At 71.8% G+C, this 113237-nt stretch carries 108 protein-coding genes, 1 pseudogene and 1 riboswitch (1 of these 110 running past the window's edge); of the genes and pseudogenes, 60 read left to right on the top strand and 49 right to left on the bottom strand.

Annotation, left to right across the window (positions count from 1 at the left end; genetic code table 11):
- Nucleotides 1–133: 133 nt before the first annotated feature.
- On the bottom strand, nt 134–328 hold the full coding sequence (locus ABZ794_RS06115) for a hypothetical protein (RefSeq protein WP_091395197.1): 195 nt from the start codon (nt 326–328) through the stop codon (nt 134–136).
- A 191-nt stretch (nt 329–519) separates the two neighbouring features.
- Here ABZ794_RS06115 and ABZ794_RS06120 point away from each other — a divergent pair, with 191 nt between their 5' ends.
- A complete protein-coding gene (locus ABZ794_RS06120; RefSeq protein ID WP_210782842.1) occupies nt 520–1170 on the top strand; it encodes a dienelactone hydrolase family protein in 651 nt (216 codons plus the stop codon).
- Here ABZ794_RS06120 and ABZ794_RS06125 read toward each other — a convergent pair whose 3' ends face one another.
- Entirely contained in the window at nt 1171–2271 is a 1101-nt protein-coding gene (locus ABZ794_RS06125) for an AI-2E family transporter (RefSeq protein ID WP_357514483.1), read from the bottom strand.
- Between the two features lie 201 nt (nt 2272–2472).
- Between ABZ794_RS06125 and ABZ794_RS06130 the strand changes: the two genes are divergently transcribed.
- The gene (locus tag ABZ794_RS06130; RefSeq protein WP_210782845.1) at nt 2473–2655 is read left to right on the top strand and encodes an antitoxin; all 183 of its coding nucleotides are present in this window, start codon (nt 2473–2475) and stop codon (nt 2653–2655) included.
- Between the two features lie 70 nt (nt 2656–2725).
- Here the strand turns inward: ABZ794_RS06130 and ABZ794_RS06135 are convergent, their stop codons facing one another.
- On the bottom strand, nt 2726–3331 hold the full coding sequence (locus ABZ794_RS06135) for a hemerythrin domain-containing protein (protein WP_210782846.1): 606 nt from the start codon (nt 3329–3331) through the stop codon (nt 2726–2728).
- A gap of 84 nt (nt 3332–3415) precedes the next feature.
- Between ABZ794_RS06135 and ABZ794_RS06140 the strand changes: the two genes are divergently transcribed.
- Nucleotides 3416–4825: an FUSC family protein gene (locus tag ABZ794_RS06140; RefSeq protein ID WP_357514486.1), complete on the top strand. Its 1410-nt coding sequence runs from the start codon at nt 3416–3418 to the stop codon at nt 4823–4825.
- A 10-nt stretch (nt 4826–4835) separates the two neighbouring features.
- Here ABZ794_RS06140 and ABZ794_RS06145 read toward each other — a convergent pair whose 3' ends face one another.
- The 8 genes from ABZ794_RS06145 to eccB all read right to left on the bottom strand — a co-directional run bounded on the left by ABZ794_RS06145 (nt 4836) and on the right by eccB (nt 11393).
- The gene (locus ABZ794_RS06145) at nt 4836–5480 is read right to left on the bottom strand and encodes a C39 family peptidase (RefSeq protein WP_210782848.1); all 645 of its coding nucleotides are present in this window, start codon (nt 5478–5480) and stop codon (nt 4836–4838) included.
- Nucleotides 5481–5704: 224 nt separating this feature from the next.
- The gene (locus ABZ794_RS06150; protein WP_210782850.1) at nt 5705–6112 is read right to left on the bottom strand and encodes a TIGR03618 family F420-dependent PPOX class oxidoreductase; all 408 of its coding nucleotides are present in this window, start codon (nt 6110–6112) and stop codon (nt 5705–5707) included.
- 31 nt (nt 6113–6143) lie between these two features.
- Nucleotides 6144–6485, bottom strand: a complete 342-nt coding sequence (locus ABZ794_RS06155) for a YkvA family protein (RefSeq protein WP_124859157.1) — start codon at nt 6483–6485, stop codon at nt 6144–6146.
- A 33-nt stretch (nt 6486–6518) separates the two neighbouring features.
- Complete coding sequence (locus tag ABZ794_RS06160) at nt 6519–7337, bottom strand: hypothetical protein (RefSeq protein WP_210782851.1); 819 nt, start codon at nt 7335–7337, stop codon at nt 6519–6521.
- A 157-nt stretch (nt 7338–7494) separates the two neighbouring features.
- The gene (locus tag ABZ794_RS06165; RefSeq protein WP_210782853.1) at nt 7495–7869 is read right to left on the bottom strand and encodes a hypothetical protein; all 375 of its coding nucleotides are present in this window, start codon (nt 7867–7869) and stop codon (nt 7495–7497) included.
- Between the two features lie 207 nt (nt 7870–8076).
- Nucleotides 8077–9348 (bottom strand): WXG100 family type VII secretion target, encoded by a 1272-nt coding sequence (locus ABZ794_RS06170; RefSeq protein WP_210782855.1) that lies wholly within the window; start codon nt 9346–9348, stop codon nt 8077–8079.
- Entirely contained in the window at nt 9341–9751 is a 411-nt protein-coding gene (locus tag ABZ794_RS06175) for a hypothetical protein (RefSeq protein ID WP_238690716.1), read from the bottom strand. The genes ABZ794_RS06170 and ABZ794_RS06175 overlap by 8 nt, the downstream gene beginning before the upstream one ends.
- Nucleotides 9752–9797: 46 nt before the next feature.
- Entirely contained in the window at nt 9798–11393 is a 1596-nt protein-coding gene (gene eccB / locus ABZ794_RS06180) for a type VII secretion protein EccB (RefSeq protein ID WP_210782857.1), read from the bottom strand.
- Between the two features lie 163 nt (nt 11394–11556).
- Here eccB and ABZ794_RS06185 point away from each other — a divergent pair, with 163 nt between their 5' ends.
- On the top strand, nt 11557–12744 hold the full coding sequence (locus ABZ794_RS06185; RefSeq protein WP_357514489.1) for a type VII secretion protein EccE: 1188 nt from the start codon (nt 11557–11559) through the stop codon (nt 12742–12744).
- 22 nt (nt 12745–12766) lie between these two features.
- On the opposite strand, the gene eccD is transcribed toward ABZ794_RS06185, so the two are convergent.
- The gene (gene eccD, locus ABZ794_RS06190; RefSeq protein WP_266303815.1) at nt 12767–14164 is read right to left on the bottom strand and encodes a type VII secretion integral membrane protein EccD; all 1398 of its coding nucleotides are present in this window, start codon (nt 14162–14164) and stop codon (nt 12767–12769) included.
- A 166-nt stretch (nt 14165–14330) separates the two neighbouring features.
- On the opposite strand from eccD, the gene eccCa reads away from it, so the two are divergent.
- The 3 genes from eccCa (at nt 14331) to ABZ794_RS06205 (ending at nt 19115) form a co-directional block, all read left to right on the top strand.
- Complete coding sequence (gene eccCa / locus ABZ794_RS06195; RefSeq protein ID WP_266303814.1) at nt 14331–18296, top strand: type VII secretion protein EccCa; 3966 nt, start codon at nt 14331–14333, stop codon at nt 18294–18296.
- Between the two features lie 206 nt (nt 18297–18502).
- The gene (locus tag ABZ794_RS06200) at nt 18503–18811 is read left to right on the top strand and encodes a WXG100 family type VII secretion target (protein ID WP_030329557.1); all 309 of its coding nucleotides are present in this window, start codon (nt 18503–18505) and stop codon (nt 18809–18811) included.
- 25 nt (nt 18812–18836) lie between these two features.
- Nucleotides 18837–19115: a WXG100 family type VII secretion target gene (locus ABZ794_RS06205; protein ID WP_030329555.1), complete on the top strand. Its 279-nt coding sequence runs from the start codon at nt 18837–18839 to the stop codon at nt 19113–19115.
- A 102-nt stretch (nt 19116–19217) separates the two neighbouring features.
- Here the strand turns inward: ABZ794_RS06205 and mycP are convergent, their stop codons facing one another.
- Together mycP and ABZ794_RS06215 are read right to left on the bottom strand one after the other, a co-directional pair.
- The gene (gene mycP, locus ABZ794_RS06210) at nt 19218–20447 is read right to left on the bottom strand and encodes a type VII secretion-associated serine protease mycosin (protein WP_307850505.1); all 1230 of its coding nucleotides are present in this window, start codon (nt 20445–20447) and stop codon (nt 19218–19220) included.
- Nucleotides 20448–20498: 51 nt separating this feature from the next.
- On the bottom strand, nt 20499–20834 hold the full coding sequence (locus tag ABZ794_RS06215; RefSeq protein WP_210782867.1) for a MarR family winged helix-turn-helix transcriptional regulator: 336 nt from the start codon (nt 20832–20834) through the stop codon (nt 20499–20501).
- A gap of 226 nt (nt 20835–21060) precedes the next feature.
- Here ABZ794_RS06215 and ABZ794_RS06220 point away from each other — a divergent pair, with 226 nt between their 5' ends.
- Nucleotides 21061–21795, top strand: a complete 735-nt coding sequence (locus ABZ794_RS06220; protein WP_210782869.1) for a carbonic anhydrase — start codon at nt 21061–21063, stop codon at nt 21793–21795.
- Nucleotides 21796–21851: 56 nt separating this feature from the next.
- Here the strand turns inward: ABZ794_RS06220 and ABZ794_RS06225 are convergent, their stop codons facing one another.
- Together ABZ794_RS06225 and ABZ794_RS06230 are read right to left on the bottom strand one after the other, a co-directional pair.
- A complete protein-coding gene (locus ABZ794_RS06225) occupies nt 21852–22871 on the bottom strand; it encodes a hypothetical protein (protein WP_210782871.1) in 1020 nt (339 codons plus the stop codon).
- Nucleotides 22872–22875: 4 nt separating this feature from the next.
- A riboswitch (cyclic di-AMP (ydaO/yuaA leader) is annotated at nt 22876–23006 on the bottom strand.
- A gap of 166 nt (nt 23007–23172) precedes the next feature.
- Complete coding sequence (locus ABZ794_RS06230; RefSeq protein ID WP_210782873.1) at nt 23173–24543, bottom strand: YibE/F family protein; 1371 nt, start codon at nt 24541–24543, stop codon at nt 23173–23175.
- Nucleotides 24544–24854: 311 nt separating this feature from the next.
- Here ABZ794_RS06230 and ABZ794_RS06235 point away from each other — a divergent pair.
- A pseudogene (locus ABZ794_RS06235) lies at nt 24855–25352 on the top strand (HAD-IC family P-type ATPase); the annotation flags it as partial.
- Between the two features lie 6 nt (nt 25353–25358).
- Here the strand turns inward: ABZ794_RS06235 and ABZ794_RS06240 are convergent.
- Nucleotides 25359–25655 carry a metal-sensitive transcriptional regulator gene (locus ABZ794_RS06240; RefSeq protein ID WP_030329541.1) on the bottom strand — a complete coding sequence of 99 codons (297 nt, stop codon included), beginning with the start codon at nt 25653–25655 and terminating at the stop codon, nt 25359–25361.
- 94 nt (nt 25656–25749) lie between these two features.
- Between ABZ794_RS06240 and ABZ794_RS06245 the strand changes: the two genes are divergently transcribed.
- From ABZ794_RS06245 to ABZ794_RS06275, 7 genes are all read left to right on the top strand, one after another.
- Nucleotides 25750–25959 carry a copper ion binding protein gene (locus tag ABZ794_RS06245; RefSeq protein ID WP_210782875.1) on the top strand — a complete coding sequence of 70 codons (210 nt, stop codon included), beginning with the start codon at nt 25750–25752 and terminating at the stop codon, nt 25957–25959.
- A gap of 13 nt (nt 25960–25972) precedes the next feature.
- The gene (locus ABZ794_RS06250) at nt 25973–26923 is read left to right on the top strand and encodes a hypothetical protein (RefSeq protein WP_210782877.1); all 951 of its coding nucleotides are present in this window, start codon (nt 25973–25975) and stop codon (nt 26921–26923) included.
- Between the two features lie 12 nt (nt 26924–26935).
- A complete protein-coding gene (locus ABZ794_RS06255) occupies nt 26936–29182 on the top strand; it encodes a heavy metal translocating P-type ATPase (RefSeq protein ID WP_210782879.1) in 2247 nt (748 codons plus the stop codon).
- Nucleotides 29183–29255: 73 nt separating this feature from the next.
- Nucleotides 29256–29429, top strand: a complete 174-nt coding sequence (locus tag ABZ794_RS06260; protein WP_210782881.1) for a CsbD family protein — start codon at nt 29256–29258, stop codon at nt 29427–29429.
- Between the two features lie 163 nt (nt 29430–29592).
- Complete coding sequence (locus tag ABZ794_RS06265) at nt 29593–29940, top strand: helix-turn-helix domain-containing protein (protein ID WP_210782883.1); 348 nt, start codon at nt 29593–29595, stop codon at nt 29938–29940.
- Nucleotides 29937–30206, top strand: a complete 270-nt coding sequence (locus tag ABZ794_RS06270; protein ID WP_091395128.1) for a hypothetical protein — start codon at nt 29937–29939, stop codon at nt 30204–30206. The genes ABZ794_RS06265 and ABZ794_RS06270 overlap by 4 nt, the downstream gene beginning before the upstream one ends.
- 125 nt (nt 30207–30331) lie before the next feature.
- Nucleotides 30332–31792 (top strand): alpha/beta hydrolase, encoded by a 1461-nt coding sequence (locus tag ABZ794_RS06275; RefSeq protein ID WP_210782884.1) that lies wholly within the window; start codon nt 30332–30334, stop codon nt 31790–31792.
- Between the two features lie 47 nt (nt 31793–31839).
- On the opposite strand, the gene ABZ794_RS06280 is transcribed toward ABZ794_RS06275, so the two are convergent.
- The 4 genes from ABZ794_RS06280 to ABZ794_RS06295 form a co-directional block, all read right to left on the bottom strand.
- Nucleotides 31840–32496, bottom strand: a complete 657-nt coding sequence (locus ABZ794_RS06280) for a class I SAM-dependent methyltransferase (protein WP_210782885.1) — start codon at nt 32494–32496, stop codon at nt 31840–31842.
- 91 nt (nt 32497–32587) lie between these two features.
- Complete coding sequence (locus tag ABZ794_RS06285; protein WP_210782887.1) at nt 32588–33841, bottom strand: DUF6596 domain-containing protein; 1254 nt, start codon at nt 33839–33841, stop codon at nt 32588–32590.
- A complete protein-coding gene (locus tag ABZ794_RS06290; RefSeq protein WP_238690835.1) occupies nt 33838–34194 on the bottom strand; it encodes a YciI family protein in 357 nt (118 codons plus the stop codon). The genes ABZ794_RS06285 and ABZ794_RS06290 overlap by 4 nt, the downstream gene beginning before the upstream one ends.
- Nucleotides 34195–34340: 146 nt before the next feature.
- The gene (locus ABZ794_RS06295; protein WP_210782891.1) at nt 34341–35603 is read right to left on the bottom strand and encodes a DUF2786 domain-containing protein; all 1263 of its coding nucleotides are present in this window, start codon (nt 35601–35603) and stop codon (nt 34341–34343) included.
- 188 nt (nt 35604–35791) lie between these two features.
- Here ABZ794_RS06295 and ABZ794_RS06300 point away from each other — a divergent pair, with 188 nt between their 5' ends.
- Entirely contained in the window at nt 35792–36274 is a 483-nt protein-coding gene (locus ABZ794_RS06300) for a DUF2243 domain-containing protein (protein ID WP_210782893.1), read from the top strand.
- Nucleotides 36271–37134: a cytochrome c oxidase assembly protein gene (locus ABZ794_RS06305; protein ID WP_357514498.1), complete on the top strand. Its 864-nt coding sequence runs from the start codon at nt 36271–36273 to the stop codon at nt 37132–37134. The genes ABZ794_RS06300 and ABZ794_RS06305 overlap by 4 nt, the downstream gene beginning before the upstream one ends.
- On the opposite strand, the gene ABZ794_RS06310 is transcribed toward ABZ794_RS06305, so the two are convergent.
- The 8 genes from ABZ794_RS06310 to ABZ794_RS06345 form a co-directional block, all read right to left on the bottom strand.
- Nucleotides 37135–37410: a hypothetical protein gene (locus tag ABZ794_RS06310; RefSeq protein WP_238690727.1), complete on the bottom strand. Its 276-nt coding sequence runs from the start codon at nt 37408–37410 to the stop codon at nt 37135–37137. It abuts the gene before it with no gap.
- Between the two features lie 14 nt (nt 37411–37424).
- Nucleotides 37425–38510, bottom strand: coding sequence for a hypothetical protein (locus ABZ794_RS06315; RefSeq protein ID WP_357514500.1), 1086 nt, complete (start codon nt 38508–38510; stop codon nt 37425–37427).
- Nucleotides 38488–38829 carry a hypothetical protein gene (locus ABZ794_RS06320; RefSeq protein WP_357514502.1) on the bottom strand — a complete coding sequence of 114 codons (342 nt, stop codon included), beginning with the start codon at nt 38827–38829 and terminating at the stop codon, nt 38488–38490. Before ABZ794_RS06320 ends, ABZ794_RS06315 begins: the two co-directional genes overlap by 23 nt.
- Nucleotides 38830–38832: 3 nt before the next feature.
- Nucleotides 38833–39291 carry a YbaB/EbfC family nucleoid-associated protein gene (locus tag ABZ794_RS06325; RefSeq protein WP_357514503.1) on the bottom strand — a complete coding sequence of 153 codons (459 nt, stop codon included), beginning with the start codon at nt 39289–39291 and terminating at the stop codon, nt 38833–38835.
- A gap of 114 nt (nt 39292–39405) precedes the next feature.
- Nucleotides 39406–40527, bottom strand: a complete 1122-nt coding sequence (locus ABZ794_RS06330; protein WP_210782905.1) for a CaiB/BaiF CoA-transferase family protein — start codon at nt 40525–40527, stop codon at nt 39406–39408.
- A complete protein-coding gene (locus tag ABZ794_RS06335) occupies nt 40524–42680 on the bottom strand; it encodes a 3-hydroxyacyl-CoA dehydrogenase NAD-binding domain-containing protein (RefSeq protein ID WP_357514506.1) in 2157 nt (718 codons plus the stop codon). The genes ABZ794_RS06330 and ABZ794_RS06335 overlap by 4 nt, the downstream gene beginning before the upstream one ends.
- Nucleotides 42681–42695: 15 nt before the next feature.
- Complete coding sequence (locus ABZ794_RS06340; protein WP_357514508.1) at nt 42696–43910, bottom strand: acetyl-CoA C-acetyltransferase; 1215 nt, start codon at nt 43908–43910, stop codon at nt 42696–42698.
- A complete protein-coding gene (locus ABZ794_RS06345) occupies nt 43900–45066 on the bottom strand; it encodes an acyl-CoA dehydrogenase family protein (protein WP_210782911.1) in 1167 nt (388 codons plus the stop codon). Before ABZ794_RS06345 ends, ABZ794_RS06340 begins: the two co-directional genes overlap by 11 nt.
- 140 nt (nt 45067–45206) lie before the next feature.
- On the opposite strand from ABZ794_RS06345, the gene ABZ794_RS06350 reads away from it, so the two are divergent.
- Nucleotides 45207–45851, top strand: coding sequence for a TetR/AcrR family transcriptional regulator (locus ABZ794_RS06350; RefSeq protein WP_210782912.1), 645 nt, complete (start codon nt 45207–45209; stop codon nt 45849–45851).
- Between the two features lie 98 nt (nt 45852–45949).
- Here the strand turns inward: ABZ794_RS06350 and ABZ794_RS06355 are convergent, their stop codons facing one another.
- Nucleotides 45950–46837: a zf-HC2 domain-containing protein gene (locus ABZ794_RS06355; RefSeq protein ID WP_238690732.1), complete on the bottom strand. Its 888-nt coding sequence runs from the start codon at nt 46835–46837 to the stop codon at nt 45950–45952.
- A gap of 72 nt (nt 46838–46909) precedes the next feature.
- On the opposite strand from ABZ794_RS06355, the gene ABZ794_RS06360 reads away from it, so the two are divergent.
- The 8 genes from ABZ794_RS06360 (at nt 46910) to ABZ794_RS06395 (ending at nt 58647) form a co-directional block, all read left to right on the top strand.
- Complete coding sequence (locus tag ABZ794_RS06360) at nt 46910–47950, top strand: SAM-dependent methyltransferase (RefSeq protein ID WP_238690733.1); 1041 nt, start codon at nt 46910–46912, stop codon at nt 47948–47950.
- 436 nt (nt 47951–48386) lie between these two features.
- Nucleotides 48387–48476, top strand: a complete 90-nt coding sequence (kdpF, locus tag ABZ794_RS06365; protein WP_036410889.1) for a K(+)-transporting ATPase subunit F — start codon at nt 48387–48389, stop codon at nt 48474–48476.
- On the top strand, nt 48476–50131 hold the full coding sequence (kdpA, locus tag ABZ794_RS06370; protein WP_238690734.1) for a potassium-transporting ATPase subunit KdpA: 1656 nt from the start codon (nt 48476–48478) through the stop codon (nt 50129–50131). Before kdpF ends, kdpA begins: the two co-directional genes overlap by 1 nt.
- Before the next feature lie 20 nt (nt 50132–50151).
- Nucleotides 50152–52347: a potassium-transporting ATPase subunit KdpB gene (kdpB, locus tag ABZ794_RS06375; protein ID WP_238690735.1), complete on the top strand. Its 2196-nt coding sequence runs from the start codon at nt 50152–50154 to the stop codon at nt 52345–52347.
- Nucleotides 52347–53228: a potassium-transporting ATPase subunit C gene (locus ABZ794_RS06380; RefSeq protein ID WP_357514511.1), complete on the top strand. Its 882-nt coding sequence runs from the start codon at nt 52347–52349 to the stop codon at nt 53226–53228. The genes kdpB and ABZ794_RS06380 overlap by 1 nt, the downstream gene beginning before the upstream one ends.
- Before the next feature lie 73 nt (nt 53229–53301).
- The gene (locus ABZ794_RS06385; protein ID WP_357514513.1) at nt 53302–55851 is read left to right on the top strand and encodes a DUF4118 domain-containing protein; all 2550 of its coding nucleotides are present in this window, start codon (nt 53302–53304) and stop codon (nt 55849–55851) included.
- The gene (locus tag ABZ794_RS06390; protein ID WP_238683747.1) at nt 55848–56528 is read left to right on the top strand and encodes a response regulator; all 681 of its coding nucleotides are present in this window, start codon (nt 55848–55850) and stop codon (nt 56526–56528) included. Before ABZ794_RS06385 ends, ABZ794_RS06390 begins: the two co-directional genes overlap by 4 nt.
- A 103-nt stretch (nt 56529–56631) precedes the next feature.
- A complete protein-coding gene (locus ABZ794_RS06395) occupies nt 56632–58647 on the top strand; it encodes an FAD-dependent oxidoreductase (RefSeq protein ID WP_357514515.1) in 2016 nt (671 codons plus the stop codon).
- A 134-nt stretch (nt 58648–58781) separates the two neighbouring features.
- Here ABZ794_RS06395 and ABZ794_RS06400 read toward each other — a convergent pair whose 3' ends face one another.
- Nucleotides 58782–59714 carry an SDR family oxidoreductase gene (locus ABZ794_RS06400; RefSeq protein ID WP_210782926.1) on the bottom strand — a complete coding sequence of 311 codons (933 nt, stop codon included), beginning with the start codon at nt 59712–59714 and terminating at the stop codon, nt 58782–58784.
- Nucleotides 59715–59896: 182 nt separating this feature from the next.
- Here ABZ794_RS06400 and ABZ794_RS06405 point away from each other — a divergent pair, with 182 nt between their 5' ends.
- Entirely contained in the window at nt 59897–60652 is a 756-nt protein-coding gene (locus ABZ794_RS06405) for a dienelactone hydrolase family protein (protein ID WP_357514517.1), read from the top strand.
- A 17-nt stretch (nt 60653–60669) separates the two neighbouring features.
- Here ABZ794_RS06405 and ABZ794_RS06410 read toward each other — a convergent pair whose 3' ends face one another.
- The 8 genes from ABZ794_RS06410 to ABZ794_RS06445 form a co-directional block, all read right to left on the bottom strand.
- The gene (locus ABZ794_RS06410) at nt 60670–61773 is read right to left on the bottom strand and encodes an L-dopachrome tautomerase-related protein (RefSeq protein ID WP_357514519.1); all 1104 of its coding nucleotides are present in this window, start codon (nt 61771–61773) and stop codon (nt 60670–60672) included.
- A 100-nt stretch (nt 61774–61873) separates the two neighbouring features.
- A complete protein-coding gene (locus tag ABZ794_RS06415) occupies nt 61874–62755 on the bottom strand; it encodes an SMP-30/gluconolactonase/LRE family protein (RefSeq protein ID WP_357514521.1) in 882 nt (293 codons plus the stop codon).
- Nucleotides 62756–62775: 20 nt separating this feature from the next.
- Nucleotides 62776–63717 carry a sugar kinase gene (locus tag ABZ794_RS06420; RefSeq protein WP_357514523.1) on the bottom strand — a complete coding sequence of 314 codons (942 nt, stop codon included), beginning with the start codon at nt 63715–63717 and terminating at the stop codon, nt 62776–62778.
- Nucleotides 63714–64334, bottom strand: coding sequence for a bifunctional 4-hydroxy-2-oxoglutarate aldolase/2-dehydro-3-deoxy-phosphogluconate aldolase (locus ABZ794_RS06425; protein WP_210785672.1), 621 nt, complete (start codon nt 64332–64334; stop codon nt 63714–63716). The genes ABZ794_RS06420 and ABZ794_RS06425 overlap by 4 nt, the downstream gene beginning before the upstream one ends.
- 11 nt (nt 64335–64345) lie before the next feature.
- On the bottom strand, nt 64346–65173 hold the full coding sequence (locus tag ABZ794_RS06430) for a hypothetical protein (RefSeq protein ID WP_357514526.1): 828 nt from the start codon (nt 65171–65173) through the stop codon (nt 64346–64348).
- 5 nt (nt 65174–65178) lie between these two features.
- Complete coding sequence (dgoD, locus tag ABZ794_RS06435) at nt 65179–66324, bottom strand: galactonate dehydratase (RefSeq protein WP_210785674.1); 1146 nt, start codon at nt 66322–66324, stop codon at nt 65179–65181.
- Nucleotides 66321–67031 carry a FadR/GntR family transcriptional regulator gene (locus ABZ794_RS06440; RefSeq protein ID WP_112620721.1) on the bottom strand — a complete coding sequence of 237 codons (711 nt, stop codon included), beginning with the start codon at nt 67029–67031 and terminating at the stop codon, nt 66321–66323. The genes dgoD and ABZ794_RS06440 overlap by 4 nt, the downstream gene beginning before the upstream one ends.
- Before the next feature lie 35 nt (nt 67032–67066).
- Nucleotides 67067–67813, bottom strand: coding sequence for an SDR family oxidoreductase (locus ABZ794_RS06445; RefSeq protein ID WP_357514528.1), 747 nt, complete (start codon nt 67811–67813; stop codon nt 67067–67069).
- A 159-nt stretch (nt 67814–67972) separates the two neighbouring features.
- Between ABZ794_RS06445 and ABZ794_RS06450 the strand changes: the two genes are divergently transcribed.
- Genes ABZ794_RS06450 through ABZ794_RS06470 form a run of 5 tightly spaced genes read left to right on the top strand, consistent with a single transcriptional unit; the run spans nt 67973 to nt 75352 of the window.
- The gene (locus tag ABZ794_RS06450; RefSeq protein ID WP_357514530.1) at nt 67973–69268 is read left to right on the top strand and encodes an extracellular solute-binding protein; all 1296 of its coding nucleotides are present in this window, start codon (nt 67973–67975) and stop codon (nt 69266–69268) included.
- Nucleotide 69269: 1 nt separating this feature from the next.
- The gene (locus ABZ794_RS06455; protein ID WP_210785678.1) at nt 69270–70190 is read left to right on the top strand and encodes a sugar ABC transporter permease; all 921 of its coding nucleotides are present in this window, start codon (nt 69270–69272) and stop codon (nt 70188–70190) included.
- Nucleotides 70187–71008: a carbohydrate ABC transporter permease gene (locus tag ABZ794_RS06460; RefSeq protein WP_196920834.1), complete on the top strand. Its 822-nt coding sequence runs from the start codon at nt 70187–70189 to the stop codon at nt 71006–71008. The genes ABZ794_RS06455 and ABZ794_RS06460 overlap by 4 nt, the downstream gene beginning before the upstream one ends.
- Nucleotides 71005–73092: an alpha-galactosidase gene (locus tag ABZ794_RS06465; protein WP_238690746.1), complete on the top strand. Its 2088-nt coding sequence runs from the start codon at nt 71005–71007 to the stop codon at nt 73090–73092. Before ABZ794_RS06460 ends, ABZ794_RS06465 begins: the two co-directional genes overlap by 4 nt.
- Nucleotides 73093–73138: 46 nt before the next feature.
- A complete protein-coding gene (locus ABZ794_RS06470) occupies nt 73139–75352 on the top strand; it encodes a glycoside hydrolase family 27 protein (RefSeq protein WP_357514532.1) in 2214 nt (737 codons plus the stop codon).
- 17 nt (nt 75353–75369) lie between these two features.
- Here ABZ794_RS06470 and ABZ794_RS06475 read toward each other — a convergent pair whose 3' ends face one another.
- The 3 genes from ABZ794_RS06475 to ABZ794_RS06485 form a co-directional block, all read right to left on the bottom strand.
- Complete coding sequence (locus ABZ794_RS06475; RefSeq protein WP_357514534.1) at nt 75370–75675, bottom strand: hypothetical protein; 306 nt, start codon at nt 75673–75675, stop codon at nt 75370–75372.
- A gap of 322 nt (nt 75676–75997) precedes the next feature.
- Entirely contained in the window at nt 75998–77248 is a 1251-nt protein-coding gene (locus ABZ794_RS06480; RefSeq protein WP_238690749.1) for an HNH endonuclease signature motif containing protein, read from the bottom strand.
- A gap of 139 nt (nt 77249–77387) precedes the next feature.
- Nucleotides 77388–77867 (bottom strand): helix-turn-helix domain-containing protein, encoded by a 480-nt coding sequence (locus ABZ794_RS06485; protein WP_357514536.1) that lies wholly within the window; start codon nt 77865–77867, stop codon nt 77388–77390.
- A 210-nt stretch (nt 77868–78077) separates the two neighbouring features.
- Between ABZ794_RS06485 and ABZ794_RS06490 the strand changes: the two genes are divergently transcribed.
- Nucleotides 78078–79547 (top strand): MFS transporter, encoded by a 1470-nt coding sequence (locus tag ABZ794_RS06490; protein ID WP_357514538.1) that lies wholly within the window; start codon nt 78078–78080, stop codon nt 79545–79547.
- Here ABZ794_RS06490 and ABZ794_RS06495 read toward each other — a convergent pair whose 3' ends face one another.
- Nucleotides 79548–80414: an oxidoreductase gene (locus ABZ794_RS06495; RefSeq protein WP_357514540.1), complete on the bottom strand. Its 867-nt coding sequence runs from the start codon at nt 80412–80414 to the stop codon at nt 79548–79550.
- Between the two features lie 155 nt (nt 80415–80569).
- Here ABZ794_RS06495 and ABZ794_RS06500 point away from each other — a divergent pair, with 155 nt between their 5' ends.
- Nucleotides 80570–81451 carry a helix-turn-helix transcriptional regulator gene (locus ABZ794_RS06500; protein WP_210785685.1) on the top strand — a complete coding sequence of 294 codons (882 nt, stop codon included), beginning with the start codon at nt 80570–80572 and terminating at the stop codon, nt 81449–81451.
- A 5-nt stretch (nt 81452–81456) separates the two neighbouring features.
- On the opposite strand, the gene ABZ794_RS06505 is transcribed toward ABZ794_RS06500, so the two are convergent.
- Nucleotides 81457–81948, bottom strand: coding sequence for a helix-turn-helix domain-containing protein (locus ABZ794_RS06505; RefSeq protein ID WP_210785686.1), 492 nt, complete (start codon nt 81946–81948; stop codon nt 81457–81459).
- A gap of 122 nt (nt 81949–82070) precedes the next feature.
- Between ABZ794_RS06505 and ABZ794_RS06510 the strand changes: the two genes are divergently transcribed.
- The 11 genes from ABZ794_RS06510 (at nt 82071) to ABZ794_RS06560 (ending at nt 92564) form a co-directional block, all read left to right on the top strand.
- The gene (locus ABZ794_RS06510; RefSeq protein WP_210785687.1) at nt 82071–82850 is read left to right on the top strand and encodes an SDR family oxidoreductase; all 780 of its coding nucleotides are present in this window, start codon (nt 82071–82073) and stop codon (nt 82848–82850) included.
- Between the two features lie 35 nt (nt 82851–82885).
- A complete protein-coding gene (locus tag ABZ794_RS06515) occupies nt 82886–83218 on the top strand; it encodes a nuclear transport factor 2 family protein (RefSeq protein ID WP_357514543.1) in 333 nt (110 codons plus the stop codon).
- Between the two features lie 49 nt (nt 83219–83267).
- On the top strand, nt 83268–83810 hold the full coding sequence (locus ABZ794_RS06520; RefSeq protein WP_357514545.1) for a TetR family transcriptional regulator: 543 nt from the start codon (nt 83268–83270) through the stop codon (nt 83808–83810).
- Between the two features lie 88 nt (nt 83811–83898).
- Nucleotides 83899–84930, top strand: coding sequence for a medium chain dehydrogenase/reductase family protein (locus ABZ794_RS06525; protein ID WP_357514546.1), 1032 nt, complete (start codon nt 83899–83901; stop codon nt 84928–84930).
- 287 nt (nt 84931–85217) lie between these two features.
- Complete coding sequence (locus tag ABZ794_RS06530; RefSeq protein ID WP_357514548.1) at nt 85218–85394, top strand: hypothetical protein; 177 nt, start codon at nt 85218–85220, stop codon at nt 85392–85394.
- On the top strand, nt 85391–86395 hold the full coding sequence (locus ABZ794_RS06535; protein ID WP_210785692.1) for a glycosyltransferase family 4 protein: 1005 nt from the start codon (nt 85391–85393) through the stop codon (nt 86393–86395). Before ABZ794_RS06530 ends, ABZ794_RS06535 begins: the two co-directional genes overlap by 4 nt.
- A 115-nt stretch (nt 86396–86510) precedes the next feature.
- Entirely contained in the window at nt 86511–87647 is a 1137-nt protein-coding gene (locus ABZ794_RS06540) for a glycosyltransferase (RefSeq protein ID WP_238690756.1), read from the top strand.
- Nucleotides 87644–88696, top strand: a complete 1053-nt coding sequence (locus tag ABZ794_RS06545) for a glycosyltransferase (RefSeq protein ID WP_210785693.1) — start codon at nt 87644–87646, stop codon at nt 88694–88696. The genes ABZ794_RS06540 and ABZ794_RS06545 overlap by 4 nt, the downstream gene beginning before the upstream one ends.
- Nucleotides 88693–90183 carry a glycoside hydrolase family 130 protein gene (locus ABZ794_RS06550; protein ID WP_357514550.1) on the top strand — a complete coding sequence of 497 codons (1491 nt, stop codon included), beginning with the start codon at nt 88693–88695 and terminating at the stop codon, nt 90181–90183. The genes ABZ794_RS06545 and ABZ794_RS06550 overlap by 4 nt, the downstream gene beginning before the upstream one ends.
- A 29-nt stretch (nt 90184–90212) precedes the next feature.
- A complete protein-coding gene (locus ABZ794_RS06555; RefSeq protein WP_210785695.1) occupies nt 90213–91427 on the top strand; it encodes a PP2C family protein-serine/threonine phosphatase in 1215 nt (404 codons plus the stop codon).
- A gap of 69 nt (nt 91428–91496) precedes the next feature.
- Complete coding sequence (locus ABZ794_RS06560; RefSeq protein ID WP_357514551.1) at nt 91497–92564, top strand: DUF2855 family protein; 1068 nt, start codon at nt 91497–91499, stop codon at nt 92562–92564.
- 6 nt (nt 92565–92570) lie between these two features.
- Here the strand turns inward: ABZ794_RS06560 and ABZ794_RS06565 are convergent, their stop codons facing one another.
- Both ABZ794_RS06565 and ABZ794_RS06570 read right to left on the bottom strand, forming a co-directional pair.
- The gene (locus ABZ794_RS06565; protein ID WP_238690759.1) at nt 92571–93380 is read right to left on the bottom strand and encodes a SigB/SigF/SigG family RNA polymerase sigma factor; all 810 of its coding nucleotides are present in this window, start codon (nt 93378–93380) and stop codon (nt 92571–92573) included.
- A 229-nt stretch (nt 93381–93609) separates the two neighbouring features.
- On the bottom strand, nt 93610–93795 hold the full coding sequence (locus ABZ794_RS06570; protein ID WP_210785698.1) for a hypothetical protein: 186 nt from the start codon (nt 93793–93795) through the stop codon (nt 93610–93612).
- A 321-nt stretch (nt 93796–94116) separates the two neighbouring features.
- Between ABZ794_RS06570 and ABZ794_RS06575 the strand changes: the two genes are divergently transcribed.
- From ABZ794_RS06575 to ABZ794_RS06585, 3 genes are read left to right on the top strand one after another with little or no spacing between them, the layout of a single operon-like run.
- Complete coding sequence (locus ABZ794_RS06575) at nt 94117–96000, top strand: sigma-70 family RNA polymerase sigma factor (RefSeq protein WP_357514554.1); 1884 nt, start codon at nt 94117–94119, stop codon at nt 95998–96000.
- A gap of 14 nt (nt 96001–96014) precedes the next feature.
- Complete coding sequence (locus ABZ794_RS06580; RefSeq protein ID WP_357514556.1) at nt 96015–96677, top strand: DUF305 domain-containing protein; 663 nt, start codon at nt 96015–96017, stop codon at nt 96675–96677.
- 24 nt (nt 96678–96701) lie between these two features.
- Entirely contained in the window at nt 96702–97400 is a 699-nt protein-coding gene (locus ABZ794_RS06585) for a hypothetical protein (RefSeq protein WP_210785700.1), read from the top strand.
- A gap of 22 nt (nt 97401–97422) precedes the next feature.
- On the opposite strand, the gene ABZ794_RS06590 is transcribed toward ABZ794_RS06585, so the two are convergent.
- Nucleotides 97423–97983 carry a GNAT family N-acetyltransferase gene (locus ABZ794_RS06590; protein WP_210785701.1) on the bottom strand — a complete coding sequence of 187 codons (561 nt, stop codon included), beginning with the start codon at nt 97981–97983 and terminating at the stop codon, nt 97423–97425.
- Between the two features lie 81 nt (nt 97984–98064).
- On the opposite strand from ABZ794_RS06590, the gene ABZ794_RS06595 reads away from it, so the two are divergent.
- The 8 genes from ABZ794_RS06595 to ABZ794_RS06630 all read left to right on the top strand — a co-directional run bounded on the left by ABZ794_RS06595 (nt 98065) and on the right by ABZ794_RS06630 (nt 108619).
- Nucleotides 98065–98775, top strand: a complete 711-nt coding sequence (locus ABZ794_RS06595) for a siderophore-interacting protein (RefSeq protein WP_210785702.1) — start codon at nt 98065–98067, stop codon at nt 98773–98775.
- Complete coding sequence (locus ABZ794_RS06600) at nt 98772–100043, top strand: MFS transporter (RefSeq protein WP_210785703.1); 1272 nt, start codon at nt 98772–98774, stop codon at nt 100041–100043. The genes ABZ794_RS06595 and ABZ794_RS06600 overlap by 4 nt, the downstream gene beginning before the upstream one ends.
- Nucleotides 100040–101539 (top strand): MFS transporter, encoded by a 1500-nt coding sequence (locus ABZ794_RS06605; protein WP_210785704.1) that lies wholly within the window; start codon nt 100040–100042, stop codon nt 101537–101539. The genes ABZ794_RS06600 and ABZ794_RS06605 overlap by 4 nt, the downstream gene beginning before the upstream one ends.
- A 50-nt stretch (nt 101540–101589) precedes the next feature.
- A complete protein-coding gene (locus ABZ794_RS06610) occupies nt 101590–102759 on the top strand; it encodes a siderophore biosynthesis protein (RefSeq protein WP_357514655.1) in 1170 nt (389 codons plus the stop codon).
- Nucleotides 102756–104384, top strand: a complete 1629-nt coding sequence (locus ABZ794_RS06615; protein WP_357514560.1) for an IucA/IucC family protein — start codon at nt 102756–102758, stop codon at nt 104382–104384. The genes ABZ794_RS06610 and ABZ794_RS06615 overlap by 4 nt, the downstream gene beginning before the upstream one ends.
- Nucleotides 104381–105979, top strand: coding sequence for an IucA/IucC family protein (locus tag ABZ794_RS06620; RefSeq protein ID WP_357514562.1), 1599 nt, complete (start codon nt 104381–104383; stop codon nt 105977–105979). Before ABZ794_RS06615 ends, ABZ794_RS06620 begins: the two co-directional genes overlap by 4 nt.
- The gene (locus ABZ794_RS06625) at nt 105976–107121 is read left to right on the top strand and encodes an alanine racemase (RefSeq protein WP_357514564.1); all 1146 of its coding nucleotides are present in this window, start codon (nt 105976–105978) and stop codon (nt 107119–107121) included. The genes ABZ794_RS06620 and ABZ794_RS06625 overlap by 4 nt, the downstream gene beginning before the upstream one ends.
- A gap of 211 nt (nt 107122–107332) precedes the next feature.
- Nucleotides 107333–108619, top strand: a complete 1287-nt coding sequence (locus tag ABZ794_RS06630; protein ID WP_238690769.1) for a cellulose binding domain-containing protein — start codon at nt 107333–107335, stop codon at nt 108617–108619.
- A 96-nt stretch (nt 108620–108715) separates the two neighbouring features.
- On the opposite strand, the gene ABZ794_RS06635 is transcribed toward ABZ794_RS06630, so the two are convergent.
- Both ABZ794_RS06635 and ABZ794_RS06640 read right to left on the bottom strand, forming a co-directional pair.
- Entirely contained in the window at nt 108716–109150 is a 435-nt protein-coding gene (locus tag ABZ794_RS06635) for an SRPBCC family protein (protein WP_307850464.1), read from the bottom strand.
- A gap of 19 nt (nt 109151–109169) precedes the next feature.
- Nucleotides 109170–110633, bottom strand: coding sequence for a multicopper oxidase domain-containing protein (locus ABZ794_RS06640; protein WP_357514568.1), 1464 nt, complete (start codon nt 110631–110633; stop codon nt 109170–109172).
- A gap of 432 nt (nt 110634–111065) precedes the next feature.
- On the opposite strand from ABZ794_RS06640, the gene ABZ794_RS06645 reads away from it, so the two are divergent.
- The 3 genes from ABZ794_RS06645 to ABZ794_RS06655 form a co-directional block, all read left to right on the top strand.
- On the top strand, nt 111066–112043 hold the full coding sequence (locus tag ABZ794_RS06645; RefSeq protein ID WP_210781772.1) for a histidine kinase: 978 nt from the start codon (nt 111066–111068) through the stop codon (nt 112041–112043).
- Nucleotides 112040–112714, top strand: coding sequence for a response regulator transcription factor (locus ABZ794_RS06650; RefSeq protein ID WP_238690772.1), 675 nt, complete (start codon nt 112040–112042; stop codon nt 112712–112714). Before ABZ794_RS06645 ends, ABZ794_RS06650 begins: the two co-directional genes overlap by 4 nt.
- A 65-nt stretch (nt 112715–112779) precedes the next feature.
- Nucleotides 112780–113237, top strand: the 5' portion of a protein-coding gene (locus tag ABZ794_RS06655; protein WP_307850466.1) for a PadR family transcriptional regulator. It continues 109 nt past the right edge of the window; 458 of the gene's 567 nt are visible here — the first part of the coding sequence; it begins with the start codon at nt 112780–112782; the stop codon falls past the right edge of the window.

Raw genomic sequence — 113237 nt, forward strand, 5'->3', positions numbered from 1 at the left:
GGGTCGACCACCCACCCCGGTCTCCCTTTGGAGCTGATGTCGTAAACGAATCGCCCGGAGTCGGTGACCGTGGTTTGGCTCCCGCCCCGCCCGCCCGCGCTGTTGCTCAGACCGGCTCGCCGGTCAAGGTTGTTCAGACCGGCTCGCCGGTCGACGGACGCCCGATGGCGTCCCGGGGCGCCGCCGCCTTCGGGTCGTCGGGCAGCCGGGCCGAAGCGGCCTGGTCTCCGAAATCCTGGTCCCCGACGTCCTGGTTGCGCTCGGCGTCCTGTTCACGCTGGGTTCGCTCGGTCAGCTGCTGCTGCCGGGAAATCTGCTGCTTGGCCATGGCGATCCTCGCGATCCGTCGGGGCGCGGCTGCGCCGACACGGTCTGCGGTCGCTCGTCGCGTACCCGACGCCCCAGCGGGCAAACGCGGCCCGGCGGCGGGCCCACGGCCCGGGGTAACGTCGTCGCGGCGGGCGTGCCCGGCGGCGGGCGGGGTACCCGGACCACCGGCGAGTACGCGGAGGTGGGGGCATGGACGAGCAGCGCAGCGTGACCATTCCGATCGGGGACGCTCAACTCTCCGCCGACCTGACGCTGCCCGCCCAGCCGGTCGGCGTGGTGCTGTTCGCGCACGGCAGCGGCAGTTCCCGGCACAGCCCGCGCAACGTGGCGGTGGCCCGGACGCTGAACGGCCGTGGGCTCGGCACGGTCCTGGCGGACCTGCTCACCCCGGCCGAGGACGAGGTGGACGCGCGAACAGCCGAACTGCGCTTCGACATCGGGCTGCTGGCCAGCCGACTGGCCGGGATCGTCGACTGGCTGGCCGTCGAGCGTCCCGCCGGCGATGTGCCGATCGGTCTTTTCGGGGCCAGCACGGGTGCTGCCGCTGCTCTGGTCGCGGCGTCGTCCCGCGCCGATCGGGTGGCCGCCGTGGTCAGCCGGGGTGGTCGGCCGGACCTGGCCGGGAACGCGCTGGCCCAGGTGCGTACCCCGACGTTGCTCCTGGTCGGCGGGCTCGACGAAGAGGTGATCACGCTCAACGAGCGGGCGCTGGCCGAGTTGGGGGAGGTCGGCGAGCTGCGGGTGATCCCCGGCGCCACCCATCTCTTCGAGGAGCCCGGCACCCTTGAGCAGGTCGCCGATCAGGCTGGCACCTGGTTCACCACGCACCTCGGTCGGTGATCAGTCCGAGGGCAGGAGAGCCGAGGTCGAGCGGCGTTGTTGGACGGTGTCGATGACGCGCCAGAGGACCGCGGTGATCGGGACGCTGACGAAGGCGCCAGCGATGCCCGCGATCAACGTGCCCGCGGTGACCGCCACCAGGATCACCGCCGGATGCAGTCGGACCTGCCGCTTCATGACCAGCGGCTCCAACAGGTTGCCCTCGATCTGCTGCACGGCGATCACCGCCGCGAGGGTGAGCAGCGCGGTGGTGGGACCGTTCGCGGCCAGCGCCACCAGCACCGCCACCGCACCGGCCACCGTCGCCCCGATGATCGGCACGAACCCGCCGAGGAACGTGATCAACGCCAGCGGCAGGGCGAGTGGCACCCGCAGCACCACGAGAGCAAGCCCGATGCCCAGCGCGTCGATCGCGGCGATGAGCATGGTGCCCCGGCTGTACGCACCCAACGTCTGCCAACCGGCCCGGCCGGCCTCGGCCAGCACGGGTTGGTTCGGGCCGGACACCCGGGACAGCACCCAGTGCCACATGGACCGGCCGTCCTTGAGCAGGAAGAAGAGCAGCACCAGAGCCAGCAGCGCGGAGCCGAAGACCTCGGTGGCGGTCCGGGCGCCGGCCACCGGGTCCGGTGAGGTGCCACTGAGCCCCTCCCGGGCCTGGTCGACCAGCCGGTCCAGCTGTGCCTCGCTGACCGGCAGGGTGGACGTCACGAAGTCCCGGCTGCGTTCGACCCCCTGCGTCAACTCCTGGCTGAGCTGATCGAACTGGCTGGCGGTCAGGTTCCACACCAGGGCGCCGACGCCGACCAGGATGCCGAGCAGCAGCAGTACCGTGCAGAGCGCGGCCAGCGCCGCCGGCAGGCGCAACCGGCGCAGCAGCAGCAGGACCGGATCGAGCAGCGCGGTGAGGAAGATGGTGGCGGCCAGCGCGATGGCCAGCGGCGCCAACAGCACGGCGATCCGGCCGAGCAGGTAGAGCCCCGCGGCGATCACCACCAGGCAGGCGCTCCACAACACAGCGGTCCGGACCAGCCACGGCAGCGCCGCCCAGGTCTGGCGCGGCCCGAGGCCGCCTGTCGGTCCGGGTTCCTCTGCGGGCATGTCGGTCCTCCTCGATGTCGACGAGGTCGGTACCCGGTCAGTCATGCCCCGACACCCGAATCGCTGGCCGTCGCCCGCGCGGATCGTACGTCGGCCGGAGTGACGTGGGTGGGTGTTCGCGAATCACGTCCGGAGCGGCGGCGTTTGCGTGGTCCGGCCGAGGGAACGCGAAGGGGACGGACCGGACTGAGGAGGAACGCCGTGGGTGACTTCATGGACAAGGCCAAGGACTTCACGGACAAGCATGACAAGCAGGTCGACCAGGGTGCGGAGAAGGCCGGCGACATGGCCGACAAGCGCACCGGCGGCAAGTACGGCGATCAGATCGACAAGGGCGTGGACCAGGCCCAGGCGCGCACCGGTGAGGGCGACCAGGTCCGCTGACCCGCCGCGCTCCTCCCGGGCCGCCGAGCCGTCGGCGACCCGGGAGTGCCGGGTCCGGGTGACGCGCGGGTCAGCGCTGTTGCTTGTCGCGTAGCTCGTCCATCGACGTGAGCCGGCCGCTCAACGCGTCGCGCAACCGGTCGACCAGACCGAGGCCGGGGGCGAGCAGCTTGTTCGCCGGCGGGCGCTCCGGGCTCCCGGGATGTGGCCGGGTCGGCCCGATCTCCTTGATCGCCGTCACCCGGGCAGCGATCTCGACCAGCTCCTCGCGGGCCGTCGCGGCGCGCAGCCGGGGAAAGAGCTCCTTCTCCTCGTCCGCCACGTGGAGTCGGACGGTGCTGGTCAGTTGGGCGAGCAGCTCGTCGAAGCGGGGGTCGGACGGGTCGACGGACTCCAACTCCTTCATGGTCCGCTCGGCGTCAGCGTGCTCCGCGATCTCCCGGTCGGCGATCTCGTTGCCGTCGGGCAGCACCTTCCGGGCGACCGGATACACGTACGCCTCCTCGGCCGCCGAGTGGCGGACGAGTTCGGCGATCACCACGTCGGCGAGGCGCCGGCGGTGCTCGGGGGTGCCCTGTCGGGTCCCCAACTCGACGAGCACCGCCTCGATCTCACGATGATCGGAGACCAGGACGTCGACGGCATCGTGGTCGTCCGTGGTCGATGGATTGGTCATGTCACGGCCCCTTACCGGTTGCGGATCGGTGGGAGGTGTGTGGCTCTGGTACCCCCACGGGGCTGCGCCAACCTACGGTTGACGATGCGTCCGACGGTGTCGATGGTGCTCCCGATGGCGGTGGCGGTGGTGCCCGGCCGCCGCGATTGCCCTGCCGCCGCCGGGGTAACCGCCTCCATGGCCGACGACCGCCCAACCGCCGACCGCGATCAGTCGCGGTTCGACGAGACCGCCGAGCGGACGGTCCGGCGGGTGCGGCACCGTGGTGGGCAGGCCGGCCGGGTCCGGGCCCGGCAGTGGGAGGTCACCCTGGTGATCTCCATCCAGGCCGGGCTGGCCGCGGCCATCGCCGCCCTGCTCGCCAAGAACCTGCTCGGCCCCGGATCGCACGTCTTCGCTCCCGCCGCCGCCGTCGGTACGATCGCCACCGCCATCGGGCAGCGGGCCCGCCGGACCTTCGAGCTGTTGGGCGGCGTGGCCCTGGGCATCGTCATCGGGGACACGCTGCGATTCCTGCTCGGCTCGGGCCCGTGGCAGACGGGCGTGGTGGTCGCGCTGGCCATCGCCGCCGCGTTGCTGGTGGCGGGGAAGGGCGGTCCGCTTGTCGGTCAGGCCGGCGGTACCGCCGTGCTGATCGCCACGCTGGCCCCAATGGAGCATGGCCTGGAGGTGCCCCGGATCTTCGACGCGCTCGTCGGTGGGGCGGTCGGCCTGGTGGTGGTCGCGCTCCTGTTGCCGATCAACCCGATGCGGGTGCTGGACCGCGCCGCGGCACCGATCTTCACGATCCTCTGTGAGCAGCTCGCCGAGCTGGCGCGGGCGCTGCGCGAGCGTGACGGCGCCGGGACCATGGGCGTCCTGGAGCGGCTCCGCGGCACCGACGACGACCTGGGCCGGTTGCACGATGCGCTCAGCGGCGCCGAGGAGGTGGTGACGATCGCCCCGGTGCGCTGGCACCGTCGGCAGCAGTACCACCGTTACGCCCGCAGCGCGGGTCACCTGGAGCGGCTGCTGCTGGACACCCGCGCCATGGCCCGCTGGTCGACCACCGCGTTGCAGTACGACGAGCCGATTCCGCCGGAGCTGCCGGATGCGATGGCCCGGTTGGGTCAGGCGGTGGCGGAGATGCGGGTGGAGTGCAGGGTCGGTGACGACCCCCGACGCACCCGCCAGTTGATCGAGGAGTGCGCAGAGTTGGCCGGGCGGGCCTCCGCGACCGGCGTCAAGCCGTTCGGCGAATCCCTCGTCACCGGACTGCGTACCGCGGCCAGCGACCTGCTCCGGGCCGCCGGTTCCGAACCCGAGGACGCCAACCGCATCGTGCGCCGGGCGGCCGGAGCCGGCGAGGCGGAGATCCACCCGCCGCTCCGCCGACAACTGCACCGGGCCCGACCGACGCGGGCCGCCCGAGCCCGTCGACGCGCGCACCTCGCCGCCCGGGCCCGTGACGACGGACGGGCCGGCCTCCCCGCACGGGAGAGGCCGGCCCGGTGAACCGTCATGCTCAGGAGGAGTAGCCGCGCTCGGCGATCCAGTTGGCGACCTTCGGCAGGCTCATCCAGTACTCACCCAACGCCGGGTCGGCCGGGTCGGCGACCCGGATCATGTCACCACCGTCGCGGTAGCCGACGAGGGTCAGGTAGTGGCCACCCTCGTACGAGTGCGGGTTGCCGTCGGTGTCCACTGTCGTGCCCTTGATGTTGGCCACCACCGGGCGACCGGCGTCCACAGCGGCCAGCACGTCACGGCGCAGCTGCTCGACCTGGTCGGGACGGGCCACCGAATCACGGATCTCGGTGGTCCGGTACTTGCCACCGGTCAACTCGTTCAGCACCCGGGTGGTGTCCAGTGCCGAGGGGGTACCCGCCTCGGTGGTGCCGAGCAGCCGGGCCACCTCGTCCTGGGAGAGTGCCTTGCCCTGGGCGGACAACGCGATCCGGGTCGCCGCCGGGCCGCAGTAGTAGAAGTTCGGCTGGGCCTGGTAGTCGACGCCGAGGATCCGCTCGGCGTGCCGGTCGGTCTGGCTCGACGAGGCCGGGGCGGCCTGAGCCGGGGCGGCCTGCGCGGCCACCGCCGGGCCGAGGGCGCAACCGCCGGCGACCAGCAGGCCGACGACGGACAGACCGCTCTTCTGGACGATCGGGTTCATGGTCGAGTCTCCGTTCGGGGGGTTGGCGCCTCCGGCCAGCGGAGGGCGGCAGCACCGGGAATGGCGCTCGGCGCAACACGGGGGCCGACCATCGGTGGTCTCGGCCCTGGGCGTACCGAGGGCGTAACCGCTCTGCTCCACGGAGAATTCCGCCGGCTGCGCGCACCGGCGTCGCGCGGCATCCCTGCCCGACCCGAACCGGTCATCGGGGACACACTGTCAGCTCAGAGGCTGCCCAACAGCCTGGTCACGGTGATCTCGATGACCACCCGCTCCGGATTCGGGCGGGGTGTCCGATACCGCTCGGCGTACCGCCGCTCCGCCTCCGCCACGGCGGCCGGATCTGACCGCAGCACCGCGCGACCCTCGATGGTCAACCAGCGGCGGCCATCCACGTGGCAGACGGCCACCGCCGCGCCCGCCGCGCCGGCCGCCGCCACCTGACGGGCCTTTCGGGAGGCGCCGGAGGTGATGACGCGGGCCAGGCCGGCCGCCGGGTCCAGAGTCACCCCGACCGGTACGACGTGCGGGGTGCCGTCCGCCCGAAGGGTGGTCAGCGTCGCCAGGTGCCGTTCGGCGCAGAAGGCGACAACCCGCTCATCGTGCAGGTCAAACCGATGATCGCCCGTCATGCCCGTCCCCTGTCCGCCGAACCGACCCCGATCATGGCACGCGGCGGCGCACCTGGCCCCGATCCGGCGGGGCGTCCGGCTGACCGGGCAGCTGGCGACCCGCCGCCCGACGTTGGTGCACCAGCCGGGTCAGGTAGAGCAGCGCGGCGGCCAGGACCCCCATGTCATCCAGGTAGATCGGGTCCGGCAGCACGTCGACCGGGAAGATCGTGTAGATCAGCGCCCCGTAGAAGGCGACCTTGCCGCCCGCGCCCAGCCCGGTCAGCAGCCGCCGGGTACGCACCACCCGCACCGCCAGCACCACGGCACCGACCAGTGTGGCGAGCGCCAGGATGCTGGCGATCACCACGAGGACCCACGCCTGTCGGGACATGCCGTCACGCTAACCCACCCGGGCCCGCGCGGCTCAGAACGCGGGCACCGTCGCCCGCCCGCGCGCGGTCACCTTGTTCTCCCGGGTCTGCTCGACGTTCTCCCGGGGCTGCGCGCCCACCGGTCGGGCAACCTCGCTCAGCGGCAGCACCGACGCGGACTCGGCGACCCGTCTTCCGGTCGCGGCGTGCGCCTCCTCGCGCAGACTGCGAGCCGCGGCCACCGCCAACTCCGCCGCCCGCCACGCGGTCTGCTCCCGCTCGCGGGCTGCGGCGTGCCGGGCCGCCAGGTTGTCCCGGATCGCCCGCTGGAGCACCAGCTCCTGCTCGACCGGGTGCAGTCGCGGGTCCCAGCCGTCGCGGTGCGCGAAGACGTCGCTGAGCTGCTCCACCGACAGCTCCCGACGCCAGTACGCATCCAGCGCCGCCCGGTGCAGGTAGCGCTCGCGGTCCGCGTACTCGGCGGGGGTGCGTGCGGTGTGCGGCAGCGGCATCGCGGCTGCCGCGTCGAGCCGCCGTACGCCAGCCTCGGCCGCCTCGTACGCCAGCCAGGCCGCCTCGACCGCCTCCTGCGCGGCCACCCACTCCGCCCGGCGGCGCCGCACTGTGGTGGTCGCCCGCTCCGCGGCCACCGCTACCTCCTGCGCGTAGCGGCTCTGCTCCCGCTCCTCCTGCGCCTGCTCAAGTTGGCTCGGCATGGCGGCGCGGCGGATCCGGGAGCCCGGGTCGAAGCGGAGCCGGCCGGGCCGCAGCAGGAGAGCGGAGACAGCGACGGCTACCACCCCGAGCAGGCTCAGCCAGATGACGGCGGCCCGGGAAAGGTCTGGCAGGACGGCGGAGAGGATGGTTTGCATGATCAGCACCTCGCGGTCGAAGGCGGGTATCGACGGGCGGCAGGAAGGCGCGGCAGCACCGGTCGGCCCGGTGGCCGGATGATCCCGTCGACGGCAAACTCAGGTGCCGTGCGGGAGGATCAGCCGGGATCGGGCCCCGGGGATCGCCGGGCCGGGCTCAGCGGGCGGGTGGGCCGCGTCGTGCAGGAGAGCCACGGCCGGGATCGATGGCCGGGACGTGCACCGGGCCCGCCGCGACCGGACTGTTCGCCGTGGCGGTATCAGCCGTGGCGGTTTCGCGCGTGCCAGCCGGCGGGGCGACAGCGGGCTTTCCGGCCCACTCGATGGCCGGGCCGGCGTCGGGGCGGACACTTGCCACCCGGCTGCTCACGGCACTGGGCCGCAGTTGCGTGGGGACGGGCGGTGGGGTCGCGGCGAGAGCGGCACCGAGGCCGACCGCGAGCACCAGCGCGGTGACCGCCAGACGGGTCAGTTCCCGCAGTGACCGCAGCACAGCCCACCTGGCTGGGCGGACGAACGCTGCGGATGACACCCGACCAACCTATCGCCCGTTCCTGCCCACCGCAGCACGGCGACGTCCGGCGCGGGCGTGACCGCCACCACCATGTGCACTGTGGACGCCGCCGACCAGGGCCTGGAACGGCGGTGCCCCCGATCGGATCGGGTCCGATCGGGGGCACCGCACATCGTCCTGGTGGCTCCGCCGGTGGTGGTGCGTGCGTGCCGGCGGTAGCCGTGATCAGTCGCCGGTGCCGAGCACCGGAGGTGCGGCCTTGTCGTCGCCCTGCCACACCATCTCGTCCTCGGTCAACCAGGTCAGCCGCTCGTCGGAGTCGTCGTCCTGCGCTCGACCCTGCCCGCCGAGCACGCCGGGCCGGCCGCCGCCGGTCATGGCCGGGCGTCCGCCGCTTCCACCGCGCTGGCCGTCGATGCTGCGCCCGACCCCGTTGGCGGCGCGGGTCTCCGCCGGGGCCGCACCACCGCCGGTCGGTCGAGCCGAGGCGGGGGGCGCGTTGCCCGAGCCCGCGAGCGCGCCGCTGCGCAACACCCCGCCGGCCGGTGACCCGCCCTGTGCTCCGTAGAGCAGGCCGGGACCGGTGCTCGCCGCAGCGGGTGCGCCGGCCGGCCCGGACAGCCCGACCAGCCCGGCGGCACCACCGCCGAGCAGCGCGCCGCCGACCATTGGGTCGGCTCCGGCGAGGGAGGTGCCGCGGTCACCGAGGTCGCTGCCAGCGCCGATCGGCGCGGCGCCGACAGCCGGGCTGCCACCGCTGCCCGAGCCGACCTCACCCGGAGTCGAACCGTCGCCCGGCAGTTGGGCAACGCGGTCGGGCGACGAGATGGTCGCGTCGCCGGTGCGCGCGGTGTCAGCGCCGGTGGTGGGGCCGCCGGACACCCTGGCGATGGCCGAGACACTCTGTGGCGTCGTCGGATCCTTGCGGGCGGTGGTCGGAGTATCCGGGTCGGGCGGGGGCGGTTCGACCACCCGGTCGTAGGCCGAGATCTCGTAACTGTTGGCCAGGCCGGCCACCAGGTTCACCATCCGCTGGTGGGCCTTCTCCTGCTCTGCCTTGTCCTGCTGGTGACCCGCGATGCCCCCGACGATCAGACCGGTCAGACCGAAGACCGCGCCACCCTTGATCGCACCGCCGATCGCCTTGTCGTTGTCGTCGGTCTCCTCCGGGCTCTCGGCCTGCTTGTGGGCGGCGCGCAGATGGTCGGCCATCATGGTCAACCCCTGCTTGATGCCGGCCATCCCTTCGCCCAACGCGTCGGTGTGGGCGACGATCAGGCTGAGTCGCCGATGGAACTCCCGACCGGCCGAACCCGTCCACGTGTTGCTCAGCTTGTCGAGGTCGCCGCTCAGATCCCGGCCGAGGCCGTCGAGGATGCCCTTGAGCTCGGCCCACTGGGTGGCCACGCCCTCGATCTGCTCCGGCTTGCCCGCCATCAGGCCGTCGTACAGCTGCTGGTGGCTGTTGCCCTGGTAGCGCTGGGTGTATTCAGACACGCCCGTCCTCCTTCGGCTGAAACGCCCGGTCGACCGGGGTCAGCGCGGCGGTGACATCGTCGGCGTTGGCCGCGTTACGCGCCTCGGCGGTGCGGTAGTTGCTCAGGATCGTGCTGGTTGCCTGCTGCGCCGCCAGCACCGCCTGCCGGATCCGTTCGGCCTGGTCGACATAGGACTGGTGCACCTCGCTGTAGCGACGCGCCTTGTCGGTGGCGTCGAAGAACGAGCCCAGCGCCGGAGGACTGCACTGCATCTCGGTGTTGAGCTTGCGCAGCACCGACTCGGCCTGGCTCAACCGCGACGCCAGGTGCTCGTGGAAGTCCTCAAGGGACAACAGATCGACTTCCGTACGCCCGGCCATGGCAACATCCCCGTCGTTCTGGTTGACAACCGTCAGCGGCATCCAGGTTAGTCCACCGGTGCGACTCCGGGCGACCCGTCGAAGCTGCTCAGCCGTCGGCGCCGGTCGATTCCGTGGACCCCCCGCCGGTCCCGCCGCTCGACGGTGTCGACCCCGACGGTGGCGCCGCGGACGACGATCCCGACGGTGGCGTTGCGGACGGCGCGCCCGAGGGCGGCGCCGCGGATGGTGAGCCCGACCTCGGCGCGGCCGACGGTGGTGCGGACGGCGCCGGACCGTCGGCAGTGAAGACGGCGAACGCGTCCTCGCGGTCCAGCGTCGGCCCGGTCGGGATCAGCGCGAGCAGGGAGCCGGGCACCGCCAGCGGGGTGATCCCGCCGTAGCCGAGCACGTCCAGTGTCTCCGCCGAGCCGAGCGGATACCGGATGCCCTGCGGGCTGATCAGGTAGATCGTCGACCCGGCGGCCCCGGACCCGCTGGTCCCGGCACCGGGTGACGCCTGCGCGATGACACCCTTGCCGCCGGGCAGCAGCACCGCCTCGGCGGTGCGTACGGCGTCGCGCCTGGTCTGGCGCACCGGCACCAGGCCCGGATCACTGTCGGTCAACTCGCTCGGCACCCGGTCGAAGACCTCCAGGGTGGTGGTCGGCGGGCCGCCAGCGCTGCCCTTGCGGTACGTCGCGCACAGCGTGGTCTGACCGGGCTGGGCCGGGTAGAGGGCGGGCATCGTCGGGGGCACCCCCTCCTCCTCGATCCGCCGCTCCTCGAACGCCTCGCTTGCCTGGTTCGGGGTGATGTCGGTGATCCGACCGCCGCTGCTGACGAGCAGCAGAGCGGTGATCTCACTGATCGAGACGAGAGCGTCCCGGGTCAGCACGTAGTGCCGCCCGGCGGCCTTGAACACCGAACCGACGTCGTGCCTCTGCCCGGCCACCGTGCGACTGCTGGGCTCGCCCTCACCGGGCAGCGACGGCCGGCGCAGCGGTGGCCCGGCCGGCACGGCGTTGAGCAGTTGCTGCCCGACCTGAAGTCGCTCGGTGCCGGCCATCCGCAGCGCCGTGATCGTGCGGGACGGGTCGAGCAGTTGGAGTCGGGTGTTGTTGGTGACCAGGTACCGCTGGTCGTTCACCGAGACCAGCACCGCCCGGTCACCCAACGGCGTGCCGCCGGGCAGCGCCCGGTCGATCACCAGCCGGGTGCTGGACCGCTGCCGGTCGACCGGGTCGGGCACGTCGCAGACCGACCAGGGCAGGCCGGTCAGCGACTTGCGGTCCGGCAGGGCGTCCGGTGCCCCGACGATGCCGACGGTGACGCCACGGGGCCGGTCCCGCAGCGACGCCTGAGACATCGTCCGCACCTGGGCACTCGCGTCGTTCACGATGAGGCGCGCCGAGGTGTAGTTGAGCGTCGGGTGCAGTTTGCCCTCGATGAACACGTACGTGGCGCCGGTCTCCCGTTCGATGACCAGGGTCTGGTCGTCCAGCGGCGCCGCGCCACCGGTCAACTGGCCGTAGGCGCCCACCCCGCCGAGCACGATGGCCGCGGTGAGGACACTGCCGAAAACAGCCATGCCGAGCCGTCGCATCGGCAGGTTGGTGGTCTCCGGGTCGCCCGACAGCAAGGCGGAGACGATGCGGCGGGTGACGAAGCGGTACGCCTGCACCTGATCGCGGCGGGTCCGCATGACTTACCTCCGGCGGGGTGGATCCGCGACGATCAGGGTCGGGGTGCCGTCGCGGGCTTCCCTACGATAAGGGGCCGACGGTGGTTCCTTGGGACCACCGCTCGTGGCCGGCACCGGAGGAGACCCGGCGCAGAGTCGTACCGTGCAGGAGGGACAGTCAGCGATGACGCAGGTTCAGGCGCCACCCGCCCGAGCGGTCACGGACCCTGTCGACGTTCCGACCCGGCCGGTGCCCCCGGCCGAGCGGCCCGGCCGTGGGCGGGTCGGCCCCGTGCTGGTCGGGCAGCTCGTCGTACTCGAGTTGTGCGTGGTCGGCGTCTGGGCCGCCACCGCCGGACCCAGCTGGGTGCTCGCCGCGGCGGCTGCCGCGGCGCTGCTGGTGGTCCTGGCCGCCTTCGCCCGTCGGGGTGGCCGCTGGTGGTTCGAGGACCTGCTGCTGCGCCAGCGGTTGCGGCGACGCGGCGAACGGGCGTCGGCCGCGCTGGCCAGCGGTACGGCGACCGACCCGAGGTTGGCTGCGCTCGCTCCCGAGCTGAGCGTCATCGAGCTGACCGACCGAGGCACCCGGCTCGGCATCGGGCGTGACGACCAGGGCTGGTTCGCCGCCGTCGCCCTGCAGTCCGCGACCGGTGCGGCGGTCGGCTCCGTCGACGCCGCCGCTGTGGACCACGCGCTGCGGGTGCTCGCGGACTTCAGCGCCCCGGTCTCCCGGGCTCAGGTCGTCGCGCACACGTTGGTCTGGTACCCGGCGCCCGGTGCGCCGCCGGCGGCCCACCGGACCGTGTGGGTGGCGGTGCGGCTCACCGTCCGGGACGCCCGGGTCGAGGCGGTGAGCCGGGGCGGCGGGTTGACCGGCGTACACCGGACGGTGGCGGCCGGGATCGGCCGGCTCGGCAAGGCGCTGACCTCGGCGGGGCTGGCCCATCGCCCGCTGGGCCGGGAGGAGCTACGGGCCGCCATCGTCTCGGCCGCCGGTCTGGACCTGGTGCCCGAGGCGCCGGCGGAGAGTTGGCGTGGGTTGCGGGGCGGCGGCTGGACGCACCGCTGCATGGCGCTGCGGGGCCGCTTCGACGCGCAGCTCGGTCCGCTGGTCGACGCGATCACCGCGACCTCGGCGCCGTCGCACACGGTGGCCGTGACCGTCTCGTCGGACGGTCGGGTGGCGGCACCGCTGCTGCGGGTCGCCGCGATGGACAACCACGTCGAGGCCCTGGTCAAGGTGGTTCGTGAGGTCGCCGGCCGGGTCGGCGCGTCCACCCGGCCGATGGACGGCCAGCATGCTCCGGGCGTCTACGCGACCGCTCCGGTCGCGTCGGCGCTGGGCGTCTCCGCCGGTCCGCGGTCGCGCTGACCGGTGCGGCGGCGGCGCGCGGTCAGGGTCGGAGGTTGACGATCCAGCCGTAGAGGCCGCAGACCCAGAAGGCGAGCGGCACCAGCGAGATGATGAGCAGGATCTCGGCGATGTCGAGCAGGCGACCCCAGACCGGCGAGATGCGCTTGCCGGCGACGGTCAGACCGTAGATCAGGCTGATCACCGCGGCGAGCACCAGACCGCCCAGGATCAGGCCGAGCCGGACCGGCAGCGACCCACCGGCGAACGTGGTCGCGGCGGCCAGGCCCAGACCCACGGTGCCTGCCAGCAGCACCGGGGTGCGCTGGGCCCGGCCCAGGAGGGGGCGGGCCCGCAGCAGCGCCAGCAGGGCCAGCACCAGGCACAGCAGCACCGCGGGCAGGCGCCCGTCCAGGGCCAGCACGAGTTGCGCGCCCAGCACCAGCAGCGACACCGTCCACAGCAGACCGGTGAGGAACTGGTCGGCGCGCTCACTCTGCTGGAGCACCTGCCTGCCGTCCACCGACTCGCTGTCGGTCTTCAGGTCCTCCGGGCCGGTCGGAATCGACGGCACCGGCAGCCGGGCCAGCCGGTAGGCCATCATCGGCAGCGCCGGCACCACGCCGAACGCGACAGCCGCCACCACCGCGGCGGAGGCCGCCGCGTCGAGGCCGAGGGCCAGGCAGAGCACCGCGCCCAGGCCGGTCGCGGCCGCGACACCGATCGCCGCGAAGAAGAGGGGGTACCGGTCGCCGACCGCCAGCACGGCCACCGCGCCGGCCACCACCGCAGCGGTCGCCGCGACAAGGACATGCGGACTGGCCAGGTCGGTCAGCGCTCGATCACCGGCGAGCAGCAGCAGGCCACCGGTGGCCGCGTGCACCAGGGCGACCAGGGCCAGCACCGAGCCGATGCCGCTGTCACCGGCGGCCCTGGACAGCACCGCCGAGCCCACCAGCAGCGCCACCGCTACCAGCAGCGCGGCCAACGCGCCGGGCAGGTGGGGCGGACCAGCGAAGAGGGCAGCCAGCGCGCCGGCGCCGAACGCCGCCGCCGCGAAGACCACAGCGAAGGAGCGGGTCGCGCCGACCTGCCAGGCGCCGGGGCGCTGGTTGGTAGCGGTGGCGACCGCGTCCACCACGTCGTCGAAGACGATCTCCGGTGCGGCGTCGGAGCGGGGGTTGAAGTAGAGCACCTCACCGTCGCGGACACTGAGCTGCGCCGCGGTACGACCACCGTCGAGGGGCGCACCGCCCAATCGGGACAGTGCCCATCCGCCGTGCCGCGCGCCCTCGTCGGCCATGTCCTCACCGGCGTAGCGCAGCAGGGTGGGGAGCAAGTCGGCCAACGGCACGTCCGACGGCAGCGCCAGATCCATCCGGGTACGCGGAGCCACGATGGTGATTCGGCTGAGACCACCGGTCGCCGTCTTCGTCGCCACAGTGGCCTCCAGGTGTGCGTCTGTGATCGGCTGGCTGGAATGCTGCGGTCCGGGTCCACCGCGCACACGGCAGATTACCTACGATGACGGCACGTACGATGCCCACCCGCGGGCGGTGTTCCGCGGGCCGCACGTCATCAGGGCCGCTTCTGGGGAGGAGACAGCCGTGAGCACTGTGGTGTTCCGCCGGCTCCCGCGTCAGCCGGGGCCGGCCCTACCGCGCGGCGAGGTGCTGCTGGAGTCGCCTCCCGAGCTGCCCGAGCCGACGCCCCGCGGGATGGGGCAGCTACTCATGATCCTGCCGATGTTCTGCGGGGTCGGTGCCATGGCGTTCCTCTACGCCGGCAAGGGCGGCGGCATGATGACCTACGTCGCCGGTGGTCTGTTCGGTGTCTCGATGCTCGGCATGGCGATCGGCTCGCTGGCCAACAGCGGTGGCAAGGACAAGGCGGAGCTGAACGCTGATCGCCGCGACTACATGCGCTACCTGGCGCAGATGCGCAAGCGCACCCGCCGTGCCGCCGAGCAGCAGCGGGCCGCGATGGCCTGGCGGCACCCGGAGCCCGACGCGCTCTGGTCGATCGCCGCGTCCCGGCGACTCTGGGAGCGGCGGATCACCGAGGACGATTTCGGCGAGACCCGGATCGCCCTCGGCCCGCAGCGGCTCGCCGTGGAGATCGTTCCACCGGAGACGAAGCCGGTGGAGGACCTGGAGCCGATGAGCGCCATCGCGCTTCGTCGGTTCGTCCGGGCACACTCCACTGTGCCCGAACTGCCGACGGCGCTGTCGGTTCGCGCGTTCAGTCGGGTGGTGCTGCGCGGCGACCGCGAGCCGGTGCTCGACCTGACCCGGGCGGCGCTGGGGCAGCTGGCCACCTTCCACGCACCGGACGACCTGGTGATCGCGGTGGTCGCCGCACCCGACCGGCAGTCTTCCTGGGGCTGGGTGAAGTGGCTGCCACACGCCCACCACAGCGGTCGTACGGACGCGGCCGGCGCGCGCCGCCTGGTCTTCGCCAGCCTGGCCGAGGCCGAGGCCTCGCTCGCCGCCGAGCTGGCCGGGCGGCCCCGGTTCGCGCCGGAGGCCAAGCCGCTCACCACCGCCCCGCACCTGGTCGTGGTGATCGACGGCGGGGAGATCTCACCGACCTGTCAGCTGGTTGGTCCAGGGCTGCTCGGCGCCACAGTGATCGACCTCTCCGGGACGGTGCCACGCGACGCCGGCCGCTGGCTGCTCTGCCTCGATGTCAATGACGGAGGTTCACTCGACCTGGTCCGGGGCAGCTCGTCGTCGACGCTGGGTCGGCCCGACCGGCTCAGCGCCGAGGCCGCGGAGGGGCTGGCCCGACAGATCGCCCCCTTCCGGCTCTCCCAGCAGCAGACCGGCGGCGACGAGCCGCTGGCCCGCAGCACGGAGCTGCCGGATCTGCTCGGCGTCGGTGACGCCGCGGCGGTGGACGTGCAGAACACCTGGCGCCCGCGTGGGCACCGCGACCGGCTGCGCATCCCGCTCGGCGTCGGCCCGGACGGCAACGTGGTCGAACTCGACTTCAAGGAGTCGGCGCACGAGGGCATGGGCCCGCACGGTCTGGTGATCGGTGCGACCGGCTCCGGCAAGAGCGAGCTGCTGCGTACGGTGGTGGCCGCGTTGGCGGTGACCCACTCGTCGGAGGAACTGAACTTCGTCCTGGTCGACTTCAAGGGCGGCGCGACCTTCGCCTCGCTGGAGGCCCTGCCGCACACCAGCGCGGTGATCACCAACCTGGCCGACGAGTTGCCGCTCGTCGACCGGATGCGCGACGCGCTCGCCGGCGAGATGGTGCGCCGGCAGGAACTGCTGCGGGCGGCCGGCAACTACGTCTCCCGCTTCGAGTACGAGAAGGCGCGCTCGGCCGGTGAGCCGCTGGCGCCGATGCCTAGCCTGCTGATCATCTGTGACGAGTTCAGCGAGCTGCTCGCCGCCAAACCGGACTTCATCGACCTGTTCGTGATGATCGGCCGGTTGGGTCGGTCCCTCGGCGTGCACCTGCTGCTGGCAAGCCAGCGCCTCGAAGAGGGCAAGCTGCGGGGCCTCGACACGCACCTGTCGTACCGGATCGGTCTGCGGACGTTCTCCGCTGTGGAGAGCCGGATCGTGCTCGGCGTACCGGACGCGTACGAGCTGCCGAACGCGCCGGGCCACGGCTACCTGAAGACGGACACCAGCACCATGCTGCGGTTCCGGGCCGCGTACGTGTCGGGGGCGTACCGGGCGCCGGGGCAGCAGGCGTCCGCCTCGCAGGCGTTGGTGCAGCGGCGGATCGTGCCGTACGGTCTCGACTTCGTTCCGGTGCAGGTCCCGCAGGTGCCGGTGGCCACCGCTCCGGAGCCGGAGCAGCCGGCCGACGGCAAGGCCGTCGCGATGCTCGACGTGCTGATCGACCAGCTCAAGGGCCGGGGCCGCCCGGCGCACCAGGTGTGGTTGCCGCCGCTTGCCGACCCGCCGGGCCTGGGTGAGCTGCTCGGTCCGCTGGCGGTGGACCCGACCTATGGGTTGTGCACCGCCTCCTGGCCCGGGCGCGGGCGACTGACGGTGCCGGTCGGTGTGGTGGACCGTCCCTACGAGCAGCGCCGGGACCCCATGATGGTCGAGCTGGCCGGGGCTGGCGGCAACGTGGTCATCGTCGGTCGGTCGATGAGTGGCAAGAGCACGATGCTGCGTACGCTGCTGGCCTCGCTGGCGCTCACGCACACTCCGCGGGAGGTGCAGTTCTTCTGCCTGGACTTCGGCGGGGGCGCGCTGCGCAGCATGGAGCGGTTGCCGCACCTGGCCGGGGTGGCCGGTCGACGCGACGTCGAGGCGGTCCGCCGGACGGTGGCCGAGGTGGTCGCCGTCCTGGACGAGCGGGAGGCTCGTTTCGCCCAGCACGGCATCGACTCGGTGGCGAGTTACCGCCGTCGCCGTGCCGCCGGCGAGTTCGCCGACGACCCGTTCGGCGACGTGTTCCTGGTGGTGGACGGGTGGAACACCCTGCGCCAGGAGTACGAGGAGCTGGAGCAGACCATCACCACGTTGGCCAACCGGGGCCTCGGCTTCGGTGTGCACGTGGTGCTCACCGCCGTACGGTGGGCGGAGATCCGGATCAACATGCGGGATCTGCTCGGCACCAAGTTGGAGCTGCGCCTCGGCGACGCGTCGGAGTCCGAGATCGACCGTCGGGCGGCGAACAACGTACCGGAGAAGTCGCCCGGTCGTGGCCTGACCCGCGACAAGCTGCACTTCCTCACCGCCATCTCGCGGATCGACGGCCGTCGCGACATCGACGATCTGAGCGAGGCGTCGCTGTCCCTGGCCGGGCACGTGGCGGCGAACTGGCCGGGGCGCCCGGCGCCGAAGGTACGGTTGCTTCCGCGCCGGCTGCCGGTGGCGGAGCTGGCCCGGATCATCGACCGGTCGGCACCCGGTCTCCCGATCGGTGTCAACGAGTCGGCACTCGCGCCGGTCTACCTGGATCTGGCCAACGAGCCGCACCTGACGGTCTTCGGCGACGCGGAGTGCGGCAAGACCAACCTGCTGCGCCTGATCGCCCGGGGGATCACCGAGCGGTACACGCCTGCGCAGGCCCGGCTGGTGATCGCCGACTACCGGCGTGGCCTGCTGGGGGCGGTGGAGGGTGACCACCTGCTCGACTACGCCCCGTCGAACCAGGCGTTCGCCCAGGGGCTCGGGTCGATCCGCAGCGCCCTCTCCAACCGACTGCCCGGCCCGGACGTGACAACCGCCCAGCTGCGTGATCGGAGCTGGTGGAAGGGTCCGGACCTGTACATCCTGGTGGACGACTACGACCTGGTGGCCTCGGGCGGCAGCAACCCGCTGAGCGCCCTGCACGAGCTGTTGCCGCAGGCCCGCGACATCGGTCTGCACCTGATCGTCACGCGCCGGGTCGGTGGTGTGTCCAGGGCGCTGTACGAGCCGGTGCTGCAACGACTGCGGGAGTTGGACTCGCCGGGCCTGCTGATGTCCGGAAACCGGGAGGAGGGCGCGGTCTTCGGCACGTTGCGGCCGAGCCCGCAACCGCCCGGCCGTGGCACCCTGGTCCGCCGTCGTGACGGCCAGCAGCTGATTCAGACCGCCTGGTCCGAACCAACCTGAGCGCTGTCGGTCGTTCGGCAGGGGGGTGGTGGGCCGTTCCGGCCCGATTCACCATCATCCATCGAACGTCGCCGGTCAGGGCTGCGAGGGCTGGACACGTTCCGCTACGGTCTTCACAGGAGTGTCCGTCGGTGGGGTGTTGCTGCCTTGCCGCGGGGGAGGGGTGCGGCGAAGCCGCCACCACAACAGACGGAAGGGTGTGAAGCATGGCGTTCGAGGTCGAAGCTGCGACTCTGCATACCGCCGCGAGTGACGTGCGGTCCACGCGCAGCGAGGTCGACGGCGAGCTGAAGAAGCTGTGGAACGTCGTCGATGACCTGGCCATCGCGTGGAAGGGTCAGGCGTCCACGGGCTTCCAGTCGCTGATGACGCGCTGGAACGAGGACACCGTCAAACTGCTGACGGCGATGGACAGCATCGCTGACCTGCTCGACAAGTCGGGTACGACGCACCAGGTCAACGACGAAGAGCAGCAGCAGATGCTGGACAAGTTCCACTCTGCTCTCAACCCGTGATCCGTAGCCGGCAGAGGAGGAAATCGTGACGATCAAAGTTGACTATGCGGTCCTCGAGAGCAGCAACCAGCAGATGCAGGCCATCTCGAAGACCCTCGAGGAAAAGCTTGACACGCTGCGCTCGATGCTGACCAAGCTGCACTGGGACGGCGAGGACCGGGTTGCCTACGAGCAGCACCAGGCGAAGTGGGACGCGGCGGTCCGGGACATCAACCGGATCCTGAACGAGATCGGCGGTGCCGTGGGCATCGCCCGCGAAAACTACCTCACCACGGAGATGAGCAACTCCAAGGTGTGGAGCTGAGGCATTCGCACGAGCGGCTCCGGTCCGGTTCGTCCGGCCCGGAGCCGCACTGTGTCTGGCGTTGGCTGCCGTAGGCGCCGGGACCGGGCTGCGGTGCGCCGCTCAGCCGGCAGTTGGCGCGTCGGTGCGTCGGCCGGGGCGCCAGTCGCGTCGGCGGCCGAGGGCCGTGATCGGTCGCGCGACCAGCAGCAACCCGGCGAGTAGCCCGCCGATGACCGCCGCCCAGATCGCGATGGGGCGCTGCCAGCTCAGCGGGTCGTCCCGTACGGCGGGTGCCGGGAGCGCGCCGGCCGGCGGGTTCGACCGGGTGCCGAGCAGGCTCGACACCGCCCGGTACGGGTTGACCATCCCGTGCCCGATGTCGGCGTTCTGACCCTCGGGTGGGTTGTCCGCGGTGCGTTTCAGCCGATCCGCGACCTGCTGCGGGTCGAGACTGGGGTAGGCGGCCCGGACCAGCGCGGCCACTCCCGACACGTACGCGGCGGCGTAGCTGGTGCCGCCCTCCGGCACGGTGCGGTAGCCGCTGTTTCCGGGTGCCGGCCCGACGATGTTCATCCCGGGTGCGGCGATGTCGACGTAGTCGCCGCTGATCGAGGTGCCGACGTGGCCGCCCTGCTCGTCCACCCCGCCGACCGCGATCACCCCGGGGTACGCGGCCGGGTAACCCGGCAGGTTCTGCGAGTCTTCCGACCGGTTGCCCGCGGCGGCGACCAGCACCACCCCTTTGGCCAGCGCGCGCTCGACGGCCGCCGTCAGTTCGGGGCGGGGAATTGTGGTCAGGGACAGGTTGATCACGTCGGCGCCCTGCTCGACCGCCCAGTCGATGGCGGCGGCGATCTGCGCGGGGAGTTGCGGGTTGTTGACCGCGCCGAGCTGCGGCAGAACCCGGATCGGCAGGATGCGGGCGGCCGGGGCGATGCCACTGAAGGGGACGACGGTGCCCTCCCGGCCCGCGATGATGCCGGCGATCAGCGTGCCGTGCCCGGCCTCGTCGCACTGGCCCTGGCGGGCCGGCAGACCGTTGAAGTCGCGACCCTCGAGCACCTGCCCCTTGAGGAGCGGGTGGGCGGCGGAGACTCCGGAGTCGATCACGGCCACCGTGATCCCGGCGCCCCGGGACAGCGGCCACGCCGAGGACGGCTCCAGCCGGCGGAGCGCCCACGGCACCTGGGTCAGGCTGTCGGTGCCGGTGGGACCGCAGAGGGGCGGCGCGGCGGTCGCGGGGGCGGGTGCCACCAGGCCGGCGCCGAGCAGGACCGCCAGCGTTCCACTGAGGACGCCGCGAAGGGCACGGCGGGACGGGGTCGCGCTCAACGGCGGGCATTCGCGCACCCGCAAAGGTTACCGCCGTGGCCGTCGGTCAGCGGCCCCCGGTGAGCAGGGTCAGGCCCCGGGCTCCGCCTTCGCGGTGGAAGCGTCGGCGAACAGCGCGAGCAGGTCGCCGACCTGCCGGTCGGCCTCGGCGGGGTGCCGGAACCGGCCGGCCGGGTTGAGGGTGTATTCGTTACGTCGCCCGACCCGGGTGCGGTGCAGGTAACCGCCCGCCTCCAGGTCGGCGACGATCGCCTGCGCGGCCCGTTCGGTCACTCCGACCTCGGCCGCGACGTCGCGCAGCCGGGCCGTCGGATCGCGGGCGATGGCCAGCAGGACGTGTCCGTGATTGGTGAGGAACGTCCAGTTCCGCCCGCCGCCGGTGTCGTCCGTCACCGTGCTCGCCATCGTGTTACCGCCTTTCCGGATGTCCGTCTGCCCTCGCGAGAGTCTGGTCCGCCGTGCCCCGGGACGGTTGCCCAGGGGGTGGTCGGAGTCAACGTATGAAATCTAAATCACGCATACCTTGACGCATCTTACGGTGCGTGTGACGGTGGAGCGCGAGCCAGCGCCCGCCGCCCGGCCGGCGGAGAGCCGGTTTGACCAGGTCAGATGCGTCGAGACGAGGTGCGGGATGAGTCATACCGGGAGCTCCGGCGGTCAGCCGGGTCCGCAGCGGACCACCGACCGGGCCACCGCGCTCAGCGAGCCGACCCGGGCGTACGCCGAGCTGGTCGCCGGCAACCGGCGCTTCGTCGATGGCGCCCCACGCCACCCCAACCAGGATGCCGGGCACCGGGCCGCAGTGGCCGACGGGCAACACCCGTTCGCGGTGATCGTCGGCTGCTCCGACTCGCGGCTGGCCGCCGAGATCATCTTCGACCGGGGCCTGGGCGACCTGTTCGTGGTTCGCACCGCCGGGCACACCGCCGGCCCCGAGGTGCTCGGCAGCGTCGAGTACGCGGTGACAGTGCTCGGCACCCCGCTGGTGGTGGTGCTCGGCCACGACTCCTGCGGTGCGGTGCAGGCCGCCCGGGAGTCCGCCGCGACCGGTACCGCGTCGAGCGGCCATCTGCGCGCGGTGGTCGACGCCGTGCTGCCCAGCCTGCGCCGCGCCACGTCCGAGGGCGTGGACGACATCGACGGCATCGTCGACATCCACATCGCCCAGACCGTCGAGACGTTGCTCGGGCAGTCGCCCGTGCTGGCCGACGAGGTGGCGCGGGGGCGGTGCGCGGTGGTGGGGGTGTCCTACCGGCTGGCCGCCGGAGCGGTGCGCACGGTGGCCGCCGTACCGGCCGGCTTCGCGACATTGGAGCCCCCGGCCTCGACCGAGTCGACCGAACCGGCCGCGCCTGCCACCGTCTGACGCGACGAGGGCCGCTCCGCGTCACGCGGAACGGCCCTCGTCGGGGATCGTGCGGGTCAGAGCAGCGACATGTGGACGTGGTCGGTGTGGTTCGACGGCCCGCTGTACGAGCTCCAGCCGGTGGCCGGGAACCAGATCTGCCGGTTCCAGATCACGTAGTAGATGCCGAGCCGGTCGGCGTTACGGATGAGGAACGCGGCGACGTTGTTGCCGTACGTCCGGGTGTCGTTGTTGTGCCACGGGGAGAACCCGCTCTTCTGTAGCGACCAGTCGCAGGCGCGGCCCTTCGGGTGCTCCCACGGCCCGCCGGGGCGGTAGCAGCCGACGAACCGGTTGAAGCCGGCCGCCTTGACCTCCTTGTACGCGTGCAGGGTGCGCGGCGTGACGCAGCCGGACGTGGTGGGGTCGTTCTCGCTGCACGACTGGGGCTTCCAGTCACCGTCGGCCGTGCGACCCGGGCCGATCTTCGCGACCTTGGAGGTGGCATCCACCAGGCCGCCGGTGAAACCCTTGCCGCCGACGAGGGAGAGCGCCTTGTCGGCCTCGCTCTTGCGCTTCGCCATCAGGGCGGTCTGCTTCTGCTGCTCCCGGACCTCGGTGTCGAGGGCGAGCTTGGCCTGCTCGGCGCGGGCCTTCACCTCGTTGACCTCGGAGAGCTTCTTCTCGTTGACCATGTTCATCTCGTCGAGCATCCCGGCGCGCTGGACGAACGAGTCGGGAGCGTCGCTCTCCAGCAGCATCGCGACAGCGCCGATCCGGCCGGTCCGGTACGCCTGGGCGGCGATCCGCCCGACCTGCGGGGCCAACGCGTCCAGGTCAGCCTTGGCCCGGTTGACCTCCGCCGCCAACTCGCTCTGCCGCTTCTTGGATTTGTCCAGCTTGGACTTTGCGGCGGAGTAGTCGCGGTTGGCCTGCTCGATGACGTCGTTGAGCAGCTTGGGCTCGCCGTCCTCCTCGTGCCCGGACGGTGTGGGGTTCGTCGGGGCGGCGTGCGCCGGGAGCGGCCCGGCGAGCACGGTAAGTGCGGCGATCACGGCCACCACGGGAGTCAACCAGCGGCGTAGGGGTGCCGTCACAATGTTCCCTTCCGTCGACCGCCGACCGGGTTAGCTGACGGGTTCGGGGCGGAAGTGGCCCCTACCGCTGACGCGGATTCACCCCAGGCACCTGGGTCCCCGGCTCGCCGGTTGGCGATTGGGCGGTGGCACCGCAGGCGCCGCTTCGCGCCTTCATCGGTAACCGGCAGCGAGGTTACCCGAGAGTCGACCGGCTGAGCTATGCCTGGATGCCGACCAAAAGCGTCATTTCGCCATAGCGTTGAGTGACCAGTGACGCGGTTCTCAGGGTGGATGCCCGATCTGGTCACGCTGAGGAGTGTCACCATGCCGTATCCGTGCTCCTGTTCGACTCCGGCCACCGGTCGGTGGCCTCTGATGGGGGTGCGGTCCGCGTCCGGTCCGGCTCGTCGGAGCCGGCCGTACGCGGTGAGCTGAGTGCGGCCAGTGCCTCGCTGCGGTCCGGCTGGGGCCGGGGCGCGGGAGCGTCGGTGGACGCCGTGGCATCGGTACGCCCGGCGGCGGTCACCACCGCGGCCAGCCCGGTGGTCAGCGGCACGGCGGCGATCAGGCCGAGGGTGGCGACCGCGCTGCGGACGATCTCCTGCGCGAGGAACTCGCTGGTGAGGATCTGCCCGATCGGCCGCGAGTCGGCGGTGAGCAGGAGCAGCAGGGGCAGTGACGCGCCCGCGTACGCCAGCACGATGGTGTTGACGGTGGAGGCGATGTGCGCGCGGCCGACCCGGGTGGCGGCACGGTACAGCTGCAACCGGGTCAGCCCGGGGTTGGCGTTCGCCAGTTCGGTGACGGTGGCCGCCTGGGTGACCGTCACGTCGTCGAGCACCCCGAGCGATCCGATGATGATGCCGGCGAGCAGCAGACCGTGCAGGTCCACGTCGCCCTGGAACATCGACAGGGTGGTGGCGTCCTCGCTGCCGAAGCCGGTGAGGTGGGTCGCGGCCGTGGCGATGGTGGCGAGCACGCCGGTCAGCACCAGGCTGCCCAAGGTGCCGAGCACTGCGACCGAGGTCTGTGCGGTGACCCCGTGGGTCAGATAGAGCACCACGAACATGATCAGGGCCGCGCCGACCACCGCCACCAGCAGCGGTGACCTGCCCGCGCTGATGCCCGGCAGCACGAAGGTGAGCAGGATGGCGAAGCTGGCGGCCAGCCCGGCGAGCGCTGCCAGGCCCCGCCACCGACCGAACGCGACGATCGCGGCCGCGAAGACCACCGCCAGCCACACCATCGGGGTGCCGCGTTGGTGCTCGGCGATGTTCCAGTTGCTGACGGTGGGATCGATCGGATCGGCCAGTTCGACCAGGACGACCTCGTCGCCGACCTCGACCCGGGGTGCGCCGGGCCCGTCGGGCACCGGTGTGCGCACCTGCTGGCCGGCGGTCGGCCCGTCGTCCACCCGGACGTCGACAGTGCCGCACCGCCCGTCGCCGACCCTCGGTGTGCCCTCCGGAACCGACGGCACCGGCGGGCACGGCTCGCTCACCACCCGGGTGACAGTGCCGGGGTAGCGCGGCACGTCCGCACCACCGTCGGTCTGCGGTGACCCGCCGCGCGGCCAGAGCAGCACTGCGGCCAGCACGGTGGCGACGAAGAGGGGTACCACCGTCACGACGAGGATCCGTCGCACCCGTGGTGGGGCGGACGGAGCGGGGTGAGTGTGGTCGGCGGCCAAGGTGAGACTCCCAACGATCCGGTGCGGGATACGGGTCAGCGGGCCGGGCGGTTCACCGTTGCGGTGGAAACGCGGCGGACGGCGGGGCGGATCGCTGCCTGACGACCGCTTGATCACGGACGGTCAGTGCTCGGCCCGGTCGGCCGGGGGCGCCGCCACGACGTGGCGGCGCCGGTGCCCGACTGTGCAGCGGCATTCGGAGGGCCATCGTGGGAGATGCTAGCCAGCCCTCCCGGGGGTTGCAGGTCGTGGCGGAGTGTCGGGCGGCCGAACCGCTCGCGCGGCGGTCTCCGAGGCGGCATGTTGGAGCCGCCCGGCCGGTGGCCGAGGCGGTCGCCGCCGACCTCGGCTTCCGACCTGGGGTCGACGAGGTCTTCGCCGAGGTGCTGCCGGCGGCGAAGGACGATCGGGTGGCCGAGCTCCAGCGGCGGGGGTTGGTCGTGGCGATGGTCGGTGACGGGGTGAACGACGCGCCGGCGCTGGCCCGGGCGGACGTGGGTATCGCGATCGGCGCGGGCACCGATGTGGCCATCGAGTCCGCCGGGGTGGTGCTGGCGTCCTCGGACCCGCGCGGGGTGGGTGCCGTGGTCCGGCTGTCCCGGGCGTCGTACCGGAAGATGCGACAGAACCTGGCCTGGGCGGCCGGCTACAACGTGGTGGCGCTGCCGCTGGCCGCCGGGGTGCTGGCCTGGGCCGGCGTGGCGTTGAGCCCGGCGCTGGCCGCGGTGCTGATGTCGGCGTCCACCATCGTGGTGGCGCTCAACGCGCAGTTGCTGCGCAGGGTCCGTCTCGACCCCGCGCCGGACTGAGCCCGGTCAGCCGCGCTTCATGAGCCGGCCGACCGCCGCCATCATCTCGGTGGCCATCTCGTCGGCCCGACCCTCGGCGGCGCCCTCGTGCATGCAGTGCCGGGCGTGCCCGTCGAGCAGCCCGAGGGCCACCTTGTCGAGGGCGGCCTGGATGGCGGAGATCTGGGTGAGCACGTCGATGCAGTAGCGGTCGTCGTCGACCATCTTCTCGATGCCCCGGACCTGCCCCTCGACGCGGCGGAGCCGCGCGAGCAGCTGGTCCTTGCTGGCGGTGTATCCGCGGATCGGGGTGGGTGCGGTCATGTCGACAAGGATAGCGTACCCCCAGGGGGTATGGTACGGTCGGTTCTGTTGAGATACCCCCACGGGGTACCGGTACCGCGAAGGAGACGATCCAATGGTCAACACGACGTACCAGGTGCAGGGCATGACCTGCGGGCACTGCGTCAGCGCGGTGAGCGCCGAGGTCGGCGCCATCGCCGGCGTGCGTGACGTCCAGGTCGACCTCGCGGCCGGCCGGGTCACCGTCAGCAGCGATCAGCCACTGGACACCGCTGTCATCCGAGCCGCAGTCGACGAGGCCGGCTACGACCTCGTCGACGCGTGATCGGCGGGCCGACGTGCGCACCGTGACGAGACTGGCCGGGTTCGCCGTCGGCCTGGCGGCGATCTTCGGCGCCACCTACGGGATCGGCCGGGTCGTCGACACCGCCCCGGTCGCCGAGAGCCGGCACGACGATGCCGCCACCACCCCGACGGCGGACGAACGGGGCGGGACGGCCGACCGGCTCCCCGGCGGGCTGCTCGTCTCCGACCGGGGCTACACCCTCGAACCGGTCGACGCCCCGGCCGACGAGTTCGCCTTCCGGATCGCCGGCCCGGACGGCCGCCCGGTCACCCGGTACGACGTGGCGCACGACAAGCAGATGCATCTGATCGTCGCCCGTCGGGACCTCTCCGGCTTCCGTCACGTCCACCCCGAGCTGGCCCCGGACGGCACCTGGCGGGTCGACACCCCGCTGGCCGGCCCCGGGCAGTGGCGGGCGTTCGCCGACTTCACCCCGACCGGGGGCGAACCGCTGACCCTCGGCGTGGACGTGACAGTCCCCGGCGAGTTGACCGAACGGCCGTTGCCCGCTCCGGCGACCAGCACCACCGTCGACGGCTACACGGTCACCCTGACCGGAGCGCCGCAGCCCGGCCGCACGTCGTCGCTGACAGTGACCGTCAGCCGGGACGGTCAGCCGGTCACCGACCTGGAGCCCTACCTGGGCGCGTACGGGCACCTGGTGGCTCTACGTCGGGGTGATCTGGCGTACCTGCACGTGCACCCGGACGGAAAGCCCGGCGATGGGCGCACCCGGCCCGGTCCTGCCGTCACCTTCCTCGCCGAGGTGCCCTCGGCCGGCAGTTACCGGCTCTACCTCGACTTCCAACACGGCGGGCGGGTGCACACCGCCGAGTTCACGGTGGTCGCCGGCGCTGCCCCGACCAAAGGGGCCCCCACCCCGAGCGGGCCCGCACCGACCGGCGGGGCCGACCACGGCACCCCCGGGCACGGACACAACTGACGGGACCAGAAGATGACCACCACCAGCAGACCGCTGCCCGAGGCGCCGAACCGGATCGAACTGGCGATCGGCGGGATGACCTGCGCCGCGTGCGCCGCCCGGATCGAGAAGAAACTCAACCGGATGGACGGGGTGACCGCCACTGTCAACTACGCCACCGAGAAGGCGACCGTCCGGTACGCCGACGGCGTCACGCCGGACGACCTGATCGGGACCGTGCAGAAGACCGGTTACACGGCGGCGCTGCCGGCCCCGCCCAGCGCCGAACCCCCGGTGGACCCGTTGCGGGGGCCGCGTACCCGGCTCTGGGTGTCGGTGGCCCTGAGCGTGCCGGTGGTCCTGCTGGCCATGGTCCCGGCCTGGCAGTTCGACTACTGGCAGTGGTTGTCGCTGACCCTGGCCGCCCCGGTGGTGGTCTGGGGTGGGCTGCCGTTCCACCGGGCCGCCTGGACCAACCTGCGGCACGGCGCGGCCACCATGGACACGCTGGTGTCGCTCGGCACCCTGGCCGCGTTCGGCTGGTCGCTCTGGGCGCTCTTCCTCGGTGACGCGGGGATGCCCGGCATGACGCACCCGTTCAGCTTCGACATCACCCGGACCGACGGCGCAGGCAACATCTACCTGGAGGCGGCCGCCGGGGTCACCGTGTTCATCCTGGCCGGTCGCTTCTTCGAGGCCCGTTCCAAGCGGACTGCCGGCGCCGCACTGCGCGCTCTGCTCGACCTCGGGGCCAAGGAGGTGACGGTGCTGCGTGACGGCGTGGAGACCCTGATCCCCGTGGACCGGCTCGCCGTCGGTGACCGGTTCGTGGTCCGCCCCGGGGAGAAGATCGCCACCGACGGGGTGGTCGACGAGGGCACCTCCGCTGTCGACGCCAGCATGCTCACCGGTGAGTCGGTGCCGGTCGAGGTCGGCCCGGGTGACGGCGTGGTCGGCGCCACGATCAACGCGGGTGGGCGGCTCATCGTCACCGCCACCCGGGTCGGCGCGGACACCCAGCTCGCCCGGATGGCCGACCTGGTGGAGCAGGCGCAGAGCGGCAAGGCGGCCGTGCAGCGGTTGGCGGACCGGATCTCCGGGGTCTTCGTGCCGATAGTCATCACCCTCGCCGTCGGCACTCTCGGTTGGTGGCTCGGCACCGGGGCCGGTCCGACCGCCGCGTTCACCGCCGCCGTGGCCGTGCTGATCATCGCCTGTCCGTGCGCGCTCGGCCTGGCCACCCCGACGGCGCTGCTGGTCGGCACCGGTCGGGGCGCTCAGCTCGGCGTACTGATCAAGGGCCCGGAGGTGCTGGAGTCGACCCGCCGGGTGGACACCGTGGTGCTCGACAAGACCGGCACCGTGACGACCGGCCGGATGACACTGGTGGACGTGGTGCCGGCGAGCGGCGTGGACCGGGCCGAGCTGCTCCGGCTCGCCGGGGCGGTGGAGGCCGCCTCCGAACACCCGATCGCCCGTGCGGTCGCGGCCGCTGCCACGGACGCGGGCGCGCTGCCCCCGGTGACCGCCTTCGGCAACCTCGAAGGGCTGGGGGTGACCGGCACTGTCGACGGGTTGGCAGTGCTGGTCGGCCGGGTCCGGCTGCTGCGCGAGCGTGAGATCGACGTACCGCCGGAGGTCGAGTGGGCCGTGCGTGACGCGGAGGCCGCGGGCCGTACGGCGATCGTCGCCGGCTGGGACGGACAGGCCCGCGGCGTGCTCACCGTCGCCGACGTGGTCCGGCCGACCAGCCGGGCGGCGGTGGCCCGGCTGCGCGGGCTGGGGCTGACCCCGGTCCTGCTGACCGGGGACAACACCACTGTGGCTCGTGCGGTCGCCGCCGAGGTGGGCGTCGACGAGGTGATCGCCGAGGTGCTGCCGGCCGGCAAGGTCGACGTGATCAAGCGGCTTCAGGCCGAGGGGCGGTCGGTGGCGATGGTCGGTGACGGGGTCAACGACGCCCCGGCGCTGGCCCAGGCCGACCTGGGGCTGGCCATGGGCACCGGCGCTGACGTGGCGATCGAGGCAGCCGACCTCACCCTCGTCCGGGGCGACCTGGACGCGGCGGTGGACGCCATCCGGTTGTCCCGGCGCACGCTCGGCATCATCCGGGGCAATTTGTTCTGGGCGTTCGGATACAACGTGGCGGCCCTGCCGTTGGCCGCCGCCGGGCTGCTCAACCCGATGATCGCCGGCGCCACGATGGCGCTGTCCTCGGTCTTCGTGGTGGCCAACAGCCTGCGCCTGCGTCGCTTTCGTCCGGCCGCTGCCGATCTGTGACGACGGTAATGGTTGGGCCGGTGACGGCGGGGGTACCTCTGTGGTTGTAGCGACGCTCGCAATGGAGGTTGGCATGGCTTTCGACGACAAGATCAACAACGCCACCGAGGACGCGACCGGCAAGCTGAAGGAAGGCGCCGGTCGGGCCACCGACAACGAGCAGCTGGAGGCGGAGGGTCGCGCTGACCAGTCCACCGCCAAGCTCAAGCAGGCGGGCGAAAAGATCAAGGACGCCTTCAAGAGCTGACGTACGACGTACCCCGCACGCCGGGCCGGTGATCATCACCGGCCCGGCGTGCTGTGTGTCCGGCCTCTCTCGCCGACCCTGAGATCCCCCTGATTCTGTTTTCCGTCCGCACCGCAGCTCGCCGGCACCTGCTAACTTTCCTTGGCATGTGCAAGGGCTGGTTATGAGCACCGCCTCACCGCCGACCGGCGACGACCTGGTCCGGGTGCTGGCCACCCTGGCCAACCCGCACCGGCTGCGGGTCGTCGCCGCGCTGGCCCGCGAGCGTGCGTACGTCAGCGGGCTGGCCCGGCAACTGGGCATCAGCCGGGCGCTGTTGCAGGTCCACCTACGGAAGCTGGCGGCGGCCGGGCTGGTCACCGCCCGCCTGGAGTTGTCGGAGGACGGGAAGGCCATGAACTACTACGAGGTGGAGCCGTTCGTGCTCACACTCACCCCCGCTGTCATCGCGGCGGCGGTCGAGACGCTGACAGTGCCCGAGTCGGGCGAGCAGCCGGGAGCACAGCGATGAGCGAGCACGACTGGACCGAGGTGGTCGGCGCGATCGGCATCTTCGCCTTCCTGATCAGCGTGGTCACTGTGACCGTCGTGCAGCTCGCCAAGACCCGGCGGGCCCGGTACGAGGCGGACCGGGCGGACGACTACCGCCGGCTCGCCGAGACGGCCGCTCAGGCCCAGGCGGAGAACGCCCGACTGCTCGCCGCGATGGACGGCCGGCTGGGCGGGATGGAGACCCGGATGACCACGCTCGAACGCGTCCTGCGCGAGGTCGACTGACCCGGCGGGCGAGAGCGGCCCCGGGCCGTCGAGCGGCTACTCGACGGCCCGGGTGGAAGCAGCATCACCTCGCCCAGTGGGCGAGTTTCACCGGCAACGCTCCTTCGAGGAGAGGACAGCACCTCATGCTGCGCGTACGCAAATCCGCAGTCGGCTGGGCGGTCGCCCTGGCCCTCACAGCAGCCGGCCTGACCCCGGCGAGCCCGGCCGCCGCCCGAGCACAGCCCGCCCCGACGATCGACTGGCGGCCCTGCGCCGAGGACAGCAGCGCCGAGTGCGGCACCCTGTCGCTGCCGGTGGACTGGGACCGACCCCGAGGTGAGCGCTTCGACCTGTCGCTGGCCCGCCGGGTCGCCAAGCCGGCCACCCGGGAAGGCGCGCTGATCTTCGGCCCCGGCGGGCCGGGCGACAGCGGTGTCGACCGGGTGGTGGACGGCAGCTCCCGGTTCAGCACCGACCTGCGTGCCCGGTTCGACATCGTCAGCTTCGACCCGCGCGGCACCGGCGACAGCCACCCCGTGGTCTGTGCCCGGGACCTGCTCGCCCGGCAACCACAGCTGATCGCCGACCAGGCCCAGTTCGACGCCGTCCTGGCCAACAACGCCCTGCTGCGCGCCGACTGCCGGGCCCGCACCGGGGCGCTCTACGACCACGTCGACACCACAAGCGCCGCCCGCGACCTGGACGCGGTCCGCGCCGCGCTCGGAGAGCGGCAGTTGACCTTCCACGGCAGCTCGTACGGCACGTTGCTCGGGCAGCGGTACGCCGAGCTGTACCCCGACCGGGTCCGGGCCATGGTGCTCGAGGCCACGATGGACCACAGCGTCGGCACCCGGGCCTTCCTCGACAGCCAGGCCGTCACCGCGGAGGGCGCGTTCGACGAGTTCGTTGCCTGGTGTGACCGGTCCACGGCCTGTGCCCTGCACGGTCGGGACCTCCGGGCGATCTGGGCCGGGCTGCACGTGCGGGCCGAGCGCGGCCTGCTGACCGACCCGAAACGGCCCGGGGTGGTGCTGACCCCGTTCGATTTGAGCCGGCTCACCCACAAGGAGTTCTACGACACCTGGCGGTGGCCGGGGCTGGCCGAGTGGATCGTCCGACTGGAGGGCGCCGCCATCACGCCGAGCGTCCGTCCGTTGGCGGACGAGGCCGTGGCTCCGTACCCTTTCGCGGTTTTCTGCCAGGACTGGAGCCTGCCGGTCCGCGACTACCGCGAGTACGTCGGACATCTGCGCCGGACGGCCCGGCTCGCGCCGGACCTGCGCTACCCGCCGGCGCTGTTCGCGCTGGTCACCTGTCTGGGCACCCCGACGCCGGTCGCCAACCCGCAGCATCGGCTACGGGTCCATACCGACGTGCCGCTGCTGCTCGCCGCCACAGTGCACGACCCGGCCAGCGGCTACGGCTGGGCGCGCAACGTGGCGCGGCAGTTGGGTCGGCACGGCGCGCTGCTCAGCTACCAGGGGTGGGGCCACGGCAGCTACAGCAGCAGCCCGTGCGTGCAACGAGCCGTCGACTCCTACCTGATCGATCAGGTGGTGCCCGCCGGGGGTGCCAGCTGCCCGGCCGTCGAACCCGAGGTGTGACGGCCGCTGCCGGCCGCCGGGTCGCCCGGCGGTCGGCAGCGGTGTGCTCAGCGTCGTCGGGTGGCGCGTACGACCACGTCGTGCAGCGGGACCTCCCGGCCCGGCATCGTGCGGCGTTGCTCCTCGGCAGTGATGATCTCCCAGGTGCTGCTGTCCAGGCCAGCGGTGATGTCCGCGAGGGTGACCGATGCCTCTTCCGGCGGGTGGTGTCCGTGCCCATGCCCGTGCCCGTGCCCCGCCGCGGTGGCTTCCGCGGTGTGCAGATGCCCGACGATGAGGAGGGTGCCGCCGGGGGCCACCCACCCAGCGACGCGGTCGTAGAAGGCCAGCTGCGGCATCGCGGGGTGCGCGTAGTGCGTCGTTACCAGGTCGAACCTCGTCTCCGGGGCCCAGGTCGTCAGGTCCGCCTCCACCCATCGCACTCGCTCGGACACCCCGCTCTCCGCTGCGCGTTCGGCGGCTCGGGCGAGCGCGACGGGTGCGATGTCGACAGCGGTGACCTGCCAGCCGTGGGCGGCGAGCGAGATTGCCTCGGCGCCCGCGCCGCACCCGGCGTCCAGCGCCGAGCCCGGTGCCAGAGCGCCGATCTCCCGGGCCAGGTACGGGTGCGCGGGACTCGTGCTCATCGCGCCGGGACGGTCGTGGTGTGCCTGGTGCCAGTGCCGCTCCCAGTAGTCCTTGTCGAACTCGTGCTGCTCGGTCATCGGTGCCTGCTCCTTCGCGCGTCGGCAACGACTGTGACCGGCGACCGGACGATGCGCAAAGATTATTGCCAAAACGGCAAGACGATGTCGCTCACCCCTGCCCGGTCAGCCGGGCCGCCCGTACCTCCAGGTAGCGCTGCTCGGGCCGGCTCGTCGTGCCCCGCGCCGCCACCAGGTACGCCTCCCGCGCCGCACCGACCTCCCCGGCCAGCTCCAACAGGTGAGCCCGGACGGCGGCCAGCCGGTGGTGCCCGGCCGTGCGTTCGTCGGCGTCCAACGGCGTGAGCAGGGCGAGCCCGGCCCGGGGCCCGTCGACCATGGCCACCGCCACCGCCTGGTTGAGGGTGACCATCGGGTTCGGCGCGATCCGGGCCAGCAGTCGGTAGAGCGCGACGATCTGCCGCCAGTCCGTCTCCGCCGCCGTCGACGCCTCGGCGTGCACCGCGGCGATCGCCGCCTGGAGCTGGTACGGGCCGGGCGGCGACCAGGTCAGCGCCTCGGTGATCAGGGCGACCCCCTCCGCGATGGCGGCGGAGTCCCACCGGGAACGGTCCTGCTCGGCCAGCGGCACCAACTCCCCGTCCGGCCCCACCCGGGCCGCCCGGTGCGCGTCGGTCAGCAGCATCAGCGCCAGCAGCCCGGTCACCTCGCCGTCGTCGGGCAGCAGCCCGCGCAGGATGCGAGCCAGCCGGATCGCCTCGCCGGTCAGCTCGGCCCTGCGCAGATCCGGGCCGCTGGACGCGGTGTAGCCCTCGTTGAAGATCAGGTAGAGCGCCCGCAGCACCGTTCCCAGCCGCTCGCCCCGCTCGGCCGGCCCGGGCATGGTGAACCTCGCCCCGGCGGCCTCGATCCGCTGCTTGGCCCGCCGGATCCGTTGACTCATCGTCGCCTCGGGCACCAGGTGCGCCCGGGCGATCTGGGCGGTGCTGAGACCGCCGACCGCCCGCAGGGTGAGCGCCACCTGCGCCGATCCGGGCAGCGCCGGGTGGCAGCAGAGGAACAGCAGTGTGAGGGTGTCGTCGTCGGCCGGAACGGCGGGCTCCGCGTCCGCCGAGGGCGCCACCGCGGCGTACGCCGGCTCGCGCCGCGCCACCACCACCTCGCGGTCCCGGCGCGCGCTCTCGCTGCGCCACTCGTCGGTGAGCCGTCGGGTGGCCACTGTGAGCAACCAGGCGCGCGGACTGTCCGGTACGCCCTGCCCGGGCCACTGCGTCGCGGCGGCGAGCAGCGCCTCCTGGACCGCGTCCTCGCATCTGTCGAACTGTCCGTGCCGACGGACCAGCAGGCCGAGGACCTGCGGCGCGAACGTGCGCAGCAGATCCTCGACCGTCCGGTCCTCGGTCACATCTCCGTCCCGGCCTCGTCCATGATCGGGCGGACCTCCATCGCGCCGCCGTACCTGACGTCCGGCCAGCGGGCGGCGATCTCGGCAGCGCGCTGCGGGCTGTCGCAGTCGACGGCCAGGTAACCGGCGAACTGCTCCTTGCTCTCCATGAACGGGCCGTCGAGGACCTCGGGGCTGCCGTTTACGAGCCGGACCGTCGACGTCTGCGACGGACTGGCCAACGCCTGGCCGCCGATCAGCTCGCCGGTCTCGGTCAGCTCCTTCATGATCTCGTCGACCTCACCGAAGAGCGTGGTGCGCTCCTGCTCGCTCAGCTCCTCGGTGAAGCCGGGCCGGTTCCAGATCAGCAGCATGTACTTCACGGCGATGCTCCTCAGGCTCCGGTCGCACCCAACCGGGGCGCGACTCACCGGAGGGTCGGAGCCGTTCCCCCGATCCCTACCGCGTACCGAAGAAAATCGCAGAAACATCCGCTGGGTGCGTTCCCACGCCGGATGGTTCAGCGCGGATCGGGTCGGCCGGGCACCTGTCGGGGCTTCCGGGCACCGCCGACGTCCAGCGAAGCCCGGTCGGCGGCCGAGGTGCCGGACGACCAGCCCTCGGCGTCGCGCACGCTGAGCCGGTGCCGGGTGACGCCGGGAAAGAGCGTGTCCAACCGCTCCCGGACCGCCTCGCCCCGCGCCGCGAGCACCGGCAACAGCCGTTCCGCCCCGGCCGTCTCGGCCGCCGCCTGGTCCGCCGCGTTTGTCGCCGCCTCGGTGGCCGTGCGCAGCCGCTCGCCGATCCGCAGCGCGAACGCGTTGAGGAAGGACTCGTCCCAGACCTTCGTCCGTCGCCCCGACCCCGGCCGGCGCTCGGCACGCCCCCGCAGCATCGCCGCAGTGGCCTGGACCAGCAGCGACGTGTAGAGCAACTCCACCGCCACCAGATCGGCCGGCCAGCCCAGCACTGTGGCGAAGCCGAGATCGTCGGACCAGACCGCCTCGCACCGGTTCGCCGCCGCCACCTCCTGCACCAGCAGCGCCTTCGCGCCCGCGTACGGGGCGTCGGTGCTCAGGCGTACCCCGCCGGGCAGGTCTCCGCGCTCCGACCCGGCTGCCAGCAGCGCCTCGTCGATGCTGTGCCGGGCGATCAGCTCCTGGGCCTTCCCGGTCAGCGCCTCCGCCTCCGCCGGGAAGGTGGTCGACTCGGCCTTCGCCAGCAGCGCCCGCACCCGATCCAGCATCGGCGACCCGCTGCGAGCCGTGCCCGCAGTGCGGGGCAGTGCCGCGCCGCTCGTGCCCGGCGGTGGGCGCAGCACCGCGATCGGCGGCAGGCTCTCCACCAGCGCGAGGGTGTCCACGGCCGCGCGGAGCGCGTCGGCCCGGTCTAGACCCTCCCGGATTGCCCAACCCGCCAACACGCCGCCGTCAGCACCGCCCTCGGTGGCCACCAGCTCGCGTAGCTGGTCGTCCCACCAGGCCGGGATCGGCTCGGCCTGGACGCGTCGCTGGACGGCCATCGCGGCACGGACCAGCCGGGCCGCGCGGGCGTCGAGCCGTCGACCGGTGATCCGGTCCACGTCGACCGGCTGCCAACCGCGCGGCCAGAGCCGGCCCAGGCCGCGGACCAGGCGACGCAGCAGAGCGGCGTCCACCGCCGTGGTGCCGTCCGCGGCGCCGGTGCCGACCATCAGTTGGTCCAGCTGCCGTTCGGCCTGCCGTACGTCAGTGCCGCGCACCGCCGCGAGCGCGTTGGCGACGAGTTCGTCCGCGTCCGGCACGGGCACCTCCTTCTCGGTATCTGGCTGTCGCTGCCCCTCCAGGCTCCATGATCATGCCGTCAGTGGCCCGGAAGTCACGAAACGGGGATGTGCCACCGAGCCAATGGGCCTTCCCGCCGCGTCGGCCCGGCATGTTTCGTGCGGTTCGGGGTATTTGCAACCTGATCCAGCTGACTGCGAGGTGTGTGGTGGTCGATTCGAGCCTGTCGAGGCCCCGTTCCGCCGACGTTCGTTCCTCCACCCTCGTCGGCGTCCTGATCGGCATCGCGATCATGGCCGCGGTGGACGAGATCGTCTTTCACCAACTCCTCGCCTGGCACCACTTCTACGACCGCTCCACCCCCTCGGTGGCGCTGCTCTCGGACGGGCTGCTGCACGCCGCCGAGGTGATCGCCCTGGTCGGTGGGTTCTTCTGGTTCGCCGACCTGCGTCGACGGCATGCCCTGGCGAGCCGGCTGGCCTGGGGTGGCTTCCTGCTCGGCGCCGGAGGATTCCAGCTCTTCGACGGGCTCGTCGACCACAAGGTGCTCCGACTGCACCAGATCCGCTACGGCGTACACCTGGTGCCGTACGACGTGGTCTGGAACGTGGCCGGCGCTGTGCTGCTGCTGGCCGGCGTCGCCGTCCTGTGGCGGGCCCGCTCCCGCCGGCCCGGCGCCGGCCCCCGATGACGGTGGCCGGGCCGCTGGCGCACGCCGGACACGATGCGGCCGGGCCGAACTGGTTCCCGCTGTTCCCGGTCGCGTTGTTGGCGGTCGCCTACGTGCTGGCCGCCGTTCGGGACCCGCGGGGTTGGGACCACCGACGCACCGCCTCCTGGCTGGTCGGCTGCGCCCTGCTGGCGGTCGCCGTCGGACCGCTGGCCCAACTCCCCGACAACCCGAGCGGGCACATGACGCAGCACCTGCTGCTGGGCATGCTGGCCCCGCTGGGGCTGGTGCTCGCCGCCCCGGTGACGCTGCTGCTGCGGGTAGCGCCGCCGCCGGTACGCCGAGCGGTCGGCCTCCTGCTGCGCGCCCGTCCGCTGCACCTGCTCGCCCACCCGGTCACCGCCGCGCTGCTGACCACCGGCGGGTTGGCGTTGGTGCTGCTCACCCCGCTGTACGCGGCGGCCGAACGGCAACCCGTCCTGCACCACGCCGTGCACCTGCACTACCTGGCCGCCGGGTACCTCTTCGCCTGGTCGTTGGCCGGGCCGGACCCGGCGCCGCGTCGCCCCGGACTGGCGGTACGGGTCGGCGCATTACTGGCCGCGTCGGCTGGCCACGCCGTGCTGGCCAAGTACCTGTACGCCCAGGCCGAAACCCTCCCGCCCGGCCTCAGCGACCGGGACCCGGAAGCGTTTCGCTCGGCCGCCCTACTCATGTACTACGGCGGCGACCTGGCCGAGCTGCTCCTGGCGGCAGCCCTCTTCGCCACCTGGTACCACTCCCGCCGCCCTCGCCCTCGCCCTCGCCCTCGCCCGTCCCCACTCCCGTTGATCAAGAAGTTTGCGTCACCGGAAGGCAGTTCCTTGACGCAAACCTCTTGATCAGCTCGAAGGCGGAGTGGCCAGTGCGGCGGAGAGTCGGCGGAAGAACGAGCGGATCTCGTCCTCACCGTGGTGCGTCTCAGCCTGGTCGTTCAGCGGGCCCGAATAGCGCAGCGCCTGGTCCAGTGCGTCCCGCGTCTCAGCCCGGTCTCCCGGGTAGAGCCCGGCGGTCACCCCGTCGACGACCCGGGTCACTACCGAGTCGTCGAGCACCCGGTCGAACTGGATCCCGTAGAGGATTCCGTTGACGTGGCCCTTCCAGCTGTCCGTACCCATGCTCGTCGACTCCCCTAGAAGATCTGGCTGCCGTCCCAGGCAAGGATCGGAACCCCGCCCACGCCGTTGCGCTTGAACTCGGCGTCGAGATTGGCCATGTGGCTCACATCGGGCTGGTAATGACCGCTGCGTGCCGTCGCGTACTGGACCCTACCGTCCTTGACGACCAACTCGCCCGCCGCGGCGACCGGCTGCCCGTTGCCCAGTGTGGAGTGATGGAAGTCGCCGACCTTCTGGTAGTTGGACGCATAGAGGTTGCCGTTCCGGTCCATCACGAAAATCGCCTGACCGTTTCCGCTGAAAACGGTCTGAGCGCTCGACGTGTCGAACGGCTCGCCGCTTCTGGCGCTGCGCAACATGCCGTTGCTGTCGAAGAAGACCCGGTGTTGTTCGAGTTCCTCTGGACTGAGCCGGCGCACCGCCGTCGGGAAGTGCCCTCCGGGCAGGTGCTCGTTGCGGTACTTGTCGAGCATCGGCTTCGTGTTGTGGTAGCGCGGGGAGGTGTGCGGACCGGGCACACCGGGTCGTCCGGGGCCACCCGGCTTCGCGCCCTTGCGGTTGAAACGGCGCAGCAGCGTCTTCGCACGCTTCAACAACCGCGGAATGATCTCCTTGACGACCCGCTCGATGATCTCCTTGATGATCCGCTGGATGGCCATCCGGGCCAGGCCGATCGAGACGGGGATCGAGGCCAACGAGGAGCCGAGGCTGGGTGCCGCTGCCGCCAACGCCATCGCTACCTGAATCACCAGAATCGTCAGCTGGACGATGACGAGGATCTTCTGGGTCAGGGTGATGATGGCCATCACCAGCAACGCCGTACCGATAAGTTCAGCCGCCTGCGCGCCGTCCTCCATCCGGCGCGGTGCACCCTCCTCGCCCTGCCACGCCTGCTCGAACGCGCGGACGTCGTCTCCGCTGTTCGTCATCCCGACCTTCGCAGCGCCCGCCTCCGCCTCCCCGACCGCTGTGCGGAGCCGGCCGGCGAACGCGAACCACAGCTGGGACGCCTGGAAGAGCAACTCCTCGTCGGCGGCCGGCCAGGTAAACCCGACCCATCCCAGGGCCTCGGCGAGTTCAGGAGGGAGCTGCATACCCACTGGGCAGCTCCATCCTCGTGAAGAGTTCGGCATTTGCGATGTCGGTCGCCTCGTGGGCGTCGGCACTGGCGTCGAGGTTCCCGGCGGCCTCCGACAACTGGTCGGCCATCGACCGGTAGACGTCGAGCGCGTGCGTCAGAACTTCCACGTACGCGGCACCGAACAGCGAGCCGGCCTCGTCGTCACCCCACGGGTTACCCGCCCCGTTGACAGTCGACTCAAGACTGGCGATCTCCGCGCCGAGCTGCTGGCCGGTTGTCGCGAGCGACGCCGCCGCGCCGTGGAGAGCGTCGAGGTCGACCTGGATCCCGTCGGACATGACTCAGCGCTGGCCTGTCCGGCGGGTGACGACGTCCAGGTCGCCGATCATCTGCTGGAAACCCCGGAACGCGTCTTCCGAGACACGTTCGAGCTGCTTGCCGAGGGCCACGGTGTCGACGTGAGCGGCCGCCGTCAGCTCAGCTCTGCGGGCCCGCTCGTCGGCCTGCGCTGCCTGGACCGCCTCCAGGACGTACTCGGCGATGGCCCCGGTGCCGGCCCGGGACAGGCTCGGATCGATCACCAGGGTCTGCAGGGCGCCGAAGGCGGAGACTTCCGCCTCGACGAGACCGTTCCCGCCGGTGCCCCGCCCCGTCAGCTGATCGACGGCGGGTGCGGCACTGTCGTCCTGCTCATCGACGTCGTCCGGCTGCGCCGAGGCTGAACCCGGAACCTGGCTCAGCAGGCGCATGGCCTCCTCGAGTGAGCGGCTGAGGCCGGCCGGGTCGATTCCGCTCGCCATGCTCGTCCCCTTCGGGTCTGCAGTCCACGATCAAGAGCGACGGTATCAACGCGGCGCCTGCGTGGCTGCCCCACCACGTCCCCTGTGGAGCGGCGCGACCCCTGATCGCCGAGTTCACTTCCAGCCGGTGAGGATCTCCTGGACGGGCAGGACGTCCTGCTCCGGATCTGGCGCCGGGGTTGGCCGTGCGGTCGGCGTGCGGTCGAAGCGGGGCGCGGGGGCCGGTTGGATCTCGCCGCCCACCTCGACGAACGTGCCCCGGGCCGCGTTGTGCGGGTGCGCGTGCGCCTCGCCGGGGGCGAGCACCGGCGCGACGCAGGCGTCCAGGTCGGCGAAGACCGCCGTCCACTCGTCCCGGGTGCGCTCGGCGAACCGATCAGTGAACCGGCGGCGCAGTTCGTCCCAGCCGCTCGGGTCGTACTGGGCGGGCAGGTTCGGGTCGTCGGCGAGGCCGAGGCCGCTGAGCAGTACGGCGTAGAAGGCCGGTTCCATCGCGCCGACCGCCATGAATCCACCGTCGGCGGTGGCGTACGTGTCGTAGAACGGCGCCCCGCCGTCGAACATGTTGCGCCCGCGCGGGGCGGCCCACAGGCCGGTGCCGAGCAGCCCGTGCAGGAACGAGGTGAGCAGCGCAGAGCCGTCCACCATCGCCGCGTCGACAACCTGGCCGAAGCCGGAGCGCTCCCGCTCCAGCAGCGCTGCCAGCACCCCGACGGCGAGTAGCATCCCGCCGCCGCCGAAGTCGCCGAGCAGGTTCATCGGCGCGTACGGGCGTTCGCCGGCCCGCCCCAGCGGCTCCAACGCCCCGGCCACCGCGATGTAGTCGATGTCGTGCCCGGCTCGGGCTGCCAGCGGGCCGTCCTGACCCCAGCCGGTCATCCGCGCGTACACCAGTCGGGGGTTGCGGGCCTGGCACACCTCCGGCCCGATGCCGAGCCGCTCGGCCACCCCCGGCCGGTACGCCTCGACCAGCACGTCCGCGCGGTCGGCGAGGCGCAGCAGGTCCGCCACCCCGGCCGGGGACTTCAGGTCCAGCGCCGTGACCCGCCGCCCGCGTTGCAGCGGCCCGCTGGTCGGTGCGGACAGCCGGCCCGCTCCGGGGGCGCCCGGCCGGTCCACCCGCACCACGTCCGCGCCGAGGTCGGCGAGCACCATGCAACCGAACGGCGCCGGGGCGAGGCTGGCCAGCTCGACCACCCGCACCCCGGCCAGCGGCCCGCCGTGTGCCGCCGTCATGCGACGTCAGCCGGTTCGGCCCGGAGGGCGGCGAGCCGGTCGGCCAGGTCGGCGGGGGGCGTGAACCGGTCGCCGTAGATGCCGGCCAACTCGGTGGCACGGGCCGCGAAGCCGGCCGGGCCGCCCGCGTACTGCCGGACGTAGCGGATCACCCCGCCCGTCCACGCCGGGAAGCCGATGCCGAAGATCGAGCCGATGTTGGCGTCGGTCTCGGTGCGCAGCACCCCCTCGTCGAGGCAGCGCAGCGCGTCCAGCGCCTCGGCGAAGAGCATCCGTTCCTGGAGGTCGGTGAACGGCACCGCCCGACCCGCGTCGGTGATCAGGTCGGCGAGACCGGGCCACAGCCGGCCCCGGGTGCCGTCGTCGTAGGAGTAGAAGCCGCGTCCGGCGGCGCGCCCCGGCCGGTCGTACGCGTCGACCAACTCGTCCACCAGGCGGTGCGCCGGAAGCGGGCGGAACTCCTCGCTGGCCGCCTCGAACTGGCGGCGGATCCGCTGGATCAGCGTGAGGCTGACCTCGTCGGCCAGCGCCAGCGGCCCGGTCGGGTAGCCGGCCTGGAGGGCGGCCTGCTCCACCGATGCGGCAGGGACACCCTCGGCGACCATGCCGACCGCCTCGTCGATGAACTTGCCGATCACCCGGCTGGTGAAGAAACCCCGGCCGTCGTTGACCACGATCGGGGTCTTGCCGATCCGCCGGCCCAGGTCGAACGCACGGGCCAGCGCCACGTCCCCGGTCCGCTCGCCGACCACGATCTCCAGCAGCGGCATCCGGTCCACCGGAGAGAAGAAGTGCATGCCGATGAAGTCCGCCGGCCGGTCCACGCCGGCGGCCAGCCCGGTGATCGGCAGGGTGGAGGTGTTGGAGGCGAGCAGTGCGTCGGGCGCCAGCACGGGCAGCACCTCGGCGAAGACCCGTTGCTTCAGCGCCGGGTCCTCGAAGACCGCCTCGATGACCACGTCGCAGCCGGCCAGCGCGTCCACCTGGTCGGTGGTGGTGATCCGGTCCAGTACGGCACGGGCGTCCGCCTCGGTGGTGCGACCCTTGCGTACCGCGCGGGCCAGTAGCCGCTCGGCGTGTTCCCGGGCCCGGCCGGCGGCCTCCGGCGTGACGTCCTTGACCACGACGTCCAGCCCTGCTTTGGCGCAGGCGTACGCGATGCCCGCGCCCATCATGCCGGCCCCGAGTACCGCCACCCGGCGTACCGGTGCGGCGTCCACATCGGCCGGTCGGGCCGCGCCACCGTTGACGGCCTTCAGGTCGAAGAAGAACGCACCGATCATGTTCTTGGCGACCTGCCCGGTGAGCAGGCCGATCAGGTGCCGGGTCTCCACGGTCAGGGCGGTCTCCAGGTCGACCTGTGCGCCCTCGACGGCAGCGGCCAGGATCGCCTCGGGCGCGGGTAGCCGGGCACCCTTGAGCTGCTTGCGCAGCGTCGCCGGGAAGGCGGGCAGTTGTGCGGCCAGCGAACGGCTGGCCGGGGTGCCGCCGGGCATCCGATAGTCCGGCCGGTCCCACGGCTGCGCCGGGTGCGGGTTCGCCGCGATCCAGGCCCGCGCCCGTTCCAGCAGCTCGGTGGGCGTGGCGACCACCTCGTCGACCAGCCCGACCGACAGGGCGTCGGTCGGGCGCATCCGCCGGCCGGTGAGCAGCACCGTGGTCAGCGCGCTGGCCAGGCCGAGCATCCGCACGGTCCGGGTGACGCCGCCCGCCCCGGGCAGCAGGCCCAGCGTCACCTCGGGCAACCCGAGCCGGCTGCCGGGGGCGTCCAGTGCGATCCGGTGGTGGCAGGCCAGCGCGATCTCCAGGCCACCGCCGAGCGCCGAGCCGTTGACCGCGGCGACCACCGGTCGGCCCAGCGTCTCCAGCCGGCGCAGGTCCCGTTTGATGGTGCCGAGCAGGGCGGCCAGGTCGGGCGCGTCGGCGCGGGTGGCCCGGATCATCTCGGGCAGGTCGCCGCCGGCGAAGAAGGTCGACTTCGCGCTGGTCACGATGACGCCGGCGAGATCGTGCTCGGCCTCCAGCCGGTCCAGGGCGGCGCTCATCGAGGCGGCGTACGCCCGGTTCATGGTGTTGGCGGACTGGGTGGGGTCGTCGAGGGTGAGCGTGACGATGCCGTCGGCGCCGCGGTCGTACCGGATGGTGTTGGTCATTGTCGTCCTCCCCGGTCAGCAGCGTTCGAGAACGGTGGCGACGCCCATGCCGCCGCCGATGCAGAGGGTCACCACGGCGCGGCGCAGGTCACGCCGCTCCAACTCGTCCAACGCCGTACCGAGCAGCATCGCTCCGGTCGCGCCGAGCGGGTGGCCGAGCGCTATCGCGCCGCCGTTGACGTTCACCCGGTCCGGGTCGAGGCCCAGGTCACGGACGTACTTGAGCACCACAGCGGCGAACGCCTCGTTGATCTCGAACAGGTCGATGTCGTCGACTGTGAGCCCGGCGACGGCGAGCGCCTTGTGGGTGGCCGGGATCGGGCCGGTCAACATCAGCGTCGGGTCCGCGCCGGTGACCGCCGCGCCGACGATCCGGGCGCGCGGGGTGAGGCCGAGATCCCGACCGACCTGCTCCGAACCGATCAGCGTCAGCGCCGCGCCGTCAACGATGCCGGACGAGTTGCCCGCGTGGTGGACGTGCTCGATGGCCTCCAGCCAGTGGAACTTCTGCAACGCGACAGCGTCGAAGCCGGCCGCCTCACCCATCGTGGCGAAGGACGGGGTGAGCCTGGCCAGCGCCTCCCGGGTGGTCTCCGGGCGCGGGTGCTCGTCGACAGTGAGGATGTCCAGTCCGTTGCCGTCGCGGACCGGCACCACCGAGCGGGCGAAGTACCCGCCGGCCCACGCCTTGGCGGCCCTCTCCTGCGACCGCAGCGCGTAGCCGTCCACGTCGTCGCGGGTGAAGCCCTCCAGGGTGGCGATCAGGTCCGCGCTGACGCCCTGCGGCACGAACGACGTGGCCAGCGCGGTCTGCGGATCGGTGGCCCAGGCCGCGCCGTCGGAGCCCATCGGCACCCGGGACATCGACTCGACCCCGCCGGCGAGCAGTAGATGCTCCCAGCCGGAGCGGATCCGGGCGGCGGCGGAGTTGACCGCCTCCAACCCGGAGGCGCAGAACCGGTTGAGCTGCACCCCGCCCACCTGGTCGGGCAGCCCGGCCAACAGCGCGGCGGCCCGGGCCAGGTCGCCACCCTGCTCGCCGACCGGGGTCACGATGCCGAGCAGCAGATCCTCCAACCGGCCGACGTCCAGGCCGGGGTTGCGCTCCCGCAACGCGTCGATCAGGCCGACCACCAGGGAGATGGGCTTGACCCCGTGCAGCGCGCCGGTGTCCCGGCCGCGCCCGCGCGGGGTGCGGACCGCGTCATAGACGTACGCCTCAGAGAGCACGGGCGATCAGCTCCTTCATGATCTCGTTGGTGCCGCCGTAGATCTTCTGGACGCGGGCGTCGGCGTACATCCGGGCGATCGGGTACTCAGTGGTGTAGCCGTAGCCGCCGAAGAGCTGAAGGCACCGGTCGACGACCTCGCACTGCCCGTCGGTGAGCCATGACTTCGCCATCGCCGCTGTGGAGACGTCCAGGTCGCCACGCGTGTGTCGGACGATGCAGTCGTCCAGGAAGACGCGGCTGACCCGGGCGCGGGTGGCGCACTCGGCGAGCACCATCCGGGTGTTCTGGTGACCCATCAGGGTCTTGCCGAAGGCGGTGCGCTCCTTGGCGTACGCGACGGTCAGCGCGACCGCCCGTTCCATGGCCGCCACCGCGCCGACGCCGATCACCAGCCGTTCCTGCGGAAGCTGCTGCATGAGCTGGATGAAGCCCAGCCCTTCGGCACCGCCGAGCAGGTTGGACGCCGGCACCCGGAACTCGTCGAAGAACAACTCCGCCGTGTCGTTGGCGTGCAGGCCGATCTTGGACAGCAGTCGGCCTCGCCGGAACCCCGCCGGGTCGCCACCCACCTCGCAGATCAGCAGCGAGACGCCGGACGCCCGCTGCTCGGGGTCGGTCTTCACGGCCACGATGACCAGGTCGGCCAGAGCACCGTTGGTGATGAACGTCTTCGCGCCGGTCACCAGGTAGTCGTCGCCGTCGCGGACCGCCCGGGTGCGCATCGCCTGAAGATCGGAGCCACCGTCCGGCTCGGTCATCGCGATGGCGCCGACCAGCTCACCGCTGCACAGGCCGGGCAGCCAGCGTCGCTTCTGTTCCTCGCTGCCGTACGCCACCAGGTAACCGGTGACGATGCCACTGTGGACGGCCAGGCCGAGGCTGCTCTCCCCGGCGTACGCCTGCTCGTGCAGCAGCACCGCCTCGTGGGTGAACCCGCCGCCCCCACCGCCGTACTCCTCCGGGACCGACAGGCCGAGCAGCCCCAGCTCGCCGGCGCGCCGGTAGTGCTCGCGGTCCGGATGGCCCTGCGTCAGCAGGCGCTCGGCGTGCGGCAACACCTCCTTGGTGAAGAAGGCGCGGGCCAGCTCGGCCAGGTCGTCATGCTCCGGCTCGCGCCAGGGGGAGGGGGAGCCGTCGGGCGGGGGGGTCGGCATGTGCACCACCCTCGCGCGCTGTTGGCAGCATGTCAATAAGATGCTGAGTAGCTCAGAGGCAGCTCTGACGACTACTGGGCATCAAGTGATCATGGTGAGGAACGGCGGGCGACCGGTGGGCTGTCGATAGGGTCGGGCAGATGAGTGTCGAGACGGCTCCGCGCCGCCGCCGGCTGGAGCCGGACGCCCGGCGTGGGCAGATCCTGGCCTGCGCGGTCCGGCTGTTCGGCGAGCGCCCGTACGCGGACGTGTCGACCACCGACGTCGCCCGCGAGGCTGGTGTCGCTCGCGGGCTGGTCAACCACTACTTCGGTGCGAAGAAGGACCTGTACCTGGAGGTCGTCCGGGTCATGGTGACCATCCCCGAGGTTGCCCTGGAGCGGCTGCCCAAGGGTGATCTCCGGACCCGGGTCGACGCCAGCGTCACCTGGTTCCTCGACGTGGTTTCCCGGCACAGCACCTCGTGGCTGGCGGCGGTCACCGCCCGGGGGATGGGCGGCGACGCCGACGTGGAGCGGGTGCTCGCCGAGGCCGAGGAGGTCGCCGCGGACCGCATGCTGGTCGCCGTCGGGCTGGCCGGCGAGGCGGAGCACCGCGAGGAGTTGCGCGGGATGGTCCGGGCGTACGGGGGTCTGGCGACCTCGACGGCCCGCGAATGGCTCCAGCGTGGTGCGCTGACCCGCGCCCAGGTGCACCTGCTGCTCACCACGACCCTGCTGACCATCGTCGAGCAGGTCATCCCGCAGGTCCTCGCCGACCGCGAACCGACGCGACCAGAGCGCTGACCGCCGGGGCCGCTGAGCGCTGACCGCCCGGGGCCGCCAAGCGCTGAACGCCGGGGCCGCTGAGCGCTGACCGCCGTCCGCCGAAGGGCGCCGGTCGCTCAGGCGGCGCGTCGGTCGCCGGCCTGGCCGGTACGAGCCGCCGGAGCGGCCTGGCCGGCATGCACCGCCGGTGCGGCGTACCGGTCGGCCGCCTGCGCCGGATAGGACTCGGGGCGCACCACCCGCAGCGGCCGGTCCACCTCGTCGGCCCCGAACCGCCAGCGCGACGGTGTCGGCTGCCGCTGTGGTGCCGGGCCACCGGGGCGCAGCCCGGGCCGGGACAGCAGCACGGTGATCAGGTAGCCGACCACCAGGAAGCCGTGGCTGATCAGCCGTTCCCCGCCCACCGAACCGGTGGCCAGGTCGTTTACCGACAGCAGCAGCAACGTGCCGACGAACGCGCTGAGCATCGGCAGCAGGCCGGCGGGTGGGCTGCGGCGCAGCGCCACGAAGAGGAAGCCCGCGCCCACTGCCACGTTCCACGCCGCCGACTCGTGCCACAGGTGCTGGCCGGTGGGGTGCAGGTGGTCGGCGGTCGCGCCCCGGCCCACCTGGGCCAGGCCGAGCACCAGTTGCACCGCGCCGAGCAGCCCGAGCGCCGACCGCAGGCCGGCGACGAGCGGGCCACGTCCGAACGCCGCACGCAACCCGGCGGCGAGCTGGCCCCGTCCGGGCACCTTCCGCAGGCCGGCGACCAGCGGGCCGCGCCGCCACCGTGACCGGCGGGCCGGGGCCGCGCTGGCGGCGGCAAGGATCGCCGCCGTCCGGTCGGGCACCTCGACCACCAATCGGGTACGAACCCGACGGGTCACCGCGGCCGCCGCCGTGAACCAGGCCCGGCACTCGGCACACCCGTCCAGGTGCTCCTGCACCGCCGTCAGTTCGCCGGCGGTCTCCTCCCCGTCCAGCTGCGCGGACAGGACCTCCCGCCACTGCTCACACCCCATGTATCAGTAGTCGCTCCGGCAGCCGCTCCGGTTCCCGGCGACAGTGACTGGTTGTGGAATACTCGCCGGATCATGACGCGTTACGGCCTGCTGATCCTGCCCGCCACCAACCGGGTGTACGCCCGCGCCGCAGTCGACCTCACCCGAGCCGAGCTGGAGATCTTCGGCCGCTCGGCGCTGGACGGCCGGATCGGCGAGCTGGACACCGAGGTCGTGGGAGGGGCGTCCTACATCACGTTCACCGGCGACGGGCTGACCGAGCGTGACCTGGCCGTCCTGGGCAACCTCTCCGCCGGGTACGCGTTGTTCGAGATCGTCGGCGAGCTGCTGCGACCGATCGAGTGGACCCGCCTGGACCGCTACGACGACGATCTGCTCACCATCCAGAAGTACCCGGGCAAGACCAATGAGCAGTTCACCAAGCTGCTGCTCAACGTCACCCTGCTCGCCTCGGACTGGGCCGCCGAGATGACAAGCCGCCGGTTCCGGGTGCTCGACCCGCTCTGCGGTCGGGGCACCACCCTCAACCAGGCGCTGATGTACGGCTTCGACGCTGCCGGGATCGAGCGCGACCAGAAGGACGTCGAGGCGTACCGGGCGTTCATCACCACCTGGCTGAAGCAGAAGCGGGTCAAGCACCGGGTGCTGGAGTCGGGGCCGGTGCGCCGGGAGCGCAAGGTGGTCGGCCGGCGGGTGCGGATCGAGTTGGCGCCGACCCGCGAGGAGCACAAGGCCGGCCAGACGCAGTTGCTGGACGTGGTCAACGCCGACACCGCCCGGTCGGCGGAGTTCTTCCGCCCGGAGACCGTCGACCTGGTCGTCGCCGACGCGCCGTACGGCGTGCAGCACGGCAGTCGTACCGCTGGGCAGGGGTTGACCCGCGACCCGCTGGCGTTGCTCGCGGACGCCGCGCCGGTCTGGGCCCGGTTGTTGCGCCCCGGCGGTGCGCTCGGGATCTCCTGGAACACCCACGTCGCCAGTCGGGACGACGCGGCGGCGGCATTGGCCGACGCCGGCCTGACGGTGGTCGACGCCGAGCCCTACCGCGCGCTGCGGCACCGGGTGGACCAGTCGATCATGCGCGACGTGCTGGTGGCCCGCCGCCCGGCCTGACGGGCTCGCACCTCCGCCCCGCCGCGCCATGAGCCACCCCCTCCGGGTCGCGCGTGGTCTCTCTCTCCTGCATTCCCCTTTGCTCTGCACCCGCGGAGGCACCAGCTACAGACCGTGAGTGTCGCCTCCGCGGGTGCAGAGCAAAGGGCGGACCACCCGTCTTGACCTCGCGGACCACCGGTGCTCTGTGCCGCATTTCACCTGTTCAGTGGGTAGGTGTGAAAACCACGTCAAGAAAAGGTTCGCCGCCGTCATGGTCGCGTTATGACCCCTGCCGTCCGGCGGGTGGTGGGGCTTTGATTGCCCGGCGCGACCGGAAGGCGGTCGCGACGAACCTTTCCGGCTGAGGAGTCAGCGTGTCTGACGTGGTTTTCGTGGTCCTGACGGTGGTGCTGTTCGCAGTGCTCGCCCTGGTGGTCCGGGCGGTGGAGAAGCTGTGAACGCCGTCAACGCCGTCGGTCTGGTGCTCGCGGTCGTCCTGGGCGCGTTCCTGGTGTTCGCCCTGCTGTTCCCGGAGCGCTTCTGATGACCACGACAACAGCAGGCGTCATCTTCGTGTTGACGCTGGTGGCGGCCCTGGTCGCCGTTTACAAGCCGTTCGGTGACTACATGTTCCGGGCGGTCTCCGGCACGAGGCAGTCGCGGGTCGAGCGGGGCATCTTCCGACTGGTCGGGGTCAACCCGGCCGCCGAGCAGACCTGGGGCGTGTACGCCCGCAGCGTGCTGGCGTTCTCCGCGGTCTCGATCCTGTTCCTGTACCTGTTCCAGCGGGTGCAGAACCACCTGTGGCTGTCGCTGGGGCTCGACCCGGTGGTGCCGCACGGCGCGTGGAACACGGCCGTGTCGTTCGTGACCAACACGAACTGGCAGTGGTACTCGGGTGAGTCGACGATGGGCCACCTGGTGCAGATGGCCGGTCTGGCCGTACAGAACTTCACCTCGGCGGCGGTCGGCATCGCGGTGGCTGTCGCGTTGGTACGCGGCTTCGCCCGCAGCCGCACCGGGCAGCTCGGCAACTTCTGGGTCGACCTGACCCGGATCGTGCTGCGCATCCTCGTGCCGATCGCGGTGCTCGGCGCCATCGTGTTGATGATCGGCGGCGTGGTGCAGAACCTGTCCGGCGGCACCGACGTGAGCACGCTGACCGGTGGCACCCAGACCATCACCGGTGGTCCGGTCGCCAGCCAGGAAGTGATCAAGGAGCTGGGCACCAACGGTGGTGGCTTCTACAACGTCAACAGCGCGCACCCGTTCGAGAACCCCACCACCTGGACCAACTGGCTGGAGATCTTCCTGCTCCTGCTGATCCCGTTCAGCCTGCCCCGGGTCTTCGGCCGGATGGTCGGGCAGAACCGGCAGGGCTACGCCATCGCCGCGGTGATGGGCATCCTCGCGTTCCTCAGCGTCGCCATCACCAACATCTTCGAGCTGGCCGGTCACGGCACGGTGCCGCAGGCGGTCGGCGCGGCGATGGAGGGCAAGGAGGTGCGGTTCGACGTGTCGAACTCGGCCACCTTCGCCGCCGCCACCACGCTCACCTCGACCGGTGCGGTGAACTCGTTCCACGACTCGTTCACCTCGCTGGGCGGCATGATGACGATGGTCAACATGATGCTCGGCGAGGTCGCGCCGGGCGGTACCGGTTCGGGGCTGTACGGCCTGCTCATCCTCGCGGTGATCACGGTCTTCGTGGCCGGCCTGATGGTGGGCCGCACCCCCGAGTACCTGGGCAAGAAGATCAGCTCGCGGGAGATCAAGTTCGCCTCGCTCTACTTCCTGATCACACCGATCCTGGTGCTCGTCGGCACGGCGGCGGCGTTCGGCACCGGCAACAACTCCACGGCGCTCAATGTCGGCCCGCACGGCCTCTCCGAGGTGCTGTACGCGTTCACGTCGGCCAGCAACAACAACGGTTCCGCCTTCGCCGGCATCACGGTCAACACCACCTGGTGGAACACCGCGCTCGGGTTGTGCATGCTGCTGGGCCGGTTCCTGCCGCTCATCTTCGTGCTCGCGTTGGCCGGCTCGCTGGCCCGCCAGGCACCCACCCCCGCGTCCGAGGGCACCCTGCCGACCCACCGACCGCTGTTCATCGGCATGGTCGTCGGCGTCACCGTGGTCCTCGTCGCGCTGACCTTCCTGCCCGCGCTCGCGCTCGGTCCGCTGGCAGAGGGGCTCTGACCATCATGAGGAACGAGGACATGTCCGTCACGTCCGCCCCAACAGAGCAACTCCCCGGCACGCCCGCCACCCAGGGCAACCGGATCGGCGGGGGCCTGCTCGACCCCAAGCAGTTGATCCGGTCCCTGCCGGACGCGGTACGCAAGCTCAACCCCAGCACGCTGTGGCGCAACCCGGTGATGCTGATCGTGGAGGTCGGTGCTGCCTTCACCACCGTCCTGGCGGTGATCGACCCGTCGGTGTTCGCCTGGGCGATCACCATCTGGCTCTGGCTGACAGTGGTCTTCGCCAACCTGGCCGAGGCGGTGGCCGAGGGTCGGGGCAAGGCCCAGGCCGCGACCCTGCGGCAGGCGAAGAAGGACACCATCGCCACCCGGCTGATCGACTGGAAGCCGGGCGCGCGGGCCAACACCTACCGCGACGAGGCGGTGCCGGCGCCGGACCTGCGTCAGGGCGACGTCGTGCTCGTCGAGGCGGGCGGCATCATTCCCGGCGACGGCGACATCGTCGAGGGGATCGCCAGCGTCGACGAGTCGGCCATCACCGGCGAGTCGGCCCCGGTCATCCGGGAGTCCGGCGGCGACCGCAGCGCGGTCACCGGCGGCACCAAGGTGCTCTCCGACCGGATCATCGTGAAGATCACCCAGAAGCCGGGGGAGAGCTTCATCGACCGGATGATCGCCCTGGTCGAGGGGGCCAACCGGCAGAAGACGCCGAACGAGATCGCGCTGAACATCCTGCTCGCCGCGCTCACCGTCATCTTCCTGCTGGCAGTTGTCACCCTCCAGCCGCTGGCCATCTTCTCCAAGGCGTACCAGGCGGCCGCGCCGAACAGTGGGGCGATCACCGACTCCGGTGTCACCGGCGTGGTGCTGATCTCGCTGCTGGTCTGCCTGATCCCCACCACCATCGGCGCGCTGCTCTCCGCCATCGGCATCGCCGGCATGGACCGGCTGGTGCAGCGCAACGTCCTGGCCATGAGCGGCCGGGCCGTCGAGGCTGCCGGCGACGTCAACACCCTGCTGCTGGACAAGACCGGCACCATCACGCTGGGCAACCGGCAGGCCGCCGAGTTCGTACCGGTCGAGGGGGTCGACCCCGCGACGCTGGCCGACGCCGCGCAACTGTCCAGCCTGGCCGACGAGACCCCGGAGGGGCGCTCGGTGGTCGTCCTGGCGAAGAACGAGTTCGGGCTGCGCGAGCGTGAGCCCGGCGTGATGCCGCACGCGACCTTCGTACCGTTCACCGCGCAGACCCGGATGAGCGGCGTCGACCTCACCCCGGACGCCAGCGTGGACGCCGGCGCGGTGGGCGCGGCCCGCAGGGTCCGCAAGGGCGCCGCCGCCGCGGTGATGAAGTGGGTACGGGAGAACGGCGGTCACCCCACCGAGCAGGTCGGCGAGATCGTGGACGCGATCAGTGGCACCGGCGGTACCCCGCTGGTCGTCGCCGAGCACGTCGACGGTGCGCCCGCCCGCGCCCTGGGTGTCATCCACCTGAAGGACGTGGTCAAGTCCGGCATGCGCGAGCGGTTCGACGAGATGCGCCGGATGGGCATCCGAACCGTGATGATCACCGGCGACAACCCGCGTACCGCGAAGGCGATCGCCGACGAGGCCGGGGTGGACGACTTCCTGGCCGAGGCGACGCCGGAGGACAAGCTCGCGCTGATCAAGCGGGAGCAGGAGGGTGGCCGGCTGGTCGCGATGACCGGTGACGGCACCAACGACGCGCCGGCGCTCGCGCAGGCCGACGTCGGGGTGGCAATGAACACCGGCACGTCGGCCGCCAAGGAGGCCGGCAACATGGTCGACCTCGACTCCGACCCGACCAAGCTCATCGAGATCGTGGAGATCGGCAAGCAGTTGCTGATCACCCGTGGCGCGCTGACCACGTTCAGCATCGCCAACGACATCGCGAAGTACTTCGCGATCATCCCGGCCATGTTCGCCGGCCTCTACCCGAGCCTGGACGCGCTGAACATCATGCGGTTGTCCAGCCCGGAGTCGGCGATCCTGTCCGCTGTCATCTTCAACGCCCTGGTGATCATCGCGCTGATCCCGCTCGCCCTGCGGGGCGTGCGGTACCGGCCGGCCGCCGCGTCGAAGCTGCTCAGCCGCAACCTGCTGGTGTACGGACTGGGCGGCATCATCGTGCCGTTCATCGGGATCAAGCTCATCGACCTGCTCATCCAGTTCATCCCGGGGATTTCGTGATGCGCCTACCCACCTGGATCGCCCAACACCTCGCCGCGCTGCGCGCCGTACTCGTCTTCACGGTGCTGCTCGGCCTGGTCTACCCGCTGGCCCTGGTAGCGGTTGGTCAGCTGCCCGGCCTCAACCACAAGACCGACGGCTCGCTGATCTCCTCCGGCGGGACGACTGTCGGCAGTGCGCTGATCGGCCAGTCCTTCACCGACGCGGACGGCAACCCCGTCGCCCGGTACTTCCAGTCCCGCCCCTCCGCCGCCGGCGACGGCTACGACCCGACGTCCACCTCAGCCAGCAACCTGGGCCCGGAGAGCGTGGTCGACACCATCGCCACCGACCCGGAGGAGTCCGGCGAGAGCCTGCTCACCCAGGTGTGCGGGCGCAGCAAGTCGGTCGGCGAACTCAACGGCGTCGACGGCCGGCGCCCCTACTGCACCGACGACGGGGTGGGTGCCGTGCTCGCGGTCTTCCGCGCCGACGGTCTGACCGGCCCGGTCACCCGGGTGGTAAGCGTCAACCAGGCCGCCCCGGCCACCCCGTTCGTCCCCGAGTACCAGGGGGTGACTGTGGAGCCGGCCCAGCCCGGCGAGGACTACGTGGCCGCCGGCGGGGTGGTCACCCCGATCCGGGGCGACGCGCCCGCCGACCCGGCGGTGCCCGCCGACGCGGTCACCGCCAGCGCCAGCGGTCTCGACCCGCAGATCAGCCCGGCGTACGCCGAACTGCAGGTGAACCGGGTCGCACGGGAGCGCGGCGCGGACCCGGCGGCGGTCCGCAAGCTGGTCAAGGAGCACACCGGCGGGCGCGGGCTGGGCTTCCTGGGCGCGCCCGGCGTCAACGTGTTGGAGCTCAACCTCGCCCTCGACAAGCAGTTCGCCGCACGCTGAGCACCTTCGCGGGCGGGGCCGTGCCAACCGGGCGCGGCCCCGCCCGCCGATCTGACCAGGGAGGATGGTCCCCGTGCCACGCGGAGAACTGCGCATCTATCTCGGTGCCGCCCCCGGCGTCGGGAAGACGTACGCCATGTTGGAGGAGGCCCAGCGGCGGGCCGCGCGCGGCACCGACGTGGTGATCGGTTTCGTGGAGACCCACGGCCGTCACCACACCGCCGCGATGCTCGGCGACCTGGAGCAGGTGCCCCGCCGGACCATTGACTACCGCGGCGCGGCGTTCACCGAGATGGACCTGGACGCGGTGCTGGCCCGCCGGCCACAGATCGCTGTCATCGACGAGCTGGCACACAGCAACGTGCCCGGTTCCCGGCACGGCAAGCGCTGGCAGGACATCCAGGAGCTGCTCGACGCGGGGATCGACGTGCTGTCCACTGTCAACGTGCAGCACCTGGAGTCGGTGAACGACGTCGTCGCGCAGATCACCGGCACCACCCAGCGGGAGACAGTGCCGGACGAGATCGTCCGCGCCGCCGAGCAGGTCGAGCTTGTCGACATGACCCCGGAAGCGCTGCGGCGGCGGATGGCGCACGGCAACATCTACCGACCCGACAAGATCGACGCCGCGTTGGGCAACTACTTCCGGGTCGGCAACCTCACCGCGCTGCGCGAGCTGGCGCTGCTCTGGCTGGCCGACAAGGTCGACGAGCAGCTCGACCGCTACCGCAGCCAGCAGGGGATCGCTGCCACCTGGGAGGCCCGGGAACGGGTGGTGGTCGCGCTGACCGGTGGCCCGGAGGGCGAGACGCTGATCCGTCGGGCGGCCCGGGTCGCGGCCCGCAGCAAGGGCGCCGACCTGCTCGCCGTGCACGTGGCCCGCAGCGACGGCCTGGCCGGTGCCGACCCGGCCCAGTTGGCCCGGCAACGAGTGCTGGTGGAGAGCCTCGGCGGCACGTACCACCAGGTGCTCGGCACCGACGTGCCGGCCGCGCTGCTGGACTTCGCTCAGGGCGTGAACGCCACCCAGTTGGTGCTCGGAGCCAGCCGGCGGGGTCGCCTCGCGCAGATCTTCGCCAGAGGCGTCGGGGTGACCACCACAGCGCTGTCCGGCTCGATCGACGTGCACCTGGTCACCCACAAGCAGGCCGGCAAGGGCCGCCGGGCGGCGGCCGTACCGGCGGCGCTGTCCCGACGCCGCCGGCTGCTTGGCTTCGGCCTGGCGGTGCTGGGCATGCCGCTGCTCACAGTGCTGCTGAAGACCCTGCCCGACCTGACGCTGACGAACGACATCCTGCTGTTCCTCGCCGGGGTCGTCGGGGTCGCGCTGGTCGGTGGGGTGTGGCCGGCCCTGGTCGCCGCGCTCGGCGGCTCGCTGCTGCTCAACTGGTTCTTCACCCCGCCCTTCCGCACGCTGACCATCGCCGAGGCGGACAATCTGCTCGCCCTGGCCGTCTTCGTCGGGGTGGCCCTCGCGGTGAGCTGGATCGTCGACGTGGCCGCCCGTCGTACCCGGGAAGCCGCGCGGGCCGCCGCCGACGCGCAGACCCTCGCCGCCGTCGCCGGTGGCGTGCTGCGCGGCGAACGTCCGCTGCCCGCCCTGCTGGATCAGCTCCGGGAAACGTTCGGGCTCCGCGCGGTGAGCGTGCTGGAGTTGGCCGAGGAGGCCAGCGGGCGACCGGAGCGGGCCCGCGAGGAGCACGCCTGGTGTGTGGTGGCCAGCGTCGGCGAGCAGCCGGCCTGCACGCCCGACGCTGGCGAGACGGCGGTACCGGTCGACGACCGGATCACCGTCGTGCTCAGCGGCCGGCGGTTGGAGGCCGCCGACCGGCGGATCGTCGAGGCGTTCGCCGCCCAGGCCGCCGTCGCGCTGCGACAGGAACGGCTCGCCCAGGAGGCCGCCACCGCCCGGCCCCTCGCCGCCGCCGACCGGATGCGCACCGCGCTGCTCGCGGCGGTCAGCCACGACCTGCGTACGCCACTGGCGTCCGCGAAGGCGGCAGTGACCAGCCTGCGCAGCCACGACATCGAGTTCGACGAGTCCGACCGCGAGGAGTTGCTGGAGACCGCCGAGGAGTCGCTGGACCGTCTCGCCCGGCTGGTCGGCAACCTCCTGGACATGAGCCGGCTCCAGGCGGGCGTGCTGGGCATCTCGGCGACAGCGATCGGCCTGGAGGACGCCGTACCCCTGGCGTTGGACGAACTTGGCCCGGTGGCCGCGACGGTCGGCACGGACATCCCGGCCGACCTGCCGGCCGCCACCGCCGACCCGGGCCTGCTGGAACGGGTGCTTGTCAACATCGTCGCCAACGCGCTGCGCTACAGCCCGCCGGACCAACCGCCCACGATCACCGCCAGCGCCCACGCCGGTCAGGTGGAGCTGCGGGTGATCGACCGGGGGCCGGGCATCCCGGAAGACCAGTGGGAGCACGTCTTCCTGCCGTTCCAACGCCTCGGCGACCGGGACAACCAGACGGGTGTCGGTCTCGGTCTTGCCCTGTCCCGGGGGTTGGCCGAGGCGATGGGTGGCAGCATCACCCCGGAGACCACCCCCGGCGGTGGGCTCACCATGGTGCTGCGGCTGCCCGCCGCGCCGACCAGCTCGGAGGGGCCGCAGGAATGACGCGCATCCTGGTCGTCGACGACGAACCGCAGATCCTGCGCGCCCTGCGGATCAACCTGCGCGCCCGCCGGTACGACGTGGACGTCGCCGGCACCGGGGCCGCCGCGTTGAAGGCCGCCGCCAGCCACCCGCCCGACCTGGTGGTGCTGGACCTCGGCCTGCCCGACATCGACGGCGTGGAGGTGATCCGGGGCCTGCGCGGGTGGACCACAGTGCCGATCATCGTGCTCTCCGGCCGGGCCGGCAGCGAGGACAAGGTCGCGGCGCTGGACGCGGGCGCCGACGACTACGTCACCAAGCCGTTCGGGGTGGAGGAACTGCTGGCCCGCATCCGCGCGGTGACCCGCCGCCTGGGCGCGCCCAGCGAAGCGGTGCCGGCTCTGCGGATCGGCCAGCACACAGTCGACCTGGCCGACCACAGCGTGCTGCGTGACGACGGCACCGAGGTCAAGCTGACCCCCATCCAGTGGAGCGTGCTGGAAAAGCTGCTGCGCCACCCCGGCAAGCTGGTCAGCCAACGTCAGCTCCTGCAGGACGTGTGGGGGCCGGAGTACCAGAACGAGACCAACTACCTGCGGCAGTACCTGGCCCAGCTGCGACGCAAGCTGGAGGACGACCCGGCCCGCCCCCGCCACCTCATCACCGAGCCGGGAATGGGTTACCGCTACCGGCCGTGAACCGTTGACACCCGCCGGCAGAGATTGAAGAATTTCTTTCGCAGCGGCAGCGGCGTGCTTCTGTAACCGTCCCCTTCACCGGTTACCCCTCGGGAGCTCCGCCGTGTCCTTGCCCCTGCCCCTGTCCCGTCGTCGGCTGCTCGTCGCCGGCGGTGCCGGCCTCGTCCTGGCCGGTCTCACCGACCCGTTCCGGGCCGGCCCCGCCCGGGCCGCCGTCACCACCGCCGACCTTGTCGTCTACGGCGCCACCTCCGGCGGGCTGGCCGCCGCGATCACCATGCGCCGGCTCGGCCACACCGCAGTGGTGGTGGAGCCCACCGGTCACGTCGGCGGGCTGAGCACGGCAGGGCTGGGCGCCACCGACACCGGCGTCCAGGCGTCCATCGGCGGGCTGGCCGCAGAGTTCTACCGCCGGGTGTACGTGAAGTACCACGGCGGAACCCTCACGCCCACGTCACCGCTGCGGATGACCTTCGAACCGCGTGTCGCCACCGCCGTCTTCGCCGAGATGCTGGCCGAGGCGGGCGTCCCGGTGGTCGTCGACGCCCGGCTGGCCGGCATCGGTCGAACCGGCAACCGGATCACCGAGCTGCGCACCGAGGACGGGTCGATCTACCGGGGTGGGGTGTTCGTCGACGCCACCTACGAGGGCGATCTGCTGGCCATGGCCGGGGTGGGGTTCACCGTCGGGCGGGAGTCCAATGACACCTACGGCGAGACGATCAACGGGGTGCAGTCGCGCAACACCCACCAGTTCGCCTACCCCGTCGACCCGTACGTGACGGCCGGCTCGCCCGCCAGCGGGCTGCTGCCGGGCATCTCCGCCACCCCGCTCGCCCCGCAGGGCAGCGGCGACGACAAGATCCAGGCGTACTGCTTCCGGATGTGTCTGACCCAGGCGGCCAACCGGATCCCGTTCGGCAAACCGTCCGGTTACGACCCGATCCGGTACGAGCTGCTGCTGCGGCACATCCAGGCCGGCTACGCGGGGCCGTACTTCACCACCCACTCGGTCGGCGGCGGGAAGACCGACTCCAACAACAACGGGGCCGTGTCGACAGACAACATCGGCTTCAACTACGCGTACCCGACGGCGAGTTGGGCCACGCGGGAGAGCATCATCGCCGAGCACCGCACCTACCAGCAGGGGCTGATGTGGTTCCTGGCCAACGACCCCCGACTGCCGGCGTCGGTACGCGACTCGACGGCCCGGTGGGGGCTGCCGGTGGACGAGTTCACCGGCACGGGCGGCTGGCCACCGATGCTCTACATCCGCGAGGCACGCCGGATGATCTCCGCGTACGTGATGACCGAGGCCGACTGCCGGGGCCGGGTACGCGCCACCGACTCGGTGGGCCTGGCCAGCTACACGATGGACTCGCACAACTGTCAGCGGGTGGTCGTCGACGGCAAGGTGCGCAACGAGGGAGACGTGCAGATCGGCGTGCCGGCGCCGTACCCGGTGAGCTACCGCGCGATAGTGCCGCACCAGGCGCAGTGCGCCAACCTGCTGGTGCCCGTCTGTCTCTCGGCGAGTCACATCGCGTACGGCTCGATCCGGATGGAACCCGTCTTCATGATCCTCGGGCAGGCCGCTGCCACAGCGGCCTCCCTGGCGCTCGCCGGGAACCTGGCAGTGCAGGCCGTCTCCGTGCCCGCCCTCCAGACCCGGCTGCGCCAGGACGGCGCGGTGCTGGAGTGGGGCTCGACGAGCGAGGTGATCCTGGACAACGCCGCGTCCAGCGGGATCACCCGGGCCGGGACGTGGCTGCGCAGCACCAGCATCGGCGGCTACTACGGCCCGGACTACGAGCACGACGGCAACACCGCCAAGGGCGTCAACCGGCTGCGGTTCCGCCCTTCACTTCCCGCCTCCGGGTCGTGGACAGTGCAGTTGCGCTGGACCGCGGACCCGAACCGGGCGACGAACGTGCCGGTGGACATCGCGTACTCCGGGGGGTTGGTCACCCGGACGGTCAACCAGCGACAGTCCGGCGGCCAGTGGGTGCCGTTGGGCACCTATCAGTTCACGGCGGGCAGCGACGGAAGCGTGCTGATCCGCACCGAGGACACCGACGGCCACGTGGTCGCGGACGCGGTGCGCTTCGTGCGTGCCTGACCGGAGGCGGGTGCCGGGTCGACCCGGTCAAGTGGCGGGGCCACCAGCAGCGGGTCGACCTGGATCACCTCGATGCCGAGCGGGCGCGGGCCACCGCCATTTCTTGACGCCGCGTTCACGGCGGGGCGCCCCAATCAGTTGCCGGGGTACTCGACGCCTACCAGCCGCTCTGAGGCAGCCCAGAGCCGGGCGGCGTCGTCGGTGCTGCGCGCCGAGCGGTAGACGGTCAACTCGGTTGGTGCGCCGGTGAACTGGCCCACACCGTCCGGGCCGTAGAACCGGCCGCCCTGCGCCTGTGGGCTGGTGGCCGCGTACAGGGCAGGAAGCAGCCCAGCATCCACCGAATGCACCAGGATCCCCCAGCGGGCCAGCCGACCCATGATCGAGTGGTGCAGCGAGGGGCGGCTGCGGCCCAGATTGGGGCCGGACGCGTACAGGTTGGTCATGGTGGTGCCCGGGTGGGCGACGTTGCTCACGATGCCCCAGTCACCGGCCCGACTGCGCCGGTCGAGTTCCAGCCCGAAGTGCAGGGTGGCCAGCTTCGAGGCGTTGTAGGCGCGGATCGACGCGTACCTGCGGTTGCTCTGGAGGTCGTCCCAGTCCAGCCGGCCGGAGCGGGCGGCGCTGCTCGACATCGTGGTGACGCGGGCCTGCCCCGCCCGGAGCAGCGGCAGCAGCCGTCCGGTCAACGCGAAGTGGCCGAGGTGGTTGGTGCCGAACTGGAGCTCGAAGCCCTCCGCGGTGGCGTGTCGGGTGGGAGGGGTCATCACGCCCGCGTTGTTGATGAGAAGGTGGATCGGTCGGCCCTCGCCGAGCAGCGTGTCGGCCAGCGCGGCCACCGACCCCAGCGAGGCGAGGTCCAGCGGCCGGGTCGACACGACGGCACCGGGCGCGGCGGCCCGGACGGCCTCCAGCGCGGCGGTGCCCTTGGCCGGGTTGCGGACCGGCAGCACCACCTCGGCACCGGCGCGCGCCAGCCGGGCGGCCAGACCGAGGCCCAGCCCGTCGCTGCCTCCGGTCACCACGGCGAGCTTTCCGGTCAGCTCCGGAACGGTCAGGTCGAGCACGACAACCCCCAGGTCAACGGTGTCCTTTATTGGTCGCCACCAACACTGGGTCAGGCTCCGGCCACCGCCCAGGGTGGCCTTGTCCAGGGATCGGCAGTCCCTGGCTGACGGACCGGTGCCGTACTCGCCGCTCTGGCGAGTAACGTTCCGAACGGACCAAGATCGGCGTACGAGGAGGCGCGGTGCTGACGACGACGGTGGACATCCCGACCAGCGACGGAGTGGCGGACGCGAGCCTGACCCGACCGGACGGGGACGGCCCGTTCCCGGCGGTGCTGCTCTTCATGGACGCCTTCGGACCGCGCCCGCGCCTGGTCGAGATGGCCGAGCGGATCGCCGAACGCGGCTACCTGGTGCTGACGCCCCACCTGTTCTACCGGGCCGGCCGGGCACCGCTGTTCGACCTGTCCCGCCTCGGCGAGGCCGACCAGCGCGCCGCCCTCTTCGAGAAGATCATGCCGCTGGTTGGCGCGTTGACTCCCGACGTGATCAACCGGGACACCGCCGCGTTCCTCGACTTCCTGGCCGCCCGCGACGACGTCCAGCCGGGCCCGGTCGCCATGACCGGTTACTGCATGGGCGGCACGAACGCGCTGCGGGCCATCGAGGCGCACCCGGACCGCATCGCCGCGGTGGCGAGCTTTCACGGCGGGCGGATCGTCACCGACGCGCCGGACAGCCCCCACCTGGGCGTCGGCTCGATCACCGGAGAGGTGTACTTCGGGCACGCCGACGCCGACCAGTCGATGACGCCCGAGCAGATCGCCACGCTGGAGAAGGCGCTCGACGCCGCCGGGGTGCGCTACCGCTCCGAGGTGTACGTCGGCGCGCACCACGGCTACACGATGGCCGACACCCCGGCGTACGACGAGCAGGCCACCGAACGCCACTGGGCCGCCCTCTTCGACCTGCTGGACCGCACCCTGCCCGTCAGCTGACGAGCGCGCCTGCCTGATCAGCGGCGCAGCAGCACCGGACCGGCGTCGATGCGGGTGCGGAACAGCGCGTACGGCTTGCGTCGCAGGTCCTTGCCCAGCTGGTACTGCGGCTGCCGGTGCAGTTGGTTGGCGGTGACGTAGAGGTACCCGTCGGTGGCCACCGACATGGTGTCCGGCCAGAGCAGTCGCGGGTCGTGCACCAGCGTCTCGTACTCGCCGTCGGGCAGTCGACGCAGCACCGCGTTGTGCTCGTACGAGGTGAGGTAGAGCCGCCCCGCGTCGTCGCTCTCCAAGCCGTCCGAGGCGGTGCCCCGGTCGCCCTCGTCGACGACTGTGGCGGTGACCGCCTCCTGGGTGACGCCCGGGTCGGCCAGCGCCTCCGTGGACACGCTGTGCAGGCGTCGGGACGCCAGCGGGCAGTAGTAGAGCCGGTCGCCGTCGGCGGAGATGGCGATGCCGTCCGAGCCCATGCTCACCGGCTTCGGCGGGCCGTCGGCCGGCCGTTCGAGGAACGGTCGGCCCTCGACCACCGGCCGGAACGACGTCAGCGGCTCCGCCTTGGTGGACGGGTGGTCGTGCAGCCGCCGCCAGGAGGCTCCGCTGGCCAGGTCCACCACGATGATCCCGTTCGGCCCGGAGTCGGCGGAGTCGGTGATGTACGCGACCCCCGCCTCGCCCCGCCGCAGGTCGAAGCGGACGTCGTTGAGGTACGTCGTCGGCAGCGCCACGTCCGTCGGGAAGGTGATCACCTGGGCGACCGTGTCGGTGTCCAGGTCGATCCGGACCAGTTTGGGGCCGCCCGGCTTGGTGGGCTGGAACATCGGGCTGCCGGTGTCCAGCACCCAGAGCCGGTCGGCCGGGTCCACCACGATGCTCTGCACCGAGACGAACGCTCCCGCGTCGTCGTCACCGGACGGGTCGTTCCAGGCATGGTCGGGGTAGGGCATTTCCCGACCGTCGCGCAGTTCGACGACGGTGGCCGGCACCTCGTCGCCCCACTTGGGGAAGTTGACGAAGATCCGGCCCCGGTGCGAGACGCTCACCCCGGTCGGCATCGGGCCGGTGAAGGTGTGCACCAGCTCCAGTTCGCCCATCGGCTCGTCGCCGACCGGCCCGTTCATGACGTCCGCCCCACGGTGCTCATCGGCTCGCTCCCTACCGGTCGGCTGTTACGGCGCTTCGGTGGGGTTGTTCCCGCCCTGGCGTCCGATATGCCTCCGATCAGCTCGCTGGCGTGCCGGCCCGCGCGGCGGGCAGGCCGGGCACCGGGACGTCCACCGCGAGCAGCGCGCCGTCCTGGGGGCCCGCCGAGTCCAGCCCCACCCGGGCGGTGCCGATGAAGAGTCGCCGCAGGTCGGGGCCGCCCAGGCAGATGCCGGCCGGCTGCTTGGCCGGCAGCCGGATCTCCCGGTCGAGGGTGCCGTCGGGCCGGTAGCGGCGTACCGCCGAGCCGCCCCACAACGCGATCCAGAGGTGGTCGGCCGCGTCGAGCGTCATACCGTCCGGGCCGCCGTCGGCGGGGGACAACCGCAGGAACGGCTCCCGTCCGCGCAGGTCGCCGGTGGCGGGGTCGACGGTGAACCGGTCGATCTCGCCGCGCGGGGTGTCGGCCAGGTACATGGTGGTGCCGGTCGCGTCGAACGCCGGACCGTTGGGGATGGTCAGCCCGGTCACCGCGGGGACCGGCGCGGCGCCGGGGGTGAGGCGGAACAGCGTGCCCCCGCCGGGCACCATCGCGTACGTCATGCTGCCGGCCCAGAAGCGGCCGTGCGGGTCGGCGACCGCGTCGTTCATCCGGGTCGGCTCGGGCGCGTCGGCGACCAGCTCGGCGACCGCTCGGGCGTCGCCGGTGGCGGGCAGCACCGTGACGCCGGTCCCGGCGGCGGCCAGCCAGTCGCCGGGTCGGTCGGCCACCGGGGCGACCGCGCCGAGCGGCACATCGAGGCGGCGTAGCTCCCGCAGCGGGGTCGGGGCGTCGCCGTCGGTCTCCAACAGTCGCCCGGCCAGCAGGTCGACGAGGACCAGCCGGTCGTCGACCCAGCGCAGGCCCTCACCCAACTCCAGCCGGTCGGTGCTCCAGACGGTCGGCTCGGTCAGCTCCATTGTGCTCCTCCAAAGGATCGTCAGCGGACCGTACCGCCGGGGCCGTGGTCGAGCAGCGCCAGCTCGGCCCGGTCAGGCAGGCCCTCCCAGTCGCCCCGGCTGGCGACCGCGAACGCGCCGGTGGTGACGGCCCGGTCCAGTCGGGTCGACGCGTCGACGCCGTCGAGCCAGCCGGAGAGCAGCCCGGCGACGAAGGCGTCGCCCGCGCCGACGGTGTCCACCACCGGCACCGTCCGGGCTGGACGGTGGATGGTGCCGGCCGCGCTGTGGCTGGTCGCTCCATCGGCACCGTGCTTGACAACGACCTCGGTGACGCCGGCCGAGAGTAGCGCCGAGGCCGGGTCGGTCGCATCGGTGAGCACCGCCAACTCGTCGTCGGAGGCGATCACCAGGTCGATCGAGGACAGCAGCGGGCGCAGCGCGGCGGCGGCCTCGGCGACCGACCAGAGCCGGTTGCGGTGGTTGACGTCCAGGCAGATCGTGCTGCCGGCGACGCGGGCGCGCCGCACGGCCTCCGCCACCGCGTGGTACGGCTCGACGCCGAGCGCGCAGGTGATGCCGGTGACGTGCAGCAGCCGGGGTGGCGGCCCGGGCGCGTCGAAGGCCCGGGTCACGTCGGCCGGGCCCAGCCGGGAGCCGGCCGACCCGGCACGGTGGTAGGTGACCCGGTTGATGTCGGCGACCCGGTTCTCGAAGAGGATCAGCCCGGTGGGAGCGGTCGCGTCGACCCGGGACCAGGTCAGGTCGACACCCTCGGCGCGCAGCGTACGGCGGACCAGCTCGCCGGGCTCGTCGGCGCCGGTGACGCCGACCCAGGCCGCCCGGTGGCCGAGCCGGGCCATGCCGATCGCCACGTTCGACTCGGACCCGGCGACGGAGATGCCGGCCGTGCCGCCCAGTCGCAGTGGGCCGGTGGTGCGGAACGCCGCCATCGTCTCGCCGAGCGTGAGCAGGTCGGTCATGGCCGGACCGCCGCGAGGAAGGCGGCGGCGCGCTCGCGCAGCGCCGTCGTGTCGCCGCCTCGGACGGCGTCGCCGAGCAGCGGGGAACCGACGCCGACCGCTGTCGCGCCCCGGTCCAGGTAGCGTCGAGCACCGTCCGCGTCGACACCACCGACCGGCACGAACGCGGTACCGGGGAACGGGTCGCGCAGAGCGCCGAGGTAGTCGGGCCCGCCGAGCGAGGCCGGGAAGAGCTTGATCGCGGTGGCCCCGCCGTCGGTGGCCTGCACCACCTCGGTGGGGGTGAGGGCGCCGGCGAGCACCGGCAGCCCGAGCCGGCCGCCCTCGGCGAGGCTCGCCGCGATGGCCGGGGTGACCAGGAAACCGGCGCCGGCGTCGGCCGCCGCGCGGGCGTCCTCGGCGCTGAGCACGGTGCCGGCGCCCAGGGCGTAGTCGGGCCCGAGGGCGGCCCGGGCGCGGCGGATGACGCCGAGCGCGTCGGCGCTGGTCATCGAGACCTCGACCAGTGCGACGCCGCTATCGGCCAGGGTGAGTACGGCGGTCAGGGCGGCGGCCGGGTCCGGGCCGCGCACGATGGCCAACAGCCGGTGGGTACGCAGCTCGTCGAGCAGGTTCATCACGGGTGTCCTCAGTGGGTGCGGTGGGCGGAGATGATGAGTCGCCAGGTGACCTCACCGGCGGGCGGGACGACCGCCGCGTCGGAGGGGCCGGCGTCGGCCAGGTCGAAGGCCGCGCCGAGCATCGGTTCGACGCCGACGCTGCGGTAGGGGCCGTTCGCCGGCCAGCCGCCCAGGTTGCGCCAGAGCGCTGTGCTGCGGGGCTGGCCGGCGCACTCCAGCTCCAGAGTGAGCCGGTCGGCTCCGTCGATCACCTGCACCCGGGCGCAGTCGAGCAGCACCGCGCCGAGCGCTGTCCCGTCGTCCGGGCCGAACGTGTCCACTGTCAGCCCGGCCGGGGCCGGCCACGACCCGGTCAACCACGGGTCGCCGGTGGGCCAACTGCCCGGTGGCAGGAGCGCGGCGGCTTCCGGGTGCAGCCGGGTCGGGGTGCCGGTGGGCGCGTCCAGGCGGGCGGCGGGGGAGAGGTCGAGCAGGGCGTGCGCGGCCCAGACGAACCGGTACCCGGGGTCGGCGGCCAACCGGTAGTCGGCCACCACCACGCCGCCGGAGTCGGTGATCCGGCGGGTGAGGGTGAACGTCGGCCGCTCGATGACCGCACTGCCGGGGCCGCCGCCGCGCCACGGCCGCGACCACACCTCGCCGTGGTCGGGCTCGCCGCGCACTGTGGGCAGGCACTCCTCCAGACCGCCGGCGTCGACGAAGGCGTCGTCGGGGCGTACCTCGTGCCGGCCGGGTTCCGGGCCACGCCACAGCCACTCCCGGCTGCCGCCGCGCAGACTCGTCCACCGACCGCCGTGCGCCGCGTCGTACGCCACCCGCAGGGCCACCGGCCGCACGTCGGTCACCACTCGGCGAAGGACCCGTCGGCGTGCTGCCAGACCGGGTTGCGCCAGACGTGGGGCGTCTGGGCGGCCTTGCGGACCGCCGTCTCGTCGACGGTGATGCCCAGACCGGGCCGGTCGAGGCGGGCGATGTGCCCGTCCACGAACCGGAACGGCTCCGGGTCGACCAGGTAGTCCAGCAACTCCGAGCCGGCGTTGTAGTGGATGCCGATGCTCTGCTCCTGGATCAGGAAGTTCGGCGTCGCGAAGGCCACCTGGAGGCTGGCCGCCAGGGAGATCGGGCCGAGCGGGCAGTGCGGGGCGAGCAGCGCGCCGTACGTCTCGGCCAGCGCGGCGATCCGGCGGACCTCGGAGATGCCACCGGCGTGCGACAGGTCCGGTTGGACCACTGCGACCCCGGCCTGCAACGGGCCGAGGAACTCGGACCGGCCGTAGAGCCGCTCGCCGGTGGCCACCGGGATCGGCGTGCTGGCGACGATGTCGCGCAGGTGGTGAGCCTGGTCGGGCAGGACCGGCTCCTCCACGAAGAACGGGCGCAGGGCGGCCAGCTCGGGCAGGACCCGGCGGACGGCGGCCATTCCGGCGCGACCGTGGAAGTCCACGGCGATGTCCCGGTCGGGGCCGAGCACCTCACGGGCGGCGGCCACCCGGCCGATGACCGCGTCCACTTCGGCCGAGGTGGGGATCGGCGAGAGACGCCCGCAGGCGTTCATCTTGACCCCGGTGAGGCCGGCGGCGATCTGCGCGGCGGCGGCGTCGGCCACCTCGCCGGGTTCGTCGCCGCCGATCCACGAGTAGATCCGTACCCGGTCGCGCACGTGCCCGCCGAGCAGCGCGTGCACCGGCGCGCCGTACGCCTGACCGGCGATGTCCCAGAGCGCCTGGTCGAGGCCGGCGACCGCGCTGGAGAGGATCGGGCCGCCCCGGTAGAAGCCGCCCTTGGTGAGCACCTGCCAGTGCTGCTCGATGCGCAGCGGGTCCGCACCGATCAGATACTCGGAGAGCACCTCGACCGCGCTGCGCACCACCTCGGCGCGGCCCTCGACCACCGGCTCACCCCACCCGACCAGCCCGTCGTCGGTCTCCACCCGGCAGAACAACCACCGTGGCGCGACCAGGAAGGTCTCGATCCGCTCGATCTTCACTGACTGCCCCTTCGTCCCCGTGCCTTCTCGACGTCGCGGACGGCCTTGTCCAGCAACTGACGCATAGCGGTCTCGGCCGCCGTCTCGTCCCGGTCGCGCAGCGCGTCGACCACCGCGCGGTGGCTGGGCACCGGGTCGTCGTGCGGGCTGCCACCGTGCACCAGCCGGTCCCGTTCGGCGAGCCCGGTCTCCATCACCACCTCCATCCGCTCCAGCAGCTCGTTGTGGGTGGCGGTGAGCAGCGCACGGTGGAAGGCGAGGTCGGCGGCGATGGCGGCGGCGGGATCACCGTTGGCCTGGGCCATCTCGGCCAGCGCCCGGTCGAGTGCGGTCAGGTCGTCCTCGGTGGCGCGGGTGGCGGCCAGGCGTGCGGCGGCCGGCTCGATGATGGCGCGCACCTCGTGCAGTTGGTCGAGCAACCGCTGGTCGGTGCCCTCGGCGAACTGCCAGCGGATCACGTCACCGTCGAGCAGGTTCCAGTCCGCACGGGGTCGGACGAAGGTGCCGCGCTTCTGCCGGGCGTCGACGATGCCCTTGGCCGAGAGGACCTTCAGCGCCTCGCGGAGCGCCGTGAGACTGACGTCGAACTCCTCCTGCAACGCGACGATGTTCAGTGTCGCGCCGGCGGCGATCTCGCCGGTGAGGATGCGACGGGCGATCGCTTCGACGGTCTGCCCGTGGACGCCGCGGCGTGCGTACTGTGCCAATGCTCCTGGCCTTTTCGCTGGTCGGTATCGATCTCTCAGGCCGAGGCTTTCACCGCTGTCCAGCCACCGTCCACCACGAGGCTCGCGCCGGTGATGTAGGCGGCGTCCGGCGAGGCGAGGAAGGCGACAGTGGCGGCCACCTCGTCCGGTGTGCCGAAGCGCTTCGCGACGGTCTCCGCGATGCTGCGCCGGCGGTCCTCTTCGGACACGTCGGCCCAGGCGGCGGTGAGGATCGGCCCGGGCAGCACTGTGTTGACCCGGACCTGCGGGCCGTACTCGACGGCGAGTTGGCGGCCGAGCGCGACCAGGCCGCCCTTGGCCGCCGCGTACGCGGGCCGGCCGGGCAACCCGACCAGCGCGTGCACCGAGGAGATCAGCACCACCGCGCCGGAGCGTGCCCGCAGGTCGTCAAGGCAGGCGCGGACGCCGAGGAAGGAGCCGGTGAGGCTGACGCCGAGCTGGTGGTCCCAGGACTGCCGGCTGGTCTCGTGCGCCGGGGCGACCCGGACGGCGTACGCGGTGCTGACCAGGATGTCGACCGGGCCGAGGCGGTCCCGTACGGCGCTCACGGTTGCCGTCCAGTCGGCCTCGTCGCTGACATCGCCCACTACGGACAGTGCTCGGTCGCCGCGCGCTGTCAGTTCCTCGGCCAGTGGGGCCGGATCGGCCACGTCGAGCAGCGCGACAGCTGCTCCTTCGGCGGCGAGTCGCCGGGCGATGGCCGTGCCGATTCCACCCATCGCACCGGTGACCAGCGCGTTCTTGCCCTCAAGCCGACGCATAAGCTGATCCACCTGACCCTCGCCTTGGTCTCGTCTAATCATTAATTACGAAGATATCTTGACAGTCGGCGACGGCCGATGCAACCTTCTCGTCACAGCATTCACATGGACGACACATCGCGTGGTGACGCTGAGTGTCGTAAAGGAAGGGATACCTCCGTGAGCGACTTCGACCCCGGTCGCCGGCGATTCCTTGGCCACCTTGGGCTCGCCGGACTGGGCGCGCTCGGCGCCAGCTCGTTCCTCAGCGCGTGCGCCAGCTCCGCCAGCGGGCCGACGACGAGCAACGGCTCGGGCGCGGTCACCATCCAGTCCAACCTCTCCTCGCCGCAGGCCAAGGCGGCGATGGAGAAGCTGATCGAGACCTTCAACGCGCAGGGCAAGGGCACGGCGAGTCTCAACACGATCGCCTCGGAGACCTTCCGGACCCAGCTGCCGACCTACCTGACCTCGGCCAACCCGCCGGACCTCTACACCTGGTACGCGGGCTCGGTCGCCAACGACTACGCCAGCAAGAACCTGTTGCTGGACGTCTCGGAGGTGTGGAAGTCACTGGACGACTACCCCCAGTCGTTACGCACGCTCTCCACCGACGCCAGCGGCAAGCAGATCTTCGTGCCGATGAACAACTACTGGTGGGGCTTCTTCTACCGCAAGTCCAACTTCGCCAAGTGGGGCGTGCAGGAGCCGAAGACCTGGACCGAGTTCCTGGCGCTGTGCGAGACGCTGAAGAGCAAGGGCGTCCCGCCGATCGGCATCGGCCTCGGCGACACCCCGTGGGTGGCCTCGGCCTGGTTCGACTACCTGAACATCCGGATCAACGGCGCGCCGTTCCACCGCGAGCTGCTCGCCGGCAAGCAGCGCTTCGACGACCCGAAGGTCAAGGCGGTCTTCACCCGCTGGCGCGAGGCCCTGCCCTACTTCGATCCCAAGGGCAAGGCGTACCCGTTCCAGGAGGCGACCACCGCGCTGCTGGCCGGCAAGACCGGCATGTTCCTGATCGGCACGTTCTTCGCCGACGCCGCACCCAAGGACGCGCTCGGCGACCTGGACTTCTTCCGGTTCCCGATCATCGATCCGGCGGTGCCGCTGGCCGAGGAGGCGCCGACCGACGGCTTCTTCGCCAGCGCGAAGACCGCCAACCCGACCGGCACCAAGGCCCTGCTCAGCTACCTCTCCGGGGTCGAGGCCCAGGAGGCGTACGTCAAGGCCAGCTCCGGCATCGTGCTGCCGGCCAACCCCAGGGCCAAGGCGTCGGACTCGCCGCTGGTGGTCAAGGGCAAGGCGATGCTGGACGAGGCCAAGGAGCTGACCCAGTTCTTCAACCGCGACTCCAGCGACGCGCTCCAGCCGACCGCGGACACCGCGCTGACCAAGTTCATCGACAAGCCGGACCAGATCGACGCGATCCTGCGGGAGTGGCAGGCCGGCGCCGAGAAGGTCTTCAAGGGCTGACGTGACAGCAACGATCTCCACGACGTCGGTCACACCCACCCGGCGGCGGCGACGGTCGGCTCGACTGTCGCCGCTGCTGGTGGCGTTCGTCCTCGTGCCGTTCGCGGTCGAGAGCGTCTGGGTCTTCTGGCCGGCGATCCAGGGCTTCTGGTTCTCCCTCACCCGCTGGGACGGGATGACACCGCCGACCTTCGTCGGCACCGACAACTACGTCGAGCTGGCCGGCGACGCCACCTTCCGGGGTGCGCTGGTCAACACGGTGATCTGGCTGGTGCTCTTCGGCGGCCTCTCCGTGCTGGGCGGGTTCGGCATGGCGCTCGTCCTGCAGAAGGAACGGCGCTTTGTCGGCTTCTACCGGGCCGCGCTGTTCACCCCGGTGGTGTTCTCGCTGGTGGTGACCGCGCTGGTCTGGCGGGTCTTCTACCAGCCCGACGGCATCGCCGACACGCTGCTGCGGGCCGTCGGCCTGGAGCAGCTGATCCGGCCCTGGCTCGCCGACCCGCAGACCGCCCTGTACGCGGTGATCCTGCCCGCGCTGTGGCGGCAGATCGGGTACGTGATGGTGCTGTTCCTGGCCGGGTTGAAGGCGATCGACCCGGCGCTGCACGAGGCGGCCCGGGTGGACGGCGCCAACTCCTGGCAGCGGCTACGACACGTCACGATTCCCCAGCTCAAGGGGGTCAACGCAGTGGTTCTGTCGGTCATCGTGATCGACTCATTGCGCTCGTTCGACATCGTCTGGTCGCTGACCAAGGGCGGGCCGTACCACTCGTCGGAGCTGCTCAGCACCTACATGTACTCGACCGCGTTCCAGAGCCTGCGGCTGGGCTACGCCTCGGCGATCGCTGTCGTGATCTTCGTGCTCGCGCTGGCCGTCATCCTCGGCTACCTGGTCCGCGCGTTCCGGGAGGAAGCGTCATGAACAAGCTCCGTACCGGGGCCTTCCACACCGGCATGATCCTGCTCTCGCTGCTCTGGCTGGGCCCGGTGCTCTGGGTGGTGGTGATGTCCACCCGGTCGTTCGACGACATCGCCGCGCACGGTGTGGGCAGCCTGCCCCGGTCGTTCACACTGGACACCTACCGGCAGGCGTGGACCGACGGCGGCGAGCTGCGGGCGCTGATCAACAGCATGCTGGTCACCGTCCCGTCGGTGGCGCTGAGCCTGGGGCTGGCCGCGATGGCCGCGTTCGCGCTGAGTCGCTTCCGGATCCCCGGACGGCGGACGATCCTGCTGCTGATGCTCGCCGGCAACCTGCTCCCACCGCAGATCCTGCTCATCCCGGTGGCCAAGTTCAGCGAGCTGACCGGCCTGTACGACACGCTCTGGGCGTTGATCGCGGTGCAGGTCGGCTTCGGGCTCGGCTTCTACACGTTCGTCCTGCACGGCTTCATGCGGGACCTGCCGGGAGAGATCCAGGAGGCGGCCACCATCGACGGCGCCGGCACGGCACAGATCTTCACAAAGGTGATGCTGCCGCTGACCCGGCCCGCGTTGGCCGCTCTCGGGGCGCTGTCGTTCACCTGGATCTTCAACGACCTGCTCTGGGCGATCACCGTGCTGCGTACCGATGACAACATGCCGGTCACCCCGGCGCTGCTCGCCCTCCAGGGCCAGTTCGTCTCGTCCTGGAACGTCATCGCCGCCGGTACTGTCATCGCGGCCGTGCCCACCGTCGCGGTGTTCCTCCGCTTCCAGCGGCACTTCGTCTCCGGCCTGGCGCTCGGAGCGGTCAAGTGACCGCCGAGGCCGGGCAGCGCTGGACGCTGCGGGGCACGCACACCGAGTACACGGTGCGGGTACCCGCGCACGGTCGCTGGCTGGAACTCGTCGCGTGGGGGCCGCACGGCGTCTCCGACGGGCCCTCGCCGGTCGCCTACGACGGCCCGGTCCCCTTCCTCACCGCCGGGGACGCGGCCCCCATCGAGTACGCCACCGACGCCGACCGCCCGTTCACCGGCGCCGACCTGGTGATCGAAACCTCCAACGGGCAGCGCCGGGTGGGCTTCGTGCACACCGACGCGCGGATCGACGCCGACCAGCGGGAGCTGGCCGTCGAGTTCGCCGACCAGGTCACCGGGCTGCACGCCACGGTGCACTACCGGGTGCCCGTCGGCACCGACGTGGTGCAGCGGTGGGTCGACCTGACCAACGACGGCACCGGCGCGCTGCGGGTCGTCCGGGCCGGATCGGGCGGGTTCTGCGTACCGACGCCGCACGGCGCGCTGCTCAGCCACCAGTGGGGCCAGTGGGAGCAGGAGTTCCAGCTCTCCCACGTCGAGCTGGGCCACGGCACGTTCAGCATCGGCAGCTCCCAGGGCGTACCCGGGCATCTGCACGTGCCGTGGCTGGCCGTGCGCGACACCGCCGAGCCGGCCGGTCCGACGTGGGGGATGGCGCTGGCCTGGACCGGCTCGTGGGAGATCAGCGCCGAGCGGGACACCGGCGGCCTGACCCGGGTCCGGGTCGGCCGTCAGCTGGTCGACGGCCCGCTGGAGTTGGCCGCCGGCGAGCGCCTGACACTGCCGGTGGCCACCGGGGCGTACAGCCCGGACGGCCTGGACGGGCTGGCCCGGGTCTGGCACACCCACCAGCGGTTGCTGGCCGCCGACCGGCTCAGCCCCCGCCCGGTGCTCTACAACTCCTGGGAGGCGACCTACTTCGCGGTCGAGGCGCAGAGTCAGCTCGCGCTCGCCCGGATCGCCGCCGAGCTGGGCGTGGAGACGTTCGTCGTGGACGACGGCTGGTTCGTGGGCCGCGACGACGACACCGCCGGGCTGGGCGACTGGACGCCCGACCCGGCGAAGTTCCCGGCCGGGTTCGACACGTTCATCGCCGACGTCCGCGCGCTCGGGCTGAACTTCGGGCTCTGGGTCGAGCCGGAGTGCGTCAACCCGAAGTCGTCCCTGTACGCCGAGCACCCGGACTGGGTCTACTCCGTCGACGGCCGGCCGCTCACCCCGGTCCGCAACCAGTACCTGCTCGACCTGGGCCGGTCGGAGGTCGCCGAGTTCGTTCACTCCACAGTCGACGGCCTGCTGCGCCGGTACGACATCGACTACCTGAAGTGGGACTTCAACAGGCCGCGTACCGAGCCGGGTCGGTCCGGCGGGTCGGGCCCGCTCGACCTGGACGGCGCGCACGTCGCCAACCTGCACCGGATCTACGAGCGGTTGCGCCGGGACCATCCCGGTGTGCTGATCGAGGCGTGCGCCGGCGGGGGCGCGCGGACCGACCTGGCGATGGCCGCCCGGGCCGACGTCTTCTGGCCCAGCGACAACACCGGCCCGCTGGACCGGCTGGCCATCCAGTACGGCTTCCTGCACGCCAACGCCCCACACCTGCTCAGCTCCTGGGTCACCGACGCGCCCGGCCTGTTCGACGCCCGTCCCCGGTCGTTGGCGTTCCGATTCGTCCTGGCGATGGCCGGTGTGCTCGGCATCGGCGCGGACATCCGGGCGTGGACCCCCGCCGAGCGGGCCGAGGCGGCCGGCTGGATCACCCGCTACAAGGACATCCGGGACGTCGTCACGCGCGGCGAGGTGCACCTGATCGGTGGCCCCGACCAGGCCCGCTGTGCGGTGCAGTACACCGCGCCGGACGAGAACCAGGTCGTCGTGCTGGCCTGGCACACCGGCCGGCTCGACGGCGCCGGGCTGCTTCCGTCCCGCCCGGTCCGGTTGCCCCTGCGCGGCCTCGACCCGGCGGCCCGTTACTCGCACGGCGATCGGCACTACTCCGGCAGCCACCTCGCCACCGTCGGCCTGCCCGTGCAGTGGAGCGCGACCCACGACGCCGACCTCATCGTGCTGACCCGCGACTGAGATCGGAGCACCACCACCCCCACCCCCGAGGGACAGGAGTACCTCCATGCGCCTGAACCGACAGCTGACCGCTGCCCTGGCCGTGCTCGGCCTGGGCCTGGCCAGCCCGATGCCGGCGATGGCCGGCCCACCCCCCGCCGACCCACCACGGGCCGGCCACGGGCCCGGCCGCCCCGGTAACGCCCCGCCGGCCACCGGCGCCGAGGACCAGGGCGCGCCGGCCTTCTTCAACAGCGGCCTCGCCCCGACGCCCTACCAGGGCTGGAACACCTACTTCGGTCTCGGTGGCGACCCCACCGAGGCCGAAGTACGGTCGGTGACCGACTACATGGTCACCAGTGGTCTACGGGACGCCGGCTACACCTACGTGTGGATCGACGGCAACTGGGCCGCGCCCACCCCCCGCAACGACGCCGGTCAGCTCGTCGCCGACCCGGCCCGCTTCCCCGGTGGAATGGCCGCGCTGGCCGCGTACATCCACAGCAAGGGGATGAAGGCCGGCATCTACACCGACGCCGGCCCGTACCTGCCGGGACAGTGTGGGCTCGGCAGCAACGGCCACTACCGGGCGGACATCGCCCAGTTCGCCGGCTGGGGCTTCGACGCGCTGAAGGCCGACTGGCTCTGCGGCCGGGCCGCCGGCCTCGACCCGGAGACCACCTTCCGGGAACTGGCCGAGGCGGTACGCCAGTCGCCCCGACCGATGCTGCTCAACATCTGCAACCCGGTCAGCTCGGACTGGGGCGGCGGCCCGTACCCCCCGGAGCAGCTCTCCACCTGGAGCTACACGTACGCGCCCACCATCGCCGACTCCTGGCGGACCTACACGGACGTGGGGCTCACCGACCCGACTCCGCAGTGGGCGTACCCGTGGGTGCTGCGCAACATGGACGTCAACGCGTACCACCCGGCGGCCACCGGACCGGGGCACTACAACGACCCGGACTACCTGCTGCCGATGCGTCCACTGCCCGACGGCGGGTACGAGTTGAGCCTTGACGAGTCCAAGACGCAGCTCGGCATGTGGGCCATCATGGCCGCGCCGCTGGTGATCGGCTCCGACCCGCGGGGCCTGCCGAAGGAGATGATCTCGGCGCTGACCAACCCCGAGATCATCGCGGTGGACCAGGACCCGCTGGTCCGGCAGGGCGTCAAGGTCGCCGACACCGGCACCGACGCGCAGGTGTGGAGCAAGGTGCTCACCGGCTCCGGAAAGCGGGCGGTCGCGCTGCTCAACCGGCACGACACCGCCCAGCAGATCACAGTGAACTTCGCCGACGTCGCCCTCGGCGGGTCGGTCAGGGTCCGTGACCTGTGGTCCCGCTCCAACGTGGACGCCAAACCGGGCAGCCCGGGCGTACAGCCGTTCACCGGCTCGTACACCGTCGAGGTGCCGGCGCACGGGGTGGCCATGCTCGGCCTGACCGGCGCCGACCAGGTCGCCGGCGCCGACCTCGGTGGCACCGCCAGCGCCAGCCCGGCGCTGGTCCGGGTGGACGACACCCACGCCACCGCCTTCGTCCGCGACGCTTCCGGTGCGCTGGCGGTCAACACCCGCACCGGTACGACGTGGGGCACGCACTGGACCTCGCTCGGCGGCCCGGTGGGCGGCCGGATCCTCGGCCAGCCGGCGGCGTACGGCTCCGCCGACGGGCGGCTCGACGTCTTCGTCCGCGGCACCGACAACGCCGCCTGGCAGCGCAGTTACGTGGCCGGTAGCTGGGGACCGTGGCGCAGCCTCGGCGGCACGCTGACCGACGCGCCGACGGTGGCGTGGACCAACCCGACGCAGTGGACCCTCGTCGCCCGCGGCGCCGACGGCAAGCTCTGGTCGCGTACGCCGAACGCCGGCTGGACCGGCGTCGGGGCTCCCGAGAATCGGCCGTTCTACGGTCGGCCGAGCGCTGTCGTCGACGACGCCGGCGTGCTGCACGTGGCGGTCCGCAGCCGCACCGACGAGGTGTGGTGGAGCAGCCGGACCGGCACCACCTGGTCGGCCTGGACCAACCTGGGCGGCACCACCAGCGGTAGCCCGACACTGCTCGCCACCTCCGGCCGGGTCTACCTGTTCGCGCTGGCCGCCGACAACCGGCTCTGGCAGCGCAACCTGGCCGACGGCGCCTGGGGCGGCTGGTTCCGACGCGGTGAGTTCGCCACCGACGCGTTCCGGAGTGCTCCCGGAGCCGCCGCCGGTGCCAACGGCAGCGCCTGGCTGGCGGTACGCGGTGTCGACGACCGGGTGCACCAGGTCACCCTCTGATCCAGGTGGCGGGCCGTCTACCGACGGCCCGCCACCGGCACCATCCGTGCCGGGCCGTCCCACGGGGGGACCCAGGCGGCGGCCTGGTCGGCCAGCGCCTCCGCCGCGTACCGGACGGGCTCGTCCGGACGCCCGGCCACTCTGAGCCGGGCCAGCGCCGAGAGCGCCTGCACCAGCGGCCAGATCGCACCGACCCGCCGAGCGTCGGCCACCACCTCCCGCAGCGCCCGTTCGGCCACCTCCACGTCGTCGCGTCCCTCGGCACTGCCGGCGCCCTCCTCGGCGTTGCCGCCACCCGGCCATCGTCCGTCCCATCCGGACAATCCACGGCGCGGCTGGTCAAGCCGTGGGTCAGGTGCGCGGTTGCTCGGAGTTCCACAGGCGTGCGGTCGGGCGGCTCTCCGCGTGGCCGAGCACCCGGAGCAGTACGTGCGCCATCGCCCAGGCAGAGCGGCTAGGCGCGGTGTAGGAACGGACGCATCTGCCTAGCCCGCGTCGTCAAGCGCGGAGCGGCGCCTGTGTCCCGTCGAGCGGGTGAAGCGCAGCCCCGGCCCGACCCCGGCCACCGGGAGCGAGCCCGTCGCCCGGAACGCGCGCATGTGGTTGCCCGGCTTGAAGGGCTGCGCGGGCGTTGGCTGGCTGCTCTTACGTTCGTCGGTGGTAGTGGTTGCGGCGGGGGAGTTGTTCGGGGTCGAGCCAGGCGGGTGGGATGAACTCGGGGTGTCCGTCGTCGCCGAGCCGGACGACCCAGTCGGCCTGGTGGACGTGTCGGTGGTGGTGGCCGCAGAGGAGGACGGCGTTGTCGAGGTTGGTGGTGCCGCCGTCGGCCCAGTGGTGGATGTGGTGGGCGTGGCACCAGCGGGGTGGTCGGTCACAGCCGGGGAAGGCGCAGCCGCGGTCGCGGATGACGAGGGCGCGGCGCAGTGGCCCGGTGATGAGGCGGCGTTGTCGACCCACGTCGAGGACCTGACCGGTCCCGCCGAGGACGGCCGGCAGGATAGCGGCGTCACAGGCGAGCCGGCGCACCGTGCCTGGGGTGAGTTCTAGGCCGATGTCGAGCGCCCCGGTCGACAGCTGCCGGGTCAGCCCGTCGTAGTTGGTGGTGATGACGATCTGGGCGGAGTCGCCGCCGCTGTCGGGCAGTTCGCCGGTTCGGAGGGCGAGTCGGCAGATGTCGGCGAGGGCGTCGTGGCGGCGTTGTCCGGGGGAGCGGGTGTCGTCGGGGCCGGATGGTGCGGTCAGTGGGTCGATGGCGGCGCGGAGTAGGCCGGCGGTTTCGGTGTCGAGGGTGCCGGTGAGTCGGAGGCGACCGTCGGTCTGTTCGGAGAGGGTGAGGTGGCGGTCGCGGGTGGCGCGGCGGTGTTCGGCGTCGAGTGCGGCTTGGGTGGCGGCGTCGGCGATGTCGGGGGCGACGTGGTCGAGGATGCGGGTGCCGAGTTTGCGCAGGTGGGTGGGGTCGAATTGTGCGGCCCAGCCGACGAGCACACCGACTGCTTTGTCGGCGGTCTCGGCGTCGGCCGACCTGTTCACGGTGTCGAGGGTGTCGGCGATGACCCGGGCCTGGTCCAGGCTGATGGCGCCATCAGCCAGCGCTTGTCGGATGCCGGGGTTGCCGGTGTCGAGGGCCGTGGAGAGGTCGACGAGGCGTCGGGCGGCGGGAACGGTCAGCCGCAGTCGCTCGCGGAGCCAGACCCCAGTGCAGGAGGCGCCCTGCGCCCGGGGCGTGCCGCGGCCGTCGAGCTCGCGGACCAGAGCGAGTTTGACGGCGGCGAGCCGTTGCTCCAAGCGGTGCGCGGCATCGAGCGCGGCGATCAGGTCGTGCTCCGGCAGGGCCCAGGCGGCGGCGTCGACGCAGGCGGCGACGGCGTCGTCTGCCAGCGCCAACTCCTCGACCATGCCCCGACACTAGAACAGGTGTACGACACTTTCAGTCATCATGATCGATTGCTTCGCGGCAGGCAGCGTGTAGCTGGCAGGGCAGGGCAGGGCAGCCTGTCGGCAGTGTCGCTTCGGAGCGTGGTCGTTGGCCGGAGCGTCAGTCGCGCCGGACGAGGCCCGGGCCGGCGACGATGTCGATGTCGCCGTCGGCGATCTCATGGCCGGCGGCGCAGCGGAGCACCGCGCGGATCGGCTCGCCGCAGTCGTGGTGGGTGGCGACGACGGACGGGCCGGTGTCGGTGGCGGCCCAGGTGTCGCCCCAGTTGCGCAGTGCGGTGATGACGGGCAGGAGTTCGCGGCCCTTGCGGGTGAGTTGGTACTCGTGGCGGGTGCGCTGCCCGGGCTCCCGGTAGGGAATTCGTTCGAGCAGTTCGGCGGCGACCATCTCCTTGAGGCGGGCCGCCATGGCGGGCTCGCCGACGCCGACCCGGCGGACGAAGTCGTCGAAGCGGCGCGTGCCGAGCAGGGCCTCGCGCATGATCAGGACCGTTGACCTGCTGCCCACGATGTCCATCGCCCGGGCCACCGAGCAGTTTTCGCTCGTCCAGGAATCGCGGTCGTCTCGTAGGTCCTCCATGCCTCCAGCGTACCTGACTTGCATGGAGGCTAGTCAGGTGCTTCACTGGGTCGAGCTGACTTCAGCATACGCAAGTCAGATCACCAGCCTGAAGGATCTTCAGTGACCACCAGCGCCACGGCCCCAACCCCACCCGGGAAGACCCCATCAGGACCGGCGGCACCCGGGTCGGCCGCCGTCGCCCGCTCATCCTTGCGCGGCTCCCGCCCGGTGACCCTGATCGCCATGTGCCTGGGCGCGATGATCACGTTCCTGCAGATCACCGCGACGGTATCCGCGTTGACCACGATCCAGCAGGACCTGCGGGTCGACCCCACCACTCTGGTCTGGATCCCCAGCGCCTACACCCTGATGGTGGCGAGCGCCGTGCTGTCCGCGGCCACCCTGGGCAGCCGCTACGGGCGTAAGCGCATGTTCGGCGCCGGGGTCGTCGCGATGATCGTCGGCGCAACCGTCGTGGCTGGCGCTCCGACCGTCGCATGGGTGATCGTCGGACAGTTGGTCGCGGGCCTCGGCGGAGCCCTGATCCTGCCGAACAGCCTGGCGATCCTCGGCGCGACCTTCACCGATCCGCACCGACGGACCGAGGTCATCACCGCGTGGTCGGCGGCCTCCGGCATCGGCCTCGCGATCGGCCCGCTCATCGCCGGCACCCTGCTGCGGCACTACCAGTGGCACAGCGTCTACCTGTCGACGATCGCGCTGGGTCTGGTCACCCTCGTCGTCGCCATCGTCGGGGTGGCCGAGTCCCGGCCGAGCGCCGCCCGACTCGACGTGCCCGGCCTGCTACTGGGCACCGTCGCCATCGCGGCCGCCGTCTACGCGCTGATCCAGGGCGGCAAGGTCGGCTACACCAACCCGGTGGTGTCGACGGCCTGGGTCGTCGCGGTCGTCGCACTTGTCGCGTTCGTGCTGGTAGAACTGCGGGCCAACGCGCCAATGCTCGACGTGCGGCTGTTCCGGTCCCGGTCGTTCAGCGCCGTCATGGTCGTCGGCGCGGTGTCGCTGTTCGGCTTCACCGGCGTGGCGATCCTGCTGGTCCTCTTCCACGAACGTGCCCAGGCGCTCAGCCCGCTGGACACCGGCTGGCGCATGTTGGTGCTCTTCGGCGCGTACGTGCTGGTGGCCTTCGGTGCCGGGCGCGCGATTCGTCGTACCGGATTCAAGGCGCCGTTGACCCTCGGCCTGGTCCTCGGTGCGGTGGCCAGCTTCGCGTTGGCCAACCAGGGGCCGACCACGTCGTTCGGTGACCGCTGGGCGCTGTTCGCATTGTTCGGCGCGGCCAGCGGTCTGGTGGTGGCCCCGGCGACGGCGGCGGCATTGGCCAGCGTCGCGCCCGCCCAGGCCGGCATGGCCTCCGGCGCGGTCAACGCCGCCCGACAGGTCGGCTCGGTGCTCGGTTCGTCAGTGCTCGGCACTCTCCTCACCACCACGATGGTGGCCGACCTGCCGGACCGGCTCGCCGCGCACCAGATCGGCGAACCCACCCGTACCGCCGTGCAGGCAGCGGTGGCCTCCGGCGCCAACAGCGGCCAACCGCTGCCCGACCCGGTCCGGGCGGCGATCGCCGAGGCGCTGACCTCCGGTGTCCAGGCGGGGTTGCGGGTCAACGGCGTCGTCTTCCTCGTCACCGCAGTGCTGGCGCTCACCCTGATCCGCAACCGGCCGCACCAGCACTAGTCAGGAAGCCAACGCGTCCAACTCCTCGACGGCGTCGGTCGGCAGTTTCAGGTCGGCCGCCGCCACGTTCTCCCGCAGGTGCGCCAGGCTGGAGGTGCCGGGGATCAGCACTGTGGTGGGGGAGCGCTGGAGCAGCCAGGCGAGGGCTACCTGCTGCGGTGAGGCACCCAGTCGGGCGGCCACGCCGTCGAGCGTGTCGGACTGCAACGGCGTGAACCCGCCGAGCGGGAAGAACGACGCGAACGCGATGTTCTCCTCCGCGCACCGGTCGAGAAGGGCGTCGTCCTGCCGGTTCGCGAGGTTGTAGAGGTTCTGCACGGTGACCACCGGCGCGATGGCCTGCGCCTCGTCGAGCTGGTCGAGCGTCACGTTGCTGAGCCCGAGGTGCCGGATCAGGCCCTCCTGCCGCAGCTCCGCCAGGGCGGCGAACTGCGCACCGAGTGGCGCGTCGCCGGTGCCCTCGGCCATGCCTACCCGCAGGTTGACCACGTCGAGGACGTCCAGGCCGAGGTGTTCCAGGTTCTCCCGTACCTGGGCCTTGAGGTCGTCCGGCTCCAGAGCCGGGATCCAGGAGCGGTCGGCGCCGCGGCGCGCGCCGACCTTGGTGACCAGGTGCAAACCCTGGGGGTACGGGTGGAGCGCCTCGCGGATCAGCTCGTTGACCACGACGGGTCCGTAGAAGTCGCTGGTGTCGATGTGGCGGACGCCCAGGTCGACGGCCTCGCGGAGCACGGCGAGCGCCTGCTCGCGGTCGCGGGGCGGGCCGAAGACACCCGGGCCGGCCAACTGCATCGCCCCGTAGCCCATCCGGCTCAGGGTGAGGCCGTCAGCGGGGGTGAGGGCACCGCCGGGAAGGTTCTCGCTCATCTCATCCTCTGTCCGTTGTCGTCGTGACATCTGCGGCCGTTCGGAACCGGCCCTTCGACGACTGTCCGCCGGCAGCCGCCCAGGCGGCAGGGCGAGCTGTTCCTGGTAGTGACACAGCCAGTCACCGGGCCGCCCGGCGATCTACCGTCGGTGGCATGGACGCAACGAACCCGCTCGGCGACTTCCTGCGCGCCCGCCGGGAGCAGACCCGGCCCGAGGACGTCGGGCTCGGCCCGGGCGTGGGCCTGCGCCGGGTGCCGGGCCTGCGGCGTGAGGAGGTGGCGATGCTGGCCGGCATCAGCGCCGACTACTACCTCCGATTGGAGCAGGGTCGCGAGCGGCACCCTTCGGTGCAGGTCCTCGATGCCCTCGCCGGGGTGCTGCGGCTGGATCCGGAGGCGACCGCGTACATGATCGGGTTGAGCCGTGCGCGGTCGCGCCGGGCGGCCCGACCGGCCGCCGAGCGGGTGCCGGCCAGCATCCTGCACCTGCTGCGGCAGCTCTCCATGCCGGCCTTCGTGCAGAATCGCTACCTCGACATCCTGGCGTCGAACCCGATGGCGAGGGCGCTGTCGCCGAATCTCGCCCCGGGCGCCAACCGACTCCTGGCGGTGTTCCTGGACGAGGCCGAGCGGGAGCTGTTCCGCGACTGGCGGCAGGCGATGCAGAGCGTCGTGGGGCAGATGCGTGCCGACTCGGGCGGGGCCACCGACGACCCACGGTTGACGGCGCTGGTGGGCGAGTTGTCACTCAAGAGCGACTGCTTTCGGCAACTGTGGGCGCGCCACGAGGTGCGTCGGCGGGAGGGCATCGTCAGCCGGCTGCACCACCCCGAGGTGGGCGATCTCGACCTGTACTGCGACAAGCTCGCGGTGGCGGGCGCCGACGGGCAGCTGCTGGTGATCTACCACGCCGAGCCCGGTACGGAGTCCGCCCGCTCGTTGGCGCTGCTCGGCTCGATCGCCGCCAGCAGCGCCGACGACGTGCCGGACAGCCTCCGACCCGGCGACCCGGCCCGCCTCCATCCGCTGGAGTGAGCCGGTCAGGGCCGCTGCGGGGTAACCCGGGTGGGGATGTGCTCGTAGCGTTTGCGCATGGTCTCGCTGGCGGCCGGGCCGGCGGCGAACACGAAGTCGGCGTCGTCGAGCGGGCGACCGGTGCGGCGGTCCACGATCACCGGGTCGGCCTCCACCCCTGTGGTCCGGTCGACGAGGATCATGCTGCGCTCGCTCGGCTCGAGGCGTGAGTTACCCCAGGCGGCGAGGGCGACGACGACGGGCCGCAGGCTGCGGCCGAGGTCGGTGAGGACGTACTCGTAACGGTCGGGCCTGGTCTGGTAACGGCGTCGTTCGAGCAACCCCTGACCGGTGAGGGTCTTCAGCCGGCTGGTCAGGATGCTGGACGAGACGCCCAGGTTGGCCTGGAACTGGTCGAACCGGGTGTAGCCGTCGAAGGCGTCGTGCAGGATCAACAGCGTCCACCACTCGCCCACGTGGCCGAGCGCGCTCGACAGCGGGCATTCGCGGTCCTCCAAGCGGATCTTCCCGGCCACAACTGTGCCCTCTCCCGAGTAGGTGCTAGTGTCGAAGTTAGTAGCTGCTGTTTCAGCAGTAACTATACGACTGCCGCTTCATGCTGCCCAGACAGGAGTAACAGATGTCCCAGCGGGACTCACTGCACGGTCGCCGTGCGCTGGTGACCGGAGGTACGAAGGGGGCCGGCGCGGCGATCGCCGCCCGGCTGCGCGAGGTCGGGGCGGACGTGTGGGTCAGCGCCCGCAGTGAGCCGGCGGGGTACGAGTTCGCCGATCGGTTCATCGCCGCCGACACGTCGAGCGTCGACGGCGCGGGGACGGTGGCCGAACGCCTGCTCGCCGAGGGGGGCGCGGACATCGTCGTGCACGTCGTCGGTGGGTCGCACGCTCCGTCCGGTGGTTTCGCCGCGCTCACCGAGCAGGCCTGGATGGACGAGCTGAACCTCAACCTCCTCGGCGCGGTACGCCTGGACCGGCGCCTCGTTCCGTCAATGATCGAAAAGCGCGCCGGCGCGATCGTGCATCTCACCTCGATTCAGCGGCGCAAGCCGATGTACCAGGCCACCCTGGGGTACGCGGCGGCCAAGGCGGCGCTGACCGCGTACAGCAAGGGTTTGGCCAACGAACTCGCTCCGTACGGCATCCGGGTGAACAGCGTGGCACCCGGCTTCATCCAGACCACCGCCGCCGACGCGCTCGTCGACCGCCTCGCCGTGGGGAGTGGTGTCGACCGCGACACCGCCCTGGGGCAGTTGATGGACTCGCTGGGTGGGATCCCGCTCGGCCGCCCGGCGCGGCCGGAGGAGGTCGCCGACCTGGTGGCCTTCCTGGTCTCCGAGCGTGCCTCGGCGATCGTCGGCGCCGAACACGTCATCGACGGCGGCACCATCCCGACGGTCTGACCTGATCTTCACAACGTCCAGGGAGGACGCCAACCATGACCGCCACCCAGGCCGCACCGGCCATCATCCGCCGCTACTTCGAGCTCGCCGGCCAGCCCGACTCCGAGGACTACTTCGCCCTCTTCGCCGAGGACGCCGTGGTCGAGGACGAGTCGACCGAGCACCGGGGCATCCAGGCCATCCGTGCGTGGCGTCGTGCCGTGCCGCTGGTGTCGTACGAGATCACCGACGTCGAGGTCACTGCCACCGGCACCGTCGTGACCACGACGATCACCGGCGACTTCCCCGGCAGCCCGTTCGCCGGTCTCCGGTACCGCTTCGGTGACTACGACGACGATGCGATCCGGCTGCTGCGCATCGCACCCTGACAAACCGAGCGACTTGACGACCCTTGTTTGTGAGTGCACACTTACAAACATGCGATCCACTGCCGAGGCCCGCCGGGTCACCGTCCTGAACACCGCCGTGTCGGTGTTCGCGCGCGCCGGCTTCCACGCCACCCCGGTCACCGCCGTGGCCGCCGCCGCCGGCATCTCCGAGGCGTACGTCTTCCGGCTCTTCTCCGGGAAGCTCGGCTTGTTCGTGGCGGCGGCCGGGGCGTGTTTCGACCGGATCGCCGACGCGATCGAGGCGGGTGCGGAGCGCGCCCGGGGTGACAGCCCGGAGGAGGTCCTCGACGCCATGGGCGGTGCCTACGCGGAGTTGATCGCCGATCGCGACCTGCTGCTCTTCCAGGTGCAGGCGCAGGCCGTCACGGACATCCCGGAGGTCGCCGAGGCGGTGCGGGCCGGCTACCGGCGGGTCGCGACCTTCGTGCAGAGTCGGGCCCGGGCCAGCGACGCGCAGGTGCAGCAGTTCTTCGCGTACGGCCAGTTGTGCCACCTGATCGTGACCGCCAGCCTGGAGCAGGTCCCTGAGCCCTGGGCCCGAGCCCTGACCGCCGGCATTCGCCACCCCTGACCGACCCCGACGCTGGGCCGCTACGGCGGCCCAATCTTTCGGTCCAACAAGTGTGTGAGTGCGCACTTACAAACAAGGGAGAACCTCGATGACCACCGAAACGACGATCACCGAAGTGGTACTGCCCGGCGTGGTCGAGCCCGACGGCCTCCTGCTGCACCGGCGCGCGATGCCCGTGCCCGCCCGGGGGCAGGCGCTCGTCGAGGTCGAGGCCACCGGCATCTCGTTCGCCGAGCAGCAGATGCGCCTCGCCCTCTACCCCGGCCAGCCGAAGTTCCCGTTCGTGCCCGGCTACGACCTCGTCGGCACCGTCCGGGAGGTCGGTCCCGGCGGCGACGACGCACTGGTCGGCACCAGGGTGGCGGCGGTCACCAAGACCGGTGCCTGGGCCACGCGCGCGCTTGTCGACATCGATGCCCTGGCCCCGGTGCCCGTGGGTCTGGACCCTGCCGCGGCCGAGACCGTCGTCGTCAACGGGGTGACCGCCTGGCAGATGCTGCGGGACGCCGACCTGACGGCCGGACAGATTATCCTCGTGCACGGCGCGAACGGCGGCGTCGGGAGCGTGCTCGTCCAACTCGGCCGACACCTCGGCCTGCGAGTCATCGGCACCGCCGCCGAGCGGCACCACGCCGGGCTGCGCGCACTCGGCGTCGAACCGCTCGACTACCGCGACCCGGACATGGCCGCGCGGGTCCGCGGGCTGTCGCCGGGTGGCGTCGACGCCGTCTTCGACCCGGTGGCCGGCCCGGGCGTACGCACCTCGTACGCCCTGCTCGCCCCCGGCGGCAAACTGGTCGTCTACGGCAATGCCGCCGCCGTCGGCACCGGGCAGTCGGTCGTGTGGGTCTTCGTGAAGCTGCTGACCCGCCTCTACACCTGGAACGCGCTGCCCAACGGCCACCGGGCCGGCTTCTACAACTTCTGGGCCGGCCAGCTCACCCGGCGCGCCGCGTTCCGCCGTCGCCTGCGCACCGATCTCGGCATCGTGTTCGACCTGCTGCGGCAGGGAGTGATCGTGCCGCAGATCGCCGCCCGCTATCCGCTCAGCGAGGTCTCCGCGGCACTGGTGTTCGCCGAGAACCGCACCCGGGCCGGCAAGGTGGTGCTGGAGCCCTGACCTCCGGCCCGTCCAGGGCTGGTGCGGCGGACCGCCGCGAGGGCGTACGGTGAACATGTCGCCCGGGACCCCGGTGGCCGCCAGACGCCGTCGCCACCAGCCCGCCAGGGGCGTTACCGCTCATCTTCTCCATCGCCGCGACGTGACGGTCGTGTCGGCTGATCGCAGACCGCGTCCCGACCGACCGGCGCCGCGTCGTCGGTGTCCGGCGGTCGGTTGCCCGACGCGCGCACCTGGGTACACCCTCCGTGCGAATTGTTCCGAACGCCTTAACTAGGGAGTACCAGATGAGGATCGCCAGGGATCGGATCGTCGCCGCACTTCGCGACCGGGGTCAGGTGGCCCGGGCCGCCTGGGTCGAGCGCGAACTGCCCGAGTGGGTGGACCCGGCCAAGCACTCAGGGCTGCTCGCCACCCTGAACCTCAACCCAGCTGATCTCGTCGACGCGTCGTCTTCCCCTTGAGGGTTGCGCTGCTCGGACCGGTCGCCTGGCGTACGCCCCCACATCACTACGGCCCGTGGGAGCAGGTGACCGGCTTGCTCGCCGAGGGGCTGGTCAGCCGCGGGATCGACGTGACGCTCTTCGCGACACTGGACTCCGTCACGTCCGCCCAGCTCGACGGAGTCTGCCCACGGGGGTACGCGGACGACCCGGACCTGGACGGTCGGGTGTGGGAGGCGATGCACGTCTCCCACGCGATGGCCCGCTCGGCGCAGTTCGACCTCGTGCACAGTCACCTGGACTGGCTGCCGCTGGCGTTCGCGGAACACTGCCGCGCGCCGCTGCTGACCACTGTGCACGGTTTCTCCGGCGCGGGGATCCTGCCCGCCTATGGCCGAGCCCGCTCGTCGTACGTGTCGATCTCCGACGCCGACCGGGCGCCGGAGCTGGACTACGTGGCCACGGTCTACCACGGCGTCGATGTCGCCGGACTGCCGTTCACCAACAAGGCCGGTCCTGGGCTGGCGGCCTTCGGCCGGATCCACCCGGACAAGGGCACCCACACCGCGATCGAGATCGCCCGCCGCGCCGGCCGGCCCCTCACCATCTGCGGGATCGTCCAGGACGAGCGGTACTTCGCCGAACAGGTGGCCCCGCACATCGACGGCGACCAGGTCGCCTTCCTCGGGTCGGTGGGTCCGCGACGGCGTGCCGAGGTACTGGGTGACAGCACCGCACTGCTGCACCCGATCGCCTTCGACGAGCCGTTCGGGCTGTCGGTGGTGGAATCGATGGTCTGTGGCACCCCGGTCGTCGCCTACAAGCGAGGCTCCATGCCCGAGGTCGTCGACGAAGGGGTGACAGGTCTCCTCGTCTCCACCGTCGACCAGGCCGTCGAAGCGATCACCCGGGTCGCCGGCCTCGATCGGGTGCAGTGTCGGGCGCGGGCTTTGAAGCGCTTCAGCGCGGACCGGATGGTCACCGACTATCTCGCCGTCTACGACAATCTCGTCCGCAACTGACTGAACTGCACCGCTCTCCGTTCCGCCGGTCACACACGCTGACCGGCGTGCGCCGTCCCCGCGTGAGGCTCACTCGTACTCCTGCGGTGGCCGACAACCGGAAGGCCCGATGTTCATGCTCAGCTACGGATTCCTCAGCACCCACCCACCGACCCGGTGCGGACTGGCCACCTTCAACGCGGCCCTCGCCGCCCAGTTGACCGCCGACGGCACCCGCAGCGGCATCGTCCGGGTCACCGATCAGGGCGACGACCAGCGACCCGTACCCGGGGTCGTGCACACCTGGTCGGCGCGTAACCCGGCCGGCTGGCGGGAGGCGGCGGCCGCTCTGAACGCGTACGACGTGGCGATCGTCCAGCACGAGTACGGCATCTACCCCGGCACCGACGGCGAGGAGGTCCTGCCGTTGCTGCGGCGGCTCAGCGTGCCGAGCATCGTGGTTCTGCACACAGTGCTCAGCCAGCCCTCGGCCCGGCAGAAATCCCTGTTGGAGCAGATCGTGGCGACCGCCGGGGCGGTCGTCACGATGACCGACACGGCCCGCGACCGGCTGCTCGTCGGATACGCCGTGCCAGCGGGCAAGGTGACGGTTATCCCGCACGGCGCGGCCGAGCTTGCCGGCGTACCCGTCGACCGGCGTACCCGCCCGCACCTGCTGACCTGGGGGCTGCTCGGGCCGGGCAAGGGCATCGAGTGGTCGTTGCGGGCCCTCGCGCGGTTGCAGGATCTGGAACCGACTCCGACCTACACGGTGGCGGGGCGGACCCACCCGAAGGTGATCGAGCACCACGGTGAGGTGTACCGGGCGGGGCTGCACCAGCTCGGTGCCCAGCTGGGCGTCGCGCACGCCGTCGACTACCAGGACGTCTACCACGACCAGGAGGCGCTGGGCCGGTTGATCCGCTCCGCCGACGTGGTCGTCCTGCCCTACGACTCCCGCGAACAGGTCACCTCCGGGGTGCTCATCGAAGCGGTGGCCGCCGGAGTGCCCGTCGTGGCGACGGCGTTCCCGCACGCCGTCGAGCTGCTGACCGGTGGGCCCGGTCTGGTCGTACCCCACCAGAACCCGACGGCACTGGCCAAGGCGATCCGGCGGGTCCTGACCGAACCGGGCCTGACCGCCCGGTTGGCCGGACGGGTTCGCCCGCTGGCCGCGCACCTGCGTTGGCCTGCGGTGGCGGCCCGCTACGGCGCCCTCGCCGAAGAGCTCGTCGACGCCCGCTCACCCGCCGTCAGCGCCGTGCCGGCGTGACGGCGACCACCGGACGCCCCCGGACGTCGACGCGTGGGCGCTGGGTGACGGCACCCGCGCCGAGCTTCGCGCACCTGGCTCGGCTCAGCGATGACACCGGTCTGTTCGAGCACGCACGGCACGCCATCGTCCGGCGTGAGCATGGTTACTGCACCGACGACGTGGCCCGCGGCCTGCTGGTCGTCAGCCGCGAGCCGGAGCCGAGCGAGGAACTGCTCCGGCTGGCGGAGGGATACCTGGCGTTCCTGACCCACGCACAGGACGCCGGCGGAGCGTTCCGCAACCGGCTCGGGTACGACCGGCGTTGGGTCGACGAACCAGGGCTCGGCGACTGGTGGGGTCGAGCTCTGTGGGGCCTGGGCACTGCCGTCGCCCGCAGCCCCGCCCCATGGGTACGCGAGGAGGCGCTGGTCGCCTTCAGCCGGGGCGCCACCCGCCGAGCCAAGGCCCCGCACACGATGGCCTTCGCCGGTCTGGGCGCGGCCGAGGTGCTTCGCCGTCATCCGGGCCACGTCGCCGCCGCGTCCCTGCTGGCGGACGCGGCCAGCACGATCGGCCCGCCGGCCTCCGATCGGGGGTGGCCGTGGCCACGGCAGGAGCTGACGTACGCGAGTGCCGCCCTCGCCGAAGTGGTCATCGCCGCGAGTCAGCTTCGCGAGGGTGGCCCACCTCTCGACGATGGCCTGCGCATGTTGACCTGGCTGCGCGATGTCCAGCTCCGCGACGGACGGCTGTCGGTCGTACCCGCCGGGGGTTGGCGGCGCGGCGCCGTACGGCTGCACCACGACCAGCAGCCGATCGAGGTCGCCGCCCTCGCCGATGCCTGTGCCACGGCGGCCACTGTCACCGGTGACCCGGAGTGGGACAACGGGGTGCGGCAGGCGGTCGGATGGTTCCTCGGCGACAACGACCTCGGCACGCCGATGTGGGATCCGGCGACCGGCGGTGGCTACGACGGGCTGACCGCGCACGGGCCCAACCTCAACCAGGGCGCCGAGTCCACCCTCGCGCTCATCTCCACGCTGCAACACGCCCGGCGGTGGTCGTGACAGGGAGTCTGGCCGTCCGGCAGGACGTCACTCTCACCCCGGACCCACGCCGTGTCATCGTCAAGCTCTTCGTACCGGGTGAGGACGCCGCGGTGGTACGTAACCGCGCGCGGGCGCTCATCGACCGGGTCGCGCACCTCGACGACGAGGAGAGCGGCCGGCTGTTGCGGGACACGTTCGACCGGTTCGGCGCCCGGCACCGCGACCTGGCTGGCACCTTCCACCACCACTACGAGCTGGTCCGGCACCGCGCCGCGCGGGCCCGGGACCTCTCACCGAACAGCCGGCTGCTGGTCGGCGCCTACTTCAGCCACGAGTACGCAGTCGAGGCCGCCGCCCTGTGCAACCCGTCGATGGTGGTCCACCCGGACCAGAGCGGTCTCGGCCCGGGGCAGCTGCGCGTCGCCATCAGCCTGCGCCAGGTAGGGGAGGGCCACGTGTCCTCGATCGGTTTCGCCACCGCGATCGTCGGACCAGGGGAACAGCTCACGATCGCCGACCGGGCCGGGCCGTTGGTCGTCGGGCAGCGGATGGGCGTACGGCACCGCCGGGACCTGCTCGTTGCCGGCCTGGCCGAGGAGGAGTGCGACAACGAGGTCGCGGCCACGGTGCTGGACGCGTTGCCCGAGTGGTACGACGAGGCCGCCTTCGAGCGGGTGCTCGGCACCCTGCCACCCGATCTGCTCTCCCGCAGCACCGGGTTGGGGACCGTCGAACAACTTCGTCGCACCAACGCCGGTAGCTACGCCACGGCCTTCCCCGCGGACACGGTCCTGCACCAACGGGTGCTGTGGCCGGCGACCCCGGCGGAGAGCAACGGCATGGAGGACGCCCGGTTCGTCCGCTTCGTCGATGAATCCGGGCCGGTGTACCGGGCCACCTACACCGCCTACGACGGCCGGAACATCGCCACCCGGGCGCTGGCCAGCGACGACCTGCGCCGGTTCGAGATGACCCCGATGCGCGGACCGGGTGCCCGCAACAAGGGGCTCGCGCTGTTCCCGCGTACCGTCGGCGGCCGGCACCTGGCACTGTGCCGCGCCGACGGCGAGACCATCGGCCTGACCGCCCTGGACGGCGAGAGCCGCTGGCAGGCCCCGACCCCGTTGCACGCACCGGGCGAGAGCTGGGAATTGATCCAGGTCGGCAACTGCGGATCACCGATCGAGACCGACGTCGGCTGGCTCGTGCTCACCCACGGCGTCGGGCCGATGCGTCGGTACGCGATCGGTGCGCTCCTGCTCGACCTGCACACACCCGAGCGGGTCGTCGCTCACCTGCCTGGTGCGCTTCTCGCACCCGACGAGGACGACCGGGACGGGTACGTGCCGAACGTCGTGTACTCCTGCGGCGCGCTCGTGCACGACGGTGAGTTGTGGGTGCCGTACGGGGCGAGTGACGCGCGAGTGGGATTCGCCACCGTGCCGCTGTCCTCGCTCCTCAGCGCGATGGTCGAGGCGGGCGGAGAATGCGCTGGGGCGGGGTAGCCTCACCGCTGGACAGGGGGAGGTGAAGCATGGCCGACATCGGCGAGGTGGTGCGTTGGTTGCAGCTCAACGCGCCCCGGGGTGGCCCGGACGAGGTGTCGCAACTGGTCGCCCGTGCGGCGCCCGCTCTCGATGCCAGCGAGATCGTGATCTATCTGGCCGACTACACGCAGACCCTCCTCGTGCCGCTGCTCGGCGCGGGACTCGACCGGGATCAGTTGCCGATCGAGACGACGCTCGCCGGTCGGGCCTTCACCACCCTCGCCATCCAGCGCGCGCCCGACAACCCGGACCGGGTCTGGGTGCCACTGCTGCTCGGGTGTGAGCGGATGGGCGTACTGGAGATCGTCTCCCCGGCCGCCGCCGACGAGACGATGGACGCTCCGGCCTGGGAGGTGGCGGTCAACGTCGCCCAGATCCTGGTCAACCGCCGGCTCTACGGTGACGTGGTCGAGCGGATGCGGCGGCGGATGCCGATGCAGGTCGCGGCCGAGATCGTGTGGGGCCTGCTCCCGCCGCTGACCTTCGCCACCGACGACCTGGTGGTCACCGCCATCCTCGAACCGTGCTACGACGTCGGCGGCGACATCTTCGACTACGCGTTGAACGACGACGTGCTCAGCGTCGGGCTCTTCGACACCTGCGGGCACGGCATCAAGGCGAGCACCCTGGCCTCGCTGGTGGTCAGCGCGTACCGCAATGCCCGTCGGTGTGGCCTCGACCTGGTCGACACGGCGATCAGCATCGACCGGTGGGTGCGCTCCGAGCACCCGAACTTCTTCGCGACCGGGTTGCTCATCGAGTTGGACCGCCAGACCGGCCAGCTCAGCATGATCAACGCTGGGCATCCCGGTGCGATGTTGCTGCGTGACGGCAAGGCAGTTCGGGAGCTACCCGGGCCGACCGTGTTGCCGCTGGGCCTGGGTCACCTGTCCCCTCGCCGACCGCGGGTGCACGTGGAGAATTTGCACCCGGGCGACCGCATTCTCGCCTACACCGACGGCATCACCGACGCCCGTAGCGCGGAGGGGGAGCAGTTCGGGTTGGACCGGCTCGTCGACTTCGTCAACCGCGCCCTGAACGACGGGTTGCCCAGCCCGGAGACGATGCGTCGCCTGGTCCGCGCGGTCGTCGGCTACCAGGACGACCAACTCGATGACGACGCCACCGCCCTGTTCGTGGAGTGGCGGCCACCGCACCTGCCGCTCGCGCACCTCCGCGACCTCGCCGCGCTCCGACACTGACCGGGCGCAGTGGGATTTTGCACTCCCAGTGCACTTGTCTCCGATTGCGAGGCTGTCTAGCGTCACCTCATGGCTGACTCATGGACCTTCGCCGTGGCGCGTGACGACCTCGGGCAGACCACGCTCGTCGATGGCTCCACCCCCGCCCTGGCCGACGGTGAGGCGCTGCTGCGCGTGGACCGCGTCGGCCTCACCGCCAACAACGTGACCTACGCGGTGCTCGGCGACTCGATGCGGTACTGGCAGTTCTTTCCGCCGGCCGCCCAGGGCCTCGGGCCGCAGTGGGGCCTGCCGCCGCTCTGGGGCTTCGCCGAGGTGGTCGCCTCGGCGGTGGCCGGTGTCGAGGTAGGGCAACGGATCTACGGCTACCTGCCGCCCGCCGGTCACCTCGTGGTGCGGCCGGACCGGGTGGACGCGTCCGGGTTCCGCGAGGCGAGCCCGCACCGGGCCGAACTGCCGTCGCCGTACAACGCGTACCGGTCGACCACCGGCGACCCGGCGTACCAGCGCGACCAGGAAGATCTGCTGATCCTGTTCCGTCCGCTGTTCTTCACCTCGTTCATGCTGGCCGACCAGGTCGTCGACAACGACTTCTACGGTGCCGACGCGCTGCTGGTGTCGTCGGCGTCGAGCAAGACCGCGTACGCCGCAGCGTTCGAGCTGAACGGGCGTGGGCCGCGCCTGGTCGGTCTCACCTCGCCAAGCAACCTGGCGTTCACCCGGTCGCTCGGCTGCTACGACGAGGTCGTGTCGTACGACGACATCGACGCCCTCGACGTGGTCCCGACGGTCTATCTCGACCTGTCCGGGGCACCCTCGACCCGTGCCGCAGTGCGTCGACGCCTCGGCGATCGGCTCGTCCGGGACATCGCGGTCGGGCTCACCAACCAGACGCCGAACGCCGCCGCCGCCGAGGAGGTGTTCTTCGCGCCGGTGCAGATGCGCAAGCGCAGCCACGACTGGGGCCGCGACGGCCTCGACCAGCGGTTCACCGAGGCGTGGCAACGCTTCGCCGCGGTGGTGAGCGGGTGGCTGGACGTTCGGGTGGGTGCCGGGCCGGAGGCGCTGCGACACGCGTGGCTCGAGGTTCTCGCCGGTCGTACGCCGCCACGGGTGGGCCACGTCATCCAACTCTGATCGGGCTCAGGCAGCGATGTCCGGGTTGAGCTGTAGGCGCAGCGCGGCCAGCGAGCGGGTGATCAGCCGGGACACGTGCATCTGTGAGACGCCGATCCGCTCGGCGATCTGGGCCTGGGTCAGGTTGCCGTGGAAGCGCAGGCTCAGGATCTGGCGCTCGCGTGCCGGCAGCGTGGCGAGGGCCGGGCCGAGGGCGACGCGGATCTCGACGAGGTCGAAAGCGCGGTCGTCGTCGCCGAGGGTGTCCCCGAGCTCCCGGCTGCCGTCAGCCCCGGTCGGGGTGGACAGAGACGTGGCCCGGTAGGCGCGCGCGCCCTCCAGCCCTTCCAGCACGGTCTCCTCGGTCACGTCGAGGTGGGACGCGATGTCGGCGACGGTCGGCGAGCGGCCGAGGGTCTGGGTAAGGGCGCTGTTCGCCGCGCTGATCGACAGGCGCAGCTCCTGGAGGCGGCGGGGCACCCGCACCGCCCAGGTGCGGTCCCGGAAGTACCGCTTGATCTCGCCGATGATTGTGGGAATGGCGTACCCGCTGAAGTCGACACCTCGGTCGTGGTCGAAGTTGTCCACGGCCTTGATGAGCCCGACGAAGGCGGTCTGGGCCAGGTCGTCGTCGGGTGCGCCGCGCCCGCCGTAGCGGCGCGCCAGGTGCCGGGCGAGCGGCAGCCACGCCTCGATGGCGCGGTCCCGCACTGCCGGGCGGCGGGGATCGTCCGCCGGGGTCGCCGCCAAGGCGGCGAGGAGGTCATCCGGGCTCTGCTCGCTGCTCCGCTGATCGGCGCTGGTGGCGCTGCTGGCGTTGTCGACGATGGTGGCCATGTGGGTGGTCCTTCCCGCAGGCCCGTCGATCGAGTCGACCGGAAGAGTCTCCGAACCGGCTGCCGCCGGGGCGCACGTACGGGCGAAGGTGCGCTGTCGCAAGGCCACGAGCACGGGCCTCGCCACCGCGTCATGTCGTTCACTTGATGACCCGGACACTACCCGAAAGACCGATTATTTTCTAGCCGAAAGTATGAGGCTGGGCGTTTAGGGAGGGAGCTGGCGGGGATCAGCCGCGCTGATCCAAGGCGTCGACAGCGGTCGTGGCCGGCTGGGCCGGCTTCACCGCGAACGGGTGGCGCAGTCGCCGCATGGCCTCCTCGCTGCTGTCGAAGGTCACCGCCGGTCCGTCCAGCACGTCACCGTGGGACGTGGCGAGGAACAGGGCGGGTCGACCGTTGTCGTTCGATGTCATGCAGGGATCCTGTCTCTACGAAAGGGGTGCGTCTGGGGCCTCGGCAACGTCGGCCGTGCGACCTGGTGACGCTTCGGCGCACACGCTGGCGCCCGAATGCTGGTGTCCTGTGCACGGGCGAGCGCCCGGCGACACCGACACCCCGCACCATACCCGCCACCGCCACCACATATGCGCCGGCGACGGACCCGTCTCGCTTGTGGCGAGCCGGCGGCCCGGGAATTCTGTAATCCCACCCGCTGCCGCGAGTCTCCGATCTTGAGGGCGGTCAGCACACCCAGCGTGGGCGCCGCGCGGATCAGCATCCAAGGAGTGAGACCCATGTCGTCAGCCGGTCGAGCACTGCCCGATGTCGGGTTGGTCGTCGCGGCCCGGCAGGGCGACCAGCGCGCTCTCGACGACGTCGTCGCGGCCTCGCTCCCGCTGGTCTACAACATCGTCGGGCGTGCGCTGCGCGGGCACGCCGACGTCGACGACGTGGTCCAGGAGACGTTGGTACGGGTGATCCGGTACCTGCCCGCGCTCAACGACCCGGCGGCATACCGGTCCTGGCTGGTGGCGATCACCATCCGCCAGGTGCGTGACTGGGAGACGCGCCGGCGTGTCGCGCTCAACCGCGATGCCGGTCTCGACGCGATCCACAACGTGCCCGACCCCGCCTCCGACTTCGCGGGGATGACCATCCTCCGGCTCGGCCTCACCGACCAACGACGCGAGGTCGCCGAGGCGACCCGCTGGCTCGACCCGGACGACCAGGAACTGCTCTCGCTGTGGTGGCTGGAGGAGACCGGCGAGATCACCCGGAACGAGGTCGCCGACGCGCTCGGGCTGTCACCCGGGCACGTCGCGGTGCGGATCCACCGGATGAAGGAGCAGATCCAGAGCGCCCGCGGCGTCGTACGCGCGCTCCGCGCCCGCCCCGGCTGCCCGGACCTGGGAGCCGTGACCGCCGAGTGGGACGGCACGCCCAGCTCGCTGTGGCGCAAGCGACTGGCTCGACACGTCCGCGACTGCGCGTTCTGCGGACGGCTGGGCACCACCCTGCTGCCGATCGATCGGCTGCTCGCCGGTATGCCGTTGCTGCCGCTGCCGGCGGGTCTCGGCGCCCACCTGCCGAGCGCGGCCACCCCGGCAGCCGCCGCGCAGGCCGTCGCGCCGCCTGGCCCGACGGCCGGACCCGCCGCCGGGTCGACCCCACCGGGCGCGGTGCCCACCGATGCGGGCGGCGGCCCGAGCGTCGTCGACCTCGCGGTGAACCGGCCCCGTGGCCTCGTACCGTCCCTCGCCGCCGGTGTGGCCGCCGCCGGTCTGGCCATCACCATGGCGGTGGTGATCCTGCCGGACGAGCCGTCCGCACCCTCGTGGGCGGCGCCGCCGTCTGCCGCGCCCACCGCCGTCGCCGCCCCGAGCGTCGCGCCCTCGCCGAGCGCACGGCCCTCGTCGAAGGCTGCGGTCGCGCCGGCGGTCAGCTCCGCCCGCAAGGGCGTCGGGGTGTGGAACTTCGCCGGGGCGAGTCAGGCGTTGGCGAACTCCAAGGCCGGCTGGTACTACACCTGGGGCACCCAGCACCCGGGGATCAGCACGCCGCGCGGTGCGACGTTCGTGCCGATGATCCGCAGCGCGGAGAACGTCACCGCCGCGGAGCTGGCACGGGCCAAGGCCGCCGGGCCGTACCTGCTCACCTTCAACGAGCCGGACATGCCCGAGCAGGCGAACATGACAGTCGAGCAGGCGTTGGACCTGTGGCCGCAGCTGATGGCGACGGGCAGCAAACTGGGCAGCCCGGCGGTCGCCTGGGGCGGGCCGGACCCGCAGGGTTGGCTGGACAGGTTCATGACCGGCGCGCAGGCCCGGGGCCACCGGGTGGACTTCATCACGCTGCACTGGTTCGGCGCCGACTTCACGACCGCCACTGCGGTGGCCCAACTCCGGCAGTACCTCCAGGCCGTCTACCAGCGCTACCGGAAGCCGATCTGGCTGACCGAGTTCGCGCTGATCCGCTTCGCCGGGGGCGGTTCGCAGTTTCCCACTCAGCAGCAGCAGGCGGCCTTCCTCACGGCGGCCACCGCCATGCTCGGCCAACTCCCCTACCTCCAGCGCTACGCCTGGTTCGGGCTACCCGCCACGGACAAGGACCGGTCCGGGTTGTTCAGCGACGGGACCGAGGCGACAGTGGTCGGCCGCGCGTTCCAAGCCGCCCGTTGAGCACCGGCGAACGGATGGACGAGCAGATCATGGTGGTGCGCCGAGGGCGTCGCGTACGGGCCGGGCGGCTGGTCGGCGTCGTCGCGACCCTGGTCGCCACAGCATTGGCCGTCGGGCTCAGTCAGGGCTGGGGCCGCACCGACCAGGCACCAGCAGCGTCGTCGGTAGCAGCGTCGCCGACCGCTGCGGTGCCGACCGCGCAGGTGGTGCTCAACGGCACCGACGACGCCTTCATCCAACTGCTGATTCCGATGAACGAGGGCGCGCTCGCGCTGATCGACCAGCTCGACAACCGCCCGGCGGATCCGTCGCTGCGGGCCCTCCTCGGCGAGGTCCGGAAGGCCCATCAGGCGGAGTTGCGGGACCTGCGTGGGCTGTTGGCCGCGGGCAACGTGCCGGAGCTGAACATCCACGAGGGGCATCAGATGCCCGGCATGGTCACCGAGGCCAGCCTCGCCGAGCTACGAGCCGCGTCCGACGCGGAGGTGTCGTCCCGGGCGGCTGGTCTGATCCGGGCGCACCTCGCGCAGACAGTGGTGCTGTGCCGGGGCGAGCAGACCGCCGGGGGAAGCCCGGAGCTGAAGGCGCTCGCCGGCCGGATCCAGCAGGCGCGGGCCGCCGAGCTGAACACGCTGGACAACCGGCCCGGCGCGCCCACCGCCGCTCCGGGCGGCTGAACATGCGGCCCAGAGGACCGGCCGATGCGGACGTCTGACCTGCACACCGACGTCCACCCCCCGTCCCGGGCGTCCCGTCCCGCCCACCGTGCCGTCACGTCGGACGCCGTCCGCCCCTTGCGGCGCGCGACGCACCGGACCCGCAGCGCGGCACCGGCCGACGCGGTCATGCCGATGCCGGCGGCAGGTTGGCGCGGCGGCCACCGTCGCGCCGCCGGCCGGGCCACCATCGTCGCCTCGGTTCTGACGGTCAGTCTCGGATGGCTGGTCGCGATCCTCGTCGCACCGCACGTGACCCTCTCTCCGGGTGCGCGGATGGTCGCCCTCTTCTGCCACCTGACCTGCCTCGTGGTGGGCTTCGGCGCGGTGCTGACGGTGGACTGGTTCAGCCTCCGCTGGCTGCTGCGCCAGGAACCGCTCGGCACCGTGCTGACCGCCGCCCGCGGAGCGCACCTGCTCATCTGGCTGGGTCTGGTGGGTCTGCTCGCCAGTGGGGCCGCCCTCGGACCGGACACGTCGTCCGGGCTGGTCTGGGTCAAGTTGCTGGCGGTGCTCGTGGTCGGCGTCAACGGGCTGTTCCTCGGCCGGGTCCGGGATCGACTCGTGGCCGTGCAGGGCCGCCCACCCTGGTCCGCCCTGCTGCCCGGCGTCGCCGCCGCCACGATCTCGCAGCTCGCCTGGTGGACCGCGACCCTCGTCGGCTTCTGGAACGCCAACGGCTGACAGTCGCCGGCTGCGTCGCTGGTCAGGCCGGCGTCGGGTGCCTCTCCGCGAACCGGGCGCGGGTCAGGAACGCGAGTTGGGCCCGCTTGTCCGGCATGTCGATCTCGGAGTCGAAGGTGAAGCCCTCGATCTCCAGTCGGCGTAGGGCGAGGTGGTTGCGGACGTCCGGCTCCACGACGATCCGCTGCGCGGCCGGATCGCGGAACAGGAAGCGGGCGACGGCCGGGCCGGCCGCGTTGGTGAGGCTGCGGGCGAGGCGTCGGTCGGGGCTGAGCAGCAGGTGCATCCCCACGTCGCCGGGCTGGACGGGGTAGCGCTCGCCGACCGGGTCCGCCTCGGGCTGATAGCTCTGGAAGAGGCCGACCGGCTCCCCGTCGACAGTGATCAGGTACGCGTGGTGCGTGGGCAGACTGTCCACAAAGGCGTAGATCTCGCGGACCTCTTCGAGGGTGTGCGAACCCATGCCCCAGAAGGAGTTGCGGGGCAGGGTCACCCAACCGTGCAGAAGGGCGGCGTCCCGGTCCGGGTCCACGGTCACCAACGACAGCTCGCCGAGACCGGCGATCTTCTCCTGGTACGTCATCGGGCGCTGTCCTCTGTTCCATCCGGGGCGCAACTTAGGTTAACCTCCCCTAACCAAGGATGACCTTACCTGGAGGGGTGCGTGAAACGGAACTGGGAGGCCCTGGTCCTCAAGGCCATGGGAGGGCGGGACTTTCAGTTGACCGTCCTGAGCACCGAGTCGATCGACGGGCACTACCAGCGGCTCCTCCTGGACGGGGGCGGCCTGCTGGAGACGTGCGGGGTGCACCCCACGATGTGGATCCGGCTGTGGTTCGACAACGACGGCAGGGCCCACCAGCGCGCGTACACGCTGGTGGACCCCGATCCGGCCACCGGCCGATTCACACTCGAATTCGCCATCCACGACGGCTGTGCGGCCCGCTGGGCCACCACGGCCAAGGTCGGCGACACCATCAGCGCGACAATGCAGGGCAGCGCCTTCGAGCTGCCCGACCCCGCGCCCGAGCACCTCTACCTGGTCGGCGACGCGGCCTCGCTGCCTGCGGTGAACAGTCTGCTCGACGCCGGTGCCGACATTCCGGCGACGGTGTGGCTGGAGTACGCCCACGAGGGCGAGAAGGCACTCGCGCTGCGGGCCCGGGCGCACCACGACGTCACCTGGGTGCCAAGGCGCGACGCGGGTCAGCATCTCGTGGACACGGTCTGCGCGGCAGTGCCGACCAGCGGCGCTGGCCACTACTGGGTGGCCTGCGAGGCGGCCACCACCCGGGGCATCACCCGACACCTGCGCAAGACGCTGGGCGTCGACAAGGACCGGCTGACCTCCCTCGGCTACTGGAAAGCGGCATGAAGGGCCGGCTCGGCACCCTGACCGCGCTGTACGTCACCCAGTACCTCGGCGTCGGCTTCATCACCGTCGGGCTCACCGCCATCCTGCGCGACGGTGGTACCTCGCTGGACACGCTGGCGCTGTTGCAGATCGTCGGCCTGATCTGGCCCATCAAGTTCCTCTGGGCGCCGATCCTCGACCGGTACGGCTCACGGCACCGCGGCCACTACCGGTCCTGGCTGCTCGTGCTCCAGACCGCCCTGGTGCTCGCCCTGCTGGCGCTGCTGCCGTTCGCCAGCCCGGCCGACGCACTCGGCCCGATCATCGCGATCTGCGCCGCGTACGTGTTCTTCTCGGCCACCCAGGACATCGCCGTGGACGCCGTCGCGGTCCGGATGCTGGCCGACTCGGCCCGGGGCACCGGCAACGGCATCCAGGTCGCCGCGAGCTACCTCGGCAACCTGCTCGGTGGTGGAGCCTGCGTCCTGGTCTACGACCAGTTCGGCTGGGTGCCGGCGATCGGCCTGCTGGCCGCGATGACAGCGGTCGGTCTGCTGGTGGTGTGGCGGTTCCGGGAGCCTCCCCGTACCGATCGGGTGGAACGAATCGGCGCTGCCTACCGGGCGTTGCTGTCGGTGTTCGGCCAGCCGGGCTGCCGGTGGTGGACCTTCGGTGTGGTGCCGCTGGTGTACGTCGGTGCGGGCATGGCGTACGCCCTGGTCACCCCGGCGCTGGTCGACGCCGGGTGGTCGTTGGGTCGGATCGGCGTCGTCACCGGCGTGGTGATCAGCGCCCCGGCCATCGTGGCGGGCCTGGTCGCGGGTCTCGGGATCGGGCGGTTCGGGCGCGGTGGCGTGCTGGTGGTCGGCGGCGTGGCGCTCACGGTGTCGACGTTGTTGCTGCTGCCGCTGATGAACGGCAGGGCTCCGCTGGGCGGAACGGTCGCCGCGCTCTGCTGCTTCATGGTGGCCTACACCATCGCCAACGTCGTGCTCTACACGGTCAACATGGACTACTCCCGGCCCGACACCGGCGGCACCGACTTCACGGTGCTGTCGTCGTTCGGCCTGGTCTGCTCGTTCGTGGCCGCGTCCATCGGTCTCGCGGCGGCCGAGCGGGTCGGCTATCCGGCGGTAGCTGTCGCGGCCATCGTGCTGGTGGCCGCCGGGGTCGCCCTCGGCCTCTCCCACCAGCGGCGATTCCCGCACCGGCCCGGCCCCGCCGTCGGCCCGACCGCCGAGCCGCCCACCGAGCAGCCCGCAGTGGACGGCGTCAAGGCGGTGGCGTGACCACCGTCCAGCCGGCCACCGACACCGCGACACCGGCACGACTGCCACAGCGATGGCTCATCCTGGCCGTGCTGTGCGTCGCGCAACTGGTGGTGGTGTTGGACAACACGGTGCTGACAGTGGCGGTGCCGGTGCTCACCACCGAGTTGGGTGCCAGCACCGCCGAGGTGCAGTGGATGCTCAACGCGTACGCGTTGGTGCTGTCCGGGTTGCTGCTCACCGCAGGTAGCGCCGCCGACCGGTACGGCCGTCGTCGGATGCTGCTCGCCGGGCTGGTCCTGTTCGGGGTCGGCTCGCTGGCCGCCGGTCTGGCCAGCACCAGCGGACAGTTGATCGCCGCGCGGGCCGGGATGGGCGTCGGTGGGGCGCTGCTGGTCACCGCGACGCTCGCGGTGGCGATGCAGGTCTTCGACGCCGCCGAGCGATCCCGGGCGATCGGCATCTGGGCCGCCACCAGCGCGTTGGGCTTCGCCATCGGGCCACCGATCGGCGGCACGATCCTCGCGCATCTGCCGTGGGGCGCGATCTTCCTGATGAACGTGCCGATCGTGCTGGTCTGCCTGTTCGTCGGTCGTGCGCTGGTCCCCGAGTCCCGCGGGCCGGCCGGCGGTCGACTCGACGTGCTCGGCGCGCTGCTCTCCACCGCCGGCCTGACCGCTGTCGTCTGGGCGATCATCTCCGGGCCGGAGCGCGGGTGGGCGTCGACGGAGGTGATCGGCGCGGCGGTTGTCGGCGTACTCCTGCTCGGGATCTTCGTGCGGTGGGAGCGACGGATCGCGCACCCGATGCTGGACATGCGCTTCTTCCGGGACCGGCGCTTCGTCGGTGCGATCTCCGGCGTCGTGCTGATCACGTTCGGCGCGACCGGCGCGCTGTTCCTGCTCACCCAGCACCTCCAGTTCGTCAGGGGTTATCCCGCCTGGGAGGCCGGTCTGCGGATGGCGCCCTTCGCGCTGTCCATCGTGCTGCTCAACGTCAGTGGCGTCGTCGCGAGTGTGATCCGCCGGCTCGGCCTGGCGGTCGCCATCGCCGTTGGCATGACGCTGCTCGCGGCCGGTCTCGCGCTGGTCACCCTCTTCCCGTCCGACGGGTACGGGGTGCTGCTGGTCGGGCTGCTCGTCATGGGTGTCGGTTGCGCGCTTGCCAATCCGGCCATCGTCGAGGCGGTGATGAGCGCGATCCCGGCGGCGAAGGCCGGCGCGGGCGCGGGTGTCGACGGCACCATGACCGAGGTCGGCAGCAGCCTCGGCATCGCGGTGCTGGGTGCCGTGCTGAACGCCCGGTTCGCGGCGCTGCTGCCGGCGGCCCTGGCCGGCGCCGGGTCGTTTCCCGCGGCTCTCGCCGCCGCCGGTGAAGGAACCGAGCGGGAGGTCGTGACTGTCGCCTTCGCCTCGGCGCTGGAGACGGGGCAGTTGGTGGGCGCGGCTGCGGTGTTGATCGGTGGCCTGGTCGCCGCCGGGTTGCTACACCGGGCAGATCGCACCAAAACCTCCTAATAAGGGTAGGCTACCCTAATAGTCACATCGTGGTAGTCGACGGAGGCGGTATGCGGCTCTACCTGACCGCGCTCAACCCCACCGACGCCGTCCTGGACGGGTTCCTCCCGGCGGCGGCGTCGCTCGGGCTGCCGGCCACAGTGCTGACCGACCGGCCCGCCGAATGGCCGGCCGCCGTGCCGGTGGCGCGCTGCGCGGTCCGCGACCCGGCCGCTGTGGTCGCGGCGGCGGCACCCACCCGACCGGTGGCGCTACTGTCCAACAGCGACCATCTCCAGGAGGCCACCGCGATCGCCGCCCGAAAGCTCGGCCTGCCCGGCAAGGACCCGGACGCCGCCCGTCTCTGCAAGGACAAGGCCGCGGCCCGCCGGGCGATCGCCGCTGCGGGCCTCGATCTGGTACGCGCCGTCACCGTCGACCCCGGCGCCACGCCGGAGGTGCCGACCGGGATGTTCCCGGCGGTGCTCAAACCCCGCGAGGGGGTGGCCAGTGAGGACGCGTACCTGGTGGCCGACCACGCCGAGCTGGTCGCCCGGGTCGCCGAGATCCGTGGCCGGCGGCCGGACGTGGCACTGGTGGTCGAGGAGTACCTCGCCGGCGAGCTGCGAACCTTCGAGACCCTCGGCGACGGCACCGAGCTGGCCTCCCTCGGCGGATGGCGCACCGGTCTCGGCCCGCCGCCGACCTTCACCGAGGAGAGCCTCGCCTGGTCGCCCCCGGCGGAGCAGGCGCGCACCCAGCTGCGGGCGCGGCTCGACGCGCTCGGGGTCGGCTTCGGCGCCTGTCACACCGAGTACGTCGTCTCCGACGGCCGGGTCCGGCTGATCGAGGTGAACTACCGCCTCATCGGCGACCGGATGGACCTGATCCTCGCCGAACTGCTCGGTGTGCCGTTGTTCGAGTACGTCATCCGGCTGCACCTCGGCGAGCCGCTGGCCGCCCTCGGCCTGCCCGACACCGTCGACCGCTACGCCCAGGTGGAGTACGTCTGCGCGGACCGGTCCGGCCGACTCGTCGCCGCACCGGGCCCCCTCGACACCGTCCACGGCGAGGTCCGGCTGGGCTGCCGTCCGCTGCGCGAGGTGGGCCGCACCGCCGAGCACACCGGCACGAACCGCGACTACCTTGCCGTGTTGCACGGAATCGGCCCCGACGAGGGCAGCGTCCGGCAGGCGCTGGCCGCCCTCCGCAACGACCTCCAGTGGACCATCGTCGAGTGAGCGACGAGTGTGAGCGGGAGGTCTTCGCCCGGGTGCTCGACGCCCTGCTGCGCGAGGACCACCTCGGGCTGCGCAGCGCCGGCCGACCGGACGGACCCGACTGGTGGCAGGTGCCACACCCCGCTGGTCTGCTGCGCATTCCGGTCCGGGCGGACGGGTTCCAGCAGGCCCTGCGCAGTGCCGCGCCGACGGTGCTGCTGGTGACCCGCGCCGGCGACTTGCGGCGTACGGAGACGCTGGACGGACTGTTGACGCTGCTCGCCCCGCGCGACAACGCCGAGGCCGAGGCCGGCTGGCGGGACTTCGGCGTCGAGTGCCGCGCCGACCTGGGGGCCCGACGGCTCGCCGCCCGCAACCGGGCGCGGGTGCTCACCGAGGTGGCCGCCGAACGCGCGCTCACCCCGACCGGCCTACCGGCGGCGGTCCTGGACGACGTGCTCGCCGCCCACCACGGCCACCCCGTCTACCCCACCGACCGGTGCCGGCACGGTCTTCGCGACGACGAACTGCTCCGGTACGCCCCGGAGCACGCCCCACGGTTCGCGCTGCGCTGGTACGCCGCCCCGGCCGAGGACGTCCGGCTCGCGGGCGAGCTGCCGTCGTGGTGGCCGCGCGCACCGCGACCGGACCAACTGCTGCTGCCAGCGCATCCGATCACGGTGGCCCGCGACGCGCTCCCGGTGGTCGACCTGCCGGTGACCCCGGTGCGCCCCACCCTCTCCATGCGGACGGTGGCGCTCGACCACGACCCGTACCTGCATCTCAAACTGCCGCTGCCGACCGCGAGTCTCGGTGCGCGCAACCGACGCACGCTGCAACCGGGCTCGCTCGCCGACGGCGCGGCCGTCGCCGCACTGCTCGACCGGATCGCCACAGCCGAACCCAGCTTCGTCGGTCGGATCCGGCACGCCGACGAGAGCACGTGGGCGCACGTCGACGCCGACGAGCACCGCGGTTTCCTGCTGCGCCGATTTCCGCGCGACCTGGCCGGCGTCCAGGTGGTGCCGGTCGCGGCCCTCGCCGCAGCCGACCCGGTGGCGGGCACGGTCCTCGAACGGATCAACCCGCAGCGGCCCGTCGCGCTGCTGGAGTCCTACCTGGACCTGCTGCTCGACTGGCACGTCTTCCTCTGGCTACGCCACGGGATCGCACTGGAGGCGCACCCGCAGAACATCCACCTGCTGGTGCACCCGGACGGCACTGTCGGCCTGCTCTACAAGGACAACGACGGCGCCCGGCTCGACAGGCGACACGCCGGCACGAACGGGCTCGCCCTGCACGACGACCGGATGTGGGCGCGCGACCCGCACGAGTTGGCCGACGTGTTCACCACCATCACCCTGCACCTTGCCGCCACCGCGCCCCTGGTCGCCCTGGCCGCCCGAGGGCTGCCCGTGCCGACACCCGCCGAGGCGCTGGTGCCCCGGCTCGCCGCCGCCCGCGACCACTGGGGCGACGGACCGGCGGTGCGGACCTTCACCGAGCGGGTCCTGAACGCCACCCAGCTACCCATCAAGGCGATGCTCACCGCCGGCACCCTGCTGCCCAAACAGCGGCTCGGCTGCGCCGACATCAACAAGTACTACCTGCGTACCGGCCCGAACTACCTCCGGGAGACACGATGACGAGCGCCCAGTTGCGCTCCCGGCCGGCCAGCCACACCGGTCAGCGCGCCGACCTGGCCGCCGCCCACGCCGTCTTCGGTTGTCTGCTGCGCGAGCTGGCCCCGCCGGACGGCACCCCGACCGTTGTCGACGGTGCCGTACGGCTGCTACTGCGGCACCTCGACGTCACAGTGCGCTGCGAGGTCGCGCGCACCTCGCCGCTCGGCGCGCACCGCTACACCGGCCCGGTCCAACGCAGGACCGGCCGCGGGCGGTGGGAAGACCTGGACGCGGACGGGCTGGCCGCCCTGGTCGCGGCGGAACTGACCACCCGTACCGGCCTGGTCAACGACGAGTTCGCCGAGCAGGTCCGGGCCAGCCGGGACACGGTGGCCCGGCTGCTGGCCGACCGACCGGCCGAGGATCCGACCCCCACCGGTGAGCCCGCCATCGACGCGTACGTCGACTCCGAGCAGTCGTTGGTCTTCGGCCACCCGCACCACCCCACCCCGAAGTGGCGCAGCGGTGACCGGGACAGTTGGCGGGCGTACGCGCCCGAGCTGCGCACCGCGTTCCGGCTGCACTGGCTGGCCGTACCGGACGACCTGATCGCCGACGCCGGGCCGTTCGACCCGCTGGTGGCCGCGCTCGACCCGCCGCGGCCCCCGCGCGGGCACCGCGTCCTGCCGGTACACCCCTGGCAGCTGTCGCTGATCCCGCCCACCCACCCACGGCTGCGCGACCTGGGCGCGGCCGGTGTGCCGGTACGACCCACGGCGAGCGTCCGAACCCTCTACGCCCCCGAGGCCGACCTGTTCGTGAAGACCAGCCTGCACGTGCGGATCACCAACTGCCTGCGCAAGAACGCCCGCTACGAACTCACCGGCGCGGTGGCGCTGACCGACCTGCTGGCCCGGGTGCCCCTGCCGGACGGCGTGGGGCTGCTCGCCGAGCCCGCCTACCGCACTGTCGACGTCCCCGGCCCGGACGAGGCGTACGGAACGATCCTGCGCGACGGTCTGCGCCAGCACCTGCGTCCCGGCGACATCCCGGTGCTGGCGGCGGCGCTGGCCGCAACGCCGCTGGTGACACCGGATCCGGTGGCCTGGTGGCGCGCGTACGTCGGCCTGCTGGTGCCGGCGGTGCTGCGCAGTTGGCTCAGTCACGGCGTCGTGCACGAGGCGCACCTGCAGAACGTGGTCGTCGTGCTCGACCGGGATCGCCGTCCGGTACGCATGCTGCTGCGCGACCTGGAGGGGGTGAAGCTGGACGCCGACCGTTGGGGCAGCTGGCCGGACGGCGTCCCGGCGCAGGTCCGCTACGGTCCCCGGGCCGCCCACCGCCGGATCGTCTACTGCCTGTTCGTCAACCATCTCGGTGGGATCAGCGGGGCCCTCGCCGATGCCCGGCCGGGAGTCGAACGGCGGCTGTGGCAGGAGCTGCGCGCCGTCGTCGAGGCGGTGGCCGCCGACCTCGGTGAGCCGGCGGAGCTGCGCGCGCTGCTGACCGGGGAACCGCTGCTGGCCAAGGCGAACCTGCTGGTCCGGTGGCGGCGTGACGCCGACCGCGCCGCACCGTTCGTGCCGGTGCCGAACCCGATGGGTGGACCACGATGACCCGACCGGTCTACGTTCACGACCTCGACGCGCTGGCCGGGCACGCCAGAGCCGTCCGGGCGGCACTGCCCCAGCCGGTTGAGCTGCTCTACGCGGTCAAGGCCAACCCGGATCCCGGTGTGCTGCGAACCCTCGCCCCGATCGTCGACGGGTTCGAGGCCGCCAGCCGGGGTGAGCTGCGCAGGCTGGCCGAGGTGCTGCCGGGACGGGCGCCGGCCGCGTACGCCGGGCCGGGCAAGACGGACGCGGACCTCGCCGCCGCTCTCGCCGCCGGGGTGCACCGCATCCACGTCGAGTCACCCAGCGAGTTGGCGCGACTCGGCGCGCTGGCCACTGCGGCGGGCCGGTCGGCCCAGGTGCTGCTGCGGGTGAACCTGCCGGTCGACGCGCCGGGCGCGAGCCTTGTCATGGGCGGTGGACCCAGCCCGTTCGGCATGGACCCGGCCGACGCGATCGCGTGCGCCCGCCGCCCGCCGGCCGGCATCGACGTACGCGGAATCCACGCCCACCTGGCCAGCGGACTGGACGCACCGCTCGCCGCGACGGTCGCCGCCGCCGTTGTCGGCTGGGCTGCGGCCGAGGTCGACGCGGCCGAGGTTGACGTCGGCGGTGGCATGACCGTCGACTACACCGACCCGGACGCGCGGTTCGACTGGGAGGGCTACGGCCAGGCCCTGGCGGACGTCCTCGACAGGCACCCGGGCGTGCGGCTGCGCATCGAGCCGGGCCGGTCGGTCACCGCCTACTGCGGGGCGTACCTCACCGAGGTCGTCGACGTGAAGCGCTCCTACGGCGAGTGGTTCGTGGTGGTGGCCGGTGGGACGCACCACCTGCGGACTCCGGCGGCGAAGGGCCACGCGCAGCCGTTCACGGTGCATCCGCGACCGGGTGACGGCGGCCCCCGCACCGACGGCGGGTCGGTCACCGTGGTCGGGCAACTCTGCACCCCGAAGGACGTGCTGTCCCGGTCGGCCACCGCGGGGCCGATCGCCGTGGGCGACGTGCTGGCCTTCGCCATGGCCGGGGCGTACGCCTGGAACATCAGCCACCGTGACTTCCTGCTGCACGAGCCTCCACATTTCCGCACCGGTGACCTGCACGAAGTGGCCGCCGAGTGGGCGGCCCGGCCGCTCGGGACGTGAGCCCGAGAGCCTCGATCGGCTCAGCGTGTTATCGATAACATGCTATCTTTCATCCGGGAGTGAAGGGCACACTCCCGGTCACCCGAGCCAGCCGGCGAAGATCTGCCGAGGGGCACGCCCCTTCCGCCGCCTTCCCGGTCGGTGACCAGTCCGGGCCCCCGTCAATGCCAGGCGACCATGGTTGGTCGTCGAACGGCAAGGAGCCCAAGCAATGCTCAAACGTAGATTCTTCCTCCCATCCATCGCGGCTGCGGCGCTTCTCCTCGCGGCCACCACCGGCGGCGCGTTGAGCGGCGGCTTCGGTGCGACGGCAGTGGCCGCCACCAACGGCACCCTCGCGGCGACCGCCGGCTGCGGCAAGGCCCCCACACTCGCCAGCGGAACGCGGACGATTCAGAGCAGCGGCCAGAGTCGTACGTACAACCTGCGGATCCCGGACGGGTACGACCGGAACCGTCAGTACCGGCTGATCTTCGGCTTCCACTGGTTGAACGGCTCGGCCAACAACGTCACCTCGGCCGGCTACTACGGGCTCCAGCCGCTGTCGAACAACAGCGCGATCTTCGTCGCTCCACAGGGTCTCAACGCCGGCTGGGCCAACACCAACGGGCGCGACCTGACCCTCTTCGACGACATCTCCCGGCAGATCGAGAATGATCTCTGCGTGGACACCACCCAGCGCTTCGCCCTGGGCTGGAGCTACGGCGGGGCGATGAGTTACGCGGTGGCCTGTGCCCGGCCCACTGTCATCCGTGCGGTCACCGTCATATCCGGCGCCAACCTCAGCGGATGCAACGGGGGCACCCAGCCGGTCGCCTACTTCGGCATCCACGGCATCTACGACAGCGTGCTGAACATCTCCCAGGGTCGGCAGCTGCGCGACACGTTCGTGCGCAACAACGGCTGCACCGCGCAGAGCCCGCGCGAGCCGAGCCGGGGCAGCCTGACCCACATCACCACCGCCTACTCGGGTTGCCGGGCCGGCTACCCGGTGCAGTGGGCGGCCTTCGACGGGGACCACACCCCAAGCCCGGTGGACGGGTCGGGCAGCCCCAACGACTCGCGGACCTGGACCTCGGGTGAGATCTGGAGGTTCTTTAGCCAGTTCGAGTCGACCACGCCGCCGACGACCCCGCCGCCGACCGACCCGCCGCCCACCGATCCGCCGACCACCCCGCCGCCGACCGGGGAGCCCGGCACCTGCGCTGCCACCTACCGGACGCTCAACACCTGGCCCGGCGGGTTCCAGGCTGAGGTGACAGTTGCCAACAACTCCACCGCGCCCCTGAACGGCTGGACGGTGGGCCTGACCCTGGCCAGTGGTCAGGCCATCAGCAGTCTCTGGAGCGGCACCAACACCGGCACCACCGGCAGCGTCACCGTCAGGAACGCCGCGTACAACGGCACAGTTGGCCCGAACGCGTCCACCACCTTCGGGTTCACCGCCACTGGCAACGGTGCCACCGCACCCAGCAACGTCACCTGCACCAGCCCCTGAGTTCCACAGCAGGAGGGCCCGGAGCCATTGGCTCCGGGCCCGCGGGTGACATCCGCTGGCGCCGGTTGCCGCCGGCGGTACCGGGCCACGCTGCGCTCAGGTCTCGCTCTCCAGCAGGTCGCGAAGGGTGTCGAGGGCGGCGATCTCCTCCTCGAACGTCTTGCCGACGACCGGGCCGAGGAAGCGCGACAGCCCGCTCGGCTGCCACGCCAGCTTCAGCGTGAGCCGCGTCCCACCGCCGTCGGCCGGGGTGAGCGTGTATTCGCCCTGGGTGCGTACCACGTTGCCGGTTGCCTGGAACGCCAGACGTCGACCCGGCTCGAACCCGGTCACCTCGTAATCGGCCGGGATGCGGCTCCCACCGGGGCCCTTGAGTCCCTGTTTGTAGCGAGCGCCGACCCCCTCGCCGGAGACGCGCGCGACGTCGAGCACGTTGGGACGCCAGCGCGCGTCGTTCTCGCCACGGGCGAGAAAGGCGAAGACGACCTCAGGGGTCCGTCCGATCTGCACAGTCTTCTCTGCCGAGGGCACAAGAAACCTTTCTCAGGGGTCAGGGAACGATCTTCATCTGTGCCATCATCCCACTCGCCGAATGGTCGATCATGTGGCAATGGTAGACATATCGGCCAAGGTACGGCCCAAATGTCGCCTGGAGTCGGACCGTCTCGCCCGGTCCCACCGCGATGGTGTCCTTCACCCCGGCCTCGCCCGGCGCCGGCGGCTGACCGTTGCGGGTCAGCACCCGGAACTGAACCAGGTGGGGGTGGAAGTTGTGCGGGATGCCGAAGAGCGTGTCGCCGTTCGTCACGGTCCACACCTCGGTCGTGTTGCGTTTGATCTCGGTATCAACCCGTTCGGCGTCGAACTGCTGCCCGTTGATGAGGAACTGGCCGGTTGACGGGTTGAAGTTGAGCGTGAACGCCCGCTCCTTCGTGGCCTCCGGCAGCGCGGGGATGGTGCTCAGCCGGTCGGGCACCCGGCTGGTGTCGGCGGCGGCCCGGTTGATGTCGAAGCGCAGCACCGGCCCGGCCACCGCGTCGTCGAGGAAGACCTGGCTGCCGACCGGGAACGCGCCGAAGTCGACGACGATCTCGACCCGCTCGCCGGGCGTCAGGCTCCACGAGCGGATCGGCGTCGGCCCGGCGAGCAGCCCACCGTCACTCGCGATCTGGGCGACCTCGGTGTCGTTGCCGAGCCGCAGGGTGAACGTGCGGAGGTTGGACGCGTTGACGAAGCGCAGCCGGTACTTGCGGGCGGCCACCGGGAAGTAGGGCTGCGGCTTGCCGTTGACGAGGATCGTGTTGCGGAACTGGAAGTCGTCGTGTTCGAAGACCAGGCTCGCGTCGTCGGCGAACCGCGCGTCGCGCAACATGATCGGAATGTCGTGGTTGCCGGTGGGCAACCGAAGTTCGGCCTGGGCCGGGTCGTCGATCAGGAAGAAGCCGGCGAGCCCGCGGAACACGTGCTCGGCCTCCATGTGATGGGCGTGGTCGTGGTACCAGAGCGTGGCTGCCCGTTGTTTGTTGGGGTAGTTGTAGATCCGGCTCTTCCCCGGGTCCAGCACATCGGTGGGGAACCCGTCGCTGCTCGACGGTGTGTGGCCTCCGTGCACGTGCACCGCGGTCGGCATGTCGAGGTGGTTGCTGTGGGCGATGACCGCGAGCCGGCCCGTCTTGACCCGGAACGTCGGGCCGGGAAAGAGCCCGTCATAGGTCAACACTTCGGTACGCGTCCCGGGCAGGATCTCCGCTTGAGCCTTACGGGTGGAAACGAGGTAGAAGTCGGTGTTGGCTACCGAGGCGATGGGCTGCTGCACTGGCGGTATCGGCATCCGGACAGCGAACGGGGCGGTGACGGCCGCGACGTGTGCAGTCTTACCGTGGCCGGTGTGGGTGCCGTGGGCCGGTGTCGCGGACGGGGTGGAACCGCGCGCCGCTGCCGCCGCGGTGGCCGTGACCAGCGCGGCTGCTCCCGCGGTGGCACCGGCCTTCATGACGTTGCGTCTGCTCACCATTGGTCGCTCCACTCCTGGTGGTCGAGGTCTCGGGTGAACTGTCGGGGAGGTCCCTCGACGCGCCGTCGAAAACTGGTCGCGGCCAAATATGGATTTCACCTTAAGTTTTGGTGTGACTACCAAAAGCTAAGCTTCGATGCTTCCAACGACGCGCGGTGAGACCGTAGACTCGTGCGAGTAGTCGGCCGTGACAACTCATAAGAGGCCGATCCGATCTGAGTGCTTTGTCGCCCACGCATGGGGGGGTCGGCGACACGGCGGGCAGCCGGCGCTGGGGAGAGCCGCGCGAGCCCGCACCTGGGGAGCAATAGGGCACACACCGGGGGATCCGCAATGGTTGTTGGAAACAATGCGCTGCGGAGGACCGCTGCCGAGGTTCTCGAACGCAGGCATCAACCGATTCTTGCCGCCTACCGTCAGCGTCTCGCCGCTGTGAGTGACGACTTCGAAGGGGCCGCTGGCCTGATCGACAGCTACGCGGCGCAGGCCGACGTTCTGCTCCGGGAGACGACGGCCGAGATTCGCCGTGAGACCACCGACCCGCTGTCGACACCGCCGCCGACAGTGTCCACCGAGGACGTCGAGCTTCACCCAAGCGAGTGTTTTCGCGCGGTCGTCGCGCTTGCCGACATCGTGTTGGCCGACGCGCTGGAGCAGTTGACTGGCCAGCCCGACCAGGGCGCGATACTGGCGCTGGTCGCCGACGCGCTCACCCGTACGACACTGACCCGGCTGGCCGACGCGAGTTCGCGCTATGCCGCCGGCCTGATGAACGAGGTCCACCAGGCGCAGATCGCCGAGCGTTCGTTGATCGCGCGCGAGCTGCACGACCGGCTGGGCCACAGCCTCAGTGCGGCGTACCGCAACCTGGAGGCCCACGAACTCGCCCAGGAACGACGCCACGACGACGTGGACCGTCGGGTGGTCATCGCCCGGGAGTCGCTCCACGACGCGGTCGGCTATCTGCGTGTACTCATCGCCGACCTTCGGCTCTCTCAGCCGCTCGGGTCACTCGACGAGGCGCTGGCCAACTTCCTGTCGACCGTCGAAACGGGCGAGACACGTCTGCACACCGAGATCAACGGCGACGAGTCGTGGGTGCCTCCCGAGGTGCTCGACGAGGTGTTCCTGGTCGTCCGCGAAGCGTTGCGCAACGCGGTGGCGCACTCCGGCGCTCGGGTGATCCATTCGGTAATCGACATCACCCCGCACGAGCTGCGGGCGACCGTGGCGGACGACGGGGTGGGCTTCGACGTCGCGGCGGCTCGCGACGGCTCCGGCCTGCGCGCGATGGCTGAGCGCGCGGCGGTCGTCGGCGGTCGCCTCGCGGTGCGCGCGGTGAGCCACCAGGGCGCTTCGGTCGAGCTCGTCGTGCCGCTGCTGTCCGTCGAGGCGGGGGTCGGCCGGTGACCGTCACGATGATCGAGCCGACCCGCATCGTGCTGGTCGACGACCACGTCGTGGTGCGCGACGGCCTCCGGGAGATCCTCGACGCCCAGCGCGACCTCGTGGTCGTCGGCGAGGCCGGTGACAGCGGCGCAGCGATCAACGAGATCCGAATCCGTCAGCCCGACATCGTGCTGCTCGACGTGCAGATCCCCGGCGACGGGGTGACCACCACGGTCCGCCGGATCCGTGACGTCGCGCCGGCGAGCCGGGTCATCATCCTCAGCATGTTCGACGGCCCGACGCTGTTGCGCGAGTTGTTGACCCTGGGCATCTGCGGCTACCTGCTGAAGAACTCGACGCGCCAGGAGTTGGTGGCGGCGATCCGTGGCGCCTGCGCCGATGACGCGCCGGTGATGCTGGCGGTGTCGCGGGAGAGCCTGACCCAGGTGCAAGGGCCGGTGCACAGCACACTGTCGGACCGTGAGCGCGAGGTCCTGCAGTTGGTCGGTCAGGCGATGAGCAACGCGCAGATCGCCGGCCGGCTCTGCCTGTCGGAGGCGACGGTCAAGCGCCACCTGCGCAACATCTTCGCCAAACTTGGCGCGGTGTCCCGGATCGACGCGGTCAACAGGGCGATCGCGGCTTCGCTGATCGTCCTGCCGAGGCTCTGCGACCCGACGTTTCACGGATAGCAGGCCGCTCAAGGATTGCTCTGGGTAACTTGCCCGCAAACGGGCACTCGTGTTGGACTAATGCCGTGAATAGCACTCGCCTGTTCGTACTCGGAGCGCTCGCGCGCGGGGGCCCCATGCATGGGCACCAGATCCGCCGGGCGGCCCAGGTCGACCGTACCGAGCTGTGGAGCGACGTCAAGCCGGGGTCGCTCTACGGCGCGCTGCACCGAATGCAGGTCGAGGGCGTCATCGAGGCGGTCCGGACCGAGCAGGAGGGCAACCGGCCCGCCCGCACGATCTACGCGCTCACCTCGGCCGGCGCGGCGGAGCTGATCGACCACCGCGACGAGGCGCTGCGCGACACCAAGCTCCGTCACGACCCGGTCGACCTGGCCCTGCAGAACGTGATCGACCTCGGAGAGGACGCGCTGCGCACGATCATCGTGGCGCGGCGGAAGGCCCTCGCCGAGCAGCTCGACTCGTGGCTCGCGCTCCGAGAGCTGGCGGCGCCGCACATCCGCGGTCTGGAGTGGACGACCTT

The organism is Micromonospora sp. NPDC047187 (assembly GCF_040643355.1).
Lineage (GTDB): Bacteria > Actinomycetota > Actinomycetes > Mycobacteriales > Micromonosporaceae > Micromonospora > Micromonospora salmantinae.

Excerpts from the sequence above, each read along its gene's own strand:
- ABZ794_RS06515 (WP_357514543.1), top strand. The coding sequence starts at position 82,886 with ATGACCGCCACCCAGGCCGCACCGGCCATCATCCGCCGCTACTTCGAG.
- ABZ794_RS06625 (WP_357514564.1), top strand. The coding sequence starts at position 105,976 with ATGACCCGACCGGTCTACGTTCACGACCTCGACGCGCTGGCCGGGCAC.
- ABZ794_RS06360 (WP_238690733.1), top strand. The coding sequence starts at position 46,910 with ATGACGCGTTACGGCCTGCTGATCCTGCCCGCCACCAACCGGGTGTAC.
- ABZ794_RS06140 (WP_357514486.1), top strand. The coding sequence starts at position 3,416 with ATGCGTCCGACGGTGTCGATGGTGCTCCCGATGGCGGTGGCGGTGGTG.
- ABZ794_RS06255 (WP_210782879.1), top strand. The coding sequence starts at position 26,936 with ATGACCACCACCAGCAGACCGCTGCCCGAGGCGCCGAACCGGATCGAA.
- ABZ794_RS06610 (WP_357514655.1), top strand. The coding sequence starts at position 101,590 with ATGCGGCTCTACCTGACCGCGCTCAACCCCACCGACGCCGTCCTGGAC.
- ABZ794_RS06155 (WP_124859157.1), bottom strand. The coding sequence starts at position 6,485 with ATGTCCCGACAGGCGTGGGTCCTCGTGGTGATCGCCAGCATCCTGGCG.
- ABZ794_RS06320 (WP_357514502.1), bottom strand. The coding sequence starts at position 38,829 with ATGTCCGACGGGATCCAGGTCGACCTCGACGCTCTCCACGGCGCGGCG.
- ABZ794_RS06585 (WP_210785700.1), top strand. The coding sequence starts at position 96,702 with ATGCGGACGTCTGACCTGCACACCGACGTCCACCCCCCGTCCCGGGCG.
- ABZ794_RS06350 (WP_210782912.1), top strand. The coding sequence starts at position 45,207 with ATGAGTGTCGAGACGGCTCCGCGCCGCCGCCGGCTGGAGCCGGACGCC.
- kdpB (WP_238690735.1), top strand. The coding sequence starts at position 50,152 with ATGTCCGTCACGTCCGCCCCAACAGAGCAACTCCCCGGCACGCCCGCC.
- ABZ794_RS06520 (WP_357514545.1), top strand. The coding sequence starts at position 83,268 with ATGCGATCCACTGCCGAGGCCCGCCGGGTCACCGTCCTGAACACCGCC.
- ABZ794_RS06500 (WP_210785685.1), top strand. The coding sequence starts at position 80,570 with ATGGACGCAACGAACCCGCTCGGCGACTTCCTGCGCGCCCGCCGGGAG.
- ABZ794_RS06580 (WP_357514556.1), top strand. The coding sequence starts at position 96,015 with ATGGACGAGCAGATCATGGTGGTGCGCCGAGGGCGTCGCGTACGGGCC.
- ABZ794_RS06240 (WP_030329541.1), bottom strand. The coding sequence starts at position 25,655 with ATGACCGCACCCACCCCGATCCGCGGATACACCGCCAGCAAGGACCAG.
- ABZ794_RS06565 (WP_238690759.1), bottom strand. The coding sequence starts at position 93,380 with ATGGCCACCATCGTCGACAACGCCAGCAGCGCCACCAGCGCCGATCAG.
- ABZ794_RS06495 (WP_357514540.1), bottom strand. The coding sequence starts at position 80,414 with ATGAGCGAGAACCTTCCCGGCGGTGCCCTCACCCCCGCTGACGGCCTC.
- ABZ794_RS06275 (WP_210782884.1), top strand. The coding sequence starts at position 30,332 with ATGCTGCGCGTACGCAAATCCGCAGTCGGCTGGGCGGTCGCCCTGGCC.
- ABZ794_RS06115 (WP_091395197.1), bottom strand. The coding sequence starts at position 328 with ATGGCCAAGCAGCAGATTTCCCGGCAGCAGCAGCTGACCGAGCGAACC.
- ABZ794_RS06145 (WP_210782848.1), bottom strand. The coding sequence starts at position 5,480 with ATGAACCCGATCGTCCAGAAGAGCGGTCTGTCCGTCGTCGGCCTGCTG.
- ABZ794_RS06260 (WP_210782881.1), top strand. The coding sequence starts at position 29,256 with ATGGCTTTCGACGACAAGATCAACAACGCCACCGAGGACGCGACCGGC.
- ABZ794_RS06510 (WP_210785687.1), top strand. The coding sequence starts at position 82,071 with ATGTCCCAGCGGGACTCACTGCACGGTCGCCGTGCGCTGGTGACCGGA.
- ABZ794_RS06125 (WP_357514483.1), bottom strand. The coding sequence starts at position 2,271 with ATGCCCGCAGAGGAACCCGGACCGACAGGCGGCCTCGGGCCGCGCCAG.
- ABZ794_RS06335 (WP_357514506.1), bottom strand. The coding sequence starts at position 42,680 with ATGACCAACACCATCCGGTACGACCGCGGCGCCGACGGCATCGTCACG.
- ABZ794_RS06410 (WP_357514519.1), bottom strand. The coding sequence starts at position 61,773 with ATGAACGGGCCGGTCGGCGACGAGCCGATGGGCGAACTGGAGCTGGTG.
- ABZ794_RS06200 (WP_030329557.1), top strand. The coding sequence starts at position 18,503 with ATGGCGTTCGAGGTCGAAGCTGCGACTCTGCATACCGCCGCGAGTGAC.
- ABZ794_RS06445 (WP_357514528.1), bottom strand. The coding sequence starts at position 67,813 with ATGCGTCGGCTTGAGGGCAAGAACGCGCTGGTCACCGGTGCGATGGGT.
- ABZ794_RS06175 (WP_238690716.1), bottom strand. The coding sequence starts at position 9,751 with ATGCCGCTGACGGTTGTCAACCAGAACGACGGGGATGTTGCCATGGCC.
- ABZ794_RS06310 (WP_238690727.1), bottom strand. The coding sequence starts at position 37,410 with ATGGGTACGGACAGCTGGAAGGGCCACGTCAACGGAATCCTCTACGGG.
- ABZ794_RS06185 (WP_357514489.1), top strand. The coding sequence starts at position 11,557 with ATGACGCAGGTTCAGGCGCCACCCGCCCGAGCGGTCACGGACCCTGTC.
- ABZ794_RS06355 (WP_238690732.1), bottom strand. The coding sequence starts at position 46,837 with ATGGGGTGTGAGCAGTGGCGGGAGGTCCTGTCCGCGCAGCTGGACGGG.
- ABZ794_RS06420 (WP_357514523.1), bottom strand. The coding sequence starts at position 63,717 with ATGACCGACCTGCTCACGCTCGGCGAGACGATGGCGGCGTTCCGCACC.
- ABZ794_RS06590 (WP_210785701.1), bottom strand. The coding sequence starts at position 97,983 with ATGACGTACCAGGAGAAGATCGCCGGTCTCGGCGAGCTGTCGTTGGTG.
- ABZ794_RS06345 (WP_210782911.1), bottom strand. The coding sequence starts at position 45,066 with ATGCCGACCCCCCCGCCCGACGGCTCCCCCTCCCCCTGGCGCGAGCCG.
- ABZ794_RS06245 (WP_210782875.1), top strand. The coding sequence starts at position 25,750 with ATGGTCAACACGACGTACCAGGTGCAGGGCATGACCTGCGGGCACTGC.
- ABZ794_RS06150 (WP_210782850.1), bottom strand. The coding sequence starts at position 6,112 with ATGACGGGCGATCATCGGTTTGACCTGCACGATGAGCGGGTTGTCGCC.
- ABZ794_RS06425 (WP_210785672.1), bottom strand. The coding sequence starts at position 64,334 with ATGAACCTGCTCGACGAGCTGCGTACCCACCGGCTGTTGGCCATCGTG.
- ABZ794_RS06460 (WP_196920834.1), top strand. The coding sequence starts at position 70,187 with ATGAACAAGCTCCGTACCGGGGCCTTCCACACCGGCATGATCCTGCTC.
- ABZ794_RS06280 (WP_210782885.1), bottom strand. The coding sequence starts at position 32,496 with ATGACCGAGCAGCACGAGTTCGACAAGGACTACTGGGAGCGGCACTGG.
- ABZ794_RS06220 (WP_210782869.1), top strand. The coding sequence starts at position 21,061 with ATGAGTCATACCGGGAGCTCCGGCGGTCAGCCGGGTCCGCAGCGGACC.
- ABZ794_RS06480 (WP_238690749.1), bottom strand. The coding sequence starts at position 77,248 with ATGGTCGAGGAGTTGGCGCTGGCAGACGACGCCGTCGCCGCCTGCGTC.
- ABZ794_RS06525 (WP_357514546.1), top strand. The coding sequence starts at position 83,899 with ATGACCACCGAAACGACGATCACCGAAGTGGTACTGCCCGGCGTGGTC.
- ABZ794_RS06540 (WP_238690756.1), top strand. The coding sequence starts at position 86,511 with ATGCTCAGCTACGGATTCCTCAGCACCCACCCACCGACCCGGTGCGGA.
- ABZ794_RS06570 (WP_210785698.1), bottom strand. The coding sequence starts at position 93,795 with ATGACATCGAACGACAACGGTCGACCCGCCCTGTTCCTCGCCACGTCC.
- ABZ794_RS06575 (WP_357514554.1), top strand. The coding sequence starts at position 94,117 with ATGTCGTCAGCCGGTCGAGCACTGCCCGATGTCGGGTTGGTCGTCGCG.
- eccB (WP_210782857.1), bottom strand. The coding sequence starts at position 11,393 with ATGCGGACCCGCCGCGATCAGGTGCAGGCGTACCGCTTCGTCACCCGC.
- ABZ794_RS06530 (WP_357514548.1), top strand. The coding sequence starts at position 85,218 with ATGAGGATCGCCAGGGATCGGATCGTCGCCGCACTTCGCGACCGGGGT.
- ABZ794_RS06215 (WP_210782867.1), bottom strand. The coding sequence starts at position 20,834 with ATGGCGAGCACGGTGACGGACGACACCGGCGGCGGGCGGAACTGGACG.
- ABZ794_RS06160 (WP_210782851.1), bottom strand. The coding sequence starts at position 7,337 with ATGCAAACCATCCTCTCCGCCGTCCTGCCAGACCTTTCCCGGGCCGCC.
- ABZ794_RS06120 (WP_210782842.1), top strand. The coding sequence starts at position 520 with ATGGACGAGCAGCGCAGCGTGACCATTCCGATCGGGGACGCTCAACTC.
- ABZ794_RS06330 (WP_210782905.1), bottom strand. The coding sequence starts at position 40,527 with ATGACGGCGGCACACGGCGGGCCGCTGGCCGGGGTGCGGGTGGTCGAG.
- ABZ794_RS06390 (WP_238683747.1), top strand. The coding sequence starts at position 55,848 with ATGACGCGCATCCTGGTCGTCGACGACGAACCGCAGATCCTGCGCGCC.
- ABZ794_RS06620 (WP_357514562.1), top strand. The coding sequence starts at position 104,381 with ATGACGAGCGCCCAGTTGCGCTCCCGGCCGGCCAGCCACACCGGTCAG.
- ABZ794_RS06555 (WP_210785695.1), top strand. The coding sequence starts at position 90,213 with ATGGCCGACATCGGCGAGGTGGTGCGTTGGTTGCAGCTCAACGCGCCC.
- ABZ794_RS06290 (WP_238690835.1), bottom strand. The coding sequence starts at position 34,194 with ATGCTGCTGATCTGGAACCGGCCCGGCTTCACCGAGGAGCTGAGCGAG.
- ABZ794_RS06560 (WP_357514551.1), top strand. The coding sequence starts at position 91,497 with ATGGCTGACTCATGGACCTTCGCCGTGGCGCGTGACGACCTCGGGCAG.
- ABZ794_RS06380 (WP_357514511.1), top strand. The coding sequence starts at position 52,347 with ATGCGCCTACCCACCTGGATCGCCCAACACCTCGCCGCGCTGCGCGCC.
- kdpA (WP_238690734.1), top strand. The coding sequence starts at position 48,476 with ATGACCACGACAACAGCAGGCGTCATCTTCGTGTTGACGCTGGTGGCG.
- ABZ794_RS06265 (WP_210782883.1), top strand. The coding sequence starts at position 29,593 with ATGAGCACCGCCTCACCGCCGACCGGCGACGACCTGGTCCGGGTGCTG.
- ABZ794_RS06630 (WP_238690769.1), top strand. The coding sequence starts at position 107,333 with ATGCTCAAACGTAGATTCTTCCTCCCATCCATCGCGGCTGCGGCGCTT.
- ABZ794_RS06485 (WP_357514536.1), bottom strand. The coding sequence starts at position 77,867 with ATGGAGGACCTACGAGACGACCGCGATTCCTGGACGAGCGAAAACTGC.
- ABZ794_RS06640 (WP_357514568.1), bottom strand. The coding sequence starts at position 110,633 with ATGGTGAGCAGACGCAACGTCATGAAGGCCGGTGCCACCGCGGGAGCA.
- ABZ794_RS06600 (WP_210785703.1), top strand. The coding sequence starts at position 98,772 with ATGAAGGGCCGGCTCGGCACCCTGACCGCGCTGTACGTCACCCAGTAC.
- ABZ794_RS06415 (WP_357514521.1), bottom strand. The coding sequence starts at position 62,755 with ATGGAGCTGACCGAGCCGACCGTCTGGAGCACCGACCGGCTGGAGTTG.
- ABZ794_RS06305 (WP_357514498.1), top strand. The coding sequence starts at position 36,271 with ATGACGGTGGCCGGGCCGCTGGCGCACGCCGGACACGATGCGGCCGGG.
- ABZ794_RS06470 (WP_357514532.1), top strand. The coding sequence starts at position 73,139 with ATGCGCCTGAACCGACAGCTGACCGCTGCCCTGGCCGTGCTCGGCCTG.
- ABZ794_RS06135 (WP_210782846.1), bottom strand. The coding sequence starts at position 3,331 with ATGACCAATCCATCGACCACGGACGACCACGATGCCGTCGACGTCCTG.
- ABZ794_RS06270 (WP_091395128.1), top strand. The coding sequence starts at position 29,937 with ATGAGCGAGCACGACTGGACCGAGGTGGTCGGCGCGATCGGCATCTTC.
- ABZ794_RS06325 (WP_357514503.1), bottom strand. The coding sequence starts at position 39,291 with ATGGCGAGCGGAATCGACCCGGCCGGCCTCAGCCGCTCACTCGAGGAG.